Origin of the sequence: Streptomyces sp. AHU1 (assembly GCF_045343905.1) — a bacterium.
Classification (GTDB): domain Bacteria; phylum Actinomycetota; class Actinomycetes; order Streptomycetales; family Streptomycetaceae; genus Streptomyces; species Streptomyces triticiradicis.
In genome coordinates, this window is the sequence record NZ_CP174283.1 from 7,996,203 (window position 1) to 8,111,545 (window position 115,343).

The following is a 115,343-nucleotide window of genomic DNA, read 5'->3' on the forward strand; positions in this document are numbered from 1 at the left end:
GCCCAGATGCTCCGCCGCCGCCCGGCCCCCACTCCAGCGCTGCTGACACCACTCCCGCATGAGTTCGAGCGAGGCGTCAGCCGGGCCCGCCCAGCACGATCTTCCACACCCGGGTCGCCACCTGGAGGTTCAGCCGGTCCTCGACGTTCGCGAGGTCGTGGCCGCTGATGTCGCGGATGCGCTGGAGGCGATAGCGCAGCGTGCTGCGGTGGATCGCGAGGGAGTCGGCGGTCTCGTCGTAATTGCCGCCGCAGTCGAAGTACCGGGACAGGGTCTTCACCATGGCCGCGTGGTGCCGGGAGTCGTAGTCGATGAGCTGCCCGAGCCACTCGTGGACGAACGTCTCCAGTTCCCGGTGATCGCTGCCGGGTCCCAGGATGCGGTAGAGGCCGAGCTCGTCGAAGAACGTCGCGCCGTAGCGCTCGCGGGAGTGGCGGCGCACGTCCAGGGCGCGCTGCGCCTCCTGGTAGTGGTGGGGGATGTCGCCCACGGCGTCGCAAGGGGTGCTCACCCCGATCGTCCCGGACCGTGTTCCGGTCTCCCGGGCGATCGCGTCGTACAGCTCGCGGGCGTGCGGCCTGTCGCCGGTGATGAGGACGACTTGGTCGGAGCGGCGGGTCAGCAGCGAGCGCATGCCCACCGCAACGGCCGCCCGACTCACGGTCTGTGCGAAGGAATCGTCGGCGATCCGGTTCGACCACTGCACCACGACGACGTAGTGGCTGCGGTGCAGGTCGTGGCCTACCGCCTCGGACCGGGCGTAGGCGCTCGCCTCGTCCGTCCCCGCCAGGAGGTCGTCGGCCAGCTCGCGGTGCAGCCTCAGCTCCACTTCGGCCAGATGGCGCAGGTGCGTCAGCTCCAGGGCGAGCGACGCGGCGGCGTGTCCGAGCGCGAGTACGGTGTGCTCGTCGGCCTCGTCCTGGGTGTCGACCAGCGCCAGCACGCCCAGGATCTCGCCGCGCGTGCGGATCAGGGTGATCAGCCGGTCCCTCATCCGCACCGGCCCGGCCTGACGGGCGACGGCGTGCAGCATTTCGTCCTGGCGCACGGGGTCCGGCTCGGGATAGGGGACGGGGCGGCCGGGGCCGGTCCAGGACCTCAGCCGGCCGAAGCGGTCCTCGACCAGCGCGGGAAGTCCTGTGAGCCCGTGCAGTGCGCGGGTGACGGCTTCCTCGCCGCCACCCGAGGCGGCGACGTCGGCCATGAGAGCGTGAACGGCTCGCTCGTAGCCCAGTTCAGCCATCACGGAGATCAGCTGCCGCTGGAGGGCTGTGCGTTCCTCCCTCAGCCGGCGCAGCTCCAGCGCGTCCTCGCGTTGGCGGCGGTGTGCGAAGGCGACCGACAGTGCGGCGGCGGTGTGCCGGACGAGCAGGGCGAGCAGGGATCGCTCGGCCCTGGTGGGCCGGGAGTGGGAGGTGACCACGAGGTAGCCGTGGAGTCGCCCAGGTCCGCGCAGCCCCAGGGCCCGGCCCCAGCGCCTGCCGACCACGGTCACCTTGCCGTCCTGCCCGGCCAGCTCCCGGACCCTTCGGCCCACGGCCAAGGCCTGCGCCCCGTTCCTCGGGCTGGGGACCAGGTCGCCGCCCACCTCGAGGTATCCGGCCTCGGCGCTGTACGGCCCCGCGGCGACTACGTGTGCCATGGCCAGGCGCAGGATCTCGTCTTCGTCCGGAGCGTCGAACAGGGCGCGGGAGAGCGCGACCAGTTCGTGGAGGGCATCGTGGGCCGGGGTGCGAGCGTGCAGGCGGGGCCCCCTGTGCGCGGCCGTGGGGTGCCGCCAGACGCTGCCCCGCGGAAGGCCGACCATGGGATCACCCCGTCCTTCGGAGGTAAGAGGCTTTCGCGTACCCGGTCCCGGGCCGGCTACCCGAGACGTGTGGGTTTTTCTCTCGTACTCGTGGGGCGACCGGACCCGTGCATTCCTGACTCGCCAGGCGCAGGCGCGGAGCCACCCGGTTCGCCACCCTGGGGAGTGCTCGAGACCCTCCGCGCGCACCGGTGGGGACGACGGAGTCCCACCTCCACCTGAACGAACGTGACGCGGAGGGTCGACGCAGGCGCCGCACCCGGAGGAGTTCCTCATGGCCAAGGCAGTGGGCATCGACCTGGGCACCACCAACTCGGTGATCGCCGTGTGGGAGGGTGGCGAGCCGTCCGTCGTGCCCAACAGCGAGGGCAACCGCACGACACCGTCCGTCGTGGCCTTCACCGACACCGGGGAACGTCTGGTGGGCCAGCTGGCCCGGCGCCAGGCGATCCTCAACCCCAAGGGCACCATCTACTCGGCCAAGCGGTTCATCGGCCGGCACTTCGACGAGATCTCCGACGAGGCCAGGGCGGTGGCGTACGACGTCGTCGAGGGCGACGGCGGGGCGGCCCGCTTCAAGGTGCGCGACAAGCTGTACGCGCCCGAGGAGATCAGCGCACAGGTGCTGCGCAAACTCGCCGACGACGCGTCCAAGCAGCTGGGGGAGAAGGTCACGGAGGCGGTCATCACGGTGCCCGCCTACTTCAACGACGCCCAGCGCACCGCCACCAAGGACGCCGGACGGATCGCCGGGCTGGAGGTGCTGCGGATCATCAACGAGCCGACGGCGGCCGCCCTCGCCTACGGCATGGACAAGAAGGAGCACGAGACCGTCCTCGTCTTCGACCTGGGCGGCGGCACCTTCGACGTGAGCATCCTCGACGTCGGCGACGGCGTGGTGGAGGTGCGCTCCACCGCCGGTGACAGCCACCTGGGCGGCGACGACTTCGACCGGCGTCTGGTGGACTACCTCGCGGACGACTTCCAGAAGGAGAACGGCATCGACCTGCGCAAGGACCCGCAGGCGCTGCAGCGGCTGTTCGAGGCGGCGGAGAAGGCCAAGACCGAGCTCAGTTCGGTGACGCAGACGCAGGTCAGCCTGCCGTTCATCACCGCCGACGCCTCGGGCCCCAAGCACCTCACCGACTCGGTCATGCGGTCCACCTTCGAGCAGATCACCGGCGACCTGGTGGAGCGTTGCCTGGGACCGGTGCAGCAGGCGATGACCGACGCGAAGGTCGGCGAGAGCGACATCGACGAGGTCATCCTCGTCGGCGGTTCCACCCGCATCCCCGCCGTCCAGAGTCTGGTCCGCCGGCTGACCGGCGGCAAGGACCCCAACATGAGCGTCAACCCCGACGAGGTCGTGGCCCTGGGCGCCGCGATCCAGGCCGGGGTGCTCAAGGGCGAGGTCAAGGACGTCCTGCTGCTCGACGTCACACCGCTGTCGCTGGGAGTGGAGACGCGCGGCGGAGTGATGACGAAGATCATCGAGCGGAACACGACCATCCCGGTGCGCCGCAGCGAGACCTTCTCCACCGCCGAGGACAACCAGCCGGCCGTCGACATCGTCGTCCTCCAGGGCGAGCGCGAGCTGGCCGCCGACAACCGGGTGCTGGGCCGGTTCCAGCTCACCGACATCCGGCCGGCGCCGCGGGGCGAACCGCAGATCGAGGTCACCTTCGACATCGACGCCAACGGCATCCTCAACGTCAAGGCCCGTGACCGGGACACCGGCAAGGAACAGGGCATCACCATCAGCGAGAGCTCCAACCTGGACCGCAGCGAGGTCGAACGCATGGTCCAGGAAGCCGAAAGCAACCGGGGTCAGGACCAGGCACTCCGCGAGGCCGTCGACGCCCGCAACGAACTCGACGCCGTCGCCTACCAGGTCGAGAAGCGCCTCGCCGAACTGGGTGACGCGGCGCCCGCGCACGAGAAGGCACGCGCCGAGATGCTCGTGTCCGATGCCCGGGCGGCGGTCAAGGAAGAGGCGGGCGCGGAGCGCGTGCGGCCTCTGACCTCCGAACTCCAGCAGGTGCTCGCCGGGCTGGCGGCCCATCAGGGCGCCGCCGCCACGGACGGCGGTCCCGGCCAGGACGCCGCCACCGGCGGTCCCACGGGTGGCGGTGGCGGTGACGATGATGTCATCGACGCCGAGTTCGACAAGAGCTGAGGCGCGCCATGCCCACCCACCCCCAGGAACCCGACCGGGCCGCGTCGGATCCGGGCGTACGGGTCCCGGAAGGTGCCGGACGCCGTCCTCGCGGGGATCTGCCCCAACCGGGCCCGTCCCGGCCCGAAGCGGCGAACGGCGAACCGGGACCCGATGCCGCCGGCCCCGCGCCCGCCGAGGACGAGTACACGACCGCGATCCAGGAACTGGAGGACCGCTGGCGGCGCGCACTCGCCGACCTCGACAACCTTCGCAAGCGTCACGCCAGGGAGCTGGAGCGCGAACGGGCGGTCGAGCGGTCCCGCACGGCGGCCGCCTTCCTGCCCGTCCTCGACAACCTCGAACTCGCCCTGACCCACGCCGACGCCGATCCGGGCGCGGTCGTGGAGGGCATCCGGGCCGTACGCGACCAGGCGGTGAACGTCCTCGAACTGCTCGGCTACCCGCGGCATGCGGAGACCGGCGTCGCCTTCGACCCGGCCCGGCACGAGGTCGTCGGTGTCGTCCAGGACCCCGACGCCCCACCGGGCACCGTCGTCGAGGTGCTGCGCCCCGGCTACGGTGACGGCGAACGGCAGCTCAGGCCCGCCGCCGTGACGGTCGCGAAGCGGGAGTGACCGGGTCATGGCACGGGACTTCTACGAGGTGCTGGGCGTGTCGCGGACCGCGAGCCAGGACGAGATCCAGCAGGCGTACCGCCAACTCGCCCGCAGGTACCACCCGGACGTCAACAAGGACCCCGGGGCGGAGGAGCGGTTCAAGGACCTCAACGAGGCGTACAGCGTCCTGTCCGATCCCAAGACCCGGGCCCGTTACGACCGCTTCGGCGAGGATTTCCGCAAGATCCCGGAGGACTTCGACGAACGGGTCACGGCCGGAGCGGGCGGCGGCTTCCGCGGTCGCAGGACCGCGGGCGGTGGCGGTCCTCGCGTCCGGTACGCCACCGGCTTCGGCGACGACTTCGGCGCGGAGGGCATCGACATCGAGGACCTGCTCGGCTCCATGTTCGGAGCCGGCGCCGCCCGAGGCGGCGTCCCCGGAGCGGACCAGGAGGCCGAACTGCCTCTCACCGTCGAGGAGGCGTACCGAGGCGGCCGTCGCACCGTCACACTCGCCGGCCCCACCGGGCAGCCGCGGCGCTACGAGGTCGACGTACCGCCGGGCGTCACCGACGGGCAGCGCATCCGGCTGGCGGGTGAGGGTGGCCAGGGCAGTGGTGACGCCACTGCGGGCGACCTGTACCTGCGGGTACGTGTCCAGCCCCACCCCCGGTTCCGGCTGGACGGCCGTGACGTGCACGTCCAGGTCCCGGTCGCCCCGTGGGAGGCGGCCCTGGGCGCGACCGTGCCGGTGCCCACGCCCGGCGGCGGCACGGCCAAGGTCACGGTGCCCGCGGGCTCGTCCAGCGGTCGGCGGCTGCGGCTGCGCGGCGAGGGCATGCCGAACCCGCGGGGCGCGAACGGCGACCTGTACGCCGAACTCCGCATCATGGTGCCGCCCGTCCTCGGCGACCGGGAGCGCGAACTGTTCGAGGAGCTCGCCGCCACTTCCTCGTTCGACCCCAGGAGGACGTGATGAACGACCGACCCGCAGCAGCGGGAGGCATCGGCCGGGCCGGTGTGGGCGCCCGTCCGGTACGAACGGGCGCCGACATCACCGCCTCCACGGCCGTCCGGTACGCGCTCGTGCCCGTCCCCAGGCTCTCCCTGGCCTCCGTGGCCCGTCGCTCGGGCCTCCACCCCGATCTGATCCGCCGGTTCGTCGCCCTCGGCCTGGTCGACGCCGAACGCGACTCCGCGGGACAACTGGTGTTCGACCCCACGGCCCCGGCGGTCCTCGCCCGTATCCAGCGGCTGCGCACCGGACTCTGCCTCAACTACGCATCCATCGGCCTGGTGCTCGACCTGCTCGACCGCATCAGCCTGCTTGAAGCCGCCCTGCGCGGCCGCGGCACGAGGAGTGAAACACCCCCATGGACATGAACCGTCTCACCCAGAAGTCCCAGGAAGCCCTCCAGGAGGCCCAGAGCGCGGCCGTCGGCATGGGGCAGACCGAGGTCGACGGAGAACACCTGCTGCTCGCGCTCCTCGATCAGGAGGACGGTCTGATCCCACGGTTGCTGCAACAGGCCGGCACCGGGCCGAAGGAGCTGCGCGCGGCCGTGCGAGAGGAACTCTCCCGCCGCCCGAAGGTCACCGGTCCCGGCGCGGCACCCGGCCAGGTCTTCGTCACCCAGCGCCTGTCCCGCCTGCTCGACGCCGCCGAGCGGGAGGCCAAACGCCTCAAGGACGAGTACGTGTCCGTGGAGCACCTCCTGCTCGCCCTGGCCGAGGAGGGCTCGGCGACCGCCGCCGGACGCCTGCTCAAGGAGCACGGCGTGACCCGGGACTCGTTCCTGAGCGCGCTCACCCAGGTCCGCGGCAACCAGCGCGTCACCTCCGCCAACCCCGAAGTGGCCTACGAGGCTCTGGAGAAGTACGGCCGCGACCTGGTCCTCGAGGCCCGGTCCGGGCGGCTGGACCCGGTCATCGGCCGGGACGCCGAGATCCGCCGCGTCACCCAGATCCTCAGCCGCAAGACCAAGAACAACCCCGTCCTCATCGGTGATCCCGGCGTCGGCAAGACCGCCATCGTCGAGGGCCTGGCCCAGCGCATCGTTCGCGGCGACGTCCCCGAGGGCCTGCGCGACAGGACGGTGTTCGCTCTCGACATGGGCTCCCTGGTGGCCGGCGCCAAGTACCGCGGCGAGTTCGAGGAACGCCTCAAGGCCGTGCTGGCCGAGGTGAAGGCCGCCCAGGGGCGCATCCTGCTCTTCGTCGACGAACTCCACACCGTCGTGGGCGCGGGCGCCGCCGAAGGGGCCATGGACGCGGGCAACATGCTCAAGCCGATGCTCGCCCGCGGCGAGCTCCACATGATCGGCGCCACCACCCTCGACGAGTACCGCAAGCACATCGAGAAGGACGCCGCCCTCGAACGCCGCTTCCAGCAGGTGCTGGTCGACGAGCCGAGCGTGGAGGACACCATCTCCATCCTGCGCGGACTGCGCGAACGCCTCGAGGTCTTCCACGGCGTGAAGATCCAGGACACCGCGCTGGTCTCCGCGGCCACCCTCAGCCACCGCTACATCACCGACCGGTTCCTGCCCGACAAGGCCATCGACCTCGTCGACGAGGCGTGCGCCCGGCTGCGTACCGAGATCGACTCGATGCCCGCCGAACTCGACGAGATCACCCGCCGCGTCACCCGCCTGGAGATCGAGGAGGCGGCCCTGTCCAAGGAGACCGACGCCGCCAGCAGGACGCGCCTGGAGGAACTGCGCAAGGAACTGGCCGACCTGCGCGGCGAGGCCGACGCCAAACACGCCCAGTGGGAGGCCGAACGGCAGGCCATCCGCCGCGTGCAGGAGCTGCGCCAGGAACTGGAGCAGGTCCGCCACGAGGCGGAGGAGGCCGAACGCGCCTACGACCTCAACCGCGCCGCCGAACTCCGCTACGGCCGCCTCCAGGACCTGGAGCGCCGGCTGAAGGCCGAGGAGGAGCAACTGGCCAGCAAACAAGGGCAGAACCGGCTGCTGCGCGAGGTCGTCACCGAGGAGGAGATCGCCGAGATCGTCGCCGCCTGGACCGGCATCCCCGTCGCCCGCCTCCACGAGGGCGAACGCGAGAAGCTGCTACGCCTCGACGAGATCCTGCACGAGCGCGTCATCGGCCAGGACGAGGCCGTCAAACTCGTCGCCGACGCCATCATCCGCGCCCGCTCCGGCATCCGCGACCCGCGCCGCCCCATCGGCTCGTTCATCTTCCTCGGCCCCACCGGCGTCGGGAAGACCGAGCTGGCCAAGGCCCTCGCGGCGGCCCTGTTCGACTCCGAGGAGAACATGGTCCGCCTCGACATGAGCGAGTACCAGGAGCGGCACACCGTCAGCCGGCTCATGGGCGCACCACCCGGATACGTCGGCTACGAGGAAGGCGGCCAGCTCACCGAGGCCGTACGCCGCAAGCCGTACTCGGTCGTGCTGTTCGACGAGATCGAGAAGGCGCACACCGATGTCTTCAACACCCTGCTGCAGGTCCTCGACGACGGCCGCATCACCGACTCCCAGGGCCGGACCGTCGACTTCCGCAACACCGTGATCATCATGACGTCGAACATCGGCTCCGAGCACCTCCTCGACGGCGCCACCGCCGAGGGCGAGATCAAGCCGGACGCCCGCGCCCTGGTGATGGGCGAGCTGCGCGGGCACTTCCGCCCGGAGTTCCTCAACCGCGTCGACGACATCGTGCTGTTCAAACCGCTCGGCGAGCGGCAGATCGAGCGGATCGTGGAGCTGCAGTTCGACGAGCTGCGCCGCCGGCTCGCCGAACGCCGCATCACCGTCGAACTCACCGAAGCGGCACGGGAGCTGATCGCCCACCAGGGCTACGACCCGGTGTACGGGGCCCGGCCGTTGCGCCGCTACATCTCCCACGAGGTCGAGACGATGGTCGGGCGCGCACTTCTGCGCGGTTACGTCCAGGACGGCGCGACGGTCCGCGTCGACGCCGAACACGGAGAGCTGGTGGTCACCTACGACCAGCCCGAGGACGTGAAGGGAGCGCGGGCGGCATGAGCACGATGCAGGCGACGACCGTCAGATGTCCCCACTGCGGTCGCACCAACCGGGTGGCCGTGGCCGCGGAGGGCCGACCCAAGTGCGGCCACTGCAAGCAGCCCCTGCCGTGGATGGTGGACGCGGGCGACGACGACTTCACCGAGGTCGTCGAGCGGGCCGACGTCCCCGTCGTGGTCGACCTGTGGGCCACCTGGTGCGGCCCCTGCCGCATGGTCAGCCCCGCACTGGAGACGGTCGCCACCGATCTCGCCGGCCGGATCAAACTGGTCAAGGTCGACATCGACAAGAACCCGCGACTGTCGCGGCGCTTCGAGGTCCAGGCCGTACCGACACTGCTGATCCTCGACCGGGGCGAGACGGTCGCCCGGCAGGCGGGGGCGGCGCCCGCCCCCGCTCTGCGCCAGTGGGTGGAACAGTCGCTCACCACCCGGAAAGGGTGATCCGGATGACCCTGCACGCAGACCCCCACCTCGCGCTCGTCCGGCCTGTCCGGCCGCTGACCCCGGAAGGGTGTCAGGAGTGTCTGATGCTCGGCTCCCCGTGGGTCCACCTGAGGCTCTGCCTGACCTGCGGGCACGTCGGCTGCTGCGACTCCTCGCCGAACAAGCACGCGCGCAGGCACGCGGCTGCCGACGCTCATCCGGTCGTGCAGTCGTTCCAGCCCGGCGAGGAATGGCGCTGGTGCTACGTCCACGAGGCGTTCGTCTGATGTCCGGCGACCAGTCGCTGCCGGGCGAGGAACCGGTGCCGGAGAAAGCGGACGAGACCGCCGCCTGGGAGACCCCGGACATCCACGGCGCGTACCCGCGCCTCACGGAGGACCAGACAGCACGTCTGGCGGAGCACGGGCAACGCCGGAACATCGCTCCGGACGACGTGCTGATCCGGGAGGGGGAGCGCTGCGAGACGTTCTTCGTCGTCCTCAGCGGTTCCGTCGCCGTCGTCGAGGACCACGGCACTCCCGAGGAGCACGTGCTGCGCGTGCACGGCCCCGGTCGCTTCATCGGCGAACTCGGCCTGCTGCACGGACAGGTGGCCTTCTACACCGCTGTCGCCAGGGAGCCCGGCGAGGTCCTCGTCGTCCCCTTGGACCGGTTGCGCCACCTGGTGTCGCAGGACCCCACCATCGGGGACATCGTGCTGCGTGCCTGTCTGTGCCGTCGCGCGCTGCTCGTCGGACAGGGCGCCGGCTTCCGCATCATCGGCTCGCGCTACTCGCCCGACACCAGACGGCTGCGCGAGTTCGCCGTCCGCAACCGGCTGCCGCACCGCTGGATCGACCTGGAGACCGACGAGGAGGCCGAGGAGCTGCTGCGCCGCTTCGGCGTCGGCCCGGCGGAGACACCGCTCGTCATCTGGCGGGACACCACCTTGTTGCGCAACCCCAGCAACGCGGAACTGGCCCGGCTCATCGGCCTGCCGTCACTGCCCGCCGGAGACCGTCACGGCGACGTCCTCATCGTCGGCTCCGGACCCGCCGGCCTCGCTGCCGCGGTGTACGCCGCCTCCGAGGGCCTGAGCACCACGGTGGTGGAGGCGATGGCCACCGGCGGCCAGGCCGGCACGTCGTCCCGCATCGAGAATCTGCTCGGCTTCCCGTCCGGCATCTCCGGCGCCGAACTCACCGAACGCGCCGTGTTCCAGGCCGACAAGTTCGGCGCCGGGATCAGCCTTCCGCTGGAGGCGACCGGCCTCCACGCCAAGGACGACGACCACTACGTCGTGGCGTTCGCCGACGGCAGCGAGATCGCCGCCCGCGCCGTCGTCCTGGCCATGGGTGCCCGCTACCGCCGGCTCCAGGTGCCCGGCATCGAACGCCTGGAGGGAACGAGCGTGCACTACTCGGCGACCGTCTACGAGGCCCAGCAGTGCAGCGCCGACCCGGTGGCCGTCGTCGGCGGAGGCAACTCGGCGGGCCAGGCGGTGCTGTTCCTCGCCGGGTACGCGCCGAAGGTGCACCTGCTGGTCCGAGGAGCCGGCCTCGAGGCCAGCATGTCCCGCTACCTGGTCGACCAGGTCGAGCGCCATCCGCGGGTGGAGGTCATGCTGCACACCGAGGTCACCGAGGTCATCGGCCAGGAAGTGCTGGAGGAGCTCGACGTGGTCGACAACCGCACGGGCGGGCACCGCCGGCTCGCGGTACGGAGCCTGTTCGTCTTCACCGGCGCCGAACCTCACACCGAGTGGCTCACCGGCATCGTCGCCCTCGACTCCCGCGGCTTCGTCCTCACCGGGCCGGAGGCCCAGGAGGCCTGCGCCTCCCCCGAGGTGTGGCACGGCCGCGGGCGCTCGTGCATGACCCTGGAGGCCAGCCTGCCGGGGGTCTTCGCGGTAGGGGACGTCCGCAGCGGCTCGGTGAAGCGGGTGGCCTCCGCGGCCGGTGAGGGCGCGATGGCCATCCACTTCGTGCACCGGCACCTGGGGCACTCGGCCGCACCCGGCACCACGGGCACGTCAGCTGCCGCGGGCCCCTCGGACGTCTCCCCACGCATGCGTCACAAGGAGTCCGCATGGCTCGCATGACGCATCGCGCCCGTCCGGCGCCACGGAGGTGGCGGCCTGGACTCTCCGTGCGGGCGCGAGAGTCCGCCGGAGACCCCATGGGAGGCCGGGACGCCACACGCCCGGGGCCGAACTGAAGGGGAAGCGCGGCGGCACCCCTTGTGACCTGCGCTGTACCGAAGTGTCAACTACCGATCCCGGTCACAGCCGACGTAATGGACGGTCTGCATCATGCCGAGGTCTTCGTGGTGGAGCTGGTGGCAATGGGCGACGGTTCGGCCGGTGAAGTCCTCGTACCTGACGAGGAAGGTGACGGACTCACCGGGTGTGCCGCCGGACAGGCCGATGGTGTCGTGCCAGACGGGCGGGTCGAGGCGCTCGCCGTTCCGATGGGTGACGAGGACCTGGTTGGTGTGCAGGTGGAAGGGGTGATTGTGCGCCGGCAGGGTCTCGTCGGTACGGACGGTCCAGCGCTCGGTGGTGCCGAGGCGCAGGGTGTGGTTGGTGCGGGCGGGGTCGAACAGGCCGTGGGCCGGGTCGCGGGTGAGGTCGCCGCCGGGGTCGGCCGCGGGGGTCGCGTGGGTGCCCAGCACACGGAAGGCGTTGGGGAACGGCCCGGCGAAGACGCCGGGGTCCGTGTGGAAGACCACCTCCCGGTCCCCGCCGGGGTTGGCGATGTCCCTCTCGTCGAGGAACGGTCTGCCCGGCGGCAGTGAGGCCGGCAGCTTCATCGGCGGTTCGACGGGTTCTCCGGTCACCTCGATCGTCATCAACGGCCTGGGCAGCGTGGCGGCCCGCAGTTCGTACCTGCCGGGTGCGCCGCCACGGACCAGGACGTCGGCACGGTTTCCCATGGCCAGGTCCAGCAGGCGCAGGGTGCGGGGCGCGCAGAAGGTGACACCGTCCTGTGCGATCTGGTGCATGGTCAGGTCGCCGCGGTCGCCGGTGACCTGGAGCCGCAGGGCGGTGAACGCGGTCGCGGCGACCAGACGCCACCGCTGGACCTCGCCGGGGCGCAGCCGGAGGGTGGGGCCGACCGCGCCGTTGACGGTGAAGGTGGAGGGGATGCCGCTCGTCCAGTTCCCGGAGGTGAAGGCGGGGACCTTGCCGTCCGCGAGTTTGAGTTCGTTGATGCACACGACGATGTCGGCGGCCCTCTTGATCTCGGGTACCTCGTCGACGTCGCCCTCGACGACGATCACCCCGGCCATTCCTCCGGCGATCTGCTCGGCGGTGGCCCCGTGCAGGTGGGGGTGGTACCAGTAGGTGCCGGCCGGGTGGTCGTCCGGCACGTGGACGGTGGTCGCGTACTGCGGCTCCGCCACGCCGTCGGCGGCTTCCCGCGCGGTACGCGGTGCGAACTCGCGCAGCACGTTGTCGGCGTCCCCGGACGGGCAGACGTGCATCCCGTGGGTGTGCAGGTTGAAGCTGTTGGGGTGATGCGGCGTGTGGGGGCCGCCGGTGTGGGGCGGGTTGGGCGGCAGGCCGTTGACGTGCGTCAACCGCAGGGTGTGCCCGCCGCGCACGCGCAGGGTCGGCCCCGGGATCGCCCCGTTGTAGGCGCGCGTGGTCACCCGGCCGTGGCCCGGTACGTGGACGTCCGCGAACCGGACGTCGAACCTCTGCTCCACCGCCGGCGACGCCGAGCCGGGCACCGGTCGGGAGGCGGCGACGGCCGGCTGCGGAAAAGGCATCGGCGCCGCCGACGCCCCCGATCCGGCCGGGCCCCTGCCGAACACCGGCGCGAGGACCGCGACGGGAACGGCTTTCAGTACCTGCCGACGATCGATCCCACCGCTCCGTCCCATGGTCCGCCAGCCTAGGAAGCGAGCTCGGAGCAGGGCCGGCCGTAGGACGGCGGGACACGGCGATGTCACCCGGACGGCCCGTCGGCTCACCCGTTCCACCACGTCCCCGTGAGGGCCGGCGGCGGGCCGGGCGGGCACCTGCCCCACGACCGTGAAGACCCGGCAGCGTATCCACCGGTGGCGCAGCGGCGGCCGCATCGGTTCGAGACCGGCCACGCGCCACGGTACGCACCCCGACGCGGCGGTCGCGCCCCCGGCTTCAGTGGCCGCCGCTCGGGGGCTCGCAGCCGCTGCCGTCGGGGTAGCCGCCGAAGGCGTCCGCCTTGGTGGAGTCGCTGCTCATCGTGCCCTCCACGCACCAGGGAGAGACGCCGATGTCGATGAGGAAGCCGACCCCGGTGGACCCGTTCTGGTACGCCTGTACCTTCTCGGCGGGGTAGCCGAGACCGGTGAGCGCGCCGCGGACGCTGTCCGGGGCGAAGTCGCCACGCTCGCGGAGCGGTTCGAGCGCGTGCCTGACGCGTGCGACGGTGGCGAGTCCCTCGCAGCGGTTCCGGCCGTGGAGCGGGATGGGCACCCTGAAGCCGTGGTTCTCGGCGTAGTGGTCGACCGGCAGCTCGGTCGAGGTGGGAGTGGCGGGCGCGGGCCCCGTCGGCCCGGGGCCGGGACTCTCGCCGGGACAGGTGAAGTCGACCGGTGTGCTGGGCGTCGCGGTCGGCGTCGGACGCGGACTCCGGTGGGCGTCGGCGGCATCCCCGGCCCGCTGCGTTCCGCACCCTGTCGCCGAGAGGACCGTCACCGCCAACGTCAGCATCCCGAGCCGGGCTCTCGTCTTCCCTCGCGTGGTCATCCCCCGATCCTTTCCCGTGGCTCGCCGGGTGTCATGAGTACCGCTACTCATGATCGCGTCGTGGCCGTCGGCATCGCACCGGGCAGCGGCGCGGTGTCGGAGGGAGGCACTACGGTACGTCGTCGTGGACGCTGCTGATCTTGACCATCGGGTCCGGTCGCGTACCGCCGCATCTGGTCTCCCGGCTCCTCGAACTCGGCCATGCAGACCCACCCAGAGGACGGCACGTCGTACGCGGCGCCGCACATCGCCGAGCTGCCGGCCGGCGCCCGGAGCGCGGAGCCCCCGTTCTGAGGCCGGTGGCGCGCCCGGTCCACCGGCCGCGGGACGTCCGTACGGATCACGCCGGTCCGGTGGTCCACGGCCACGCGGCCCCGCGGCCGGCCTCGATGAGGCCGACCATCCGGAACGCGGCGTCCGTGAGGCCGCCGAAGGTGTGCCTGTGGGGGCCCGCCGGGCCGTGGGCGGGCCGGTATCCCGCGAGGTTCCAGGTGTAGACCGGGATGTCGGGCGGGACCGATCGTGCCGGTTCGCCGTGGCAGCAGTGAGCGGCCTGCTCGTCGGTGACGATCAGGACCCGGTCGTGCCGCCGGTAATGGGCCCGCACCGCCTCCGTGGTGTTGGTGCCGCCCAGATCGTGGAATCGCCTCAGCACCTCGAGCACCGGCTCGCCCGCCTCGAACGGCACCCGCGCGCTGTTCGAGCCGAACTCGACCAGATCCGCCTGCTCGGCGCGCATGGCCAGCGCGGCCCCGAACACGGCCGCCGCGTCCGCCCGGGTCAGTTTCGACCGCTCGGAGACCGTGTCCCAGAACATGGAACCGGACCGGTCCACCAGGATCAGGGTCCGGCCGGGCAGAGACGGTACGTTGGCCAGTGAGTGGCCCAGTGCCCGCTCCAGCGCGGCAGCCCAGCGCCGTGACGGCGCGTGCCGGTGGGCGGCCAGGTAGCGGAAGGGGAACTGCCGGGAGCGGGCCACCTCGGCGGCGTCCGAGAGCCGGGCGGCGATCCGGGCCGCGACCTCGTCCGAGACCCCCGCCTCGTCGAAGTTGCGCAGGTTCCGCAGGAGCGCCATCGGTCCCATCGCGGGGATCACGGCCTCCCAGACAGCGGCGTCCATCGGTCCCTGGAGCCAGCCCGCCAGGACCTCCCACGTCATGCCCGCCGCGGTCAGCCGCTCGGAGCCGCCCGGCCCGGTGACCAACGCACGCCGCTCCTCCGGAGCCGCCTCCATCAGCGTCCGGTGGGCGGCCAGCAGGCGGTCGGAGGACGGCGGAGCGGCCTGCTCCGGGTGGTGGCGGCGGTCCAGGGCGTACCGGAAGAGCGCACCCTGCCAGGGCTTGTCCGGGTCGGGGGAGGCGTGCACCAGGTTGAGCACGTCGCCGAAGCGCAGGTCCTTGGAGGCGGTGTCGTACTTGAGCAGGGACCGGGAGGTGTACAGACGGCGTACGCCGTCGGCGATGCCCCGCTTCACCGGCTGCGGCACGTTGCGCCCGTACGCCGCGATCCAGTGGGCGAGCAGCTCGCCGGGTTCGTCGGCGCGCTGGAGCACCGAGTCGATCACGGACCGGTTGGACGGGCCCCCGGACTCCCCGGCCTCGAGCCGGGCGTGCACATAAGCGGCGGCGCCCACCAGCGACGCCGTGCGCATGTTGCCCTCGCCGCGCAGCCAGCGCAGCAGGCCGGCCGTCCACGCGGGGTCCTGGAGGGCGAGTTCACCGACGAGGCGGACGTACCGGTCGTCCCGCTCCGCCCCGCTCTCGTAAAAGGTCCGCTGGGAGACGAAGTTGCCGACCGCGAGGAGGAAGAGCTCCTCACGGGGCTCCCGGACGAAGGCCCGACCGCCCTCGTAGGTGCAGACGGGCGGCCAGGACGCGCGACCGGGTCGTGGTGGACGCAGGGAGACGGCGGCCGCCGAGACATGCGGGGCCACGAGCATCTCGGACCAGATCTTGGAGACGCGCGGGGTGTGACGAGGCAGCGAATTCCCCTGGATTCGAAGGACTGGAGGCCCTGGTCGAAAGGTCGACGGGGCGAACGCGCCCGCGCCTGCCGAGATCAGAGATGGCGGCGGCGTCACTTGGTTTTCGGAAGGAAGTAGCCGCAGCCGAGCGCATCGGGAGGCGCGGTCGCGATCTCAACGTACAAGCGCCACCGGGCCGCACACCAGCGATTTATGCGGCCCCGCGTCCGGACGCCCGGCGCGTGTCCGTTCCGTCACCTCCGGCGCTTCCGGTCGGCGCCTGGAGCAGCTGCCCTCACTCGTGGGCCCACCCGGCCGGAAGCCGTTCCAGCACCCCCGCGAAGTCCGTCCCCGGCGGCAGGGTGCCGAACGCCTGCCCCCGGTCGCCGGCCAGTCGTGACGCGCAGAAGGCGTCGGCCACCGCGGGGGGTGCGTGGCGGACGAGCAGGGACCCCTGGAGGACGAGGGCGGCGCGTTCCGCGACCCGGCGGGCGCGCAGGGGCGCGTCCTCCGTGAGGACGAGTTCGTCCCGCAACTCCCGCCAGGCGGCGTCGAACCGGTGGTCGGCGCCGGTGGCCGCCTCGACCTCCGCGCGGAACGCCTCCAGCGAGTCGGGCTCACGCGTGAGCGCGCGCAGCATGTCGAGGGCGGTGACGTTGCCGGAGCCCTCCCAGATGCTGTTGAGCGGGGCCTCGCGGTACAGCCGGGGCATGCCGGACGCCTCGTCGTAGCCGTTGCCGCCGAGGCACTCGAGGGCTTCGGCGACCGCGGCGGGCTGGCGCTTGCACACCCAGTACTTCCCGACGGCCGTGGCCAGGCGCAGGAACGCGCGCTCCCGGTCGTCGCCGCGCCGGGCGCGGTCCGCGGCGCCGGCGAGCCGCAGGGCGAGGGTGGTGGCGGCCTCCGACTCCAGCGCCAGGTCGGCGATGACGTTGCGCATGAGCGGCTGGTCGATCAGCCTGGCGCCGAACGCGGAGCGGTGACGCGCGTGGTGGGCGGCCTCGGCGAGGGCCGCGCGGGTACCGGCGGCGGAGCCGAGGACGCAGTCCAGGCGGGTCATGGTCACCATCTCGATGATGGTGCGCACGCCCTTGCCCTCGGTGCCGACGAGCCAGGCCACGGTGTCGTCGAACTCGGGCTCGCTGCTGGCGTTGGAGCGGTTGCCGAGCTTGTCCTTGAGCCGCTGGATGCGGAAGGTGTTGCGGCTCCCGTCGGGCAGGACGCGCGGGACCAGGAAGCAGGAGAGCCCGCCGGGCGCCTGTGCGAGGACGAGGAAGAGGTCGTTCATCGGGGCGCTGGTGAACCACTTGTGGCCGCGCAGCCGCCAGGTGCCGTCGTCCCGTTCGGCCGCGGTCGTGGTGTTGGCGCGCACGTCGCTGCCGCCCTGCTTCTCGGTCATGCCCATCCCGGCGAGCAGGCCGGGCTTCTCGGCCGGGGTCCGCAGCCCGGGTTCGTAGACGCGGCTGGTGAGCAGGGGCTCGTAGGCCTTGGCGAGGTCGGGGGAGTGGCGCAGGGCGGGGACCACCGCGTACGTCATGGAGACGGGGCACAGGTGGCCGGGTTCCAGCATCGTGGCCAGCATGAATCCCGCGGCCCGCGCGACATGGGCGCCGGGGCGGTCGTCGGCCCAGGCGGCGCCCGCGAGGCCCGCGTCCACCGAGGCGCGCATCAGCGAGTGGTAGGCGGGGTGGAACTCGACCTCGTCCACGCGGTTCCCGTAGCGGTCATGGGTGCGCAGTTCGGGCTCGTGGCGGTTGGCCTGGTCCGCCCAGGTCCGCGCCTCCGCGCTGCCGACGTACCGGCCGAACCGGTGGAGGTCGTCGAGGTGCCAGGAAGCCCCCTCGCGGCTCACACCCTCCAGCAGCACGGGGTCCGCTGCGGCGTCGTGGCCCGTCAACGGCGGTGCCTGGTTGGTCACTTCGTGCGTCACGGCGGTGGGACGGCTGTGCGCCGTGGTGGTCTCGGACATGCGGAAACCTCCGGTGTGCGGGTCGGCGGGGACGGTGGGAAGCGGTGCCCGGGAAGGACGTCGGGGCCGGTACGGATCGGGGTCGGTACGGATGGCGGGACCCCGTCGGCGGCGTCCCGCCCGGCGGGGCGGTCCTAGACGGCGGGGGCGCCCGCGCATCGCAGGGCCATGGCGACGAGGTCCGTGAGGAGTGCGTCGGTGGTGTGCCCGGACGGGGTGCCGAGCGGATCCACGAGAACCTCGCCGATCGCGCCGGTGAGCGCCGCGGCGGTGATCTCGCCGTTCTGCGCGGGCAGCAGACCCGCCGCCATGCCCTGGCGCACCACCTCGGCGAACAACGCGCGGTAGCGGCGCCGGAACTCGAGGCGCTCGGCGCCCACCGCGGCCTCGGCCGGGGCGGCGAGCAGGGCGTAGGCCAGGCCGCGGTTCTCCAGGGCCCGGCGCGCGAACACCTCGATCCCGCGGGTGAGCCGTTCGACGGGGTCGCCCTCGCCGTCCAGCACCTCGCCGAGCACCTCCACCTCACGGCCCGCGGCGCGCCGGAACACCTCCACGGCGAGTGCCGCCTTCGACGGGAAGTGCTGGTACACCGAACCGGCCGCGATCCCGGCCGAGTCGGCCACCGCGGTCACGGACGTCTGGGCCCAGCCGACCTCGGCGACGACCGAGGTGGCACAGGCGATGAGGTGCTCTCTGGCGGCTTCCAGCCGACGGATCTCGGAAGGGGTCTTGCGGTAGGGCATGAAAGAAGTGAACCACCATTCAGAGCTTCCCGCCAGAGACCCCGGTGAAGCTCGCCGGGAGGGGCGTGGCGCGGGGACCGGTGATCCGGCGCCCGGCGTGTCCTGGTGCTGCTGGAGGGTGTGAGCCGCTCTCGCACGCCCGCCTGTCTCGCACGCCCGCCGGTCCCGCCGCGGTGCCGGTCGGCGCGCGGGTCGTCGACGGGGCGCGCGACCGGAGTCGTGCGCGCCGCCCTGTCGTCGTGCGCCCACACGTGGTGCGGCGGGGCCGCGCCGCGGCCCGTCGCGCCGGGACCGGGGTGCGTGTCATGGGCGCCACGCCCCCTGCGCGCCCGCACGGGCGTGCGGGCGGCTTCCGTCCGGAAACATTTTCCCGGCCGTGTCACGGCTCGGCCCCGGCTCGCCCGCGATGGCGTACAAAGTCGGCTGATAGCTCGTCATACTGGACGGAGCTGGGCTGGGGCCGGGCCGGGGGCGGGCCCGGGGCGAGCGGTGACGGGGGCGATCGCGCGAGATGGCGGAGAGCAGGCTGATCCAGGGCCGGTACCGGCTCCTCGATCCGATCGGGCGCGGCGGCATGGGCGAGGTGTGGCGGGCACGGGACGAATCGCTGGGCCGCCAGGTGGCCGTCAAGTGCCTCAAGCCGCTCGGCCCCCACCACGACCCGTCCTTCGCCCGCGTCCTGCGCGAACGGTTCCGGCGCGAGGCCCGGGTCGCCGCGGCCCTCCAGCACCGCGGAGTGACCGTCGTCCACGACTTCGGCGAGTCCGACGGCGTGCTGTACCTGGTGATGGAGCTGCTGGAGGGACACAACCTCGGCCAGCTGCTGGAGGACAACCGGCATCAGCCGCTCCCGGTCGCCGAAGTCGTCGACATCGCCGACCAGGTGACCGCCGCGCTCGAGTACACCCACCGGCAGAACATCGTGCACCGTGACCTGAAGCCGGCGAACATCATGCGGCTGACCGACGGCACCGTGAAGATCTGCGACTTCGGCATCGCCCGCCTCGGTCACGACATCGGATTCACCTCGCGGCTCACCGGCACGGGCGTCGCGATGGGCACCCCGCACTACATGTCGCCGGAACAGATCGGCGGTTCGGAGGTCGACCGGCGCAGCGACCTCTACTCCTTCGGGTGCGTGCTCTACGAGATCGCCACCGGAGCCCCGCCGTTCGACCACGGTGACGCCTGGGCCATCCTCGTCGGCCACCGCGACACCGTGCCCGAGCCGCCCCGCAGCCACCGGGCCGACCTGCCCGAGTACCTCGAACGGATCATCCTCGACCTGCTCGCCAAACGGCCCGAGCAGCGCCCGCAGGACGCCGGTGAGCTCGCCCGCCGCATCACCGCCGGGCGCACCGCGCCGGTGTACGTGCCGACCGTGGTCGCCCGGCCCCTGCCGGACCCGGACGGCGAACGGCGGGCCACGGCGCCGCGGTTCCCGCCCCGGCCCGGGCAGCCGCCCTCCGGCTCGCCCCGGCTGCCGTCCTGGACCCAGGGCATGACCACCGGCCACAAGGCCACCGGAGCGGTCCCGCGCCGTACCCCGCCCGACGCCTCCGCCGGTCTCACCGGCGAGTGGACCGCCCGCCCCTCCGCCGCCGTCCCGGTCCCTCCCGGCCGGGGCGGACGCCCCGCCCCCGCGGCGGAGTCGATCACCGCTCTGGCGGGGCGGCACAACGCCGGACTGAGCCTCGCCCGCCTCGGCCGGTGGGCCGAGGCGGGCGAGGTGCACCGCTCGGTCGCCGCCGAGCGGGAGCGGCTGCTCGGCCCCGACCACCCGGACACGCTCGCCAGCCGGTACGAGGTCGGCTTCACCCTCAGCCGCACCGGGCATCCCGGCGAAGCGCTCGGCGAGTACGCGCGCGTCGCCCAGGCCAGGGAGCGGGTGCTCGGGATCGACCACCCCGACACCCTGGCCGCACGGCAGGAAATGGCCTATGTACTGGGCCAGTTGGGGCGTCACATCGAGGCGCACCAGGCCTATGTGTCGGTGCTCGCCGCCCGGGAACGCGCGATGGGCCCCGACCATCCGGACACCCTGCGCTGCCGGCACAACCTCGCCTTCAACCTCAGCAGGCTCGGGCGGCTGGAGGAGTCGTACCGCATGGCGGCCGAAGTCGCCGCCGCCCGCGCCCGGGTGCTCGGCCCGGCCCATCCCGACACGCTCGTCACCCGCTACGAAGTCGCCTACGCGCTCGGCCAGTTGGGGCGATGGCCGGAGGCGCTGCACACCTACCAGGAGGTGGCCGCGGCCCGTGCGCGGGCGCTCGGCCGGGACCATCCGGACACGCTCGCCGCACGCTACGAGGTGGGCATCAGCCTCGGCAGACTCGGCCGCAGCGCACAGGCGCTGGAGCTGTACCGCTCGCTCGTCGCCGACCGGACCCGCGCGCAGGGCGCCACCCATCCCGAGACCCTGCGCGCCCGGCACGGGCTCGGCGTGAACCTCGGCCGCCTCGGCCGCTGGGAGGAGGCCCTCGCCGAGTCCCGTGACGTGTGCGCCATCCGCGAGCGCGCCCTCGGCGCCGACCACCCCGACACCCTCGTCAGCCGCCGCGAGGTCGCCGTCGGACTCGGCTGGCTCGGACGCTGGGCCGACGCCCTCACCGAGTACCGGCGCGTCGCGGCCGCCCGCGAGCGGGTGCTCGGCGCCGACCACCCCGACACCCTCGCCGGCCGCAACGACGAGGCCCACTGCCTGGAGCAACTGGGGCACGGGCAGGAGGCGGCGGAGCTGTACCGCAGGGTGGCCGCCGTGCGGCAGCGGCGGGCGGCCCAGGGACGCTGACCGCCGGGAAGGCCGCCTCCACCGGAGCGGACGCAGGCCCGGGAACGGCCCCGGAGAACAGCCGGAAAAAATCTCGGCCCGTAATGTCGAGAAGCCGTGGTCCGCTCCGTCCCAGAGGTGAACGCGCCCACAATGGGTCGCACCAGTACCGAGGAGAGTCACCATGGCCAAGTACCTGCTGCTGAAGCACTACCGCGGCGCGCCGGACCCGGTGAACAACGTGCCGATGGACCGGTGGACGCCGGAGGAGATCTCCGCGCACGTCCAGTACATGAACGACTTCGCGGCCCGGCTGGAGAAGACCGGGGAGTTCGTCGACGGCCAGGCGCTCGCCCCCGAGGGACAGTGGGTCCGCTACGACGGCGAGGGGCGTCCGCCGGTCACCGACGGACCGTTCGCCGAGACCAAGGACCTCATCGCCGGCTGGATGATCATCGACGTCGACAGCCACGACCGCGCCGTCGAACTGGCCGGGGAACTGTCGGCCGCCCCCGGCGCGGGCGGGAAGCCGATCCACGAGTGGCTGGAGGTCCGCCCCTTCCTGGCCGCGCCGCCCACCGTCACGGAGTGCCTCGGCCATGGATGAGGCCCTCCTCAGGAGCCTCACGCCCGGCGTGCTCACCGTCCTCGTCCGCCGCGGAGCCGACTTCGCGGCGGCCGAGGACGCCGTGCAGGAGGCTCTCGTCGAGGCGGTCCGCGTCTGGCCGGACGAGATGCCGCGGGACCCGAAGGGCTGGCTGGTCACCGTGGCCTGGCGCAAGTTCCTCGACGCGACCCGCGCGGACGCCGCCCGCCGCCGGCGCGAGGACCTCGTCGACGAGGAGCCGGCGGCGGGACCCGCGAGCGGGGTCGACGACACGCTCCAGCTCTACTTCCTGTGCGCCCACCCCTCCCTGACCCCGTCCTCCGCGGTCGCGCTCACCCTGCGCGCCGTCGGCGGGCTCACCACCCGCCAGATCGCCCGGGCCTACCTGGTCCCCGAGGCGACCATGGCGCAGCGCATCAGCCGGGCCAAGCGCACCGTCTCCGGCGTGCGCTTCGACCAGCACGGCGACGTCGCCACCGTGCTCCGCGTCCTCTACCTGGTCTTCAACGAGGGCTACTCCGGTGATGTCGACCTCGTCGCCGAGGCCATCCGCCTCACCCGGCAGCTCGCCGACCGGGTCGACCACCCCGAGGTGGCGGGGCTGCTCGCCCTGATGCTCCTCCACCACGCCCGGCGCGACGCCCGGACCGCGCCCGACGGGAGCCTGGTGCCGCTGGCCGAGCAGGACCGCGGCCGGTGGGACACCCGGGCGATCGCCGAGGGCGTCGCGATCCTGCAGGCGGCCCTCGCCCGCGACCGGCTGGGCGAGTTCCAGGCCCAGGCCGCCATCGCGGCACTGCACGCCGACGCGCGCACCGCCGGGGAGACCGACTGGGTGCAGATCGTCGAGTGGTACGACGAGCTCGCGCGGCTCACCGACAGCCCCGTCGTCCGGCTCAACCGCGCGGTGGCCGTCGGCGAGGCCGACGGCCCGCGCGCGGGCCTGGCGGCGCTCGCGGCACTGGACGACTCGCTGCCCCGCCACACGGCGGTGGCCGCCTACCTCCACGAGCGCGACGGCGACCCGGCGACGGCGGCACGGCTGTACGCGGAGGCGGCGCGCAAGGCGTCCGACCTGGCCGAACGCGACCATCTGATCCGCCAGGCCGCCCGGCTCAACACCCGCCCGGGACGCTGAGGGACGGAGCCCGGCCCCTCCCGGGAGCGCCGGGGCGAAGGGGCCGTCCCGCAGGAGCGGACGGCCGCGGTCCGAGGTGCCCGTACCCACCCGTACGGAGCGCCGCCGCCTGCTACGCACCCCTGGCCGACGTAGATCACCACGTGCTACGAAGAGGCATGCCTGTACACGAGGGATATGACGCCGTGATCGTCGGCGGAGGCCACAACGGACTGGTCGCCGCCGCCTATCTGGCGCGGGCCGGCCGGTCCGTGCTGGTGCTGGAGCGCCTCGGGAACACCGGCGGCGCCGCCGTCTCCACCCGGCCGTTCGCCGGGGTCGACGCGCGGCTGTCGCGCTACTCGTACCTGGTCAGCCTGCTGCCCCGGAAGATCGTGCGGGACCTCGGCCTCGACTTCCGGGTCCGGGGCCGGACGGTCTCCTCGTACACGCCCGTCGAGCGCGACGGACGGCCCACCGGACTGCTCGTCGGCGGCGGCGAGCGGCGCACCCGCGAGGCCTTCGCCCGGCTGACGGGATCGGAGCGCGAGTACGAGGCCTGGCAGCGCTTCTACGGGATGACCGGCCGTGTCGCCCAGCGGGTGTTCCCGACGCTCACCGAACCGCTGCCCACCCGCGAGGAGCTGAGGGCGCGGGTCGACGACGAGGACGCCTGGCGGATCCTCTTCGAGGAACCGGTCGGCAGGGCCGTCGAGGAGTACTTCGCCGACGACCTCGTGCGCGGTGTCGTCCTCACCGACGCGCTCATCGGCACCTTCGCCGACGCCCACGACCCCTCGCTGCGCCAGAACCGCTGCTTCCTCTACCACGTGATCGGCGGCGGCACCGGAGCCTGGGACGTGCCCGTCGGCGGCATGGGCGCCCTCACCGACGCGATCACCGGCGCGGCGCGCGCGGCAGGCGCCGTGATCGAGACCGGACACGAGGTGCTGCGGATCGACACGGACGGCGAGTCCGCCGAGGTCACCTACCGGACCGCCGACGGCGAGGGCGTCGTCGCGGCCCGCCACGTCCTGGTGAACGCCTCCCCGCAGGAGCTCGCCCGCCTCACCGGAGACGAGCCGCCGGCCCCGGCGGAGGGCGCCCAGCTCAAGGTGAACATGCTGCTCGAGCGGCTGCCGAGGCTCCGCGACACCTCCGTCGACCCGCGTGAGGCGTTCTCGGGGACCTTCCACATCGCGGAGGGGTACGAACAGCTGGCCACCGCGCACGCGCAGGCCGAGGCCGGTGAGCTGCCCGCCGCGCCGCCCTCCGAGATCTACTGCCACTCGCTCACCGATCCCAGCATCCTCGGCCCGGACCTGGCCGAGCGGGGGTACCAGACCCTCACGCTCTTCGGCCTCCACACGCCCGCGCGGCTCTTCGAGCGGGACAACGACGCCGTGCGCGAGGAACTGCTGAAGTCCACGCTGGCCCAGCTGGACGCCCACCTCGCCGAGCCGCTCGCCGACTGTCTGGCCACCGACGCGGACGGGCGGCCCTGCATCGAGGCGAAGACCCCGCTCGACCTGGAGCGGGACCTCCGCCTGCCGGGCGGCAACATCTTCCACCGCGACCTCGCCTTCCCCTACGCCCAGGAGGGCACCGGCCGCTGGGGCGTGGAGACCCGGCACGCCAACGTGATGCTGTGCGGGGCGGGCGCGGTGCGCGGCGGCGGGGTCAGCGGGGTACCGGGGCACAACGCGGCGAAGGCGGTGCTGGAGTCCCTGGGCGGCGCGGGCTAGAAACCGGACGCGCTGGCCTCGGGACTTCGGCCGCTTCGCCGTCGATACCGAGGGCGCCCCGGCCCGGGAACCGGACGCGCCGGCCCCCGGGCTCCGGCCGCCCCGCACCGACCCCGAAAGCGCCCTGGCCTCACCGCCGGCCCCGGGAGGGAACCCGGTCCGGCGGCCGGTCTCCCAGGGGTCCGGCCCCGCCGCCGGTCCGGGCAGGACAGCCGGCCCCGCCGTCAGTCCTCGGACGGCACCCAGCCCGCCGCCGCGATCCGCTCCGCGTCGGCGGGCCGCCGCTCGTCGAAGAGGACGCGGTCGCCGGCCTCGACCCGCAGTGCGTCGACGTAGACGCCACGGCCCACGTACAGCCGGTCGGTCGTGTACCTCCAGCGCAGCGTCAGGGCCGCCGCGCCCGGCAGATCCGCGCCGAGCCGGTGCCACACGCGCCCCGACCATCCGGTGGCCGTCCCCGCCGGATGGTCCTCGGGGTCCTCCGGCGTCCGTCCGGTCGTGAAGGGGACGGGCCGCCAGGTGGCGCCGCCGTCGGCGGAGGACTCCAGGAACAGGACGTCCGACCCGGGTTCGGTGTCCCACCACAGCGCGCAGCGAAGACGTGCCGGGCCGGCGGTCGTGTCGAGCGCGGGCAGCGTCAGGGTCGCGGTCGTCGCGCTCGCCGCCCCGGCGAACCAGGACGTACGGCCGCGCGCCGGACGCACCGCGACGGCCCGCGCCAGATTGTTCCCGGCGGCGACCCGGGGAGCGGATCCGGACCGCCAGTTGCGCACGGGATGGACGGAGTTGCCGAGGACGATCAGGAAGGAGTCGGTCGTCGGGTCGAGTACGAGCGAGGTACCGGTGAAACCGGTGTGCCCGGCGGTGCGCGGTGTCGCCATCGCGCCCATGTACCAGTGCTGGTAGAGCTCGAAGCCCAGGCCGTGCTCGTCGCCCGGGAAGGCGGTGTTGAAGTCGGTGAACATCAGGTCCACCGACTCCGGCCGCAGGATGCGCGCCTTGCCGTAGGCACCGCCGTTCAGCAGGGTGCGCCCGAGGACCGCGAGGTCCCAGGCGGTGGAGAAGACCCCGGCGTGACCGGCGACTCCGCCCAGGGAGTACGCGTTCTCGTCGTGGACCTCGCCCCACACGAGCCCCCGGTCCAGTCCCGACCAGGGCGCCCGCGCGTCCTCGGTGGCGGCGATCCGCGGCTTCCAGGATGCGGGCGGGTTGTAGCGGGTGCCGTCCATGCCGAGGGGGCCGGTGATCTCCTCGCGCAGCAGGGTGTCGAGACTCCGTCCGGTGATCCTCTCCAGGACCAGCTGGAGCGAGATCAGGTTCAGGTCGGAGTACAGATAGGCGGTCCCGGGCGCGGCGATGAGCTTCTCGTCCCAGAGGAGCTGGAGCTTGCCCTCGCGGGTCGGCGCCTTGTACAGCGGGATCCAGGAGCGGAACCCGGAGGTGTGGGTGAGCAGTTGACGGATGGTCACCTCTTGCTTGCCGCCGCCCGCGAACTCCGGGAGGTACGAGGCGACGGCGGCCTCCAGTTCCAGGGGGCCGCGTTCCAGCTGCTGCACCGCGAGGATCGAGGTGAACAGCTTGGACACGGAGGCGAGGTCGTAGACCGTGTCGTCCGCCGCCGGGATCTGCCGGTCGGCGGGGAACTCGACCCCGGTGTCCGTCTTCTCGTCGTACGCCGCGTAGCGCACGGCCATGCCGATCGGCTGGTGCAGGGCCACGGTGCCGCCGCGCCCGGCGAGCAGGACGGCACCGGCGTACCAGGGGTGCCGGGGGGAGGGGCCGAGGAACGCCTCGGCGTCCACGACGAGTTGACGCAGGTGACCGGCGAGCAGCCCGGCCTCCCGGGGCGTGCCGTGCCGCAGGGTCCGCTGGCCGTGTCCCGCCGAGGCCGCCGCCGGGCCCGCGGGGAAGGAGGCGAGGGCCACCGCCCCGCCCAGCGCCATGACGCCCCTGCCCAGCCGGCGACGGGTCAGCCCGCCGCCCGCTCCGTCCCGTGTGCCTCTCGCCGGGTCCCGCACGCCTTCGGTCATCGGGAAGCCTCTCGCTCGCGTCGGCTGAAAGTATCTTTCCGGGTCTGCCGTGCCGAGTGAAACTTTCCGGTCAGGGGTGGGCGTGTCAACCCCGCCGGACCCCGCCGGACCCCTCCGGCGGTATCTGACGGAGTATCAGAAAAGGTCTTCCCTCGTCCGGACGTCTGCGGCATCCTGCGCCCATGCAGACGGAGCTGAGCAAGGAACTGGGAGTCGAGCACGCCGTCTTCGGCTTCACGCCGTTTCCCGCCGTCGCCGCGGCCATCTCTCGCGCGGGCGGATTCGGTGTGCTCGGCGCGGTCCGCTACACCGCCCCGGCGGACCTGGAGCGCGACCTCGACTGGATCGAGGCGAACGTCGACGGCAGGCCCTACGGCCTGGACGTCGTCATGCCCGCCAAGAAGGTCGAGGGCGTCAGCGAGGCCGACGTCGAGGCGATGATCCCCGAGGGGCACCGCCGGTTCGTCAGGGACACCCTCGCCAAGTACGGCGTCCCCGAACTCGCCGAGGGCGAGGCCTCCGGCTGGCGCATCACCGGCTGGATGGAACAGGTCGCCCGCGGCCAGCTCGACGTCGCCTTCGACTACCCGATCAGACTCCTGGCCAACGCGCTGGGTTCACCGCCCGCCGACGTCGTGCGACGCGCCCACGAGAAGGGGGTGCTCGTCGCGGCCCTCGCGGGCAGCGCCCGGCACGCGCGCAAGCACGCCGAGGCCGGCATCGACGTCGTCGTCGCCCAGGGCTACGAGGCGGGCGGACACACGGGGGAGATCGCCTCGATGGTGCTCACGCCCGAAGTCGTCGACGCCGTGGGCCCGTTGCCGGTCCTGGCGGCGGGCGGCATCGGCAGCGGAGAGCAGGTGGCCGCCGCGCTGAGTCTCGGCGCCCAGGGGGTGTGGCTCGGCTCGGTCTGGCTGACCGTGACGGAGGCCGACATGCATGCGCCCGCCGTCACCCGCAAACTCCTCGCGGCCGGCTCCGGCGACACCGTCCGCTCGCGCGCCCTGACCGGCAAGCCCGCCCGCCAGCTGCGCACCGAGTGGACCGAGGCCTGGGACGACCCGGACGGCCCCGGCGCACTCCCCATGCCGCTCCAGGGACTCCTCGTCGCCGACGCCGTCTCCCGCATCCAGAAGTACGAGGTGGAGCCGCTGCTCGGCACCCCGGTCGGGCAGATCGTCGGCCGGATGAACAGCGAACGCTCCGTGCAGGAGGTCTTCGACGACCTGACCCGGGGCTTCGAACGCGCCGTCGACCGCATCAACCGCATCGCGGGCAGGGGAGAGCAGGCATGACCACAGCACCCAACGGTTTCTGGGCCCAGGCCGCCGCCGACCCGGAGCGGGTCGTCCTCGTCACCCCGGACGGCGAGGAGTGGACGGCGGGACGGCTGCACACGGCGGCCAACCGGCTCGTCCACGGACTGCGTTCCGCCGGCCTCGAACGCGGCGACTCCTTCGCCGTCGTGCTGCCCAACGGGGTCGAGTTCCTCGTCGCCTACCTCGCCGCCTCGCAGGCCGGCCTCTATCTCGTCCCCGTCAACCACCACCTCGTCGGACCCGAGATCGCCTGGATCGTCTCCGACTCGGGGGCCAAGGTCCTCATCGCCCACGAGCGGTTCGCCGACGCCGCCCGCCACGCCGCCGACGAGGCGAAGCTCCCTCCGGCGCAGCGGTACGCCGTCGGCGGGATCGAGGGCTTCAGGCCGTACGCCGAACTCCTGGACGGACAGCCCGGATCCGCGCCCGCCGACCGCACCCTCGGCTGGGTCATGAACTACACCTCGGGCACCACGGGCCGCCCGCGCGGCATCAGGCGTCCGCTGCCCGGCAAGCTGCCCGAGGAGTCGTACCTCGGCGGCTTCCTCGCCATCTTCGGCATCAGGCCGTTCGACGACAACGTGCACCTCGTCTGCTCGCCGCTGTACCACACCGCGGTCCTCCAGTTCGCGGGCGCCTCCCTGCACATCGGCCACCGGCTGGTCCTGATGGACAAGTGGACGCCCGAGGAGATGCTGCGCGTCATCGACGCGCACCGGTGCACCCACACCCACATGGTGCCGACCCAGTTCCACCGGCTGCTGGCCCTGCCCGACGAGGTGAAGTCCCGCTACGACGTCACCTCCATGCGGCACGCCATCCACGGCGCCGCCCCCTGCCCCGACCACGTGAAGCGGGCCATGATCGCGTGGTGGGGCGAGTGCGTCGAGGAGTACTACGCGGCCAGCGAGGGGGGCGGCGCGTTCGCGACCGCCGAGGACTGGCTGAAGAAGCCCGGCACCGTCGGCAAGGCCTGGCCCATCAGCGAACTGGCCGTCTTCGACGACGACGGCGACCGGCTGCCGCCCGGTGAACTCGGCACCGTCTACATGAAGATGAGCACCGGCGGATTCTCGTACCACAAGGACGAGGGCAAGACCCGGAAGAACCGGATCGGCGACTTCTTCACCGTCGGGGACCTCGGCCTGCTCGACGAGGACGGCTACCTCTTCCTCCGCGACCGCAAGATCGACATGATCATCTCGGGCGGGGTCAACATCTACCCCGCCGAGATCGAGGCGGCGCTGCTCTCCCACCCCGCCGTCGCCGACGCGGCCGCCTTCGGCATCCCGCACGACGACTGGGGCGAGGAGGTCAAGGCCGTGGTCGAGGCCGCGCCGGGCCACGAGGCCGGACCCGCGCTCGCCGCCGACATCCTCGCCCACTGCGAGCGGCGGCTCGCCGGGTACAAGCGGCCCAAGAGCGTCGACTTCATCGCCGCCATGCCCCGCGACCCCAACGGAAAGCTGTACAAGCGGCGGCTGCGCGATCCCTACTGGGAGGGCCGCTCCCGGACGATGTGACCCGCCCGCCACGTCACGGCGGCACACCGCGCTCACTTGACCTCGCCGTTGCGCGGATCGAGGATCACGTGCATGAAGCCTGGACACGGCAGTACGGTCGACGGGGTGCTGCGCCGCAGCGCCCGGCGCACACCGGCGCGGCGCGCCGTCGACTACCGAGAGCGCTCCTGGACCTACGCGGAACTGGACGAGGCCGTCTCGCGCGCGGCGACCGTCCTCCTCGGCGAGGGGCTGTCTCCCGGGGACCGCGTGGGCGCCTACGGCCACAACTCGGACGCCTATCTGATCGGCTTCCTCGCCTGCGCCCGCGCCGGTCTCGTCCACGTGCCGGTGAACCAGAACCTGACCGGCGACGACCTCGCCTACATCGTCGGCCAGTCGGGAAGCGCCCTGGTCCTGACCGACCCCGATCTGGCCGGCCGGCTCCCGGAGGGCACCCGGACCCTGCCGCTGCGCGACGCGGAGGACTCGCTCCTGCTGCGGCTGGAGGCGGCACACCCGTACGACGGTGAGGAGCCGCGCGGCGACACGCTCGTGCAGCTGCTCTACACCTCGGGCACCACGGCGCTGCCCAAGGGCGCGATGATGACGCACCGCGCCCTGGTGCACGAGTACCTCAGCGCGATCACCGCCCTCGACCTGAGCGCCGGGGACCTGCCGGTGCACTCGCTGCCGCTCTACCACTCGGCGCAGATGCACGTGTTCCTGCTGCCCTACCTCGCCGTCGGCGCCTCGAACACCATCCTCGACGCGCCGGACGGGGACCGGATCTTCGACCTGATCGAGGCGGGCCGCGCGGACAGCCTGTTCGCCCCGCCCACCGTGTGGATCGGCCTGTCCAACCGCCCCGACTTCGCCGAACGCGACCTGAGCGGTCTGCGCAAGGCGTACTACGGCGCGTCGATCATGCCGGTCCCCGTCCTGGAGAGGCTGCGCGAACGGCTGCCGAAGCTGGCCTTCTACAACTGCTTCGGCCAGAGCGAGATCGGTCCCCTCGCCACGGTCCTCGGACCGGACGAGCACAAGGGCCGGATGGACTCGTGCGGAACTCCGGTGCTGTTCGTGGACGCGCGGGTCGTCGACGAGGACGGCAAGGACGTGCCGGACGGCACACCGGGCGAAGTGGTCTACCGCTCACCGCAGTTGTGCGAGGGCTACTGGGACAAGCCGGAGGAGACGGCCGAGGCGTTCCGTGACGGCTGGTTCCACTCGGGAGACCTCGCCGTGCGCGACGCCCACGGCTACTTCACCGTGGTGGACCGGGTGAAGGACGTCATCAACTCCGGTGGTGTCCTGGTCGCCTCACGGCAGGTCGAGGACGCGCTGTACACGCACGAGTCGGTCGCCGAGGTGGCCGTCGTCGGACTCCCCGACGAGCGCTGGATCGAGGCCGTCACCGCGGTCGTCGTACCCCGGGGCGAGGTCACCGAGGACGAACTGATCGCCCACGCGCGTGAGAAGCTCGCCCACTTCAAGGCGCCCAAGCGGGTCCTGTTCGTGGACGAACTGCCCCGCAACGCCAGTGGGAAGATCCTCAAGCGCGAACTGCGGGACCGGTTCGGCCCGGTGTAGCGGACAGGGCCGCGGGGGTGTCAGGTACCCCGCGGCCCTGCCCGCGTCCGGTCAGGCGCGCGGGCGCAGGTCCACGATCCGCTTCAGCTTGCCCACCGAACGTTCCAGGGACTCGGGCTCGACGATCTCCACCGTGACCGAGACACCGATCCCGTCCTTGATACCCGCCGTGATCGCCCGCGCCGCCGCCTCGCGCGCCTCGGGCGTGGCACCGGACCGGGCCTCCGCCCGGACGGTGAGCGCGTCCAGACGGCCCTCGCGGGTCAGCCGGAGCTGGAAGTGCGGCGCGACCCCCGGCGTCCGCAGCACGATCTCCTCGATCTGCGTCGGGAAGAGGTTCACCCCGCGCAGGATCACCATGTCGTCGCTGCGCCCGGTGATCTTCTCCATCCGGCGGAAGGACCGCGCCGTACCGGGCAACAGCCGGGTCAGGTCCCGGGTCCGGTAACGGATCACGGGCATGGCCTCCTTGGTGAGCGAGGTGAAGACCAGCTCGCCCTCCTCGCCGTCCGGCAGCACCTCGCCCGTGAAGGGGTCGACGACCTCCGGGTAGAAGTGGTCCTCCCAGATGTGCAGACCGTCCTTGGTCTCCACGCACTCCTGGGCGACACCGGGACCGATGACCTCCGAGAGCCCGTATATGTCGACCGCGTCGATCGCGAACCGCTCCTCGATCTCGCGGCGCATCTCCTCGGTCCACGGCTCGGCCCCGAACACGCCGACCCGCAGCGAGGTGCCCCGCGGGTCCACGCCCTGGCGCTCGAACTCGTCGAGCAGGGTCAGCATGTACGACGGGGTCACCATGATGATCTCGGGCTTCAGGTCCTGGATCAGCTGGACCTGACGCGCCGTCATGCCGCCGGACGCGGGGATCACCGTGCAGCCGAGCCGTTCCGCGCCGTAGTGGGCGCCGAGGCCGCCCGTGAACAGCCCGTAACCGTAGGCGATGTGGACCTTGTCGCCGGGCCGGCCGCCCGCCGCGCGGATCGAACGGGCCACCATGTCGGCCCACATGGACAGATCGTTCTCCGTGTAGCCGACGACCGTGGGCCGCCCGGTCGTCCCGCTCGACGCGTGGATGCGCCGGATCCGGTCCTGGGGCACGGCGAACATCCCGTACGGGTAGTTCTCGCGCAGGTCCGCCTTCACCGTGAAGGGGAACCGGGCCAGGTCGGCGAGCGAGCGGCAGTCCTCGGGGCGCAGTCCGGCCTTGTCGAAGGACTCCCGGTAGAAGGGGACGTTCTCGTAGGCGTGCCGCAGCGAGGCGCGCAGCCGCTCCAGCTGGAGCGCCCGCAGTTCCTCCGGGTCCAGCCGCTCGCCCGCGTCGAGCAGGCCCTTCGAGTCCGCCGAGCCCGCCATCGCGCCCTCTCCCTCGCCAACCATGTCATACCGGACGACCGATCATTCGGTCGTACCTTTCCGGACAGTAATTCAGGTGTCGGCCGTCAGTGCAAGGGATCGGCGGAGCTTTTTGCGGGAGCCGGGCCGACCGCCCTGGTCAGCGCACCAGGGCGGGGCGCCCGGGGTCGAACTCCCACCCGGGCACGAGGTGACGCATGGCGACCGCGTCGTCACGGGCGCCGAGCGCTTCCTTCAGGTACAGCTCGTGCGCCGCCAGCAGCCGGTCCATGTCCAGCTCGACGCCCAGTCCGGGGGCGTCCGGCAGGGCGATCTCGCCGTCGACGATGCGCGGGGGCGTGACCGTGAGCCGCTCCAGGCCCTCCTGCCAGATCCAGTGGGTGTCGAGGGCGTTGTACGGGCCCGGTGCCGCGGCCCCGCAGTGGGTGACCATGGCGAGAGAGATGTCGAAGTGGTTGTTGGAGTGGCAGCCCCAGGTCAGGCCCATCGCGTTGCACAGCTGGGCCACGCGCACCGAGCCCCGCATGGTCCAGAAGTGCGGGTCGGCCAGCGGGATCGAGACCGACTGGAGCGCCAGGGCGTGGGTGAGCTGCCGCCAGTCCGTGGCGATCATGTTGGTCGCCACCGGCAGTCCCGTCGCCCGGCGGAACTCGGCCAGGACCTCCCGTCCCGAGTAGCCGTCCTCGGCGCCGCAGGGGTCCTCGGCGTAGGCCAGCGTGCCGACGAGGGGCCCGCACAGCTCGATCGCCTCGCGCAGCGACCAGGCGCCGTTGGGATCGAGGGTGACGCGCGCCCCGGGGAAGCGGTCCTTGAGCGCGCGCACGGCCCGCACCTCCTCGGCGCCCTCCAGGACCCCGCCCTTGAGCTTGAAGTCACGGAACCCGTACTGCGCGTGGGCGGCCTCGGCCTGCCGGACGATCGCGCCGGGCGTGAGCGCCTCCTCGTGCCGCAGCCGGTACCAGTCCACGTCCGAGCCGTGCTCGCGGACGTACGGCAGATCCGTGCGGTCCGGGTCGCCGACGAAGAAGAGGTAGCCCAGCACCCGCACCCGGTCACGCTGCTGTCCGTCCCCGAGGAGGGCGGCGACGGGCACGTCGAGGTGCTGGCCGAGCAGGTCGAGCAGGGCCGACTCGACGCCGGTGACGGCGTGGACGGTCGTGCGCAGGTCGAAGGTCTGGGCGCCGCGCCCGCCCGCGTCCCGGTCGCCGAAGCGGTCCCCGATCTCGCGCAGGACGCGCTGGAAGTCACCGACCCTCGCCCCGAGGACCAGGGGGCCGGCGTCGCGCAGCGTCCGGGTGATCTTCTCCCCGCCCGGCACCTCGCCGAGCCCGGTCCGCCCCTCGGAGTCCTTCAGGACCACGATGTTGCGGGTGAACCAGGGGCCGTGGGCGCCCGACAGGTTCAGCTCCATGCAGTCCCGTCCGGCGACGGGGTAGACCGAGAACTCGGTGATCGTCGGTTGCTGGCTCTTCATCACGATCCTTGTGTACGAGGGTGACCGGTGCCGGTGATCACAGGATGACGGCGGCGGGTCGGCGCGCGGCTCCGACGAGGGCCAGCCCGGTGTCGAGGATCCGCTCCAGGGCGGACAGGTCGGCCGGGCCGGGGTCGGTGAGCGGCGCGCGCACCGGGCCGACGGGAAGGCCCCGCAGCCGGGCGGCGGCCTTGACCAGGGACACGGCGTAGCCGGGCACCTTGTCGCGCAGTTCGACGAGCGGGACGTAGAAGTCGCGCAGCAACTTGTTCACGGTCGCCTCGTCGCCGGCGCGCAGGGCGGTGAAGAAGGCGCCGGCGATCTCGGGGGCGAAGGCGTGGACGGCCGACGAATAGGCGGGGACGCCGACGGTGGCGTACGCGCGGGCCTGGATCTCGGCGGTGGCGGCTCCGTTGAAGAAGAGGAAGCCGTCGGGTGCGGCGAGCGTGAGCCGCTGGAGCCGGTCGAGGTCGCCGTGTCCGTCCTTGAGCCCGATGACGCCCGGGACCGCCGCGACGGCCCGCAGCCCCTCGGGGGTGAAGGCGACCGGGCCGCGCTGGTAGGCGACGAGCGGCAGCCGGGTGCCGGCGGCGATCCGGCGCAGCTGTTCGACCAGGCCCGCCTCGGGGGCCTCGACGAGATAGTGGGGCAGCACGAGGAGGGCGTCCGCGCCGGCCTCCTCCGCGATGCGGGCGAACCGCAGCGCCTGGGCCCATCCGTAGCCGGTGCCCGCGACCACGGGCATGCGGCCGTCCGCGACCTCGACCGTCGCCGTGACGATCGCGCGGTACTCGTCCTCGTCCAGCGCGCTGAACTCGCCTGTCCCGCAGGCGGGGAACACGGCGCCCGGGGCCGTGTCGAGCCGGCCCGCCAGATAGGTCCGGTACGACTCCGGATCGAGGTCCCCGTCCTCCGTGAAGCTCGTGAGCGGGAAGGACAGGACCCCACTCGCCATGCCGTCCCGCAGCCGCTGGACCACGCCGTCCGGATCCGCGCTGAACCCTGCCATGAATCTCATCCCTGTATACAGACGTTGTCTACGTATGAGAACACAGGTTAGATTCGTGAACCCCGAGGGTCAATGGGAGGGCGTCGCGGATCCCCGGCCGCCGGCTACCGGTCCGCGGCCACCGCCACCTCCCGCGCCCACCGGTAGTCGGCCTTGCCGCTCGGCGACCGCTGGACGGAGTCCGTGATCACCAGCTGGCGCGGGACCTTGTACCCGGCCAGACGGGCCCGGCAGTGGGTCTGGATGTCGTCGAGGGAGGGCCGCGGCGCGCCCTCGCGGAGCTGGACGACGGCCGCCACGTGACTGCCCCACTTCGGGTCGGGCACTCCGGCGACCAGGGCGTCGTACACGTCCGGATGCGACTTGAGGGCCTGCTCGACCTCCTCGGGGTAGACCTTCTCGCCGCCGGTGTTGATGCACTGCGAGCCGCGGCCGAGGACGACGACGACGCCCTCCTCGTCGACCGTGGCCATGTCGCCGAGCAGCACCCAGCGTTCGTCGCCCTTGCGGAAGAACGTCTCGGCGGTCTTCTTCGGGTCGTTGTAGTACCCGAGGGGCACGTGGCCGCGCTGGGCGACCCGTCCCGGTTCGCCGACCGCGACCGGCTCGTGCGTCACCGGATCCACCACCCGCGTACGGGCGTTGACGCGGATGCGGAAGCCGCGCCCGGGACCGGAGTCGGCCGTCGCCGTGCCGTTGAAGCCGGACTCCGAGGAGCCGAAGTTGTTGAGGAGCATCACGTTCGGGACGAGCGCCTGGAACTGTTCGCGCACGGTGTCCGACATGATCGCGCCGGACGAGGAGACGCTGAACAGGGCGGAGCAGTCCGTGCCCTTCAAGGGGCCGTTCAGCGCGTCGATCAGGGGCCGCAGCATCGCGTCGCCGACCAGCGACACGCTGGTCACCTTCTCCCTCTCGATCGTCCGCAGGACCTCCTCGGGCGCGAACCTGCGGTGGAGCACGACGCGTTGGCCGAAGTTGAAGGCGATGAACGCGGTGAGCGTCGAGGTGCCGTGCATCAGCGGGGGAGTGGGGAAGAAGGTGATCCCGGCGCCGCCGGCCGCGACGCGCTCGGCGAGCTCCTCGGGCCTCGTCACCGGATCCCCGGTCGGCGCCCCGCCGCCGAGACCGGCGAAGAACAGGTCCTCCTGCCGCCACATCACGCCCTTGGGCATCCCCGTGGTGCCGCCGGTGTAGATGATGAACTGGTCGTCCGCCGAACGCGCGGGGAACCCGCGCAGGGGTGAGCCGGCGGCCTCGGCGTCGCCGAAGTCCACCGCGTCCGCCGTTCCCCCGGCGTCGCCCGCGCCCGCTCCGGACGGAGCGGCGCCCACCCGGACGAGATGCCGCAGCCGCGGGGCCCGCGGCCGGGCGGCCGCCACCCGGTCGCCGAACTCCGCGTCGAAGACCAGCGCCACCAGGTCGGCGTCCTGGTACAGATAGGCCAACTCGTCTTCCACGTAGCGGTAGTTGACGTTGACCGGAACGATCCGCGCCTTCAGGCAGGCCAGCACCGTCTGGAGGTACTCGACCCCGTTGTACAGATGGAGGCCGAGATGCTCGCCGGGGCGGATCCCGCTGTCGATCAGATGGTGCGCGACACGGTTCGCGGCCGCGTCCAACTGCGCGTACGTCAGGCGGCGTTCCGCTCCCGTGCCCGGGTGGTCGAGGTAGACGAGGGCCTCGCGGTCCGGGACCACGTCGACGACCGACTCGAACAGGTCGGCAAGGTTGTACTCCACCGCTCCTCCTGACCGTGCACGTCCGTGGCCGTGTTCCCCGGAGCGTGTCCGCCCCGGACCCGACGGTCATCAGAGCAAAGCTCGAATCAAGTGGGAAGGGTCCCCGCACAAGAAATCTGACTGACTGTCAGAAAACTCTTGTACTGGCTCGACGCCTCCTGCAACCTGTTCTCGCATCCGAGACGGGAGGACACCCATGGGTGGGACCGAACACCTCACCGTGCAGCGCGAAGGCGCCACACTGGTGCTCACGCTCAACAGGCCCGAGGCCAGGAACGCGCTCTCGCTGCCGATGCTGGTCGGCCTGTACGACGGCTGGGTCGAGGCCGACGAGGACGACGCGATCCGCTCGATCGTGCTCACCGGCGCCGGCGGTGCCTTCTGCGCCGGGATGGACCTCAAGGCGCTGGCGGGCAAGGGCATGGAGGGCGAGCAGTACCGGGACCGGCTCAAGGCCGACCCCGATCTGCACTGGAAGGCCATGCTGCGCCACCACCGCCCGCGCAAGCCGGTGATCGCGGCCGTCGAGGGGCACTGCGTCGCGGGCGGCACCGAGATCCTCCAGGGCACCGACATCCGGGTCGCGGGAGCCTCCGCCACCTTCGGACTCTTCGAGGTCAGGCGCGGACTCTTCCCGATCGGCGGCTCGACGGTCCGGCTGCAACGTCAGATCCCGCGCACCCACGCCCTCGAGATGCTCCTGACCGGACGCCCGTACACCGCCCGGGAAGCCGCGGACATCGGACTGATCGGCCATGTCGTGCCCGACGGCACGGCGCTGGAGAAGGCGCTCGCCGTCGCCGAGCAGATCAACGCCTGCGGTCCGCTCGCCGTCGAGGCCGTCAAGGCGTCCGTGTACGAGACCGCGGAACTCACCGAGACCGACGGCCTCGCCGCCGAACTGCGGCGCGGCTGGCCGGTCTTCGACACCGCCGACGCCAAGGAAGGCTCCCGCGCCTTCGCCGAGAAGCGCCCGCCCGTCTACCGGCGCGCCTGACCCGCAAGCCCCGTCCCGGACGCGTCCCGTCCGCCCCGCGGACACGGCGCGTCCGGCCGCCGGAAGGAGAGATCCGCCGATGCCCGAAGTCCTCAAAGCCCCCCTCGTCGTCGAGTTCCCCTTCACCCGCTCGCTCGGACCCGTGCAGAGCGCCTTCCTCACGGGCCTGCGCGAGCAGGTCGTCCTCGGTGTGCGGACCGCCGACGGGCGCACCCTCGTCCCGCCCGTCGAGTACGACCCCGTCACCGCCGAGGAGCTGCGCGACCTCGTCGAGGTCGCCCCCACCGGCACCGTCACCACCTGGGCCTGGAACCACGAACCCCGCCGCGGCCAGCCCCTCGCCACCCCCTTCGCCTGGGTCCTGGTCAGGCTCGACGGCGCCGACACCGGCCTGCTGCACGCCCTCGACGCCCCCGGCCCCGACGCCGTGCGCACCGGGATGCGCGTCCGCGTCCGCTGGGCCTCCGAACGCTCCGGCGCGATCACCGACATCGCCTGCTTCGAGCCGTACGACGGAGCGGCAGCCGAACCCGCCGGCCACGACGGCCGGTTCGAGGACCTGGTCACCGGGATCGTCGCCCCCGCGCGGCTCGACTACGTCTACTCGCCGGGCCGCGCCCAGGCCGCCTACATAGCGGCCCTCGCCGAGCGGCGGACCGTCGGCGAACGCTGCCCCTCCTGCCGCAAGGTGTACGTCCCGTCCAGGGGCGCCTGTCCCACCTGCGGGGTGGCCACCTCCGAGCGGGTCGAGGTCGGCCCCCGCGGCACCGTCACCACGTACTGCATCGTCAACATCAAGGCCAAGAACCTCGACATCGAAGTCCCGTACGTCTACGCGCACATCGCCCTCGACGGCGCGGACCTCGCGCTGCACGGCCGGATCGGCGGCATCCCCTACGACGAGGTCCGGATGGGCCTGCGCGTGGAGCCCGTGTGGTCCGAGGGCGGCCGCTACCCCGACCACTACCGGCCCACCGGGGAACCGGACGCGGACTACGAGACGTACAAGGAGATGCTGTAGATGGAGACCGTCAGGGACATCGCCGTCGTCGCCTTCGCGCAGAGCGACCACCGGCGCACCTCCGACGAGCTCTCCGAGGTGGAGATGCTCCTCCCGGTCCTGCACGAGGTCCTTGACCGGACGGGCCTGAGGACAGGTGACATCGGTTTCACCTGCTCCGGCTCCAGCGACTACCTCGCGGGCCGCGCCTTCTCCTTCACGATGGCGCTCGACGGAGTGGGCGCCTGGCCCCCGATCTCCGAGTCGCACGTCGAGATGGACGGCGCCTGGGCGCTGTACGAGGCCTGGACCAAACTGCTCACCGGCGACGCCGACACCGCGCTCGTCTACTCCTACGGCAAGTCCTCGCCCGGCTCCGTGCGCGACGTCCTGACACGGCAGCTCGACCCGTACTACGTGGCCCCGCTGTGGCCCGACTCGGTCGCCCTCGCCGCGCTCCAGGCGCGGGCGCTCATCGACGCGGGCGAGACCGACGAACGGGAGCTCGCCTCGGTCGCCGTCCGGAGCAGGGCCGACGCGAGTGCCAACTCCCACGCACAGCTGCGCGGTCCGGTGCCCCGGGGCGACTACCTCGTACGGCCGCTGCGCACCGGCGACTGCCCGCCCGTCGGAGACGGCGCCGCCGCCGTGATCCTCGCCGCGGGCGACCGGGCCCGTGAGCTGTGCGAGCGGCCCGCCTGGATCCGGGGCATCGACCACCGCATCGAGGCCCACTCCCTCGGGGTGCGCGATCTGACCGACTCGCCGTCCGCCCGGCTCGCGGCCGAACGGGCGGGAGCCTTCGAAAGGCCCGTCGACACGGCCGAGTTGCACGCACCCTTCACCTCCCAGGAAGTCGTCCTGCGCAAGGCGCTGCGGCTCGGCGAGGGCGTGCGCGTCAACCCCTCGGGAGGCGCCCTCGCCGCCAACCCGATCATGGCGGCGGGCCTCATCCGCATCGGCGAGGCCGCGGCGCGCGTCCACCGGGGGGAGTCCGACCGGGCGCTCGCCCACGCCACCTCCGGTCCCTGCCTCCAACAGAACCTGGTCGCCGTACTCGAAGGGGACGCCCGATGAGCAAGGAGCCCGTGGCCGTCGTAGGCGTCGGCCAGACCAAGCACGTGGCGGCACGCCGGGACGTGTCCATGGCCGGACTCGTCCGAGAGGCGGCCCGGCGTGCCCTGGCGGACGCCGAGTTGACGTGGGCCGACATCGACGCCGTCGTCATCGGCAAGGCGCCCGACTTCTTCGAGGGCGTCATGATGCCCGAGCTGTACCTCGCGGACGCCCTCGGCGCGACCGGCAAGCCGATGCTCCGGGTGCACACGGCGGGCTCCGTCGGCGGATCGACGGCCCTCGTCGCCGCCAACCTCGTCGCCGGCCGTGTCCACGGCACGGTCCTGACCCTCGCCTACGAAAAACAGTCCGAATCCAACGCCATGTGGGGCCTGTCCCTGCCGATCCCCTTCCAGCAGCCGCTGCTCGCCGGCGCGGGCGGCTTCTTCGCCCCGCACGTGCGTGCCTACATGCGGCGCACCGGCGCCCCCGACACCGTCGGTTCGCTCGTCGCCTACAAGGACCGCCGCAACGCGCTGAAGAACCCGTACGCGCACCTCCACGAGCACGACATCACCCTGGAGAAGGTGCAGGCCTCGCCCATGCTCTGGGACCCGATCCGCTACTCGGAGACCTGCCCCTCCTCCGACGGGGCCTGCGCGATGATCCTCACCGACCGCGCGGGAGCGGCCCGTTCACCCCACCCGTCCGCCTGGATGCACGGCGGCGCGATGCGCAGCGAACCGACCCTCTTCGCCGGCAAGGACTTCGTCTCCCCGCAGGCCGGCAAGGACTGCGCGGCGGACGTGTACCGCCAGGCCGGGATCGCGGACCCCCGCCGCGACATCGACGCCGTCGAGATGTACGTGCCGTTCTCCTGGTACGAGCCCATGTGGCTGGAGAACCTCGGCTTCGCCGACGAGGGCGAGGGGTGGAAGCTCACCGAGTCGGGCGTGACCGAGCTGGAGGGCGACCTGCCCGTCAACATGTCGGGCGGCGTCCTCTCCACCAATCCGATCGGCGCCTCCGGCATGATCCGCTTCGCCGAGGCGGCCCTCCAGGTGCGCGGCCAGGCCGGAGAGCACCAGGTCGACGGGGCCCGCAGGGTGCTCGGCCACGCCTACGGCGGCGGATCCCAGTTCTTCTCGATGTGGCTGGTCGGCGCCGCGCCGCCCGCCTCCTGAAACCCTCGCCCCTCACACGGCCTGTGCGCGACAGGGACCGATGGCTAGGCTGGCCGCGGACGACGAACCGGGAGGAGCAGGACGTGGCCGAGAGCACCATCGAGCAGCACCCGCTCGCGGGCTGGGACAAGCCGGAGCTGGACCTCAGCAAGGCCGACTGGCAGTCCAGCAGCCGGGGACGGGGCGATGTCCAGATCGCCTTCGTCGAGGGCTTCATCGCGATGCGCAACAGTGGCCGCCCGCAGAGCCCTTCCCTGATCTTCACCCCCGCGGAGTGGGGGGCGTTCGTATCGGGGGCCCGCGAGGGGGAGTTCGACCTGACCTGAACCGACGGCCGCCGGGCTCCGCCCCGCCCTCCAGGAGTGAGGAGGGAGGAGGGGCGGCGGCCCGTGGCGCCGTGCCCACGGGACCGCCCGCCGCCCCGGTCCTCCCGCGGCCTCGCCGTCGTGCGGGAGGTTCCGACCAGGAGCGCGCGAACGGGCTGCCCCGTCGATGATCGGGGCGTACGCTGAGGTGCCTGGAGGTCACGGTCCGCATCCGCTCCCCGCGCGGGCGCGCGATCGTGGCAGGGGGTGATCATGGGGCAACGCAGCCTTCGCAGCCGTCGGACGCTCTTCGAGCGCGAGAGTGAACTCTCCGCCGCCGACGAGGCGTTGAGCGATCTGATCGGCCTGAGCCGGGAACCCGACGAGCCACCGGGCCGCTCCCGCGGGGCGCTCCTCGCCTTCGCCGGACGTGCCGGAATCGGCAAGACGACCCTCCTCGGCGAGGTCAGAAGGCGCTCCACGGCCAAGGGCTGCACCGTGCTGAGCGCGCGCGGCGGGGAACAGGAACAGCGCGTCGCCTTCCACGTCGCCCGACAGCTCCTGCAGCCCCAGCTGGCCGGATACTCCGAAGCCGAACTCCGTGCCTCCCTGGGCAGTTGGTACTCCATCGTCGGCCCCGCGCTCGGCCTGTGCGCGCCCTCCGAGGGCGCCCCGCCCGACCAGCAGGGCCTGCGCGCCGGACTCGACTGGGTGCTCACCCACCTCGCCGTGCAGCGCGCCCCCATGGTGCTCCTCCTGGACGACGCGCACTGGGCCGACGCCGAGTCGCTCAGCTGGCTCGCCGCGTTCGCCCCCCGCGCCGAACAGCTCCCCCTGCTGCTCGTCGTCGCCTACCGCCCCGACGAACTCCCCGAACACGCCGAGGCGTTCAGGGGACTGCCCGGCCGCGCCGGACAGCGCCCCATCGGCCTCGAACCGCTCAGCGCCGCCGCCGTCGCCCGGCTCGTCCGCGAAGACCTCGGCACCCAGGCCGACGACGCGTTCTGCCGCGAGTGCTGGGCGGTCACCGCGGGCAACCCGTTCGAGGCCGTCGAGCTGACCGCCAAGGTCCGCGACCGCGGCCTCACCCCGACCGAGGACGGAGCGCACCTCCTGCGCGACCTTGCCGCCGCCGTCAAGGGCAGCGGCATCGTCGCCCGCCTCGAACGCCTCGGCACCGCGACCGTCCGCTTCGCCTGGGCCTGCGCCGTGCTCGGCACCGAGATCCGCCCCGCGCTCGCCGCCGCCGTCGCGGGCCTCGGCCCCGAGGAGGCCGCCGACGCGGCCGACGCCCTGCGCGCCGCCCGCATCCTGACCGGCGCCGACCCCCTCGAATTCGTCCATCCGCTGATCGCCACCGCCGTCTACCGCGACATCCCCGGCAGCGTCCGCGTGGCCCTGCACGGCCAGGCCGCCTGGTGCGTGATCGACGAGGGCCTCGGCCCGGCCGCCGCCGGCCGCCACCTCATGGAGACCCACCCGGACGGCGACACCTGGATCGTCCAGCAGCTGCGCGCCGCGGCCCGCGAGACCCAGCGCGCCGGAGCCCCCGACGCGGCCCGCAGCTACCTCGCGCGCGCCCTGCGCGAACCGCCGCCCCTCGGGGACCGCGCCGCCGTCCTGTACGAACTGGGCTGCGCGTCCCTGCTCACCGAACCGACGAACACGGTCAACCATCTGCGCGCCGCCCTCGAGGAACCGATCACCGACCCCGAGCTGCGCCACAACATCGTCTACCGCCTCTCCCAGGTGCTCGCGCACAGCGACTGCCTCGCCGAGGCCTCCGAGACCCTCGCCCGCGAGATCCCGGTCACCGGCGACGCCCGGGTACGCCTGCGCATGCAGTCCGAGCAGTTCATGTGGGACGCCTTCCGCGCCGACGAACCCGACTCGCCCGCCCGCTCCCGACGGCTCGCCCGCCTCGCCGACCGGCTCACCGGCCACGACCTCACCGAGCGCTACGTCATCGGACTGCGGGCCTGGGACGCCACCCTGCGCGGCGAACCCGCCCCCGTCGCCCTCCACCACGCCGAGCGCGCCCTGGCCGGCGGCCTCGGCTGGGCCGAGGCCGACCGCGGCTTCGAGGTCCCGGTCCTGGTCGCCATGACCTTCATGTACGCCGACCGGCCCGGCCGGACCGAGGAACTCTTCGCCACCGGGATCGCCGACTTCGAATCACAGGGCTGGCACGGTGCCCACCTCTCCTTCGGCTACACGATCCTCGGATACGTCCGCTTCCGCCGCGGCCGTCTCGTCGAGGCCGAGGACTTCGTCCGCGCGGGCCTCCGGCTCGCCGAACGCGTCGGGCCCGGCACCCCCGTCCACTGGTACGCGGTGGGCACCCTCATCCAGGTCCTGCTCGCCCGGGGCCGGGTCGAACAGGCCGCCCGCATCGGCGAGGCCTACGCCTTCCACGCCCCCTTCTCGGCCGCCGTCACCTTCCCCGACGCCCAGACCGTGTACGGCGAACTCCTGCTCGCCCGCGGCCTCACGAAGGACGCCGCCGCCGAGCTCGCCTCCGCCGGCCGCCGCCTCGACCCGCGCGGCATGCGCAACCCGGCCTGGTGTCCCTGGCAGCTCCACCTCGCCCGCGCCGAGCACCACGAAGCCCCGGAGCGCGCCGTCGCCACGGCACTCGAAGCGGTGAACCGCGCCCGCCAGTACGGCGCCCCCTCCACCGTCGGCCACGCCCTGCGCGTCGCCGCCGAGGTCTCGCCCGGACCGGACCGCGTTCCGCTCCTGCAAGAGTCCGTCGGTCATCTGGAGCGCTCCCCGGCCGCCTACGAACTGGCCTGCTCCCTGGTCGCCCTGGGCACCGAACTGCGCCGCGCCGGGCGCCCCGGGGAGGCCGCCGAACACCTGTACCGCGGCCTCGACGCCGCGGTCCAGTGCGGGGCCGACGGACTGATCGAGGACGCCCGCGACGAGCTGACCTCGGCGGGACTGCGGTCGCGCCGCCTGCACAGCACCGAGACGAACACCCTCACCGCCCGCGAGCGCACCGCCGCCGCGCTCACCGCGCGGGACCGGACCCCGGCCCAGATCGCCGAGGAGCTGCACATCGACGAGCACGCCGTCGCCCGGCTCCTGTCGGCGGTCTACCGCAAGGTCGGCACCGACCGCAGGGGACTCGCCGCCGCGTTGGGGGACCAGGCCACGTCCTGACGCCACCGGACCGTCGCGCTCCCGGCGCCCACGGCCCCGCGGACCCCGTGTGCACGCCCCGTGCCGGTCCGGTGCGCGGGGGCGTCCCCCGGTCAGGTGCACCCGCCCCCGGACCCGGTGCGCGGGGCCCTCGTGGGGCCCGGTACGCGCCCGTGCACGTACCATTGCGGCATGTCCTTCCTCCGCCGCCGCAGCGCCACGCCCGCCGGGCCCGACTTCGATGTTCTGGCCATGGACCCGGGCGACTGGCCCGGCAATCTCGGCGCGGGCCTGCTGCCCGCGCCCGACGGCACCTGCCAGGGCGTCTTCCTGCGCTACGACCTGTTCGGCGGCCGCGGTCCCGCGATGATCATCGGCAATCTGCCCGAGGGTTCCCAGGCCCGGGACGTCGCCGAGGGCGAGGTCCCCTTCGAGGTGGCCCAGCTGCTGATCGCGCTGGAGAACCACGAGGAGGTGACCGTCACCGGGACCGAGGACATGCCGGTGATGCAGGGCGACAACCTCATGATCGTGCGCCGGCTGAAGCTCTCCGAGACCCGTATCTCCTGCGTCCAGTTCGACCGCAGCGACAACGTCCTGGTGACGATCGCCGCCTGGGACCGTCCGATCACGGACGACCTGTACGCGCTCCTGAAGCCGCTCCCGGCGGAGCTCTTCCAGCAGGGCTGAGCCCGAACTCACCGCCCGGGCTCACAGTTTGAGGGTGAACCAGGTGGTCTTGCCCGCGTCGGTGGGACGTACGCCCCAGTTGTCGGCGAGCGAGCGGACCAGGATCAGCCCCCGCCCCGACTCCTCGTCCTCGCCGGCCGTCCGGGGCTGCGGCAGATGCGGGCTGCGATCGCTGACCTCCACGGTCAGGTCGGTCGCGGTGCGGCACAGGTGCAGGCCGATGGGCCCCTGGGCGTGCTGCACGGCGTTGGTGAGGATCTCGGAGAGCAGGAGCCGGGCGTCGTCCGCGGCGGGAGCGCAGTCCCAGGCCGTCAGCGCCTTGCAGAGGAAGGCGCGGCCCTCCGGAACCGATTCGGGCACCGCGGGCAGGTCGGTGTTGACGGTCGCCAGGGGCCCGTCGGGGAGCCGGGTGAGCAGCAGTGTGACGTCGTCGTTGTGCCCGTCGTTGTCCGGCAGCAGGGCGGACAGCACGTGGTCGGCGGCGTCCTCCAGATCGGGCGCGGCGGCGAACAGGTCCGCGAGGGTGGCCGTGAGCGCGGTGAGCTGGTCCTCGATGTCACTGCCGGGCGTCTCGATCAGACCGTCGGTGTACAGGACGAGCGTCGCCCCGGGCGGGATCAACGAGGTCGCCTGCTCGTAGAGGATGCCCCCGACGCCGAGCGGTGCGTTCACCGGCGCGGGGAGCGGCCGGGCACCGGCGCCGGGCGTGGCCACCAGGGTCGGCAGATGCCCGGCCGAGCAGACCGTCACCTCGCCCGCGTCGGCGGAGATGACCAGATAGCAGCAGGTCACGAGCTGGTCGGGCACGTCCAGATCGCCGACGACGGCCTCCAGGGCCTGCATCAACTGGCGGGGCTGCATACCGGTCTTGGCCAGGGCGTGCGCGGCCGACCGCAGTTGGCCCATCACGGCGGCGGCGTCCAGGCCGCGGCCCATCACATCGCCGATCAGCACCCCGACCCGGCCCGCTCCCAGCGGGATCAGGTCGAACCAGTCACCGCCCACTCCCGCTCCCTGCGTGGCGGGCCGGTAGCGGCTCGCCGTGTTCAGACCGGGGATGGCGGGCGGGGTGCCCATGAGGCTGCGCTGGAGGGTCAGCGCGATGTGCCGCTGCTGCTCGTACAGGAAGGTCAGCTCCGCCTCGGCCCTCTTGCGGTCGCTGATGTCCCGGACGATCGCGCACGCGCCGATCACCGTGCCGTCCGCGTCCCGGGTGGGCCACAGCGTGATGTCCACGTCCAGCAGGGCGCCCGAGCGGGTCAGCCGCAGGGTCTCGAAGTGCTCGACCTTCTCGCCGCTGCGCAGCCGGTCCAGGAGCGTGTCGATCTCGCTCCGCCGCTCCGCGGTCGCGAGGAGGGACACGTGCTTGCCCATCACCTCGGCCCGCGAGTAGCCGTACAGCCGCTGCGCCGCCGCGTTCCAGTAGGTGATGTGACCGTCCAGGGTCTTGGCCAGGATCGCGTCCTGGGAGGACTCCACGAGACCGGCCAGTTCGTTGATCCGGGCCTCGGCGCGCCTGCGCTCGCTGACGTCGCGGACGGCGGCGGAGACGAGCAGTCCGTCGGTGGTCTCCAGCGGGCTGAGGCTGATCTCGACGGGGAACTCGGTGCCGTCCTTGCGCAGTCCGTGCAGTTCGAGTCCCGCGCCCATCGGGCGGACCTGGCGGTTGTCCGAGTAGCCCTTGCGGTGATGGTGGTGGTGGGCGCGGAAGCGGTCGGGCACGAGGAGCTCGACGGGTCGGCCGAGGAGTTCCTTGCGCTGGTAGCCGAAGAGGGCTTCGGTCTGGGCGTTGACGAGTTTGATGGTGCCGGTGTCGTCGACGATGACCATGGCGTCGGGTGCCGCCTCCAGCAGACCCCGAAACCTTTCCTCAGCGGCTTTGCGGTCACTGACGTCGCGGACGGCGGCGGAGACGAGCAGTCCGTCGGTGGTCTCCAGCGGGCTGAGGCTGATCTCGACGGGGAACTCGGTGCCGTCCTTGCGCAGTCCGTGCAGTTCGAGTCCCGCGCCCATCGGGCGGACCTGGCGGTTGTCCGAGTAGCCCTTGCGGTGATGGTGGTGGTGGGCGCGGAAGCGGTCGGGCACGAGGAGCTCGACGGGGCGGCCGAGGAGCTCATCGCGGGTGTAGCCGAAGAGGGCTTCGGTCTGGGCGTTGACGAGTTTGATGGTGCCGGTGTCGTCGACGATGACCATGGCGTCGGGTGCCGCCTCCAGCAGACCCCGAAACCTTTCCTCGGCCCCCGCCGGCGCGTCGTTGCGCGGTTCACCACCGCACGCGCATCGCTGGGGGACCGCCGCACCGGCCGGCCGCGGTGAAGTCTCTTCGACGAAGTTGCCCATGCCTGCCCCAGGGTGTGCCGTGTTCTGTGAACGGCCCATCAGAGCGTACGGAGAGCGGGCGCGCGGTTACATGTCGTTAACTGTTCCGACCGCGGCCGAACCTGTCCTCGTCGGCGCTTTCCCTGGCCGGTTGCCGGTGTGATTGTCTTCGGCGGTCTACGGGATCAGGTCCACGTCCGCCGCCCGCACGAACTGCACCCGGTGCCCGAACTGGATCTCGTAGTACATGTCCGTGCCGATCACGACCCGGTGCGGCGTCGTGTCGAAGGTCGGCGCGTAGAAGTACTCGCCGGGCACCTTGTCACCGGCCGCGTAGCGCTGGCCGGCGAGGATCTTGTACGGCAGGGGCGACACGGCCTGGACGGGCACGCCCGCCGGGTACGCCTCCTTCTCCGGGTACGCCCTGCCGTACACGGGGATCTCCGCCAGACCCTCCTTGGGCGTCACGGCCGGCCCCGACGCCCGCACCGCGGTCGGCTGCTTGCGCGGGTTCTTGAACCAGGCCTTCTGGCCCAGGTACCAGATCGCCGTCCAGTCGCCGTCCCTTCCGGCGAGCGCGTACCGCTGGCCGGTCGAGACGCGTGAGGCGACGTCGTTCACACCGGTCGTCGAGGGGTCGCCCTTCGGGTACAGGCCGATGTCCTGGATCAGCGGCGAGCTCTCGTCCGGCTGGGAGTAGAGGCGCACCTCGCTGGAACCGTGCGCGGCGCAGGGCTCGCCCTTGGCGGTGCAGCCCGTGTACAGCGGCTGGTTGGCGTCGTAGTCGGGCAGGACGGTCACCAGCTCGGAGCCCTTGCCGAACGTGGGGCGGAAGGGGTGTCCGAGGAGGGCGAAGTAGTGCCGCCAGTCCCAGTACGGGCCCGGGTCCGTGTGCATGCCCGGGATGGTGGAGGCCGTGGGGCCGGGTACGTTGTCGTGCCCGAGGATGTGCTGCCGGTCCAGCGGGATGTCGTACTTCCGGGCGAGGTAGCGCACCAGGCGGGCGGAGGCCCGGTACATCTCCTCGGTGTACCAGGTGTCGGGCGCGGTCAGGAAGCCCTCGTGCTCCAGGCCGATCGACTTCGCGTTGATGTACCAGTTGCCCGCGTGCCAGGCCACGTCCTTGGCCTTCACGTGCTGGGCGATGTGCCCGTCCGTCGAGCGCAGGGTGTAGTTCCACGACACATAGGTCGGGTCCTGGACGAGGTTCAGCACACCGTCCCAGGTGCCTTCCGTGTCATGGATGACGATGTACTTGATGCTCTGCGAGGCGGGCCGGTCGCCCAGGTCGTGGTTGCCGTAGTCGCCGTCGCCGAACTCCGCGTACGGGGCGGGGATCCACTCGCAGGACACGGTCCGCGGGCACTCCGTGCCGTCGGCGGAGGCGGTCCGCAGTCCCGCGCGGCCGAGCTGCGCGGTGTCGGGCTCCAGTCCGGGCCGCGCGGCGAGCGCCACCCGCTGGCCGGTGTCCGTGGTGCGCCGCTCGCCCGTGCGCATGACGGCGTAGGCGTCGTCCGCGTAGGCCGCCGCGGTGGCGCTGTCGTCCGCTCCCGAGAAGCGCGCCACCGCCGCGTACCAGTCGGAGGCGTCGGAGCTCAGCGGCTCGCCGAGGTCGCGCTGGGCGGCGGCCAGGAGGGCGGCACCGCCCTCGATGTTCGCCGCCGCGTCGGTGCGCAGCCGCTCCACGGGCAGACCGGTGAGGCCGGCGGCCTTCGTCAGGGTCTTGAGCCGCGCCGGCAGCCGGGAGTCCGCGGGCACCCGCGCGTCGGGCAGAAGGGCGCGGCGCGAGCTGTCGCCGCGGGCGTCCTCCGTGCCCTCGCTGTGGTGCGGGGCCGCGGCGATCGCCGTTCGGGCGTCGGTCAGGTGCATGGGGCCGTAGCCCCCGGTGACGCTCGGGGCGCCGGCGTGCGTGTCCCAGCGGGACTGCAGATAGGAGACGGCGAGCAGCACGTCCTGCGGGACGTGGTACTCGGCGGACGCGGTGGCGAAGGCCCGCTGCAGCTCGGTCGCGGGCGCCTCTTCGGCGGAACTCGACGGAGCCGCGCCGAGCAGCGGCAGCAGCAGCGCCGCCGAGGCGACGGCTCCCGCGGACCTGCGCGCGCGTCTGCGCCTGGTGGTGCCTTCGGGTTCGGTGGCGGACCGGTGCAATGCAGCCTCCTGGGACGGTCGGGCGCGGTGGGGCGTGCGAGAGCCGAACGCGTCAGTGCTACCGGCTCCCCGACGATCCGTCAATCATGCTCAGGAGGAGGCGATTTCCCATGTCAGCGTGGGGTGAGGGGGATTTCGTGGCGGTGGCCCCCCGGCCTGCGGGGCGTCAGTGGCGTGGACCAATGCCCCGAACGGCGGGTCGTGCGCGAGGGAGGTCCGCGGTGGGCCGGTGCTCCGGTGCCACCGCGGACCTCCCTCCCTCTTCAGCGAGTGCCGACCGCCGCGCGTACGGCCCGCCGGGCCAGCTGGCAGTCGTCGTGCAGCCGCCGCAGCAGCAGCCGCTGCTCCTCGCCGGAGGGCACGGCAGCCGGGTGCGCCGGGCCCGCTGCCGCCGGGGGCGCCTCGTGCAGGGAACGCTGCACGGCCGTCTCGTACGTACGGATCTCGCGGGTCAGGACGATCATCAGGTTCACCAGGAAGGCGTCCCGTGCCGCCGGTCCCGCCGACTGCGCGAGCTGGCTGATCTGGCGGCGCGTCACCGGGGCGTCGCCGAGGACCGTCCACAGGGTCGCCAGGTCGTAGCCCGGCAGGTACCAGCCGGCGTGCTCCCAGTCCACCAGCACTGGACCGGCCGGTGACAGGAGGACGTTCGACAGGAGGGCGTCGCCGTGGCAGAACTGGCCCATGCCCTGGCGGCCGGAGGTCGTCGCGATGCCGTGCACCAGCTTCTGCAGATCGCCCATGTCCCGGTCGGTGAGCAGCCCCAGCTCATGGAAGCGGGAGATCCGTTCCGCGTAGTCCAGCGGGGCGTCGAAGGTCCCGGCCGGCGGCCGCCAGGCGTTCAGCCGGCAGATGGCGCCCAGCGCGGCGCGGATGTCCGCGCGGGGCGGCGCCTCGAGCGGGTGGCGCTGGAGCGCGGCCACCCGGCCCGGCATGCGCTCGATCACCAGTGTGCAGTTGTCCGGATCCGCCGCGATCAGCCGGGGCACCCGAACAGGCGGGCGGTGCCGGACGAACAGACGGTATGCAGCTATTTCGTGCCTGATCCGCTCGGCCCAGACGGGGGAGTGGTCCAGTAAACACTTGGCGACGGCCGTGCTGCGTCCCGTCGTGCCGACGAGGAGCACGGAGCGTCCGCTGCGGCGCAGCACCTGGACCGGAGCGAACTCCGGACAGATCCGGTGCACCGACGCGATCGCCGTGCGCAGCTGGGCGCCCTGAGGGCCGGACAAGTCGAGTCTCCCGCTGAGCGGTTGGGTGCCGATCCCCGGCACGCGCCGCGTCCGGCCGGCACCGAGCACGGGGGCCGCCTGACGCGCGGGGTCGAGGTAGGGGCCGCTGCCCACCGGGCGGGGGTGCAACGACCGGGGCGGAGCGGACACGGAGGACGATGCTGTGTACATGGGCGAAACAGATCCCTTCGTGTGCCTGCTAGTTGCCGCGCTGCCCGCCCCGGCCGCCTGGTTCATCCTGGGGAATGTCCCTGGCAACCGGGTCGGGGTGGCGCGTTCCTACCTGACACCCGACGCCCACTGGCACACCATCTGGCGCACCCTGGCGAACCCTGGCGAATAGTCGCTCAGCAACTGACAGGCGGTTACTGTCGAAATCAGCCGAGAACCTGGGGGCTTGACGTGAACGGACAACCCAACACTCGTCTGTCGGACCTGTTCGGCCTGGCCGGCTGGTCCAAGGGTGAGCTCGCGAGGCTGGTCAACCGGCAGGCGGGGGCCATGGGCCACCCCCAGCTGGCGACCGACACCTCACGGGTGCGGCGGTGGATCGACATGGGAGAGATCCCGCGCGATCCGGTGCCGCGGGTGCTGGCGGCTCTGTTCACCGAGCGTCTCGGCCGTGTCGTGACCATCGAGGACCTCGGTCTGGTCAGGCACGGGCGTACGGGGAAACGGCAAGGCGCCGCCGGGAGTGCGGAACATCCCGACGGAGTGCCGTGGGCGCCCGAGCGGACTGCCGCGGTCCTCACCGAATTCACGGGAATGGACCTCATGCTCAACCGACGCGGCTTGGTGGGCGCGGGTGCCGCGCTCGCCGCGGGATCCGCACTCAGCACTGCCATGCGAGACTGGCTGCAAACCGATCCGGCCCTGACGGCCGACGCTCCGCAGTTCGAAGACCCCCTGCACGCCGACCCCGCCGGGTTCGACCGTTACGAGGCCGCCCCCATCGGGTCGCAGGAGATCGAGGAACTGGAGCGCTCCGTCGAGGTGTTCCGGGCCTGGGACGCGTCCCGTGGCGGCGGGCTGCAACGCAAGGCCGTGGTGGGCCAGCTCAACGAAGTGGGAGGCATGCTCTCCTACCGGCATCCCGACCATCTCCAGCGGCGCCTGTGGGGCGTCGCCGCCAATCTCGCCGTCCTCGCGGGCTGGATGTCGCACGACGTCGGCCTGGAGCCCACGGCCCAGAAGTACTTCGTCATCGCCGCCCACGCGGCCCGGGAGGGCGGCGACCGGCCCCGCGCGGGGGAGGCGCTCTCACGGGCGGCCCGCCAGATGGTGCACCTGGGCCGGCCCGACGACGCGCTCGACCTCATGAAGCTCGCCAAGTCCGGTTCGGGTGACGAGGTGCTGCCCCGCACCCAGGCGATGCTGCACACCATCGAGGCCTGGGCACAGGCGTCCATGGGCAGGGGCCAGGCCATGCGGCGGACCCTGGGCATGGCGGAGGACCTGTTCGTCTCCGACCGCGGTGACGTACCGCCGCCCAGCTGGATGCAGTTGTTCGACGAGGCCGACATGCACGGCATGCAGGCGCTCGCCTACCGCACCCTCGCCGAGCACGAGCCGGCCGCCGCGGCGACCGCCCAACGGCACGCCAAGGAGGCGCTGAAGCTGCGGGAGTCGGGGCGGGACCGGTCGAAGATCTTCGACCACATCTCGCTCGCGTCGGCCTGCTTCATCGCCGACGATCCCGAACAGGCCGACCGCTACGCGCGGCTGGCCCTGACGTCGATGGGCGCCAACTCCTCCCATCGCACCTGGGACCGGCTGCGCGAGATGTACCGGCTCACGGGGCAGTATTCCAGCTATCCGAAGATCAGCGATCTGCGTGAGGAGATCAAACTCGCGCTGCCGAAGGGGGCGCTCAAGCCCAGGCACGGCAGCAGCACGCGGGTCTAGGGGGACGTGGCGCCCTCGGCGCCTCGTGCACGGCGGGTGTTCGGCGCGGTTCGCGTCGCGACGGCTCGGCCGGCAACGACGTCAGCCGCTCCCGGTGTCCCCGTCGTCCTCGACGTCAGGACCCGATCCGGACCATGAGCACACAGGCGTCGTCCTCGCGCTCGGTTCCGCCGTATTCCTCGACGACCATCCGGATGCAGTCCTGGGCCGTACGGGCCTCGCCGAAGCGTGGGGCCAGGCCGAGCAGCCTCCGGACGGCCGCTGTTTCTCCCCGGTCCTCGGCTTCGCCGGGAAGCGGGGCCTTCGACCGCCGGGGGACCAGCCCTCCGGTGTGCAGGAGCAGCAGGTCGCCCACGCGGAGGCTCTCCTCGGCCTGCCCGTAGACGGCACCGGAGGTGACCCCGAGCAGTACGCCGTCCGGCGCGGCCAGCGCACGCCCCGTCCCGTCGCGGAACAGCAGCGGGGCGGGGTGTCCCGCCTGTGCCCAGCTGAGGGTGCGGGTCTTTGGGAGGTAACGGCAGCAGACGGCACTGCCCAGGGCGGGCTGGACGGTGGAGTCGATCAACTGATTGAGCCAGGAGAGGAGTTGCCCCGGCCGGGTGCCCGCCACCGCCATGCCGCGCAGCGCGCCGAGCAGCATCGCCACTCCCGAGGTCACGGTCACTCCGTGACCGGTGAGGTCGCCGACGCTCAGCAGGGTCTCCCCGTCGGGGAGTTCGAGCGCGTCGTACCAGTTGCCGCCGATCAGCGCGCTGCTCGACGACGGCAGGTAGTGGGCCGCCACGTCCAGCGCCCGGGGGCCCTCGCGCGGGAAGCGCAGGGAGCCGCGCCAGGGAGGCAGCACGGCCTCCTGGAGTTCGACCGCGAGCCGGCGCTCGGTCCGTGCGACGTGCTGCTGGCGCTGGAGGGATTCGCCGGTCTCGCCCACGGTCCGCTGGCTGCGGCGCAGTTCGCTGACATCGCGCAGCACGGCCCACATCGAGGCGGTGCTGCCGTCGGGGTCGAGTACGGGCTCACCCATCATGTGTACGGTCCGCACCCCGCCGTCGGGGCGCTTGATGCGGAACTCCCCGTCGATGGGCTTGGCGTCGATGAGGCAGTCGGTGACCATCGCCGTCAGCATCGGCCGGTCCTCGTCGAGGACCAGTGAGGGCAGTTCGTCCAGGGTGAGCGGGGGAGCGGCGGCGTCGCGGCCCAGGATCTGGTAGAACTCGCCGGACCAACTGGCCTCGTCCGTCAGCAGGTTCCACTCGGCGCTGCCGACCCGGCTCAGCAGCGAGCCGTGCCGGGACGCGGCCGGCGCGGTCCGGGCCGCGGGGGCGGCCTGGGGCTGGACGGGCACGGCCGGCGGTCCGTCCCGCAACTGGGCCAGGTGCGCGTCCAGGTCGTTCAGCTGGTGCAGTGCCAGGTTGCACAGCGCGCGCTGCCAGCGTCCCTGCGCGTCCCCTTCGTCGGCGGGTGCCTCACGCCGTACGGCGTCCACCTCGCCGCGCAGGCGCCGCGTCTGCGAGATGAGCGCGTCGACCGTGCCGCGGCTGGGCGGCTGGGCGGCTGGGCGGTCCGCAGAGAGATGGGGTGGCATGACGTACTCCGATGCGGGGACGGTACGACCTGGGTGACGGAAGGACCGCTACGACTGTCGCACAGCCCGCGACGCGCTGTAAGGGATTTGGCAACACCCGATACGGTCGTGCTTCTGGTATATGCCGCAGTCCTCCCGGAGTGGGTGACCGGTCCCGATGCGGTAGTCGTCGGGAGGGTTCAAGTCGTAGATAACGTACGCGAGTTGAGGGTCATGGACGGTTCCGGACCGGGCTTTCATCCTGCTGTTCGAAGGGCGTTTGTGCGAGTGTCCGGAAGGTGTTCACAGGGGCGCGCGAAGTCCGCTCCTCCGGGCCGCCCCGGCGCGCCGCCGCCTTCGCCTCCCGGCGTACCCGCGCGGGACGTGTCGTGCGGACCGGCAGGGCCCGTCGCGGACGCGGCGAGCGGTCGCCACGATCGTCGCCTCGACCGTCCCGGGGACGGTGTCCGCCGCCGCGGACCGCGACAACCGGGTGGCGCGCTCGGAGAACTGGGGCGTGATCCCCACAACACCATCGGTTCTCCCGTCGCCGCTCTGAGGGACGGCCCGGTCGTGCCCGGGGACAACGGCAGGCCGCCCTACGGCAACGGCAGCCTCGGCATCGAGGTGGCGGGCCGGCTCCGTGGGGCGGCTCGCCGGGAGACGCGCGACCGCCGCCCTCCGGTGGACCGGTCAGGCGTAGAGGTCCGGGCGCGGGACGAGTTCGACGGCCACCCGGCCGCCGCTCTCCAGCGCCCGGACTCCCGCCTCGGCGACGGCGGACGCTGCGTACCCGTCCCAGACCCCGGGCCCGGTGACCCGGCCGGCCCGGGTGGCGTCCACCCAGGCCTGCACCTCACGGTCGTAGGCGTCGGCGAAGCGCACGAGATAGTCCCGCGCCACCTCCTCGTGCCGTCCGTCCGCCGTCGTCACGGCCAGGGAGCGCTCGTCCCCGATCCGCGCGCTCCCGGCCTCGCACACCGCCTCGCACGCCACCTGGTAGCCGAACCCGCAGTTCACGAAGACCTCGACGTCGACCAGGGCGCCACCGGCCGTCTCGAACAGGACGAACTGAGGGTCGACCAGCCCCTCGGGCGCGGACGAGGACGACCGGGGGCGCAGCACCGTCACCGCCGTGAGCTCCTGCCCCAGCAGCCAGCGCGCCGCGTCGATCTCGTGCGAGACGGAGCTGTTGACCAGCATCGCCGAGGTGAAGTCCGGCGGCGAGAAGACGTTGCGGTGCGTGCAGTGCAGCATCAGCGGGCGGCCCAGCCGGCCGCCGTCCAGCAGGGACTTCAGCCGCAGGTACTCGGCGTCGTACCGGCGCATGAACCCGACCTGCGCCAGCCGCCGCCCGAGCCGCACCTCCGCCTCCATCACCCGCAGCGCCCCGGCCGACTCCGGGACCAGCGGCTTCTCGCACAGCACCGGCAGGCCCCGGGCGAAGGCCTCGAGCAGGGCCTCCTCGTGCGCGGGACCGGGGGAGGCGATCAGCACGGCCTCCACCCCGGGCGCGTCGAGCGCGGCGGCCGCCTCGGCGTGGACCGAGGCACCGTCGACGCCGGCCACGGCCTCCTCGGCGCGACCGGTGTCGGGATCCGCCACGGCGGCGACCCTGGCACCGCTCACCACCCGGTCCAAGCGGCGTACATGGTCGGCTCCCATGTGTCCGGCACCCAGTACCGCCACACCCAACAGCTCACTCACGCGGTGCGCACCTCTCCGACGACTGCCCGGGCCGTTCCGTCCCGGTGGTCCGATTGTCGGCCGCGAAGATCGATGGCGCAGTACCCTGATGGCCACCCGCTCCGGGCATTCGAGGCATTTGGTTGTTAATGTCGCTCAGGTCGCCAGATGACGTTGCCCGCATCGTGGTCGCGCACGACGATGCCCACTCCGCAGGACGCCCATGACGCAGGCCGACACCGAACCCGAGGCCGCACCGGCCGCCAAGCTGACCCTGATCACCCTCTCCATGATGGTCGTCGGCTCCATGGTCGGCGCCGGGGTGTTCTCCCTCCCGCGGCGGTTCGCCGAGGAGACGGGTGTGGCGGGCGCGCTGATCGCCTGGGCCGTCGCCGGTACCGGCATGCTGATGCTCGCCTTCGTCTTCCAGCGGCTCGCGATCGCCAGGCCCGACCTCGACGCGGGCGTCTACGCCTACGCCAAGGCGGGCTTCGGCGAGTACCTCGGGTTCTTCTCGGCCTTCGGCTACTGGGCCAGCGCCTGCGTCGGCAACGTGACCTACTGGGTGCTCATCATGTCGACGATCGGGGCCGTCGCGCCCGCGCTCGGCGACGGGGACACCGTCCTCGCGGTCGTGCTCTCCTCGGTCGGCCTGTGGGCCTTCTTCTTCCTCATCCGGCGCGGGGTGAAGGAGGCGGCGGCCATCAACCGGATCGTCACCGTGGCCAAGGTCGTCCCGATCCTCGTCTTCGTCGTACTGGCGCTCTTCTACCTGAAGCCCGACGTCTTCGCCGAGAACTGGAGCGGCGCCGCCTACGGTTCACTGTTCGAGCAGGTCAAGGGCACCATGCTGGCCACCGTCTTCGTGTTCCTCGGCGTCGAGGGGGCGAGCGTCTACTCCCGGCACGCCAAGCGCCGCGAGGACGTCGGCCGGGCCACCGTCCTCGGCTTCCTCAGCGTGTTCGCCGTCTTCGCCTCGGTCACGATCGTGTCGTACGGGCTGCTGCCCACGGAGGAGATCGCCGAGCTCAGACAGCCGTCCATGGCCGGGGTCCTGGAGAGCGCCGTCGGCAACTGGGGCCAGGTCTTCGTCAGCGTCGGCCTCATCGTCTCGGTCCTCGGCGCCTACCTCGCCTGGACGCTGATGGCGGCCGAAGTGCTGTTCGTCGCGGCCAAGGACGAGGACATGCCCCGCTTCCTGGCCCGCTCCACACGCGCCGACGTGCCGGCCCCCGCGCTGCTGCTGAGCACCCTGCTCACCCAGGCGGTCCTGGTCGTCACCCTCTTCTCGGACGACGCCTTCAACTTCGCGCTCGACCTGACCAGCGCCCTGACACTGATCCCGTTCCTGCTGGCGGCGGCCTTCGCCCTGAAGATCGCCCGGCACCGGTTCGGCGGCGACCTCGTCGTCGCCGCCCTCGCCACCGTGTACACGGCCTTCCTGCTCTACGCGGCCGGGCTGAAGTACCTCCTCGTCTCCTTCATCATCTACGCGCCCGCCACGGTGCTGTTCGTGATGGCGCGCCGCGAGCAGGGCAGGACGCCGTTCTCGCCCCGCGAACTGGTCATCCTCGTCGTCTCGGTCGCCGGTGCCGTCACCGGGATCGTCGCCCTGGCGCTGGGCTGGATCAGTCTGTGACCCGTCGGCCCCCGGCCCGGAGAAAGGCACACCATGACCAGTCGAGACACCACCGGCCGTCCGGCGTACGGCGTCCACTCCGAGGTCGGCAGGCTGCGCAAGGTGCTGGTCTGCGCACCCGGTCTCGCCCACCGCCGGCTCACCCCCACCAACGCCGCCGACCTGCTCTTCGACGACGTGATGTGGGTGGAGAACGCCCAGCGCGACCACGCCGACTTCGTCGACGAGCTGCGCGGACGCGGGGTGGAGGTCGTGGAACTGCACGACCTGCTCGCGCAGACCATGGCCCTGCCCGAGGCGAAGGACTGGCTCCTCGACCGGAAGATCACCGCGAACGAGGTCGGGCTCGGACTCGTCGACGGCACGCGGGCCTTCCTGGAGACCCTCGAACCCGCCGTCCTCGCCGAGTACCTGATCGGCGGACTCTCCACCGCCGACCTGCCCGACGAGTTCCGCACCGGCTACCTCTCCCTGGCCCGCGAGTCGACCGGCGTGCGCGAATACCTCATGCCGCCGCTGCCCAACACCCTCTACACCCGCGACACCACGTGCTGGCTCTACGGCGGGCTGACCCTCAACCCGCTCTACTGGCCGGCCCGGCACGACGAGACGCTCCTGATGAAGGCGGTCTACTCCTTCCATCCCGACTTCGCGGGCTCCAAGGTGTGGTGGGGCGACCCCGAACTCACCTGGGGCCAGGCCACGTTCGAGGGCGGCGACATCATGCCGGTCGGCAACGGCGTCGTCCTCATGGGCATGAGCGAGCGCACCTCGCGGCAGGCCATCAGCCAGGTCGCGGCCGCTCTGTTCCAGGGCGGCGCGGCCGAGCACGTCATCGTCGCGGGCATGCCGAAACTGCGCTCCGCGATGCACCTCGACACCGTCTTCACCTTCGCCGACCGCGACCTCGTCACCCTGTACCCGGCCATCATGGACTCGGTGCACACGTTCTCCCTGCGGCCGGGCGACAAGGCACCCGGCGTCGAGATCACCGACGAGGGCTCACGCGCGTTCACCGACGTCGTCGCCGAGGCGCTGGGACTGTCCGGACTGCGGATCGTCGAGACCGGCGGCGACGTGTACGCCTCCGAGCGCCAGCAGTGGGACAGCGGCAACAACGCCGTCGCCCTGGAGCCCGGCGTGGTGTTCACCTACGACCGCAACACCCAGACCAACACGCTGCTGCGCAGGGCCGGCATCGAGGTCATCACCATCGTCGGCTCCGAGCTGGGGCGGGGGCGCGGCGGCGGCCACTGCATGACCTGCCCCATCGTGCGCGACCCCGTCGACTTCTGACCCCCGGCGCCGGACCCGCCGGCCGGCCGCTCAGAACGAGTCCGGATCGGCCGCGGCCCAGTCCGCGGCCCAGGCCGGGGGCGGCTCGGCGAGCAGCACCCCGGGCGCGAGCCACTCGTAGAGCTCCGCGTACGACCTCACCGTCGTCGGCCCGACGCGCCGCAGCAGACGGTGGGGCGTGAGCTCCCCCGGATCCCGTACGCCCATCGCGGCCATGATCTGCGTCGCGCCGCGCACGGTGGCGTACTGGAAGCGCCGCACCCGCTCGGACTTGTCGGCCACGTCCAGCGCGCGGACCCGGAGCGGATCCTGGGTCGCCACCCCGGCCGGGCAGGTGTTCGTGTGGCACCGCCGGGCCTGGACGCAGCCGACGGCGGACATCATCGCGCGGGCCGCGTTGGTGTAGTCGGCGCCCTGGAGAAGACGTCTGACGATGTCCGAGCCGGTCGCGATCCCGCCGCTCGCGCCGATCCGCACCCGGTCGCGCAGCCCGGTGCCGACCAGCGCGTTGTGCACCGTGATCAGACCCTCGGTCAGCGGCGTGCCGACGGTGCCGGCGAACTCCGTGGGCGCCGCCCCCGTGCCGCCCTCCGAGCCGTCCACGACGATGAAGTCGGGTGTCACCCCCTCGGCGAGCATCGCCTTGCAGACGGCCAGGAACTGACGCCGCGAGCCGACACAGAGCTTGAAGCCCGTCGGCTTGCCGCCCGCCAGCTCCCGCATCCGCGCGATGAACCGCACCAGTTCCCTCGGGGTCGAGAACACCCGGTGACACGGGGGCGACACCACGGTCCGGCCCTCGGGGACGCCACGCGCCCGCGCGATCTCCGCGTTCACCTTCGCTCCGGGCAGCACACCGCCGGTCCCCGGCCCCGCTCCCTGGGAGAGCTTCAGCGAAACGCACTTCACCTCGGGGAGCGCGGCCTTGTCCGCGAACTCCCGTGCCTCGAAGCCCCCTTCGGAGGTACGGCAGCCGAAGTACCCCGTGCCGATCTCCCAGATCAGATCGCCGCCACCGCGCAGGTGATGGTCCGACAGACCGCCCTCGCCGGTGTCGTGCGCGAACCTCCCCAGCGCCGCACCCCTGTTGAGGGCCAGGACCGCGTTCGGTGAGAGGGCTCCGAAACTCATCGCCGAGACGTTCAGGAGGGCCATGTCGTAGGGCTGCGCGCAATCGGGGCCGCCCACCCGGACGACCGGCGGCTCGTCCGGCATCTCGACCGGGCGCACGGACGGCTCCAGGTACTCGTGACCGTCCGCGTACACGTCACGCTCGGTGCCGAAGGGCTCCCCGGCCCCGGCTCCCCCGGCCCGCTCGTGCACGAGCAGGGGCGGACGGCCGGTCAGCGGATAGTTTCGCAGCACGGAGTCGCGGCGCTGCGCCAGGTCCCGGCCGCCGAGCGCGGTCAGCGCCAGCAGCGGGCCCGCCGCGCACCACCACCACGCCGAGACCGAGCCCGTGAGGAGCAGCGCCCCGGCGGCACCGAGGGCGACGAGCAGCAGGGGGAGCATCCGGAGCACACCACGAGTCAAACCCATCAGGACGAAAGGCGCAGACCGGGACGCGCGCGGAGCCGGCACACCCACTCCGCGGGGCGGTCGTCAGTAGGAGTCCGTGCCCTCCGGGCCGCAGGAGCTGCCACTGGCCGGCAGCGACCCGTACAGCAGGAAGTCGTCGACCTTGCGGTGCACGCACTTCGAGGACGTGTACCCGGTGTGCCCCTCGCCCCTGTTGTCGAGCACCACCGCGGAGGGACCGAGACGCTTCGCGGTCTCCAGGGTCCAGCGGTAGGGGGTCGCCGGGTCTCCGCGGGTGCCGACGAGCAGCATCTTCGAGGCGGGAACGTCGCGGACCTCCTCGCGTATGTAGTCGGTGCCCTTCGGGCGGCCGTAGCACATCAGCACCTGGGCGAGCCGGTACCGGCCGAAGACGGGCGACGCCTCCTCGTAGGCGGCCCGCAGTCCGGCGATCTGCCGGGCCACCTCGCCGGCGCCGGGCCGGTCGGGGTCGTCGGCGCAGTTGATCGCCATCAGGGCGGCGGGGAGGTTGTCGAGGGGGACGTCCTCGGCGTCGACGAGCCCGCCGTCGCCCCCCGGCCGCTGCCGGACGGGTGTGGCGGTGGCGGGCAGGGAGGCGCCGCCGTACAGCTGGACGAGTCCGTGGGTGTCGCCGTCCTGGACCAGCAGGGCGAGGGCCTGTTCGAGGACGGGCCACATCGCCTTGCTGTAGAGCGCCTGGCTGATCGCCCCCACCAGGTCCTGCCCGGTGAACTCCTGGCCGTAGTCCGAGGGCACCGGCTCCGCGTCGAGCGACCTCACGAGCTGGACCACCTGCTCGCCGGCGCTGCGCCCGTCCTGTCCGAACGGGCAGGCCATGTTCTTCGCGCACCAGGTGATGAAGTCGTCGAGCGCGGTCTGCTGCCCCTCCGCGCCGCTGAGGCCCTGCTCGGTGAGCGGCTGGGTGAGGGTGTCGACACCGTCGAGCACCATCCGTCCCGTCTTCTTGGGGAACTGGGCCGCGTACACCGCGCCGAGCCGTGTCCCGTAGGAGAATCCGAGGTAGTTGAGCTTCTTGTCGCCGAGCGCCTGGCGCATCACGTCCAGGTCGCGGGAGGCGTTGACCGTGCCGATGTGGGGGAGGACGGCACCCGAGTGCTTCGCGCAGGTGTCGGCGGCCTTCTCGACCGCCTTGAGCGCCGCCTGCACGTCGGTGTCCGCGGCCGTCGCCCCGAAGAGTTCGTCCGCCGCGTCGCCGCAGCTGACGGGCGAGGACCGGCCGACGCCACGGGGGTCGAAGGTCACCACGTCGTAGCCGTTCGTCAGCCCCATGAAGTCCTTCCCGCCCGCGGCGAGCCCGGGTATGCCCGCGCCGCCCGGCCCGCCGAAGTTCAGCAGCACCGAACCCCGTGAGCGGCCCGTCGCCCGGTAGCGGGCCAGCGCCAGGTCGAGCGTGCCGCGGTCCGGCCTCGCGTAGTCCAGCGGGACGGTGATCTTGCCGCACTGCAGGTCCTCGGGCACGCCGTCGCCCTCGCAGGCCGCCCAGGCGATCTTCTGGTGGTAGAAGCGGGACAGGTCGGGCCCGGCCTCGGCGGTGGCCGCCGTCGGCAGAGACGCGGCCAGCAGGGTCAGCGTCGCGGTGGCGGCTCCCACGACCGCGAAGCGTCGGTGCACGGACAGCATGCCTGCCTCCAGGGTCGCCTGCGGGGGACCGGCGATACCTCCCGGATCACGATAGACGCGGCCCCGGGGGCACGCCTCCGGGCGAGCGGGGCCGGGAGGCGCCCGTGTCCCCGCCCGGGCGTCCTCCACGGGGCGCGGCGGCCGTTCGAAATACGTGACGCTCGATGGGGTGAAAGGCGGATAAGCCATAACTCGGATCGTTCACCGGCGTTTTACGCAATGCGGGCGAGTGCCCGCGACATGTCAGGAAGGCAGTGAACGTATGAAACGGGTGACCCGAAATGGTCTGATCGCCGCGGCCGCCGCCTCGGGCGCGCTGGCCGCGGTCGTGCCGGCGCACGCCGACTCCGCGGCGGACGGCGCGGCGGCAGGCTCGCCCGGTGTGCTCTCCGGCAACACGGTCCAGCTCCCCGTGCACGTTCCCGTGAACCTGTGCGGGAACACGGTGAACGTGGCCGGACTGCTCAACCCCGCCGCGGGCAACCGCTGCGCCAACCAGGGCGCCGGGGGCGGGGCCGCCGTGACCGGCGGTGAGCGGCACGGGGGATCCGGGGCGCACGGTGGCGCCACCGGCCGCGGCGGCACGGCCGACCGCGGCGTCGACAGCCGCGGTGGCGGTGGCGCGGTCGCGCACGGTGACGCGGAGGATTCGCCCGGTGTGCTCTCCGGCAACGGCCTCCAGCTTCCGGTGGACCTTCCGGTCAACGTCAGCGGCAACTCCGTGACGGCGGTCGGTGTCGGCAACGCGGCCGTGGGGAACGAGGCGGTCAACACCTCGGACGCCGAGCCCGTGCGGGCGCACCACCCGGCGAAACCCGCCCCGAGGCCGGCCGTCCCGTCCACGGTGACCCCCGGCACCAAAGCGCCGGAGCGGGGCCTTCCGGAGAGCGGGACCACGGCCACCCTCGCCCACACGGGTGCGGACGGCACGATGTCCGCCGTCGCGGCGAGCGCGGCGATGCTGCTGGGCGGTGCCGTCCTGTACCGCCGCTTCCGGCCCGCCGCGGTGCGCTGACCCGCGGCGGTCACGATCGGGAGGCTCCACCGGACGGGTGACCGGCGGAGCCTCCCCGCCGTCCGGCCCCGCCCCTGGGCCCCGGAGAGCGGTGCCGGGCCGGCCCCCGTACCGGAGTGGCCGAATCCCTCCCCGCGCCGGGCACCCCTCGCTGCGATCGGCACGGAGATCGGCAAGGATGCTGCGCGGGCGACGGCCGGCGCACACCGCGCCCGTACGCCGGCGCACACCCGACCCGTACGCATTGGAGTGCCCCATGACCTCTCCGGGACCCGACGGCCTCGTCGTCAGCCAGGCCACGCTCGACGACTGGAAGGTGGTCGGCGGCTGGGCGGCGGACGAGGGATGGAATCCCGGCCTGTCCGACAGCACGAGCTTCTTCGCCCAGGATCCCGGGGGCTTCTTCATCGGACGCGTCGGCGGGGAGCCGGTCTCGGCCATCTCGGTGGTCAACTACAGCCCCGACTACGCCTTCCTGGGCTTCTACCTCGTACGCCCCGATCTGCGCGGCAACGGATACGGCCTCGCCACCTGGGAGACGGCCCTCGCCCACGCGGGCGACCGGACCGTCGGCCTCGACGGCGTGGTCGCGCAGCAGGACAACTACCGCAAGTCCGGTTTCGAACTCGCCTACCGGACCGTCCGGTTCACCGGCGTGGTCCCGGTGGGGCAGGAGCCGTCGGGGGTGCGGGCGGCCGGGCCGGCGGACCGCGCGGCGATCACGGCGTACGACAGCGCCTGCTATCCGGCCGACCGGCCGGTGTTCCTGGAGTCGTGGCTGACCGCCCCCGGGCACCGCACCTTCGTCCGGAACGACGACGGCGGCCGGCTGAGCGGATACGCCGTGATCCGTCCGGCGCGCGACTCCCTGCGGATCGGCCCCCTGTTCGCCGACACCGCCGACGACGCCCGCGCCCTGTTCGCCGCGCTCGCCGCCGACGCGGACGGGAGGGCGCTGGCCATCGACGTGCCCCGGACGAACACGGAGACCGTCGCCCTGGCCGAGAAGCTCGGCCTGGCCCCCTCCTTCGAGACGGCCCGCATGTACACCGGGCCGGTCAGGGCGTCGGCGGGGGAACGCGTCCACGGGGTGACGTCACTGGAACTCGGGTGACCCGGCCCGCGGTCGCGCACGGGAGCGCTGGCGTCCCTCACACCGGGGGACGGGCCGCCGCCACCCCGGTGAGCAGGACCATTCCGGAGTCCCCGTAGTCCGGCAGCGTCGGGTCCGAGGGGATGCGGCCGACCGTGAGCCGGTCGGTGAGCGGGGTGAACACCTCGGTGATCGCGTCCGTGTCCACCGGGCAGCCGGGCCAGCGGGACTCGGCGCCGATCCGGTAGGTCGGCATGTTCTCCATGAAGGCGGCGACCAGATGTCCGCCCGGGGCCGCGCACCGGACGAACCACCGGCAGAACTCCTTGAACTCCTCGAAGTCCTCGGTGGCGCCCTCGGCCACGAAGTGCATGGAGGCCAGGCCGTACCTCCCCGGTTCGACGGACCTCAGGTCGCCGTGCACGAGACGCACCGCGGACAGCGACCCCTCCAGGGTCTCGGGTACGTCCGGGTTGAGGTCCCGGCACAGGGCGTGGAAGGGCAGCCAGCTCCGGTCCGGCGTCCCGTTCAGCTGCCGCTCCAGGTAAGCGGCGTTGGAGGCGCCCGCCTCCACGGCGTCGATGTGGCGGCTCGCGGCGGACGCGAGGATCAGCGGATAGAGATTGGGGCCCGCCCCGATCTCCACGGACCGGGCGACGGCGCCCGGCGCGAATCCGCGGTAGAACGCGCAGTGGTGGGTGATGACCGCCGCGTCCGAGGGGTGCAGTTCGCGGTAGTTCTCCGCCAGGTAGTCCTCGACCGGCCAGCTGTCCCAGTTCACGTCGTCATTGAGAACCGCCATCACGGAGTCCCTCCCTCGGCCGCAGCGGATAGCGCTCGGCGAGCCGGGTGAGTGTGTCGTTGAGCCGTTCGATGTCCTCGTCGGAGTTGAGCGCGGTCAGCTGGACCCGGAAACCGACCCGGTCGCGCGGTACGAGGGGGTAGGCCGCCAGGGTCACGTAGATGCCGTTGTCCCACAGGAACTCGCCGACCGCGTCCAGGTCGTCGGCGTCGGCCAGGGGGATCTCGATGATCGGCAGGCGGTCCGTGTTGAGCGTGCCCGCCCCGAGTTCCTCCAGGTGGTCGAGCACGGCCACGGTCTTGCGGTACAGATCGGCCCGGATGGCGTCCCCGCGGCGGTCGTTGGCGTCGAGGCCGGCCAGCGCCGTGGCGAGGGAGGCGGTCGGCGAGGGCCCCGAGTAGAGGTAGGGCGCCGCGGCGGTCTTGAGCCGCCCCTTGAGCGAAGGGGGCAGCGCGAGGAAGGCCAGCAGCGACGAGTACGCCTTGGAGAACCCGCCGACGAGCACGATCCCCTCGTACGACTCTCCCGTGTGCCGCACGACGCTGTTGCCCCGGTCCCCGTACGGGCACGACTCGTGCGGGCCGCGCTCCCCGATGACGCCGAAGCCGTGCGCGTCGTCGATGTACATCAGGGCGTTCCGCGGTCTGCACACCTCGGCCAGCCCCGGCACGTCGGGGACGTTCCCGCTCATGCTGTTCACGCCGTCCAGACAGACGAGCCGGGGCAGGTCGGCGGGCGCCGCGTCCAGCATGGCGGCCAGTTCGTCGGGGCGTTCGGCGTGGAACCGGCGCAGTGTCGCGCCCTGCCCGCGGGCTCCCACGCACCCGTCGAACACGGTCCGGTGCGCCGTGGCCTCGACGAAGACGTGGCCCTGGCCCGCCAGCACGGGGATCACCGAGGCGTGGATCAGGGTCGCCGTGGGGAGCAGCAGCGTGTCCGGCGCGCCGAGCAGGTCGGCGAGCCGCTCCTCGATGTCGGGGTACAGGCGGGGACTGCCGATCAGCCGGGACCAGCTGGGGTGCGTGCCCCATTGGCGCACGGCCGGCTCGATCGCCTGGATGATCTCCGGATCGCAGTCGAAGCCGAGGTAGTTGCACGAGGCGAAGTCGATCATCCAGTGGTCGCCGCTGCGGATGTGCCGGCCGAGCACCTCGTCCAGCACGGCGTCGCTCATGGGGTTGGTCTGCCGCAGGTGCTCCAGGTCACGCCAGCGCCGGGAGCGCCGTACGCTTTCGGGCCCCGGGCCGTCGCCGTGCGTGCCGCCGGTCGTCCCCGCCGCCTCCGGCGAGCCGGGCCGGTCCTTGTGCGGGTCGGCGGAAGCCTGGTCCGTCTGTTCCATGCCGTACCTCGTTTCCGCCGCCGCGACGGCGGACAGCGCCGGGACGCGGGCCCCGTCGCGCTGCCGCAGCAGGACCTCGCTCTGCTGCACCGTCATCGGCCGGGCGAAGAGGAACCCCTGTCCGAACCGGCATCCCATGCCGGCCAGGAGGTCCCGTTGGATAGGGTCCTCGATCCCCTCCGCGATCACCTGGATGCCCAGGGTGTCGGCGAGGCCGACGATTCCCTCGACCAGCGCGACCTGCCGGGTGTCCAGCGCGATGTCGTCGATGAACGTCTTGTCGATCTTCAGTACGTCGACGGGGAAGTCCCGCAGGTACCGCAGCGACGAATAACCGCTGCCGAAGTCGTCGACGGCTATGTGCACCCCGAGGTCCTTGAGCGAGTACAGCACGGCCTGGATCCGCGCGTCCCGGCGCATCAGCACCGTCTCGGTGAGCTCCAGCTGCAGCGACCCCGGAGCGAGCCCCGGCGTCTCCAGCGCCCTGCGCACCTCGCCCAGGAACCCGCTGTCGTGGAACTGGCGGGGGGAGACGTTCACGCTGACGTACGGCGGGTCCGCCCCATCGGCCGCCCGCTGGAGTCCGGCGATGTCGGCGGCGGCGTTCGACAGCACCCACGCGCCCAGCGGCGTGATGTGCCCCGTCTCCTCGGCGAGGGCGATGAACTGGTCCGGCGGGACCGGCTCGTGCTGCGGGTGCGGCCAGCGGGCCAGGGCCTCGAAGCCGACGACCTCGCCCGCGCCGATGTCGACGACGGGCTGGTAGCGCAGGGCGAACTCGGACCGGGCCACCGCGCCGTCGAGACGTGCCTGCAGATCGTGCCGTTCCACCATCCGCACCCGCAGCCGCGGCAGGAACCTGCGCCACTGCCGCTTGCCCGCCGCCTTGGCCGCGTAGAGGGCGAGGTCCGCGTGGCCGAGGAGTTCCTCGGCGTCCGTGCTGTCCCTGGCGGTGGCCACGCCGACGCTCGCCGACACGCTCACCGAGCCTTCCCGGAGGCTGAACGGTCTGCTCAGCGCCTGGATCACCTGTGCCGCCAGGAGCTCGGCGTCCAGCGGCTTCTTCGCGTCCTCCATCAGCACCGCGAACTCGTCGCCCCCGAGACGGGCCGCGGTGTCCGTGCGGCGCAGGGCTCCCGACAGCCGTTCGCCGACGGCGGTCAGCAGGTGGTCGCCCGTGGAGTGCCCCATCGTGTCGTTGACCATCTTGAAGTCGTCGAGGTCGATGAAGAGCAGACAGGTGAGCGTCGACCCCCGGCGACTGCGCAGCAGGGCGCGCTCGATGCGCTCCAGGAGCAGGGTCCGGTTGGGCAGACCGGTCAGCGGATCGTGGAACGCCCGTTCCGTCAGCTCGTGCTCCAGACGCCGTTGCTCGGTCACGTCCCGCAGGGTGATGACCAGACCGGCCACCGTGGGGTCCCGGCGCAGGTCGCTGCAGCGCACCTCGACCTCGATGCGGTTGCCGTCGCGCAGCACCCACCAGTGGTCGTGGTTCTCGGGGGCCCCGCCCTTGCGCAGGGCGGCGAGTCCCCTGACCACCCGCGTCCGGTCGCTGGAGTCCACCAGGTCGGGCAGCGGCGCCCCGGTCAGCTCCGCCCGGCCGAAGACGGCCCGCGCGGACGGGCTCGCGTAGCGGACGGTGTTGTCGTCCTCGACGATGAGGATGACGTCCGAGGCGTTGCGCACCAGCGTACGGAAGTACGCCTCGCTCTCCTTGCGGATGATCTCCTGGCGCAGCGCGATGCGTTCCACGGCCAGGCCGGCGTGCGAGGCCAGGATCTCCAGCGTGCTCTGGGCCTCCCGGAGCTGCTGCTCGGGCCCCGCCGCCATCAGCACGCCCGGAAGCTGTCCGGTCGGTTCGTCGGGCGGGATCATGGGGCACACCAGGGTGGACGGCAGACGGCCGAGCCGGTCCGCGATGTCCGTCCCGAGGTCCGTGGTGGACACCATGTGCGAGCGGCGTGTCGCGAGCCCGTTCGCGTACTCGGCGGGCAGGACGAGACTGCGGTGCTCGATCTTGGGCCCGAACAGCGTGCTGACCGTGGTGTCGCACGTCCGCTCCACGTCCTGCGGCCGGATGGCCGCGACGAGGGACGTGGCCGCCGTGCGCAGTGCCAGCTCGCGCGCCACGGCGTTGCGGTGGGCCACCACCATCCCGGAGAGCCGCAGGAGCACCAGCAGGAAGAGCGCCGCGGAGAAGACCGCGATCACGGCGGCGTCCTGGGTGTTCCCGCGCTGCCCCTCGTAGAACAGGATCGCGGGTGCCACCAGGGTGGCCGCGGCGAGGGAGAGCAGGCGGCGGCGGGTGGGGCGCAGGGACTCCCGCCGCACCACGGGCCGGGTCAGTTCCACCATGGAGGGGTGCAGTCCGGCGAGCCCCCAGGCCGTGTAGAACACGATCCAGCCGGAGTCGAGCAGGGTCCCGGTCTGCCACAGGTCGTTCAGCTGGAGGATCCCGTACGCGATGTCGAAGGTGAGCAGCGTCGCGGTTCCCAGCACGAGGAGCTGCAGGGAGGGGTTGCGGCCGGAGCCGGGGCTCGACACCAGCAGGCGGGCCAGCATCGCGAGGACGAGGACGTCGCCGAGCGGGTAGGCGATGCTGATGGCGCGCTGCTGCCACGTCATGTCCGGCGCGTGGGAGAGCGGCTGCACGAGGAAGACCCAGACCGGCAGGGCCAGGCCCAGGGCGAAGATCAGCGCGTCGAGCAGGCTCGGCAGGTCGTGGCCCGGCCATCGGTAGTGGACGAGGCCGTAGAGGCCGGCGGCGAACAGCGGGTACGTGGCGAGGTAGCAGGCGTCCGCGGGGGAGGGGAAGGGGTTGTTGAAGTCGAAGTACGACTCCATCACGTTGTACGAGGTGTCTCCCGCGGCGAACGCCAGCAGCCCCGAGGCCAGCAGGAGCCACGGCCAGCGGTGGGCCGGGCGGTTGATCAGGATGCCCGTGAGCATCGCCGCGACGCCGCCGAGTCCGATCACGGCCCACAGGGGGGTCCGGGTCGGGGCGACGGCCATGTAGACGACGGTGGTGGCCGCGACCAGGAAGGCGTACACGCCGAGGCGCCGTGGCCGCGGCAGGACGCCTCTGGGGCGAAGTGCCCGCAGCAAGCCGAACCGCCTCCCTACGTCGGACGGCACAGGGCCGTTACGTCGGACGGCACAGGACCGTTCGCCGGGTTCCGGGGCATTGTTGATCGTAGGCCCGGGGTGTGGACGGTGCATCTCCAGCGATCTCGCACCGGCCGTCGTCCGTCCCCCGGGGCCGGGCACACGCGAGGCCGTGCGCCCCGTCCGGCCCCCGTGGCGCGGCGAGTTGGGGGCCACGGACGTTCCGGCTCCCCGCGGACCAGATGGTGCCGCCGCCTTCGAGCAGGCGGCGGGGTCTTCGAACTTCCTGGTCAGGATGCGGATTCCGATTCCGCGGCCGTATCCTGAAAAGGCGGCAAGGAACACGGCGGCGTGGCTTCGATCATGAACGCACCCATCGAGGACTACGCCCTCATCAGCGATCTGGAAACCGCTGCCATGGTCGGCAGGGACGGTTCCATCGACTGGCTCTGTCTGCCCCGGTTCGACTCACCGGCCTGTCTGGCCGCGATGCTGGGCACGCCGGACAACGGGTTCTGGCGGATCGCCCCGGTCTCCCGGGCGGTGCCCGCCCACTGCACGAGCCGGGCGTACCGGCCGGACACCCTCGTCCTGGAGTCCCGCTGGGAGACGGCCACGGGCGGCGTCCGGGTCATCGACCTCATGCCGCCGCGCAGCCAACTGCCCTGCATCGTAAGGGTGGTGGAGGGCCTGTGGGGTTCCGTGCCCATGCGCAGCGAACTACGGCTGCGCTTCCACCAGGGCAGGGTGGTGCCGTGGGTCCAGGCCGGTGAGGCCTGCACGGTCGCGGTCGCCGGGCCGGACGCCGTCTGGCTGAACACCGAGGGGCTGGCGGCGGAACCCGGTGGAGGGAACTCCGTCGTCCACGACTTCACCGTGCGGGCCGGCCGCCGGACGACGCTGACGTTCGTGTGGGCGCCCTCGTACGTGCCCGAGCCGCCCGCCCCGTTGTCCGTTCCGGCGGAGACGGTGCTCAAGGAGACCGGCGACTTCTGGCGGCGCTGGACGGCCCAGTGCCGGTACGAGGGGCCCTGGCGCGACGCCGTGGTGCGCTCCCTGATCACCCTCAAGGCGCTCACCTACGCGCCCACCGGCGGCATCGTCGCGGCTCCGACCACCTCGCTGCCCGGCTGCATCGGCGGTGAACGCAACTGGGACCACCGCTTCTGCTGGCTGCGTGATTCCGCGCTGACGCTGTCCTGCCTGCTGCGCGGCGGCTACCGCGACGAGGCGACGGCGTGGCTGGGCTGGCTGGTACGGGCCGTCGCGGGGGAGCCCGCCGACCTCCAGACCGTGTACGGCGTCGCCGGACAGCGGCTGCTCCCCGAGACGGAGGCACCGTGGCTGCCCGGCTACGAGGGCTCCCGTCCGGTTCGTTTCGGGAACTCCGCGATGAGCCAGCTCCAGCTCGACGTGTACGGCGAGGTGCTCGACGCGCTCCTGCTGTCGCTGCGGGCGGGCATCCCCATGCCGGGGCACCTGTGGAGGCTGGTGGAGGCCATGATGGGCCACCTCGGACGCCACTGGCGTGAGCCGGACCAGGGCCTGTGGCAGGTGCGCGGGCCGGCACGGCAGTTCGTCCACTCCAAGGTGATGACCTGGGTGGCGGCGGACCGCGCGCTGCGGATGGGCGAGCTGCTCGGCAGGAACGGGTCCTCGGACGCCTGGCGGGCCGTGCGGGACGAGGTGCACCGGGAGGTGTGCCGGGAGGGCTGGGACGCCGGGCGGGGGTCCTTCGTCCAGTCCTACGGTTCGCCGGCGCTGGACGCCTCGGCGCTGCTGATCCCCCGGCTGGGTTTCCTGCCCCCCGGGGACGAGAGGGTGGGCGGCACCGTGCGGGCGATGCGGGAGCTGACCCACGGCGGGTTCGTGCGGCGGTACGCGTCGAACGGCCGAGGCGTGCACGGTGTGGACGGCATGCGCGGCGGCGAGGGCGCGTTCGTGGCGTGTTCCCTCTGGTACGCCGACGCGCTCGCCACGACCGGACACCGGGAGGAGGCCGTGGAGGCGTTCGAGCGGGTGCTGGAGATCCGCAACGACCTCGGCCTGCTCTCGGAGCAGTGGGATCCCGACGCCGGGCGTCAACTGGGCAACGCGCCACAGGCGTTCAGTCACATCGCGCTGGTGGAGACCGCGTTCCTGCTGTCGGAGTCGGAGTCGGAGTCGGAGTCGGAGCCGGAGTCTGTGGCGTAGGCGGTCGTGGTGAGGGCCCGGCAGGCGGGAGCCGGCCCTCGTACGCGGGAGTCAGCCCTTGTCGGACGGGCGCCGGGCGGACCCGGCGTAGCCGTTCGGGTTGAGCTGCTGGAACCGCCACGCGTCCCGGCACATGTCGGCGAGGTCCCGCGAAGGGTGCCAGCCCCAGGCGCGTGCGACCGCGGAGGCGTCCGCCACGAGTTCGGCGACGTCGCCCGGACGGCGCCGCACCATCTCGTACGGCACGGGCCTGCCGCACGCCTCGGAGAAGGCGGTGACCACGTCGAGGACCGAACTGCCCTTGCCTATGCCGAGGTTGTACACGTGCATGCCCGGCTCGTCCGCGAGGTGGTCGAGGGCGACGCGATGGGCCTCGACGGTGTCCATGACGTGCAGATAGTCGCGGATCGCGGTCCCGTCCGCCGTCGGGTAGTCGTCGCCGAAGACGCGGAGGCGTTCCTGGCGTCCGATGGCCACCTGGGCCAGGTTCGGCAGCAGGTTCTCCGGGGAACCGCTGGGGTCCTCGCCGAGGAGTCCGCTGGGATGGGCGCCCGCCGGGTTGAAGTACCGCAGGCACAGCACGGTGTACTCGGGACGTCGGCGGCAGACGTCGGCGAGGATCTGCTCGCAGATCAGCTTGGAGGCGGCGTACGGATTCGTGGGCCGGGCCGGGGTGGACTCGTCGAGCGCTCCGTGACCGGCGTCGCCGTAGACGGAACACGAGGAGGAGAAGACGAGCTGGTGCACGTCGTGCTCGTGCATGGTGTTCAGCAGCGCGGTCGTTCCGCCGACGTTGGTGTCGTAGTAGTCGATGGGCATCCGCGTCGACGTACCGACGGCCTTGTGCGCGGCGAAGTGCACGACGGCGTCCACGGAGTGACGGTCGAAGACGGCCGACAGGGCGCGCCGATCACGGATGTCCAGCTCATAGACGGTGCCGAGGAAACGCCCGGCGATGCGCTCCACGCGGGCGAACACTTGCGGGCTGCTGTTGGAGTAGTCGTCGACCACGATCAACTCGTATCCGTGGTCGAGTAGTTCGACACAGGCGTGACTACCGATGAATCCTGCGCCGCCCGTGACGAGAATGGTCGAGGGGGCACTCATGGGCCCGGCTCCTTCGTGATCGCGCGGGCGGTGGTCGGGAGGCGAGCGCCGCACCGGCGCGACATGCCGGGTACCGGTGCCCGGGATGGGGCGGATGACCCGTGTGTCCGGGGTCCCGGGAAAAGGTCCCGCGCGACTCGGCCCGCTGTGCGCCATGGCGCGGCACCCCTGGGCGGGACCGGCGGACAAACGGCGTATGTTTATGACGTATACGTACAACTCTGCCCCCGTCCGTCCCGTGCGTCAAGCGGGGGCGGCACTCCCCCAAGCTCTTCGAGCAGGGGGACCCCCACTCGCCGCACCGGCCCGCCACCCGTCGGCCCGCCGCCCGTCGGCGCGGCACTCCGGCCGGACGTCGTCAGCCCGCCAGTTCCCGGGCGCGCCGAGCCGCCTCGCGCACCGGCGCGCGGTGCACGGGACCGTGTCCCGGCAGCAGCACGTCGGCGGCGAGGGCCTCGATGCGGTCGAGCGAGGCGAGGGCCCCGGCGCGCTCGGTGTCGAACATCTTCGGCAGCAGTTGCGGCCCCCGTATCCGTGACGTGGGGTGACCGCTGACCAGGGCGTCGCCGGAGACGAGCACTCCGGCCTCCGGCAGGTGGTAGACGCAGTGGCCGTGCGTGTGGCCGGGGGTGTGCACGGGGACGGGCCGGCCCGGCAGGTCGAGCGGGCCCTCGTGCGGGAAGGCCTCGGGCTGCGTCATGGCCACGTCCGTGGTGCCGCCGGAGCGGATGGCGTGCACCGCCCAGGGCAGTACGCCGGGGCGCCATGCCTGCCGCATCACCTGTCCGATGCTCACCTGGTGGAGGAACTCGCGGCGCGCGTGCGGCACCTCGGCGGCGTGCAGCCGGACCGGGATCCCGTAGGTGCGGTTCAGGAACTCGGCGGAGCCGAGGTGGTCGCTGTGCGCGTGGGTGACGAGCACGGCGGTCACGGCCTCGGGCGCGTACCCGAGGGTCTTCAGCGACGCCAGCAGTTGCTCCCGGTCGCCGGGATATCCCGTGTCGATCAGGGTGACGGAGTCGCCCTCGGACAGCACCACCCAGTTCGTGTTGCTGCCGTGCACCAGATGGACTCCGGCGGCTGCCTCGACGATCGTTTCCTCGCGCATGACCATCCTGACGTCGGATAACTGCGGGTGCCCGTGGGGGCCCTGACAGGGCGAAACGTATCGCGAGCGCGACCCGGGCGGTGCCCGGCCACCGCTTCCCGCCCCGCCCGGCCTCCCGGGAAGCGCGACATGTCAGATGTGATCGATTTCTATGGACCGCACAAGAATGATCACATAAGTTGTACTTCGATCGGCCGGTTCCGTCGACGCCTGACCAGCGTCGGACGACGGGGCGGCCGAGCCTACGGAGGGAAAACACTTGAAGAGGACCGCTGTCCGCCGTGACGCCCGGGCGGGCGCCACGGCCGTATGGCCACCGTCACGAAGGCCGGTCCGGCCTCGGCACCGCCGCCACGACTGAGTGCGCTCACCTGACTCCTCGGTGAGTTTCGCCGTCCACCACGGCGATCCGGACGAACGCGACAGGACGGCGCCCGTGCCGTGCCGCCGTGCGGCCACGACCGGTACCGCCCTCGAAGCGCCAGGGGAATCGCGGCCGAAGGGCCGCCCCGTGCCGCCGCGTTCAACCCGCCATCGCGTCCACCGCGTCCATCGCGTGGCGTGACATCGGCGTGCCTTCTTCCGCACGCCGATCCGTGAGACCAGAAGGACTGGAATTGTTCTCCTATCGAAGACACCTGACGGCCTTGGCCGTTCTGTGCACGACGGTGCTCGGCACCGGGGCCGCATGGGCCGCCTCGCCGTCACCGCACGCGTCCCCGGCGTCGGGCTCCCCCGCGCCCCGTCCCCCCGCCGCGACGCGCTCCGCCACGCCCACCGCGACGAAGGAGGGCCGGCCGGCCACGCCGACGCGCAGCCCTTCCGCGACCGTCTCCCCGTCCGCGGTCTCGTCCCCGGTCGCGGGACCGGCCGCGGGACGGGAGGCCCAGGAGGCCGCCGAGTACTGGACGGCCGAGCGCATGGCGAACGCCGAGCCGCTGGACGCCCTCCGGTCGGCGCCCTCCACCGACAGGCGGAGGGCCGCGGCCGCGGCGGCCACCCCCAAGGGCACCATGTTCGGCGGGACCCGCCTCGTGGGAACGTTCTTCGGCTCCAGCAGTACGACCGGTACCAACTGGTCGTGCACCGGCAGCGTCATCGACACCACGGCCAGGAACGTGATCCTCACCGCGGCACACTGCGCGCTGAGGTACAGCGACAACTACATCTTCGTGCCGAAGTTCGCCAAGGGAGCGGGCCCCGACCAGCAGCCCTACGGGATCTTCCACATCCAGCGCGTCTTCATCGACCCCCGCTACGTACCCGACAAGCCGCACAGCTCGACCAAGAAGCCCTGGTCCGATCTGGACACCGCGTTCGCCCGCGTCTCCGCCAACCAGCGCGGGCAGCGGCTCCAGGACGCCGTGGGGGGCGGACTGACCTTCACCCGGCCGTCCGGCTACGCCCACAAGGACGTCACCGTCGTGGGCTACCCGGGCAAGGACCACAACGACGCCGGCCGGGCCATCAAGTGCACCGTGCCGACGACGCAGCTCCCCGGGTTCCGCCAGATGTCGATGACCTGCGGCGGCTACTACGGCGGTGTGTCCGGCAGTCCGTGGATCACCGACTACCAGGACGACGCGCGCACCGGCCACGTCATCGGCAACCTCGGTGGCTACAACGGCGGCGGCAATGACGCGAACGTCGACTACATCAGCTACGCCCCGGCGTTCGGGGCCGACGCCGCCGACCTCCTCGCCGACGCCGTCGCCGACCGGGCCCCTCCGTCCGACCTGCCGCCGTACCAGGGCATCCAGGCGAAGCTCCCCGGCGGAGCGGCCCAGTGGAAGCACGCGAAACTGCTGGCCTCGGGCGACTGGGCGGGCAACCACCGCAGCGACATGATCGTGGTCTGGACCGACGGCGAGGTCACCCTGTACCCCGGTGACGGCAAGGGCGGATTCCTGCCCGAGACACGGCTGAAGGCGCCCAACTCCACCTGGACGCACGCGGAGACCATCACGGGCGGGGACTTCACCGGCACCGATCTGTCCGACCTCATGGTGCGCTGGTCCGACGGCGAGGTCACCCTCTACCCGGACGTCAGCTCCGCCGGCATGAGCAAGGAGGTCCAGATGGCGGCCCCCGGCTCCGTCTGGAAGAACGCGACCCAGATATCGGCCGGGCAGTTCCACAACGGGAAGTACGCCACGGACCTGCTGGTCCGCTGGGTCGACGGCGAACTGACCCTCTACACCTATGTCGGCGCCGGCACCTTCGGAACCGAGAACCGCCTCAAGGCACCGAACGACACCTGGAAGAACGCGACGCTGCTGACCAGTGGAAACTTCAGCGGCAACGGGAACTGGGACGTCCTCGTACGCTGGGTGGACGGCGAACTCGACACCTACACGGCCACCTCGGCCGCGGGACTCGGCGCCGAGTCCCGCATGCGTGACCCCAACGACCTGTGGAAGCACGACCAGGTCATGTCGGCGGGCAACTACACCGCCGACAACGCCGGCAACGACCTGATCGTCCGCTGGTCCGACGGCGAGACCACCCTGTACGCCGACACCACCCACCAGAAGCTCGGTACCGAGAACACCCTCGTCTACCCCGGCACCTGACACACCGGCAGCTCCAGCAGGACCGGACGGCCGCCCCACCCGGTTCCGCTCGCGTGCGCCGCTCGACCGGCCGGGCGAACGGAACCGGGCGGGGCGGCCGTCCGGCCGGCACACGGCACTCCCCGGCGCCGCCCGCGACCACGGCGTCCGGCCTTCCAACGGAACCAACGAACCCGTCATCCAGGGGGAACCATGCGAGCGACCACCCGACTTGCCGCCGGATCGGCCGTGCTGACGGCGGCCCTGGCCGTGACGGCCTGCGGTCACACGACCGCACAGCCGCACAGGGCCACTTCCACGGCCGGCTCCGTGAGTCCGTCCGGGGCCCCTTCCCCGGCGAGGAGCCCGGCCGAGTGCAGGACCGCTTCCCTGACGTGGGCACTGGTCCTGCTCCCCGAGAGGACCGGCGGCCGGCGCGACGCGCGCCTGACCGTTGCCAACGAGGCACCGGAGACATGCCTGTTCGCCGGTTACCCGGGCTTCAGCGTCCACAACGGGAAGGCGAACAGCATCGAGGGCGTCGGACACGGACACCCCAGGACCATCGCCCTGCGCAAGGGCACGGGAGTGACGGTCGACCTCCGGTACACCTCCCGCGGCGCGAAAGGCGCCGGCGACTACTGCGTGACGGAGAACGAAGCGCTGGTTTCGGCACCGCACGACCCCGACAGCGACCGCGTGAACGTCCCGGTCATGGAGACGCATCACAAAGCCGCCGAGATCGACGCCTGCGGCGACTCCGTCTCCATGTCGCTCCCGCGCTACACGCCGCACCCGCGAGTGCCATGAGGTGCTGACGCGAGTGCCATGGGGCACCGGTCCGGGACACCGCCCCGCCGGGCCGGACGGGTCCCGGGAAAAACCGGTGCGCGGCCCGCGCCCGGTTCCCTAGACTCGCCACACCATCACACACCACCACTCCGGTGCCGTGTGTGCCGTGACGAACGAGGGGAGCCGGGCCGTGCGTTACCGCACCGCTGTCGTCGTCCCCCCGTCACAGTACGAGGTGATCCTCGTGTCCTCGAGGGCCCGGTACCGGCTGCGCGGCCGGAACCGGACGCCCGCGACGACCTTCTGACCTCCGCCCGCAGGGCGCCGACCGCATGCCCGGTCGCCCCGCGCCCTGCCCGCCCGAGGTCCGCCACCGCCTGAACCCAGGCGTGTCGTCCGGGAATCGCGCCGACCCGTTTCCGGATCGTCCGAAAGGCCCACGGCCGTGCGTACCGACCTGCACCGTCACCTCACCAGCTCCGTCACCAGCCCGCTCGCCACCGTCCGCAACCTGGGCATCCTCGCCCATGTGGACGCCGGGAAGACCACCGTGACCGAGCGGATCCTCTACCTCACCGGCACCATCCACAAACGGGGCGAGGTCCACGACGGCACCACCGTCACCGACTTCGACCCGCAGGAACGCGACCGCGGCATCACCATCTTCGCCGCGGCCGTCACCTGCGCCTGGGACGGTCACCGGATCAACCTGCTCGACACCCCGGGCCACGTCGACTTCTCCGACGAGGTGGAGCGCTCGCTCCGCGTCCTCGACGGGGCCGTCGCGGTGTTCGACGCCGTGGCGGGCGTGGAGCCGCAGAGCGAGTCGGTGTGGCGGCGGGCCGACCGGCACGGCGTTCCGCGGATCGCCTTCGTGAACAAGATGGACCGCGCGGGCGCCGACCTGGACACCGCCGTCGACTCGATCCGTGAACGGCTGCATCCGGCGCCCCTGGTCGTCCAGTTGCCCATCGGCACGGAGGAAGCCTTCACCGGCGTGGTCGATCTGCTGCGGATGCGCGCCCTGGTGTGGGCCGAGGGGGCGGAGCAGGCCGAGGAGATCCCGGTGCCGCAGGACCTGCTGGAGGAAGCAGGGCACCGGCGCCGGCTCCTCGAGGAGGCGGTGGCGGAACTCCACCCGGCGGCCCTGGAGGAGTTCTGCGACCGCTCCACGCTCTCGGCGCGGACCCTTTCGGCCGCGCTCCGCGACCTGACCCGTACCGGTGAGGGCGTGGTGGTGCTGTGCGGCTCGGCCTACCGCGACCGCGGTGTCGAACCGCTGCTGGACGCCATGGTGGCCTACCTGCCCTCGCCGCTCGACGTGCCCGCCGTCCGCGGCACGCACGACGGCGCGGAGCAGGAGCGGATCGCGGACCCCGAAGCGCCGTTCGCGGGGCTGGTGTTCAAGGTGAACGCCACCGCGACCGGACGGATGACGTACCTGCGGGTCTACGCGGGCACGGTGGAGAAGGGACAGGCGGTGGTGGACGCGGGCACGGGACGCACCGAGCGGATCGCGCGCATCCTGCGGGTCCGGGCCGACCGCCACGCGGAGCTGGAGCGCGCCGTGGCCGGTGACATCGTCGCCGTGATCGGGCCGAAGGCCGCCCGGGCCGGCGCGACCCTGTGCGCCCCCGCGGCGCCGCTGCTCCTCGAACCGCCGGTCGTCGCCGATCCGGTGGTGTCCGTGGCGGTCGAGGCGCGCAGGAGCACCGAGACCGACCGCCTGGTGGCGGCGCTGGCGCGGCTGGCCGAGGAGGACCCCTCGCTGGTCGTCCGCACCGACCCCGAGACCGGGCAGACGCTGCTGTCGGGCATGGGAGAACTGCATCTGGAGGTGGCGGTGGAGAAGATCCGGCGCGCCCACGGACTCGACGTCGCCGTCGGGCGGCCGAGGGTGTCCTACCGGGAGACGGTGGTCGAAGGGGTGTCGGGTCTGGTGTACCGGCACGTCAAACAGGACGGCGGCGCGGGGCAGTTCGCCCATGTCGTCCTCGACGTGGAGCCGCTGGGGACCGACCCCGGCGGCGCCGGGGGACCGGTGACGGGCTTCGAGTTCCGCTCGACGGTCGTCGGCGGCCGGGTGCCGCAGGAGTACGTCCGTGCCGTGGAGGCGGGCTGCCGGGACGCGCTCGCCGAGGGCCCCCTCGGCGGTCACCCGGTGACCGGGCTGCGGGTCACCCTGACCGACGGGGCGACCCATGTGAAGGACTCCTCGGAGACGGCGTTCCGCGCGGCCGGCCGGTTCGGGCTGCGCGAGGCGCTGCGCGCCAGTGCCGTGGTCCTGCTGGAACCGGTGGCCGAGGTCACCGTCACCGTGCCCGAGGAAGCCGTGGGCGGGGTGCTCGGCGACCTCGCGGCCCGGCGGGGCCGGGTCTCGGACTCGCTCACCCGGGTGGGCACGTCGGTGGTCACCGCCACCGTGCCGCTGGCCGAACTCTTCGGCTACGCGACCCGGTTGCGCAGCCGGACCCAGGGCCGGGGCACCTTCACCACCCGTCCCGCCGGCCTCGCCCCGGCTCCCGCCCAGGGGGCGCCCGCCCGGTAGCCCCGAGCGGTCCCGCTCCTGACGACGGCCCCGCCCCCGCACGGGCGGGGCCGTCCTCGCGTCAGCCCATCAGGTCCTCGTCCGAGAGGTGTTCGACCGTCTTCCCGGTCGCGGTGAAGGTGCGGGTCACATGGCCCGAGGAGTACACCCACAGGATGCGCAGCGGACGGTCGCCGACGTTCCTGAAGAGATGGGGGACGGGGGTCAAGGGCGCGGCGGTGGCGACCAGCCCGCTCGCCGTCGCCGTGCCGGCGCGCAGCCACGCCCCGCTGCTCCTCGACATGGCCACCGCCACCGTCGCCCTGGGCCGGATCCGGCAGGCCAGGGCGAACGGCGCCCCGCTGCCCGAAGGCGCCGCCGCCACCGCGGACGGCACCCCCACCACCGACCCGGAGAAGGCCGTCATGCCGCTGCCGCTGGGCGGCGCCGAGGGGTCCGGCATGTCGCTCGCCTTCGAGCTGCTGACCAGCGTGCTCGTCGGCGCGCCGATCTTCGCCGCCTTCCACTCCGACGGTCCCGGGGGCCGCGAGCACCGCCAGAACGCCCTGGTCGTCGCCATCGACCAGGCGGCCTTCGGGGACGCCGACGCCTTCACCGCGGCCGTCGACGCCACGCTCGCCACCCTCAAGGCGCTGCCCCCGGCGGACGGGGCGCCGGGTGTGTTCTACCCGGGCGAGCGCAGCGCCTCGCTCGGGGGAGGGGTGCCGGTGGCGGCCGAGGCGTGGCGCGAACTGACCGAGAGCGCCGCACCGGGCCGCCGTGCTGTCGATGCCCGGCAACATGACCAACAAAATTGTTGACAATCTTGTTGGTCTAGATTTACGTTCGACAGGCACTCACTCAGGGAGGGCGCAATGCAGAAGGAAGCCCGTCCAGGCACCGGCGAGCAGGCCAAGCAGCACGCGTTGGTGCAGCTGCGGCAGGCGATTCTGCGCGGAGAGATGGCACCGGCCCAGCGGCTGGTGGAGAACGAACTCGCCGAGCAGTTCGGTGTCACCCGGGCCAGCGCCCGGGCGGCGTTGATCGAGCTGGAATCGGAGGGACTGGTCGAACGGATCCGCAACCGCGGATCACGCGTCCGGGTGGTGACCGTGGAGGAAGCGGTCGCCATCACCGAGTGCCGTATGGCGCTCGAAGGGCTCTGTGCCGCCAAGGCGGCCGTCTTGGCGACCGACGACCAGCTCGCCGAGCTGGCCGGCCTGGGCGCCGCCATGGTCAAGGCGGTCGCCGACGGCGAACCGGTCACCTACTCCGAGCTCAACCACGAAGTGCACGCCCGGATCAGGGAGTTCTCCGGCCAGCGGACGGCCGTGGAACTCCTCGAACGGCTCAATGCCCAACTGGTGCGCCATCGCTTCCAGTTGGCTCTGCGCCCCGGTCGTGCGCAGCAGTCCCTGAGTGAACACCTGGCCATGATCGAGGCGATCGGGGCCAGGGACCCGCAGGCGGCCGAAGCGGCCGTCCGCGCCCACCTCGGCAGTGTGATCGAAGCGCTGCGCGACTGACGCACCGCGCGACGACGCGCGGTGCGACGGACAGCCGAGGCGGGCGCCCACCTGTCCACCAAGGAGATTGCTGCAATGACGCACGGCTACGCGCCCGCCGCCCCCGGTCCCTCGGTCCCGCCCGGGCCCGGGGGACGTCCACCACGATCGACGCTGGTCGTCACCGCGCACGCCGGGGACTTCGTGTGGCGGGCGGGGGGAGCCATCGCCCTGGCCGCCTCCCGGGGGGAGAAGGTCACCATCGCGTGTCTGACCTTCGGTGAGCGCGGCGAGTCCGCGAAGGCCTGGCGCGAGGGCAAGAAGCTCGACGAGATCAAGGCGATACGCCGTGAGGAGGCCGAGAGGGCCGCCGCCGCGCTCGGTGCCGCGGTCCGCTTCTTCGACGCCGGCGACTACCCGCTGACCGCCACCGCCGAGCTCACCGACCACCTGGTGGCGGTCTACCGCGAGACCCAGCCGGACGTCGTGCTCACCCACCCCACCGAGGACCCGTACAACGGCGACCACCCCGCCGCCAACCGCATGGCGCTGGAGGCCCGGGTCCTCGCCCAGGCCATCGGCTACCCCGGTGAGGGCGAGGTCATCGGCGCCCCGCCCGTCTTCTACTTCGAGCCCCACCAGCCCGAGATGAGCGGCTTCAGGCCCGAGGTCCTCCTCGACATCACCGAGGTGTGGGAGACCAAGCGCGAGGCGATGGAATGCCTCGGCGCCCAGCAGCACCTGTGGGACTACTACACCGACCTCGCCGTGCGCCGCGGTGTCCAGCTCAAGCGCAACGCCGGCCCCAACCTGGGCCTGGCCCACCGGACCATGGCCGAGGCGTTCATGCGCCCCTACCCGCAGATCGCGAAGGAGCTGGCATGAGCGGCGTGATCGTCACCGGCCCGCCGAAGGCGGACCCGAAGGACGTCGAGGCGATCGCCGCGTACGGCACCGCCACCGTGCACGAGGCGATGGGCCGCACCGGCCTGCTCGGCACCGGGCTGCGCCCGATCCAGCAGGGCGTCCGGGCCGCGGGCACCGCGGTCACCGTGCTCTCCTGGCCCGGCGACAACCTCATGATCCACGCTGCCGTGGAACAGTGCGGCGAGGGCGACGTCCTGGTCGTCACCACCACCTCGCCCTCCACCGACGGCATGTTCGGCGAACTGTTCGCCACCGCGCTCCACCGGCGCGGCGTGCGCGGCCTGGTCATCAACGCCGGCGTCCGGGACACCGCCGAACTGCGCGCGATGGGCTTTCCCGCCTGGTCCGCGGCCGTCAGCCCGCAGGGCACCGTGAAGGCGACCGGCGGCTCCGTGAACGTGCCGGTGGCCATCGGCGGCCAGATCGTCCGGCCCGGCGACGTGATCCTCGCCGACGACGACGGCGTGGTGCGCGTGCCGCGCGAGGACGCCCGCGAGGTCGCCGAGGCCTCCGCGGCCCGCGAGCGCAAGGAGGCGCTGGCCCGCGCCGCCTTCCTCGACGGCGAACTCGGCCTGGACCGCTACGGGTTGCGCGAGACCCTGGTGCGCCTGGGCGTGACCTACACGTCGTACGACGACTACGTGCGGGACGGAGCCGCGCCATGAGCGGGACCCCCGTCCGGGACGGAGTCGCGTCATGAGGGGGTCCGAGGGGGTGCGCTGCATGCTCCTGCGCGGCGGCACCTCCAAGGGCGCCTACTTCCTCGCCGACGACCTGCCCGCCGACGCCGCCGAACGCGACGACCTGTTGCTGCGCGTGATGGGCAGCCCCGACCCGCGCCAGATCGACGGACTGGGCGGCGCGCACCCGCTGACCAGCAAGGCGGCCGTGGTCTCGGTCTCCGCCGACCCCGCCGCCGACGTCGACTACCTGTTCCTCCAGGTCTCCGTCGACAAGGCGGAGGTGTCGGACCGCCAGAACTGCGGCAACCTCCTCGCCGGGGTCGGCCCGTTCGCCGTCGAACGCGGACTGGTCGAACCGGGGGAGGGCCGTACGCCGGTCCGCATCCGCATGGTCAACTCGGGCGACCTCGCGCTCGCGACCTTCCCCACCGAAGGCGGACGCGTGGTCTACGACGGTGACGCCGAGATCTCCGGGGTGCCCGGGACCGCGGCGCCCGTCGTCATCGAGTTCCCGCGGGGGAGCGCCCCGTTGCTGCCCACCGGCCGTGCCCGGGACCTCGTCGACGGCACCCCCGTGACGTGCGTGGACAACGGCATGCCGACCGTGCTGATCGCCGCGTCCTCGCTGGGCGTCACCGGGTACGAGGACCCCGGGGACCTGGAGGAGGACCTGGCGCTGGCCGACCGGCTCCGCGGGATCCGTCTGGAGGCGGGCAAGCTGATGGGCCTCGGGGACGTCGAGAACACCACCGTGCCCAAACTGACCCTGCTCGCCCCGCCCCGCGACGGCGGAGCCGTCACGACCCGCACCTTCATCCCGGTGCGCTGCCACACCTCCATCGGCGTCCTCGGCGCCGCGAGCGTCGCCGCCGGGCTGCGCGTGGAGGGAGGCGTCGGCCACGCCGTGGCGCGCCTGCCCGAGAGGGGCGACCGGCTGCGCATCGAACACCCCACCGGATTCCTCGACATCGAAGCGGGCGTCGACCACGGCCCCGGGGGCGGCGCGCCCGTGGCCCGGCGCACCGCCGTCGTCCGCACCGCCCGCAAGCTCTTCGACGGCACCGTCTTCCCCAGGTCCGCCGGCACGGCAACGACACCCGCACCACCCCAAGGAGGTCCGCGATGACCCCGCCCCTCGGCGACATCGCCCACATCGGCCACGCCCAGCTCTTCACCCCGGACCTGGACGCCAGCGTCGCCTTCTTCACCGACTACATGGGCCTCACGGTCAACGGGGAGCAGGACGGCACCGTCTACCTGCGGACCTTCGACGACTACGAGCACCACAGCCTCGTGCTCACCGCCCGCGAACAGCCGGGCCTCGGCCGGCTCGCCCTGCGCACCTCCAGCGAGGAGGCCCTCCACCGCCGGATCGAGGCGGTCGAGGCGGCGGGCGGCACCGGCCACTGGGCCGAGGACGAACCGGGGCTCGGCAAGGTGTACGTCACCACCGACCCGGACGGCCACGAGCACGCCCTGTACTGGGAGAGCGAGTACTACCGGGCCCCGGACGGGATGGAGCCGGCCCTGAAGAACCAGCCGCAGGCCAAACCCAACCGCGGCGTGGGCGTGCGGCGCCTGGACCACGTCAACTTCCTCGCCGCCGACGTGGTCGCCAACGCCGAGTTCCAGCAGCACGTGCTGGGCGCCCGGCCCACCGAGCAGATCCGGCTCGACACCGGGAGGATCGCGGCGCGCTGGCTGACCTTCACCGACAAGTCGTACGACGTCGTCTACACCTCGGACTGGACCGGCTCGGCCGGACGCCTGCACCACATCGCGTTCGCCACGGACACCCGCGAGGACATCCTGCGCGCGGCCGATCTCGCCATCGACACCGGCGTGTTCATCGAGACGGGACCGCACAAGCACGCCATCCAGCAGACGTTCTTCCTGTACGTCTACGAACCCGGCGGCAACCGCATCGAGTTGTGCAACCCGCTCACCCGTCTCGTCCTGGCCCCCGACTGGCCGCTGGTCACCTGGACCGAGGAGGAGCGGAAGAAGGGCCAGGCCTGGGGCCTGAAGACCATCGAGTCCTTCCACACCCACGGCACGCCGCCCGTCGGCTGACCGCCCTCCGCGGCGTCCTTCCGGGCGAACGGCCGAGCGACCCGATCCGGCCGGTGCGTACGTGCGGGCGGCACCGACCGTGTGCCGCCCGCACGCTTTTTCACCTGCTTCTCAGCCGCGCGTGCGACGGTCGCGGAGGGTGGCCTGATTGTTTCCTGGATTGTTGACAAAAGCGTTGACACTTCAGGAGTCCACTCCTTAGCGTCTGTCGCACCATCGGGTCAGCCGCACGAGCCGCGTCGACCCGCACCCCGATCCGCTTCCAGGGCCCCCACCTCCTGGACGAGAGGAAACAACGATGTCCTCCTCCCTCGCCCTGCCCGCTCGCGGCGGCAGCAGACTGGCCTTCCTGGTCGTCGGTCTGTGCTGGCTGGCCGTCCTCTTCGACGGTCTCGACATGTTCATCTACGGCTCGGTGCTGCCGCACCTGCTGGCGACGAAGACCTTCGGCCTCACCCCGGACCAGGCCGGCGACCTCGGCAGCTACGCCACGTTCGGCATGCTGGTCGGCGCCCTCACCGCGGGCACCGTCGCCGACCGGATAGGCCGCAAGAAGCTGATGGTCTCCTGCGTGGCCCTCTTCTCGCTGGCCTCCGGCGTGTGCGCCCTCGCGGACGGCATCACGGTCTTCGGCCTCGGCCGGACCCTGGCGGGCGTCGGCCTCGGCGGCCTGCTCCCCACCGCGATCAGCATGGTCTCCGACTACGCCCCGCGAGGCCGCGGCGCCATCGTCATCGGCCTGCTGATGACCGCCCACCACGCCGGCGGCATCCTCTCCGCCTACGTGGCCAAGTGGCTCGTCGAGCCGGTCGGCTGGCAGTCCGCGTTCTGGGTCTGCGTGACCCCGCTGCTCTTCGCCCCGGTCCTCGCCAAGTACCTGCCCGAGTCGCTGAGCTTCCTGGTCGCCAAGGGCCGTAGCGACGAGGCCCGCGAGCTTGCCGAGCGCTACGACGTCGAGCTGCCCGCCGCCAAGTCGTCCGGCCGTCAGGGCGCGGCGGACCGCTGGAACGCGCTGGTCAACCTCTTCCGCGGGGGCGAGTGGACGCAGACCCTGCTGTACTGGCTGGCCTCCTTCGGCGGTCTGCTGCTGGTCTACGGCGTCGCCACCTGGCTGCCCACCCTGATGCGCGCCGAGGGCTACGAGCTCGCCTCCGCCCTGTACTTCGTGGTGGTCTTCAACCTCGGCGGCATCGTGGGCATGCTGGTGGCCGGCCGGGCCGCCGACCGTTTCGGCGCGCCTCGGATCTCCGCGGTCTGGTTCGCCCTGACCGCCGCCGGTGTCTTCCTGCTCAGCGTCCACATGCCGATGAGCGTGACCATGGTGGTCGTCTTCCTCACGGGTGTCTTCCTCAACAGCGCCCAGACGATGATCTACGCGACGGTCTCCATCCGTTCCGACGCCGGTGACCGCGCCACCGCCGTCGGCTGGACCTCCGGCATGGGCCGCTTCGGCGCCGTCTTCGGCCCGTGGCTCGGCGGCCAGCTCCTCGCCGCGAACCACGGCGACTGGGGCTTCACCGCCTTCGCGATCGCCGGCCTGTCCTCGATGGTCTTCATCGGCATCGCCGCCCTGCGCGGCGGCAGGTCCGAGGGAACGGCCGACGAGGAGCAGGAGCTGGTCGCCGCCCACTGAACGGCGGCCCACCCGGTCCCCGCGGACCGGCCGGGCCACCGCGGGCGATGACGAACGCCGGCCACCGCGGCGACAGCGGGGCCGGCGTCGTGCCGACGCGGGGGCGACGCGGAGGGGGGCGGGGTGCCGCGTCCCCCGGACGACGTACCGGGGCTTCCGCGCGGCCTCGGCGAGCGGGCGCGGGACCGGTCGCGGCGGACGGCGCCGCGGCCCGCACGAGGGGACGGCACGACACCTTCACAGGTGTTCGCGGACACTTATTCCCGTTGCCCCGTTCGTCCCGGGATGCTGGAGTGACCCCATGGATCATGCAGCGGTACTGGCTCTGTTCGACCGGGACATGCGGGAGGGCGCGCGGCCCGACACGCCGGGCGCCCGGGTCGAGCGCGTCGGCAGGGTGGTGCGCCACATCGGCGCCGACAAGAGCTGGAACGGGGTGCTCTGGTCCGACCTCGACGAGGCGGGCGCCGACGCGGCCGTCGCCGAACAGGTGCGGTTCTTCTCCGGGCTCGGGGGCGGCTTCGAGTGGAAGCTGTACGGACACGACCGGCCCCGGGACCTGGGGCGGCGGCTGCGGGCGGCGGGCTTCACCGCCGAACCCGAGGAGACGCTGATGGTCGCCGAGCTGAGCGATCTGGCCCTCGACGTGGAACCGCCCGAGGGCGTACGGCTGCTGCCGGTCACCGACCGCGCGGGCGTCGCCCTGGTCGCCGAGGTCCACGAGCAGGCCTTCGGCGGTGACAGCACCCGCCTGCGCCACCAACTGCTGGCCCAGCTCACCGGCGACACGAACACGGTCGTGGCCGTCGTGGCCCTCGCCGGCGACGTCCCGGTCAGCGCGGCCCGCATGGAACTCCCGCCGGGGGCCCGGTTCGCCGGGCTGTGGGGCGGAGGCACCGTCGAGGCGTGGCGGGGGCGGGGAATCTACCGCGCCCTCGTCGCCCACCGCGCCCGTGTCGCCGCCGAGCGCGGCTACCGCTACGTCCAGGTCGACGCCTCCAGCCTGAGCCGCCCCATCCTCACCCGCCTGGGCTTCCAGCCGCTCACCACGACCACGCCGTACGTGTACGGGGGCTGACGGCCGCGGAGCGGCCGCCGCTCCGCGGCCCCGGGCCCGGATGTCAGAGGCGTCTGTCAGGCTCCGGCCATGGAGATGACGCTGCAACTGACGATCGACTGCGCCGACCCGCGGAAACTGGTGGCGTTCTGGAGCGAGGCCCTGGGCTACGTGCCCGAACCCCCGCCGGGCGGCCATGCCACCTGGCGGGAGTACTGGGTGGCCCTGGGCGTGCCCGAGGAGGAGCTGCCCGCCGGCGCGGGCGACGTCCCCGAGTCGATCGTCGACCCCGCGGGACACGGGCCGCGGATCTGGTTCCAGCAGGTTCCGGAACCCAAAGCCGTCAAGAACCGCATGCACTTCGACCTGAAGGTCGGCGGCGGGCGGGACGTCCCGCTGGAGGTCCGCGCCCGGCGTGTCGCCGCCACGGTGGAAAGACTGGTCGCGGCCGGTGCCGGGGTGCTCCGGACCACGGACGAGCCGGACGCCGGGCAGTACGCCGTCCTGCTGGAGGACCCGGAGGGCAACGAGTTCGACGTCGTCTAGGCCCTGTCGTCACATTCCCGTCGTCGCCCGAAGGGCGGCCCTGCGGCGTCGTGGGGGTTCCCCCTGCCCGAGCGAAGCCGAGAGCTCGGGGGAGCGTGCTCTGGGGGTACCCCCTGCTCGAAGAGCTAGGGGGAGTGCCGGGCGTCGCGGGGCAGGCGGGAATTTGACGACAGGGCCTAGGAACCCTCCGGCCACACGGCTCGGGGCGGCCCGCCGACCGCCGCCACGAGGACGGCCCGCCCCGCGGCGGGGTTCAGTGCGCGGGGACGCCCGGCCCGAGCACCGGCAGCCGTACCTCCGGGTCGTCGAGACTGACTCCCGTACGCAGGTCGAACTCCTGCTTGTGCATCGGGGAGGCGACGACGGGGCGGCCGTCGCGGGTGCCCATGATGCCGTGGGCCATGACGTCGGCGCCGGAGTAGGGGTCGTGGTTGCCGACCGCGTACAGGTTGCCCTCGCCGTCCTTGAAGAGCGCCGCCTCGGTGCCGTCGGGGAGGACGGCCACCCTGCCGCGGCCCGGTTCCAGGGCCCCGGCGTCGGGCTCGCCGGTCAGCCGCCCGAAGCGGCTGAGCTTGGCCGGGTCGGCGAGGACCGCGGCCCATTCGTCCTGGTAGCCGGCCACGTGCCGCTCCATCTGCGCCTCCAGTTCCGCGCACAGGCCCAGCGAGTCCTCGATCAGGACCTCCTTCAGGTGCTCGACGCCACCGTCCAGGCGTTCCAGCCAGGCGGAGGTGCGTTCCAGGCGTTCGGCGGTGCGGACGTAGTACATGAGGAAGCGGTCGATCAGCTTCAGCAGCGCCTCCCGGTCCAGGTCGGCGGCCAGGAGTTCGGCGTGGCGGGGACGGGTGCCGCCGTTGCCGCCGACGTAGAGGTTCCAGCCGTTGGCGGTGGCGATGACCCCGAAGTCCTTGCCGCGCGCCTCGGCGCACTCGCGCAGGCAGCCGGAGACACCGCCCTTGAGCTTGTGCGGGGAGCGCAGGCCGCGGTAACGCAGTTCGATGTCGATGGCGAGCTGCACGGAGTCGCCCTGGCCGAAGCGGCAGAAGCGGGAGCCGATGCAGGACTTCACGGTGCGCAGCGACTTGCCGTACGCGTGGCCGGACTCGAATCCGGCCGCCACCAGCCTGCGCCAGATGTCGGGAAGCTGCTCCCTGCGGGCGCCGAACATGTCGATCCGCTGGCCGCCGGTGATCTTCGTGTAGAGGCCGAAGTCGCCGGCCACCTCGCCGATGGCCACGAGCTGAGCGGGGGTGATCTCGCCGCCGGGGATGCGCGGGACGACCGAATAGGTGCCGTCCTTCTGGAGGTTGGCGAGATGGAGGTCGTTGGAGTCCTGCAGGCCGGCCTGTTCGCCGTCGAGGATGTGGGTGAGGCCCAGCTCCGGGGACAGGGTGCCGAGGACGTTGGCGACCACCGGCTTGCAGACCGTGCAGCCCTCGCCGCCCTTGCCGTGACGGACCATCAACTCGCTGAAGGAGTCTATGCGTTCGTCGCGCACGACGGCGTAGATCTCGGAACGGGAGAGGGCGAAGTGCTCGCACAGGGCCGTGCTGCGCACGACGCCCTCCGCGTCCAGGATCGCCTGCAGCGTGCCGACGCAGCCGCCGCAGCCCGTGCCGGCCCTGGTGCACTTCTTCACCCCGTCCACGTCGGTCAGGCCCTCGGCGGCGATCGCCGTACGGACCATGCCCTTGGTGACGTTGTGGCAGGAGCAGACCACGGCCTCGTCGGGGAGCGTGTCGGCACCCGGCGCTTCGGCGGACTCCGACGGGCCCACGTAGGCGGCGGGCGGAGCGGGCAGCGAGCGGCCGGTGTGCGGCCTGAGGGTGCCGTACGCCTGCGCGTCACCGACGAGGATGCCGCCGAGCAGCCGGCCGTCGGGGGCCAGGAGCAGCTTCTTGTAGACGCCCTCGCTCTCGTCGGAGAAGACGACCGCGGTCGCCCCCGCCTCGAAGGGGTCGCCGAAGGAGGCGACGTCGGCGCCCATCAGCTTGAGCTTGGTGGAGGTGTCCGCACCGGTGAAGCGGGCGGTGCCGGTGCCGGTGAGGGCGTCGGCCGCGGCCTCGGCCATCTGGTAGCCGGGCGCGACCAGGCCGTACACCCGGCCGTCGGCGGTCTGCGCGCACTCACCGATGGCGTACACGTGCGGGTCGCTCGTACGGCAGTGCTCGTCGACCACGACCCCGCCGCGGTCGCCGACGGCGAGACCCGCCTCCCGGGCGAGGCCGTCGCGGGGCCGCACACCCACGGAGAAGACCACCACGTCCGCGTCGATCGTGCGGCCGTCGGAGAGCCGGAGCCCGCGGGTGACACCGTCCGTGTCCGTCTCCACCCGGCTCGCGGCGACGCCGGTGTGCACGGTGACGCCCATCTCCTCGATGGTGCTGCGCAGCACCGCCGCGCCGCCGTCGTCGACCTGCAGCGGCATCAGCCGGGGCGCGAACTCGACGACGTGCGCCTCCAGCCCGAGGGTGCGCAGTGCCCCGGCCGCCTCCAGGCCGAGCAGACCGCCGCCGACCACCACGCCGGTCCGCCTTCCCCGCGCGTACGCCGTGAGGGCGGCGACGTCGTCCAGCGTGCGGTAGGTGAAGGTGCCGGGGGCGTCGACGTTGTCGACCGGCGGGACGTAGGGGTCCGAGCCGGTGGCCAGGACCAGCGTGCCGTAGGGCTGGACGTGACCGGAGGCCGTGGTGACCGTGCGGGCGGCGGTGTCCAGGTGCTCGGCGGGGTCGCCCAGGCGCAGCTCGATGCCGTGCCGGTCGAGGAAGTCCTGGGTGGTCAGGGCGAGGTCGGCGGGGTCGGTGCCGGTGAAGACCGAGGACAGGTGGACCCGGTCGTAGGCGGGGCGGTCCTCCTCGGTGAGGACCACGACCGACCGTCCGGCGGTGCCGTCGCCTCCCAGCGCCCCGCGGTCCGCGAGGACCTCGAGCAGGCGCTGGCCGACCATGCCGTGGCCGATCAGGACGAGGGGCTGCGGCTGCGGCTGCGGCATGGGGGTCACGCTCCTGGGCGGGGGTCACGGTGGCGTCTGCGGGTCCGTACGTCATGTCGACCGTAGGCCGGCTCCGGGGCGGGACCGACGCGCAAAGGGCCCCAACCGCGGGACCTTCGGCCGGTGTGTCCAGGCCCGAAAGGCCCGACGGGTCGTGGCCGGGCGGCCGTACCGGCGCGTCGGCGGGCTCCGTAGCGTCGGGACCATGGACACCAGCTCCCCCGCACTCGTACTCGCCGTCCACGGCAGCGCCGACCCGGCGGCCGCGGCGGTGACCGGTCTCCTCGCCGACGCCGTGACGGCGCTGGGCGGTGTCCGGCCGCAGGTCGGCTGCCTCGAGGAACGGCAGCCCGCCCCCGGCGTCCGCCCCGGCCCGCGGTGGCCCTCGCTCGACGGGCTGCTGGACCGGCTCGCCGCACGGGGGCAGGAGCGCGCCGTGGTCGTGCCCCTGCTGCTCGGGGACGGTTTCCACCGCAGGGTCGACGTGCCGGCCGTGCTGGCGAAGCCCCGGACGCTGCGCTGCACCCTCACGCGGGGACTGAGCGGCGAGCCGGACGTGGCCCTGGCCCTGTACGACAGGCTGCGCGCCGCCGAGCAGACGGCGGGCGGACGGGCCGACGCCGTGGTCCTGGCCTCCGCCGGCTCGCGCCGCCCGGACGGCACCGCCGGGGCCAGGATCGCGGCCGGGCAGCTGCGTTCCCTGCTGACGGCGGCTCACGGCGGTGAGCCCGCCGTGCCCGTGCCGCCCGCCTACTGCTCGGCCGCACGGCCCACCGTGCCGGAGGCCGTGGCCGGGCTGCGCGCGGCGGGCCACCGGCGTGTCGCCGTCGCCACCCATCTGCTGGCACCGGGCCGCTTCAGCGGGGAACTGCGCGACGCCGGTGCCTGGGCGGTCGCCGAACCGCTCGGGGCCCACCCGCGCATCGCCCGCCTGGTGGTGCGGCGCTACACCCGGGCCGCGGGCGTGGCACACCATCCGGCGGCCGCCTGAGGCCGGCGCGTCGCCGGCCGACGGCGTGCCCGGACCGGCCGGTGCCGTCGAAGACTCACGAACCGTTCTCCCGGAGGTCCAGCCGGTACTCCAGCTCCCGGTGGGTCGGCCGGTAGCCGAGCGTGTCGTTGATGCCGATCATGTGCGCGTTGCTGTCGGCCGTGTCGGTCAGCAGGCCGGCGAGTTCCGGGTACCGCAGACGGGCCGCGCGGACCGACTCCGCCTTCATCCACAGCCCGAGGCCGTGGCCGCGGTGCTCGGGCAGGACGCCCGTTCCGTAGTGCTGGGCGTCGCCCCGCCCGTCACCCGGCACGACGAGTTCCGAGAATCCGGCGACCGAGCCGTCCGAGCGGTCCACCACGGCCATCGTGTGCAGCGCGTCGCCGCGGTCGAGGACGGCCTCGGCCACGGCCACGACCCGCTCCACGTCCCAGACGACGACGCCGAAGTCGCTGTCCTCCATCGGCATGTCGTCCATGGCCCGCCGCGAGTCGGCGAAGGTCCGCGCGAGCTCGGGCGGCACGACGCCGTCCCAACTCCTCAACTCGTATCCGGGGTGCGGGCGTTCCACGATCCCGGTCACGGCGTCGAGGTCCAGCCCCGGCAGGGGGAGGCGGGCGAACGTCAGGGCCAGCACCTGGCGGAACCCGTGTGCCGCGAGAAACGGTTCGCCGGGAGAGCCGGCCGTGACACGGGCGACCAGTGACCGCCGTCCGTCGCCCCGCGCGGCGGCCAGAGCGGCGTCCAGGAGGGCGCCGCCCACCCCGGCGCGCCGCTCGGCGGGGTGCACCGTGATCTCCAGCTCGGCGCGATGGTCCTGTCCCTTCCTGTCGGACAGCCAGAGGAACGCCGAGCCCACCGGGGCCCCTTCGGCGTCCGAGGCCAGCCAGGCCAGACGCCGGCTCGACGGGGAGGAGTCCGGATCGGTCAACGGCGTGATGCGTGGCGGCAAGATGTCTCCGTGACGTGGGGCGCGGGCATGCGAAACCCGCAGACCGTAGCCGCGCGCACCCCGGCACCGCAACGCAATTCGACGGGCGCCGCCCCGCGGACGGGCCGTCGGCGGGCCGCGCCGGACTCCGGCGGCCCGTCCGGTGTTCCAACCACGGGCCACGGCCCTGTGACCGTGGCACCGCCCGGCCGCCCGGCCGCCCGACCGCCAGGCGGCCCGTCCGGCGCTCCGCGCCGCGGGTCGCCCGGCCGCCCGTCCGGTGTTCCTCGCCACGGGCCCCGGCCCGGTCGAGCCCCCTCGGCCCGGACACCGCCCGGTCGGGGAGCCGAGCCCTGTCAGCCGCTTCCGGCCCGCTTCCGGTCGCTCAGTGCCGCCCCCTCGCCCGGTCCAGCGCCGCCACGCCGATCGCGGCGAGACCTATCTGGATGAGCCACTCGATCCAGTCGACGCCCTTCGTGTCGGCGACGCCGAACGCGGCGGCGATCCCCGACCCGATGAACGCGGCCACGACGCCGACCACGATCGTCCAGAGGATGCCGATGCGCTGGCGCCCCGGCACGGCGAGCCGACCCAGCACCCCGATGACGATGCCGATGACGACGGCACTGATGACGCCCGAGATCTCCATCTCCGCCCCTTGTCGTCGGACTCCCGCTGCACTGAACCTGCCCGCTGGATCCTGGGTGCAGTCCCTTCCGGTTATTGCCCGCGCGGCCACCACCCACCGCGTGCTGTTCGACAACGACCACGCCGAGACCGCGGGCAACGCGGACTTCCTGGACGGGCGCACTGTCCTCGTGGGGCGTGGCCCTGCAGAAGACCGGCAACCACAGTCTGAAGAGGGTGTCTTCGGGCTCTAGCCTCACCTACGACGGCACGGCCGCGACCGACCTGTCGAACTTCGACGAGCTGGTGCTGCCCGAGCTCGACATGCTGTTCACCAGGGCAGAGAAGGCCCTTCAGCCGTCAGCAGGTTGGTGAACAGATCTTCCGAGAGCTTGCCTCGGACCCTGAGGTCCGGGATCACGGGTGCCTGGAAGACGGGCTCACCGCCTCCACGGGCCAGCAGGACCTTCATCATCGGCTCCCAGGCTCCCGAGTTGAACCAGAGTCCCTGGACCCGCTTGAGCGTGGCCTTGGAGATGCCGAAGGCGCTGTCCAGCTCCTCCCAGGTGACTCCGGTGCGGAGCCGGTGCAGCATCGCCCGCAGGGCTTCCCGGGTGTCGTAGCGGCCTTTCAGGAGCGCCGCGTCGATGTCCAGAAGGATGTCCTGGACCTGGCCCCATGCGGTGTCGTCCGGGTCCGCCGGAGCCGGCGTCCCGCTCTCGACGTGCCAAGCGGCGACCGAGCAGCGTCGCCCGCTGCGGCGGGCGAACCTGTGCCGCTCGGGCGTGACCCTGATGTCGAACATGTCGACGACCTCGGCCTGCTTGTCGAGGTCGAGCGTGTGCAGCTTGCCCTTGGCTCGCTCGATCATCTCGACCATGCCCTTGGCCGGCTCCTGGGCCGAGTCGAAATCGGCCAGCCAGGCCTCCGTCTCGGCGAGAGAGGCACGCAGCGCCTCCAGCTCCATGTTGAGCTCGTCCGTGGCCTCCTTGACGGCCTGCTCGTCAAGGTCGAGGAGCACGGCGTTCTTGAATGCGTTCGTCAGCGCCTTCTGGCGGTCCGCCGCCTGCTTGCGCAGGGACTCCGCTCGCTCGTTGTAGGCATCGTGATCGCCCGGCAGGCTCTCCGCCCATTCCCGGGCGAGCTGACGCAGCCTCTCGGGCTGTTCCATGAAAGCCTCCAGGCGGCCCCAGACGCCCTTCTCGACAGCTTCGGCTTCCAGGTAGGAGTCACCGCACGGCGTGGCGCCAACGGCACCCTGACAGCGGTACATCCGCGTGCCGTCGGGCAGGCCGGCGCCGACGTAGGTCTTCCCGCATGAGCCTTCGATGCGACGGCTCAGCGGATAGCGCCCACTGGCCCGCTTGTCCCGGCCGCGGTCCTTGAGCGCCTTGGCCAGAGCCTGGGCGCGCTCCTCGGAGAGGACGCGCGGCACAGGCAGGGCGACAGTCGGCCCGTACAGGGGCGTCCCGTCCTCGTCCACCTTGGTCTTCGTCGTGCCGTCCGGCTCGTCCATGAGGTTCTTGCGCAGCCACTCGCCAGCCGCGTCGGTCGAGACGACCACGGCGTACGACACCTTCAAGGCCCGGGTGCTCAACAGCAGCGGCACCATGATTCGTCGAGTGGAACGAATCCGTGTACACCGTTCCTGAAGACCGAGCGGTGGTGAATCCTGTCTCCAGGACCGCAGTTGCTCGGCCGAACATCCCGAACGGTGTCGGGCTCCCCGCTGCCTCAACGTTGTGGGAGGTGCCCTCAGGTCGCCCGAGTCCGTCCCGCGGCGGGCGGCACGGATCGTGTCCGTGGTCCGGGACGCGAGGGCGGGATTCCTCCACGGGCGGGGCCGGTGGGCCCGGCCCCGCTTCAGGAACCCGACCTGCGCTCGAACACCACCTCGCGTGCCGTCCCCAGGGCCGTGGCCACCGCGCCGAGCAGGACCGCGTCCTCGCCCAGACGGCCGGGTGCGATCTTCGGGCGCAGGGGGGTCAGGGTGCGCAGGGTCTCGCGCACGGGCCGCAGCAGCAGGTCGACGCTGTGTCCGACCCCGCCGCCCAGGACGACCAGGTCGGGGTCGAGCACCGCCGTCACGGCCGCCACCGTGTGCGCGATCCGCTCACCCTCCAGCCGGACCGCCTCGGCCGCCGGACCCTGCCCCTCCCGCGCCGCGTCGAAGACGGCCTTCGCGGTCAGCTGTCCGGTCATGCCGAAGTGCCGGGCGGCCTCGACGACCGCCTCGCCGGACACCGCCTCCTCCAGGGTGCCGGGCCCTCGCCGGCCCGGCCAAGGGAGGAAGCCGATCTCGCCGGCCCCGCCGTGCGCCCCCGTGAACAGCCGTCCCTCGCTGACGACGCCCATGCCGAGACCGGTGCCGATCATAATGTACGCGAACAGCCGGCTGCCCGCGCCGGCCCCGTACGTGTACTCGCCGAGGGCCGCGAGGTTGGCGTCGTTGTGCACTTCCAGCGGGACGCCCAGTTCCTCGCGCATCCGGTCGAACAGGCCCGCCCGGCCCCATCCGGGCAGATGCATCGCGTACCGCACCCGGCGCCGCTTCTCGTCGTACACGCCGGGTGTGCCCACCACCGCGTGCGCCACCTCGTGCGCTCCGGCGCCGGAGCCGGCGACGACCTGACGGGCGGTGGACACCACGAGGTCGGCCATGGCCCCGGAGGTGCGGGCGCGGTTGCGCACGTCGGCGCGCGCGATCACCGTGCCGTCGAGATCGGCGACCGCCACGCGCAGCCAGCCCCGGCCTATGTCGATGCCGAGCGCGTACCCGGCGGCGGGGTCGGGGGCGTACAGGACGGCGACCCGGCCGCGCTCGGGTGCCCGCGTGCCGACCTCGTGGACGAGTCCCGCCTCCTCCAGCGCGGCGAGCGCGCTGGAGACGGTCGGCTTGGACAGCCCCGTCTCGCGGGCGAGCTGGGCGCGCGAGGCGGGGCCCCCGGCGCGCAGCCGGTCGAGGAGCAGCCGTTCGTTGGCGCTGCGCAGCCGGCGGCGGTTCCAGGGCTGTCCGGGCTGCTCTGCGGCGTCGGTGGCGGGCATCGCGTCATTCTCGCTCATGCGTCACGCCCCCTTGACGTGCTTAGTAAGTCTCCTTAACTTTATCGCCCAGTCGACCTCGCCGGGCGGGCCGAGGGGAGTCCGGCACGGTGCGGGCGCCCGCCGCCCTCAATCCCCCGGCCGTCCCCGGGGCGGCCGTCACCTCGTACTTCTGCGCACGTTTCGTCCTGAGGAGGATCCGTGTCCGGTACCCCGTCGGCCGTCGGCGGCTTCGTCCGCCGCGTCGGCCTGTTCCAGGCCATCGCCATCAACATGAGCCAGATGTGCGGCATCGGGCCGTTCGTGACGATCCCCCTCATGGTCGCCGCGTTCGGCGGACCGCAGGCCGTGATCGGATTCGTCGCGGGCGCGCTGCTGGCGCTCGCCGACGGACTCGTCTGGGCCGAACTCGGTGCCGCGATGCCCGGTTCCGGCGGCAGTTACGTCTATCTGCGCCAGGCCTTCCAGTACCGCACCGGACGCCTGATGCCCTTCCTGTTCGTCTGGACGGCGATGCTCTTCATCCCGCTGATCATGTCCACGGGTGTGGTGGGCTTCGTCCAGTACCTCGGCTATCTGGCCCCCGACATGAGCAGGACCACCGGTGACCTCGTCGGACTCGGCATGGTCGCCCTCGTCGTCCTCCTGCTGTGGCGGGGGATCGAGCACATCGCGCGGATCACCGCCGTCATGTGGGCCGTGATGATCACCTCGGTCCTCCTCGTGATCGTCGCCGCCGCCACCGACTTCAGCGCCGCCCGCGCCTTCACCTACCCGGCGCACGCGTTCGCGCTGTCCACCGGCCACTTCTGGGTCGGCTTCGCCGCGGGCCTGACCATCGGCATCTACGACTACCTCGGTTACAACACCACCGCGTACATGGGCGCCGAGATCAAGGACCCGGGCCGCACCCTGCCCCGCTCCATCGTCTTCTCCATCCTCGGCATCATGACGATCTACCTGCTGCTCCAGATCGGCACGCTCGGCGTCATCGACTGGGGGCGGATGACCGACCCGGGCGACGTCGCCTCCACCTCGGTGGCCTCGGCGGTCATGGAGGAGACCTGGGGCAGGGGCGCCGCCGACACGGTCACCGTCCTCATCCTGATCACCGCGCTCGCCTCGGTCTTCACCGGGCTGCTGGGCGGTTCGAGAGTGCCCTACGACGCCGCCCGCGAGGGCGTGTTCTTCCGCCCCTACGCCAAGCTGCACCCCAGGCACCGCTTCCCGACGCTGGGTCTGGCCACCATGGGCGTCGTCACGGCGGTCGGGTTCCTGATCGGCCGTCACACCGACCTCGCCACCCTCATCCAGCTGCTGACCACCGTCATGGTGATCGTCCAGGCGCTGGCCCAGGTCGTCGCCCTGTCGGTGCTGCGCGGACGGCAGCCGGGACTGCGCCGTCCGTACCGGATGTGGCTCTATCCCCTGCCGAGCCTCCTCGCCCTCGCCGGCTGGCTCACCATCTACGGATACGCGGACAGGAACTCCCCGGGCCGCCACCCCATCGAGTGGTCGCTGGCCTGGCTCGCCCTCGGCCTGGTCGCCTTCGCCGTCTGGGCCCGGCTGGAGAAGGTGTGGCCCTTCGGTCCGAAGGAGGTCGGCGAGGAGTACCTGGCGCCGCCGTCCCCGGAGGCGGAACCCGCGGAGGCGTGACGGACGGTCGTACGGCACGACGGCACAGGGCGTCCCGGACGTACCGACGCCGGAGCGCCCGCCACCGTCGGAGCCCCGCCCCGTCCGGTCCGCTCCTCCGTTCCACGGAGGCCGTCCGCGCTCCCGGGACGGTCGGTCTCCCGGAGGTCCCTCACCCGAGGCGCGGCCCGTCGTCCTCGAGATGGCTCCAGGTCCGCAGGACGACGGCCCGGCCCTTCGCCGTACGGATGACGGGCTCGTCGTCGGTGAGGGCGAATCCCGTCGCCCGGGCGACCGCCTCGCTCGCGGTGTTCCCGTCCTCGATGCACAGCACGACACGCCGGCCGCCGACGTGGCGGCGGGCGAAGCCGACGACGAGCCGGACCGCGCGGGTCGCGAGCCCCAGGCCCCGGTGGGCCGCCCCCACGCCGTAGGCCAGCTCGACGTCACGGTCGTCGGCCGTGCCGGGGAACAGCAGGATCTCGCCCCGGGGCCGCGTGCCGTCCGTGGTGATGGCCAGCTGCACGCTCCGTCCCTCGGCGCTCTTCTGCTGGGCCGCCGCGAGATAGGTGAGCGCCGCCTCGGTGTCGAAGGGCGAGACGACCGGCGTCCACCGGTCGATCTCGGGATCGTCGTAGAGCGCGACGAGGTCCTCGACGTCGTCGTCGGACCACTCGCGCAGATGCAGCCCCAGCCCGCCGATGAGCAGGGGCCGGGGGAAGTCGAACGTCGGTCGGCTGTCCATCGGACGATCGTGGCGTGCCGGGCGGGCGAAGGCCAAGGAGGCGAGGAGGCGCACATGGATCCGGACGGCGCGGCCGGTGTCCGATCGGGTGCCGTCCGGATGCGCGGGGGCCGGGTCACGATAGAAAGGGGACATCGTCCGATCGTCGGGAGGCCGTGATGCTCGTCCCCTTCGGAGCCCTTGATTTCCTGGACCGTGCCGTCACCGTGTACGGCGACCGCCTCGGTGTCGTCGACGAACCCGACCAGCCGGCCGAGCCCTGGGAGGGGCTGACCTACCGGCGCGTCGGCGAACTGGCCAGAGCCCAGGCGGCCGGGCTCGACGCGCTGGGCGTCCCGCACGGCGCGCGCGTGGCCGTCGTCTCGCCCAACAGCGCCAGGCTCCTCACCTCGTTCTTCGGCGTCAGTGGCCACGGCCGGGTCCTCGTGCCGGTCAACTTCCGGCTGACGGCCGAGGAGGTGGGCTACATCGTCGAGCACTCGGGCGCGAGCGTCCTGCTCGTCGACCCCGAACTGGCCGACCGCTTCGACGGGGTCGCCTGCAAGCACCGTTTCACGCTCGGCGCCGCCGCGGACGCCGAGCTGTACCGCTTCGGCGCCGAACCCCGTCCCTGGGACGCGGACGAGAACGCCACCGCGACGATCAACTACACCAGCGGCACGACGGCCCGGCCCAAGGGCGTCCAGATCACGCACCGCAACATCTGGGTCAACGCCACGACCTTCGCCCTGCACGCGGGTGTCACCGATCGCGACGTCTATCTGCACACCCTGCCCATGTTCCACGCGAACGGCTGGGGGATGCCCTTCGCGATGGCGGGGCTCGGCGTCCGGCAGATCGCGCTGCGCAAGGTCGACGGGGCGGAGATCCTGCGCCGGGTCGCCGAGCACGGCGTCACGGTGATGTGCGCGGCCCCGGCCGTCGTCAACGCGGTGCTGGCCGCCGCCGAGTCCTGGGAGGGCGAGATCCCCGGCCGCGACCGGGTCCGCATCATCGTCGCCGGGGCGCCGCCGCCCACGAGGACCGTCGCGCGGGTCGAGTCCCTGCTGGGCTGGGAGTTCATCCAGATCTACGGCCTCACCGAGACCTCGCCGCTGCTCACCGTCAACCGCACCCGCTCCGAATGGGACGGCCTCGACGCGCAGGAGCGTGCCGGGAAACTGGTGCGCGCCGGCGTCCCCGCGCTGGGCGTGACCCTGCGCACCGCCGCCGACGGCGAGATCCTCGCGCGCTCCAACGTCGTGCTGGAGGGGTACTGGGAGCAGCCCGAGGAGACCGGACGGGCGCTGGCCGACGGCTGGTTCCACACCGGGGACGGCGGATCCATCGGCGAGGACGGCTACCTGACGATCAGTGACCGCAAGAAGGACGTGATCATCACGGGCGGGGAGAACGTGTCCTCGATCGAGGTGGAGGACACGCTCTTCAGCCATCCGGCGGTCGCCGAGGTCGCGGTCATCGGCGTGCCGCACGAGAAGTGGGGCGAGACCGTCAAGGCCCTGGTGGTCCTCGCCCCGGACGCGGAGGCGACGGAGAGCGAGCTGATCGGGTACTGCAAGGAGCGTCTCGCCGGGTACAAGGCGCCGACCTCGGTCGAGTTCCGCGGCGAGCTGGCCCGGACGGCCACCGGCAAGCTCCAGAAGTACAAGTTGCGCCGGCCGTACTGGGAAGGACGCGACCGGGACGTCAACTGAGCCTTTGTCCGGGCGACTTCGCCCGGCCCGGGGCTTTTCGGCGGTGAGTCCTCAGGGCGCGCCGAGCAGCCGGGCGACGGCGCGGCGCGCCCGGTCCGGGGCCTGTGGGTCGCGGTGCAGTTTGACGGACTGGCCGGCCGCGAGGACCACCCCGCCCAGCTCGAAGGCGAGCTGGTCCGCGTCCGTGTCCTCGGGGAGTTCGCCGACGCCGATCCCCGTGTCGATCTCCGCCTTGACGTACGCGGTCCACGTGTCCAGAGCGGCCAGGACCGCGTCGCGGACCGGGCCGGGGCGGCCGTCGAACTCGGTGGCCACGGAGGTGAGGAAGCAGCCGCCGTGGCCCTCGCCCTCGGCCATGTAGGCGATCCACTCGTCGTAGGCGCGGGCCAGCCGCTCCGTGCCGGGCCGCGCTCCGACCGCCCGCGCCGGCACCCGCAGGGTGAACCGCTCGACGGCCGCGTCCAGCACGGCGAGCTGGAGCGCCTCCTTGCTGCCGAAGTGGCCGATCACACCGGCCTTGCTCATCGCCAGATCAGCGGCGAGACGTCCGATGGTGAGCCCTTCGAGGCCCTCGGCGGAGGCCAGTGCCAGGGCGCTCCCGATGATCCGGTCGCGGGTGGCGGCGGTTTCGGCGACGGACTTGCGCGGGCTCATGCGCCCACCTTAACCTAACGACCGTTCGCTATTAGCTCACGAACGTTCGTTATCTAATGGTGGCGCCACCTGGGGACACCCGTATGCGCCCGAGAGGGACTCATCGTGAAGATCCACCACCTGAACTGCGGTTCCCTGCGGACGATCGACACCGACGAGGGAGGCCTGCCCGCCGTGTGCCACTGCCTCCTCGTCGAGACCGACCGCGACGGTCTCGTCCTCGTCGACAGCGGCATCGGTACGGCGGACGTGGCCCGGCCCGAGGAGAGCCTCGGCGCGGACTTCCTCGGCCGCGCCCGGCCCGCCCTGGACCTCGCCGAGACCGCGCTGCACCAGGTCCGCGCCCTGGGCTTTCGGCCCGAGGACGTACGGCACGTCGTGCTCAGCCACCTCGACGTGGACCACGCCGGCGGCCTCCCCGACTTCCCCTGGGCCAAGGTCCATCTGAGCGAGGCCGAGCACCGCGCGGCCATGGCGGCACCCGGCGTCCATCCCGAGGACCGCGTCCGCTACCGGCCGTCCCAGTGGGCGCACCGACCGCACTGGGTCACGTACGCGCAGCCCTCGGGAGACCCCTGGTTCGGCTTCGACGCGGTCCAGCCGCTGGAAGGCCTGGAGGCGGAGATCCTGCTCGTCCCGCTCGGCGGGCACACCCGGGGCCACAGCGCGATCGCCGTCGAGGACTCCGGGCGATGGCTCCTGCAGTGCGGTGACGCCTACTACTTCCACCGCGAGATCGACCCGGACCGCCCCGCGGGCCACCCGGGCCTGGACCTCCTCCAGCAGACCGCCGAGGTGGACCGGCCCCTGCGGCTCGCCAACCACGCGCGGCTGCGGGAACTGGTCCGCCTGCACGGCGACGAGGTCGACGTCTTCAGCGCCCACGACCCCTGGGAACTGGCCCGGTACACCGGCGGGGCGTGAGCGCCTCCCGCGCTCAGACCTCGACCGCCGGGCGCAGGCAGTCGCGCAGCTGGTGCATGCCGCGCCGGGAGTGGCTCTTGACCGTGCCCAGCGGCCAGCCGGTGCGCTGGGCGATCTGCGTCTGGGTGAGGTCCTCGTAGAACGCGAGGTGCAGGACCCGGCGCTGCGGTGTCGGGAGCTTGGCCAGCTCGTGCCGGACGAGGACGCGGTCCAGCGTGGCCTCGGGGCGGGTCCGGGTGTCGTCGGCGAGGACCAGCAGGGCGCCGGCCGCGCCCACCAGTTCGCCGCGCCGGGTCCGTGCGGACAGGGCGTCGGCGATCTTGCGCCGGGTGATGCCGACGAGCCAGCCGGCGACCGTGCCGCGCTCCGGGCGGTAGCCGCGCGCGCCCCGCCACACGGCGAGGAACACCTGCTGGGTGACGTCCTCCGCCTCGCGCGCGTCGCCCAGCGAGCGCCGGGCGAGGGACTGGACGAGGGGCGCCCAGCGCCGGTACGCGGTGGCCAGTGAGGCCTCGTCCCCGTCGACGATGCCGCGCGCCAGGTCCGTGTCCGTGACCGCGTCCCCGGGCTCCGCGGTCGGCTGGTCGGCAGTCGGATCTGCGCTCATGGCCATGGCTCCTCGCTCCGGGAACTCCCCGTGCGGGGCCCGTGAATCGATTGTGTGAACCATGGGACAGAGGCGACAACTCGCATCGTTTCTGCGTCGTATAGTCGCCGTATGGGTGAGAGCCGGTCGGAGCGGCGGCGGTCGGAGCAGGGGCGGGAGCCGGGCACGGGATCCGCCGGAGCCGGTGTCACCACCGGCGCGCTGGCCCGCCGCCTCGGAGTGTCACCCACCACGCTGCGCTCCTGGGACCGCAGGTACGGAATGGGACCCGCCGTCCGGTCCGGCGGGCGGCACCGCCGCTGGACGCCCCAGGACGTGGCGATGCTCGAGGAGATGTGCCGGCTGACCTCGGCCGGAGTGCCGCCCGCCGAGGCGGCCAGGGCGGCCAGGGGGCTGTCCGGCCCGCCGGCGCCCGGGGCCGGGGGCGCGGCCGACGAGCCGGCCCTCCTCGTACCGGCGATCGGAGCGGAGTCCCTCGGGGACCCCCGGCAGGAGTGCAAGGGCCTGGCGCGCGCCGCCGTACGCCTCGACGCTCCTTCCGTGGGCGACCAGCTGACCTCGCTCGTCGAGCGGCACGGCGTGGTCGTCGGCTGGGAGGAGGTGATGGTGCCGGCCCTGCACGCGGTGGGCCGCAAGTGGGAGTCCGCCGGGGACCGCTACGTGGAGGTGGAGCACCTGCTGTCGTGGCAGATCTCCCGGGTGCTGCACCGCGCCCCCGGACCGGTGGGTCCCGGAGCGCCGGCCACCGGCGCGGGACCGATCGTGCTGGCCTGCGTACCGGGCGAACAGCACTGCCTCCCGCTGGAGGCGTTGCACGCGGCACTCGTCGAACAGGGCCTGCCCACCCGTATGTTCGGCCCCGCGGTGCCCCCGGAGGCGCTGACCGCGGCGGTCCGGCGACTGGGGCCGGTCGCCGTCGTGCTGTGGTCCCAGACCCGCTCCACGGCCGACCGCCCCCTGGCCCGGCACGTCGCGGCCACCACCTGGGGGGTCAAGGGCGCCCGCGCGCGTCCCACCGTCCTTCTCGGCGGCCCCGGCTGGGCCGGGCGCACGGAACCGGACATGCTCCGGCCGGCGGGACTGCGGGAGGCGCTGTCCTCGCTGGTGAACCTGTCGGGCGGCCGGACCGGCCCGCCTGCCGACGGCTCGACCGGTCCGCCGGGCTGACGGGTGCCCCGACGCCCGTACGGCCGCCGTCGCGAACTCCCGCCCGGACGGCCGCCGTTCCCGTGACCGTCCGGTCAGCCCACCGTCGGCGTCGGAGAGGGCAGCTGTGCCCCGCCCGCGGGCAGCGACGCCCCGCCCGCAGGCAGCGACGCCCCGCCCGAAGGCAGCGACGCCCCGCCCGAAGGGAGCGCGGCCCCGCCCGCCGGGGGCGTCAGGACGACCTCGGGCTCGCCAGGCTGCGGCGGCGGAGGCGTCAGGTTGACCGCGGGCACCTTCGGGAGGCTGGTCTCCTGGATGATCACCTGGTCGAAGTCGACCAGTCCGGTCTTCTCCATCACGGTGATGTGGTCGAGCACGGTGTCGTTGGCCTGGTCGGCGAGCTGCCGCACGAGCGTGTTCTCGGTCGTGGCGCGGATCTTCGCCACGGTCGAGAAGATCTGTCCGTGGGTCAGGCGCAGGATGTTGGCGAAGTCGGTGTTGAACTTCGAGCCGGAGTCCGCGCTCAGCGTCGCCACGAAGCCCTGCTGCTGCGGGGACGGCTTGTTGGGGAGCGTGATGCCGAGCTCCTTGGCGACCTTGCGGCTCGTGGCGTCCAGTCCGGCGTGGCCCGCGATCAGGTGCTGTCCCGCCGTGCGCACCTCCGGCGTGGTCCCCTTCTGCAGGGCCAGCTGTCCGACCGGGTACTCCCACAGCCCCGCCGCGCGCACCTTGACGACGAAGTCGCGGTCGGCCTCGGTCAGCGGCCCGGAGGAGGGGTTGGCGATGACGCGGACCGGGGCGGCGGACGTGGTCTGGATCCCCAGCATGGACGGATAGGCGAGCGCGGCCAGGGTCAGCGTCAACGCACCGGTCACGACGAGGGTTCCCACGTTCCGTGTAATGCGCATCGAGGAGCCTCCTGGGGGCGGGTACGGCGGTTCCTGAGCGGTGGCTCCGGGGTGGCCGCGCGGTGGATCCGGTGCACACGGATCCGGTACGAGTGGTTCGGACGACCACTTGTACGGCGGCGCACCGCTGAGGAATCTCTACAACAGGTAAAATCCTCGGCAGTTTATATTCGGTTCGGCCCGGCCTGTGCACCCGGTCGCGGTGACGCCGTCAGTCCAGGTCCCGGGCCCTCCTGAACCGGGCCAGCCCCTCGGACAGGTCGACGATCGGGTCCGGGTAGTCGCGGGCGGCCCGGTCCTGGCCCCGGAGCTTCCACGGCTCGTGCACGGCACGGCCCGCGATTCCGGCCAACTCGGGCACCCAGCGTCGGACATATGCCCCGTCCGGGTCGTAACGCCTGGCCTGGGTCACCGGGTTCAGGACACGGTTGGGCCGGCTGTCCGTGCCCGTTCCCGCCACCCACTGCCAGTTGAGCTGGTTGTCGGCGACATCGCCGTCCACCAGCAGGTCCAGGAAGTGCCGGGCCCCGACCCGCCAGTCCACGTACAGCGTCTTGGCCAGGAAGCTCGCGGTGAGCAGGCGTCCCCGGTTGTGCATCCAGCCCTCGTGGCGCAGCTGCCGCATCGCCGCGTCCACCACCGGATAGCCGGTCCGCCCCTCCCGCCACGCCTCGATGTCGTCCGCAGCCTCGGCCTCCGAACGCCAACGGTCGTGCCGGGGACGGTAGTCGGCGGTGGACGCGTCCGGCCGGGCCGCCAGCACCTGGTGGTGGAAGTCCCGCCACGCCAGTTGCCGCACGAACGCCTCGGCGCCCGGACCGCCCGCGCCGCGCGCCCGGTGGACCAGCTCGACCGGGGACAGCGTGCCGAAGTGCAGATGGGGGGAGAGCCGGGAGGTGGCGTCGCCGGGCAGGTCGTCGTGGCGGTCCTCGTACGCCCCGATCCCGTCGCGCAGCCAGGCCGTCAGCCGTTTTCTGGCCTCCCCTTCGCCGCCCCGGGCCAGCCCCTCGGACACCGAGGACACGTCCGAGCGCGCGGGGACCGCCTCCGAACCGACGCCGTCCGGCACCCGGACGACCCGGGGAGCCGCGACCGGGTCCCGCAACGGCTGTCGCTCCCATCGCCGGTGGTAGGGCGTGAAGACGGCGAAGTGGTCGGAGGCCGCCGGGGTCACGGCGCCGGGGGCGAGCGCGGTGACCACCGCGTCGTGCACGTGCAGACGGCGTCCCTCCGCCTCCAGCGCGGAGCGCAGCCGCTCCTCCCGGCGCTGCGCGTACGCGCTGACCCCCGCCGCGACGCGCACCTCGTCGGCGTCGGCCTCGGCGGCCGCCTTGACCACCTCGGCCACCACGTCGCCGGAGCGCACCACCAGACGGCCGCCGCGTTCACGGAGCCCCGCGTCCAGATCCGTCAGGCAGTCGGCGAGGAACGCCATCCGGTTGGGGGCGGTGAACCCGGCGTCGGCCACGGCCTCGTCGCGGACGAAGAGCGGCACCACCGCGTCCGAGCCGTCGAGGGCGGCGCGCAGCGGCGGGTGGTCGTGCAGGCGCAGGTCGGAGGTGTACAGGACGATCGAGACGGTCATGGGGTGGCTCCGGGGCGGTGCTGAGGGGGTACGGCGTCGGTCTGCTTCGGCTCGGGCGGTCCGCGCGGATGCGCTGCGCGCGGCTTTGCGGGGTACGGCTCGGGGCGTGCGGTTCGGTGCGGCTCGTGCGGCTCGTGCGGGCGTCCTGCGGTCCGGCACGCACGGACACGGGCCGCCCGCCGTGGACCGGGCCCGTCGGGATCGGGAGCGCCGATGCGCGTCGGTGTCGGTTCTGCGTGGACGCGGGCCCGTCGGGAGGCGTCGGCGCGGGGGAGCGCGGGACCTGTCGGGAGTGGAGGAGCGCGGACATACGCCCGGGGCGACGGCCCGTCGCGGACGCGGGGGCCGACGGGAGACCGCGGACGCGGGGCCTGAGGCGGGTGTGTACGAGGGGCCTGCGGTGGACGTGGACGCGGGGTCGGTGGCGGGTGCGGGCGAGGTGCCGACGGTGGGTGCGTACTCGGAGTTGGTGGTGGGCGTGGATGCGGTGCCGGTGGTGGGCGTGGACGCGGGGTCGGTGGTGGGTGCGGGCGAGGTGCCGGCGGTGGGTGCGGATGCGGTGCCGGCGGTGGATGTGGGCGAGGTGCCGGCGGTGGGTGCGGACGCGGGGCCGGCGGTGGGCGTGGGCGAGGGGCGGCGGTGGGCGTGGGGGTCAGTGGGTGCGGGGGTCAGCGGGCCGGGGCGGGGGTCGTCGTGCCGACGGGAGCGTTCTCGGCGGCCCGCGCGATGTTCCGGGCCATGCCGCCGAACACCACGGCGTGGAACGGCGAGACGCTCCACCAGTACAGCTGCCCGAGCAGCCCGTGCGGATGGAACAGGGCCCGCTGCCGGTAGCGGGTGCGCCCGTCGTCCGTCACCTCGGCGTACATCTCCAGCCATGCCAGCCCCGGCAGTCTCATCTCGGCCCGCAGCCGCAGCAGACGCCCCGGCTCGATCTCCTCCACCCGCCAGAAGTCGAGGGAGTCGCCCACCCGCAGCCGGTTGGCGTCCCGGCGTCCGCGCCGCAGCCCCACCCCTCCCACCAGTCGGTCCATCCAGCCGCGCACCGCCCAGGCCAGCGGGAAGGAGTACCAGCCGTTGTCGCCGCCGATGCCCTCGACGACCCGCCACAGCTTCTCGGGCGACGCGTCCACGGTCAGCTCGCGTTCGTCCGTGTAGAGACTGCCGCCGGCCCAGTCGGGGTCGGTGGGCAGCGGATCACTGGCCGTCCCTGGGTACGAGGCCGACGACCAGCGGGTGGTCACCTGCGCGTCGCGCACCCGCTGGAGTGCCAGACGGACGGCGGCGTCGAAGCCGATCGGCCGCCCCGGGGGGTCGGGGACGTACCGGACGATGTCGTGCTCGCGGCACACGACCTCGTGGCGCAGCGACTCGGTGAGCGGGCGCGCGATCGACGCGGGCACCGGGGTGACCAGTCCGACCCAGTGACTGGACAGCCGCGGGGTGAGCACCGGCACCGGGAAGATCAGCCTGCGCGGCAGCCCGGCGATGACCGCGTACCGCCGCATCATCTCCAGGTACGTGAGGACGTCGGGGCCGCCGATGTCGAAGGCGCGGTTGACCTCCGGGGGCATCCCGGCGCTGCCGACCAGGGTGCGCAGCACGTCGCGCACGCCCATCGGCTGGATCCGGGTGTGCACCCAGCTCGGCGTCACCATCACCGGCAGCCGCTCGGTGAGGTAGCGCAGCATCTCGAAGGAGGCCGAGCCCGAGCCGATGATGACGGCGGCGCGCAGCACGGTCGTCGGTACCCCCGAGTCGAGCAGGATGCGTCCCACCTCGGCCCGGGACCTCAGATGCGGGGAGAGCTCATCGACCGGTACGCCCGCGGGGGTGAGGCCGCCCAGGTAGACGATGCGCCGCACACCCGCCGCCCGGGCCCGCTCGCCGAAGATCCGGGCCGCCCTGCGGTCCGTCTCCTCGAAGTCGCCGCCCGAACCGATGGCGTGCACGAGGTAGTACGCGACCTCGCACCCGCGCAGCGCCTCGGCGACCGAGTCGGCGTCCGTGACGTCGCCGCGCACCACCTCCGCCTCGCCCGCCCAGGGGTAGTCGCGCAGCTTGGCGGGCGAGCGGGCCAGACAGCGCACCCGGTACCCCGCGGCCAGCAGTTCGGGAACCAGCCGTCCGCCGATGTAGCCGGTGGCACCGGTCACCAGGCACCTCGGGCCGGTGCGGGTCTCCTCGTCGCTCATGGGTCCTCCGTCGGTCGCCGCCGTGGCCCCCTGGGGGACCGCCTCCTTCCCTGATCCCTTCCACCCGGGCGCCGCCCGCGGATGCGCCGGACGGGGCGACCGCCGGGTGCCGGGCGCCCGTACGGGGGAGGTGCCGGGGCTTCTATAGGCTGATCACGTGGCCAGACGAGACGACCGTGACGACCGGGCGGGTGATCCGGTCCCCGATGCGGGCCGGGAGCGGGAACAGGGCGTGACGACGGACCTCCACGCCTTCGCGGTCCAGCTGCGCCGGATGAACGGTGAGATCAACCGGCTGGTCCACGGCTTCGCCGGGGAGCACGGTCTGCACGCGACGGACGTGCTGGCGCTCGCGGCGATCCTCGACGCGCCCGAGCCGCTCACGCCCGGCCGGCTGCGCGAGCACCTCGGACTCACCTCGGGCGCGGTCACCGCGTGTCTGGACCGGCTCGAACGCGCGGGCCACATCCGACGCGTCCGGGAGAGCCCCGACCGCAGGGTCGTCCACCTCCACTACGTTCCCGACGCGAGGTCGGCCGCGCGCGCCCACTTCCGGCCGCTCGCCGACGTCACGGCGGACGTGCGAGCCGGTTTCAGCGAGGACGAGCTGTCCGTGGTGCTCCGCTTCCTGACCACGATGAACGAACGGCTCTCGGCCGTACGGTCCCCCGGGCGCTGAACCCGGCGGCGGACGTCCGCACGCGCCCCGCCCCGTCGCCCGGCGGCGGGGGATCCCGCGCGTCCCGGGCGCGGAAGCCGCCGTCCGGCGCATCCGTACGGCAGCCGGGGCCGGAAGTCCGGGCATGGTCTACCATCTGGCCGCGAGATATCTCGATCATTGAGATTGTCATTCATCGAGACACCCGTACGTGAAACCTGGAGAGCGATGTCCCTCACCCCGCGACGAGCCCTGTGGCTGATCCCCGTCGTCCTGCTCGTCGCCTGGCTCGGCATCGGAGGCACCCTCGGCCCCTACGCCGGCCGGCTCGGCGAGGTCTCCACCAACGACCAGGCCGCCTTCCTGCCGCGCAGCGCCGAGTCCACGAAGGTGGTGGAGCAGCAGCGCGCCTTCCAGAAGTCCGGGACGCTGCCCGCGATCGTCGTGTGGACGGTGGAGGGCGACGGTTCCACGGCCGGTGCCCGGCAGTCCGCCGCGACCCGCGCGCTCGCCTCCCTCGCCGGTACGCCCGGCGTGGTCGGCCGCCCGTCACCCGCCCTGCCGTCGGACGACGGCAAGGCGCTGGAGGGTGTCGTCCAGCTCAGGCCCGACCTCGGCAAGCAGCTTCCCGACACGGTCGACCGCATTCGTACCGCCGCCGGAGGCGTCCCCGGCACGACCGTGGGGATCGCCGGACCCGCGGCCAGCCAGGCCGACCTCGGCAACGCCTTCGCCGGGATCGACGGGCTCCTGCTCGGGGTGGCCCTGGCGACCGTCCTGGTGATCCTGCTGCTCGTCTACCGCAGCGTGCTGCTGCCCTTCCTCATCATCCTCGGGTCGGTGTTCGCGCTCGGCCTGGCCTGCGCCGTCGTGTACGTCCTCGCCGACCACGACGTCGTACGCGTCGACGGTCAGGTGCAGGGCATCCTCTCGATCCTCGTGATCGGCGCCGCGACCGATTACGCCCTCCTGCTGAGCGCCCGGTTCCGCGAGGAACTCGCCCTGAGCGCCGACCGGATCGCGGCCGCCCGGGCGGCGCTGCGCCAGTCCTGGGGCGCGATCGTCGCGAGCGCGGGAACCGTCGCCCTCGGACTGCTGGCGCTGCTGCTCAGCGATCTGACGAACAACCGGTCGCTCGGTCCCGTGGGCGCCATCGGCGTGGTCTGCGCCGCGCTGAGCTCGCTCACCTTCCTGCCCGCCGTCCTGGTGCTCCTCGGCCGCGCCGCCTACTGGCCGGCCAAGCCCCGCCCGGCGGGCGACGTGAGCACCGGCGGCGGCATCTGGAACCGGGTCGCGGACCTGGTCGACCGCGCGCCGCGCAAGGTCTGGGCCATGGCCCTGGCCGGGCTCCTCGCCTGCGCGGCCTTCGCGCCCACCCTGACCGCGAAGGGCATCCCGCTCTCCGAGATCTTCGTCGACGACGCGCCGTCGGTCGCCGCTCAGGAGACCCTCGGACGGCACTTCCCCGGCGGCTCGGGCAACCCCGCCGTGATCATCGCGAACGCGGACCGCGTCGACCGGGTCACGTCCGCGGCGCGCGCGACGGACGGTGTCGCGTCGGCCGCCGCGGTGACGGAGTCCGGGCGGCCCGGCGGGGGAGCGCCCCGGGTCGTCGACGGCCGGGTCCGCGTCGACGTCACCCTGCGGTCCGCCGCGGACAGCGACGCGGCCAAGGCCACGGTCGCGCGGCTGCGCACGGCGGTGCACGCCGTACCGGGCGCCGACGCGATCGTCGGCGGCTACGCGGCCCAGCAGTACGACACCCGGCAGACCGCCGAACGCGACCGGACGCTCATCGTGCCGGTGGTCCTCGCCGTCATCCTGGTCATACTGACCGTCCTGCTCCGCTCGCTGCTCATGCCGGTGCTCCTGGTGGCCACGGTGGCGCTCAACTTCCTCGCCACCCTGGGCATCTCCTCGCTCGTGTTCCGGCACGGGTTCGGCTTCACCGGAACCGACGCGTCCGTGCCGCTGTACGGCTTCGTGTTCCTGGTGGCCCTCGGCGTGGACTACAACATCTTCCTGATGTCCCGGGTCCGTGAGGAATCGTTGCGTCACGGGGTGCGCCAGGGCGTGCTGCGCGGACTCGTCGCCACCGGCGGGGTGATCACCTCGGCGGGCGTGGTGCTGGCCGCGACCTTCGCCGCCCTCGGGGTGATCCCGCTGGCCTTCCTGGTGCAGATCGCCTTCATCGTCGCCTTCGGCGTTCTGCTCGACACCCTGGTCGTCCGCTCCTTGCTGGTGCCCGCGCTGGTCCGTGACATCGGCCGCCGGGCCTGGTGGCCGGGGGCGCTGAGCCGTGAGCCCGGAGCCGAGCCCGAGCCCGCGTCCGGAGCCCGGGGGAGCGAGCGCGTCGAGGTGTGAGAGGCGGCGGAACGTGCCCCTCCGGCCGTTCGCGGCCGTCCCCGGACGGCCGCGAACGCCCTGACATGTCAGGGAGAAAACCGGGCAACCGCATCCCACGGGACTCGTCGCTCCGGGTCCGACGTCAGAACTGGAGGTGTCTGGTCATGGGCACGAAGGTGCTGGAACGCTTTCCCGCCGGGGCTCCGCGCGGATCCTGGACCGCGGAGGAGTACGCGGCCCGACGCCGTACCGAGGGCCTGCAGGCGACGGTCGTCATGGACCTGAACTCGGACGCCTTCCTCGTGGTCGTTCCGGTGGGGGACGAGGACTGACCGGGGGCCGTGACGGGTTCGCGCCCCGGGCGTGCCGGGGTCACTCCCCGCGCGTCAGCTCGCCGCCGCGTTCCTCCGCCCTGCGGACGAACGCGGCGTGCAGCGCCCGGGCTGCCCGGGGCACCGAATCGGCCCGTCGGCGCCGCAGCATCAGCAGGACCCGTGTCGTGCCGTCGGTGAGCGGCCGGCAGGTGATCGCGCCGCACCTCTCCGGGGGATCGCCGACGACACTGAAGCCGGGCAGCACGGTCACCCCCAGTCCCTCGGCGACCATGAGCTTGCCCATCTCGGCACCGTCGGTGGAGTACGAGAACCCGGGCACCCGGCCCTCCAGGAACCGGTGGACGTAACGGTGCATCACATAGCCCGCGCGCATGGCGATGAGCGGTTCGTGCCCGGCCGGCAGATCGTCCGGTGACACCGCGGCCGGCGCCGCCGGCGGACTGTCCGGGCGGACGCACAGCACCGGCCGCCCGCCGAGCAGCCGGGTGGACTCGAAGTCCGCGGGCAGATCGTCGCCGTCGAGGTGGTTCACCAGGCCCAGATCGAGACCGCCCTCGGCCGGCGTCCGGTGGATCTCCGCCTGCTGGGCGCCGACCACCTCCACCTGTGTCAGCGGATGCGCCGCCCTGAAGTCCCGGACCGTGGGAATGAGCAGCGGCACGGTCGCCGCGTTCACCGTGCCGACCCGGACCATCCGGCGGACGCGGCACTGCTCGCCCGCCGCGCCGCGCAGCCGGTCCACCGCGTCCAGCACGTCGACGATGTGCGGCAGCAGCTCCCTTCCCTCGGCGCTCATCCGCGCACCCGACCGCTTGCGCTCCAGCAGGTCGACGCCCAGCTCGCGCTCCAGGTTCCGCACGGTCTCGCTCAACGCGGGCTGGGACAGATGGAGTTCCTCGGCTGCCCGGCGCAGCGAGCCGAGCCGGGTGACCGCCGCGATGTATTCCAGCTGCTCTATTCGCACAGCGGCAGAATGCTGCCGTCTTCCGGACCGGTTCAAGGGTTTCCCTGTCACGCCCTCGTGAAATTCGCCGGTCCGCGATGCGAGACCGGACCGCCGTTCCTTGACGGTCCGGACCGGGGGCTGCGACGATCGACGTCATGAAGATGCGACTGGACCTCACGCGGCGACGCCACGTCGACCTCGCGCGTGTCTCCAGCTCCTTCTGTCGCCGCGAAGTCTGACGGTCCCGGCAGTAGGGTCCCCTTCGCACGGACCGGTCCGCCCCGGCTGAATACGATCGCCGCGCCCGGACGCCTTTCCTGTCTGCCGCCCGCATTGTGCCGCCCGAATTCCCGCCGAATTCCCGGGCCTTTCTTCGCCGTGCCCTCGAACCGCACATCAGGAGCCGCACCGTGTCCGCAACCGAACCCGTCCGCTTCGCCTACTGGGTGCCCGACGTCAGTGGCGGCCCGGTCACCAGCACGATCGAACAGCGCACCGACCGGGGTGACGACTACAACCGCGAACTCGCCGTCCTCGCCGAGAACAACGGCTTCGACCACGCGCTCACCCAGGTCCGCTCCATGGCCGGCTACGGCGCCGCCGTGAAGCAGGCCGGGGCCTCCACCGCCGACGGCAAGGGCATGTGGCAGGACTCCGGCTTCGAGGGCCTCGTCCAGTACAACGACGGCTTCCGCACGGGGCTCATCGGCACCCCGGAACGGATCGCCGAACGGATCGTCGCCTACAAGCGCCTCGGCGTCGACCTCTTCCTCCTCGGCTTCCTGCACCACCAGGAGGAGGTCGAGTACTTCGGGCGCCGCGTGCCGCCCCTCGTACGCGAACCGGAGGCCCGGCTGCCCGACCGGGAGACGGAGCCCGCCGCGGTGCCCGCGTGACGGGCCGCCCCCGCGCGTTCCCGTAGCACCCGGCAGTCCGCCCACCCGCAACCCAGCACACGAAAGAGGACCCATGGCCATCGTCCTGTCCGTCTCCGGCAGCCCCTCGGTCTCCTCCCGCACCGCCAAGCTCCTGCGCCACCTCGACGCCCGGCTCGCCGCACAGGGCCACGAGGTGATCCCCCTCGACGTCCGCACCGTCCCCGCAGAGGCGTTGCTCGGCGCGGACTTCCAGCACCCCGCCATCGTCGAGGCGGCCGAGCTGTTCGCCCGCGCCGACGGCGTGGTCATCGGCACCCCCGTCTACAAGGCCGCCTACTCCGGCGTCCTCAAGGCCCTGCTCGACCTGCTCCCGCAGTACGCCCTGACCGGGAAGACCGTGCTGCCCCTGGCCACCGGAGGCAGTACCGCCCATGTGCTCGCCCTGGACTACGCCCTGCGCCCGGTGCTCAACTCCATGGGGGCGGCCCATATAGTCCAGGGCTGGTTCACCCTCGACAAGGACATCATCACGGGGCAGGACGGGAGCGTCACCGTGGCGCCGGGCACCGCCGAGGCCCTGGCCCAGGTGGTGGACCAGTTCTCTGCGGCCCTCGGCAGCGGGCACCTGCTCGCCGCCACGGGCTGACGCCGATGACCGCCGAAGTGATCGCCGACGACGCCGAGGCGCCGGCCGTCGCCGCGTCCCTCGCCGAGGCTCCGACGAGTTCCGCGTCGGAGCCTCGGCGAGGGACGCCGAACGGCGTCTCCCGCACGAGGAACTGGAGCGTCTGTCCGCCTCCGGCCTGCTCGCCGTCACGGTGCCGGCCGGGCACGGCGGAGCGGACGTGCGCGCGGAGACCCTGGCGGAGATCTTCCGGCTGCTGGCCTCGGCCGACGCCAGTCTCGCCCAGATCCCGCAGAACCACTTCGTGTACGTGAACGTGATGTGCCGTCAGGGATCCGCCGCCCAGCGGGAGTTCTTCTTCGGTGAGGTCCTGGCGGGGCGGCGGTTCGGCAACGCGCAGTCGGAGGCCGGCACCCGGCACGTCCAGGACATCCGCACCCGGCTCGAACCGGGCCCGGACGGCTCGTACCGGCTCACCGGTGTGAAGCACTACAGCACCGGGGCGCTCTTCGCCGACTGGATCCCGGTCCTGGCCCGCGCCGAGGACGACGACCTGCACGTCGCCTACGTCCCGCGGGACGCCGACGGCCTCACCGTCGTCGACGACTGGGACGGCATGGGGCAGCGCACCACGGCCAGCGGCACCGTCCGTCTCGACGGCGTCGTTCCGGCCGACCGTGTGGTCCCGCACCATCTCACCTTCCGGGGGCCGCAACTGCACGGTGCGGTGGCACAGTTGCTGCACGCCGCCATCGACGCCGGGATCGCGGCGGGCGCGCT

The 115,343-nt window shown here is 72.6% G+C and carries 87 protein-coding genes and 2 pseudogenes (1 of these 89 only partly in view); 53 read left to right on the forward strand and 36 right to left on the reverse strand.

The genetic code is table 11. From position 1 onward, the window contains the following. Positions 1 to 76 precede the first annotated feature (76 nt). Positions 77 to 1,807 (reverse strand): PucR family transcriptional regulator, encoded by a 1,731-nt coding sequence (locus tag ACICHK_RS35345; RefSeq protein WP_406840097.1) that lies wholly within the window; start codon positions 1,805 to 1,807, stop codon positions 77 to 79. Positions 1,808 to 2,081: 274 nt separating this feature from the next. On the opposite strand from ACICHK_RS35345, the gene dnaK reads away from it, so the two are divergent. The 8 genes from dnaK to ACICHK_RS35385 are packed head-to-tail and all read left to right on the forward strand — an operon-like array spanning position 2,082 to position 11,121. Next, positions 2,082 to 3,983 carry a molecular chaperone DnaK gene (dnaK, locus tag ACICHK_RS35350; protein ID WP_406840098.1) on the forward strand — a complete coding sequence of 634 codons (1,902 nt, stop codon included), beginning with the start codon at positions 2,082 to 2,084 and terminating at the stop codon, positions 3,981 to 3,983. An 8-nt stretch (positions 3,984 to 3,991) separates the two neighbouring features. After that, entirely contained in the window at positions 3,992 to 4,600 is a 609-nt protein-coding gene (locus tag ACICHK_RS35355; RefSeq protein ID WP_406840099.1) for a nucleotide exchange factor GrpE, read from the forward strand. Positions 4,601 to 4,607: 7 nt separating this feature from the next. Continuing rightward, complete coding sequence (locus ACICHK_RS35360; RefSeq protein WP_406840100.1) at positions 4,608 to 5,558, forward strand: DnaJ C-terminal domain-containing protein; 951 nt, start codon at positions 4,608 to 4,610, stop codon at positions 5,556 to 5,558. Continuing rightward, positions 5,558 to 5,965 carry a chaperone modulator CbpM gene (locus ACICHK_RS35365; protein ID WP_406840101.1) on the forward strand — a complete coding sequence of 136 codons (408 nt, stop codon included), beginning with the start codon at positions 5,558 to 5,560 and terminating at the stop codon, positions 5,963 to 5,965. The genes ACICHK_RS35360 and ACICHK_RS35365 overlap by 1 nt, the downstream gene beginning before the upstream one ends. Next, entirely contained in the window at positions 5,956 to 8,595 is a 2,640-nt protein-coding gene (gene clpB, locus ACICHK_RS35370; protein ID WP_406840102.1) for an ATP-dependent chaperone ClpB, read from the forward strand. The genes ACICHK_RS35365 and clpB overlap by 10 nt, the downstream gene beginning before the upstream one ends. Further along, positions 8,592 to 9,038: a thioredoxin gene (gene trxA / locus ACICHK_RS35375; protein ID WP_406840103.1), complete on the forward strand. Its 447-nt coding sequence runs from the start codon at positions 8,592 to 8,594 to the stop codon at positions 9,036 to 9,038. The genes clpB and trxA overlap by 4 nt, the downstream gene beginning before the upstream one ends. A 5-nt stretch (positions 9,039 to 9,043) precedes the next feature. Then, positions 9,044 to 9,307 (forward strand): UBP-type zinc finger domain-containing protein, encoded by a 264-nt coding sequence (locus ACICHK_RS35380; RefSeq protein ID WP_406840104.1) that lies wholly within the window; start codon positions 9,044 to 9,046, stop codon positions 9,305 to 9,307. Beyond that, positions 9,307 to 11,121: an FAD-dependent oxidoreductase gene (locus tag ACICHK_RS35385; RefSeq protein WP_406840105.1), complete on the forward strand. Its 1,815-nt coding sequence runs from the start codon at positions 9,307 to 9,309 to the stop codon at positions 11,119 to 11,121. Before ACICHK_RS35380 ends, ACICHK_RS35385 begins: the two co-directional genes overlap by 1 nt. A 167-nt stretch (positions 11,122 to 11,288) precedes the next feature. Here the strand turns inward: ACICHK_RS35385 and ACICHK_RS35390 are convergent, their stop codons facing one another. From ACICHK_RS35390 to ACICHK_RS35410, 5 genes are all read right to left on the reverse strand, one after another. Further along, positions 11,289 to 12,794, reverse strand: a complete 1,506-nt coding sequence (locus ACICHK_RS35390) for a multicopper oxidase family protein (protein WP_406840106.1) — start codon at positions 12,792 to 12,794, stop codon at positions 11,289 to 11,291. 373 nt (positions 12,795 to 13,167) lie between these two features. Continuing rightward, a complete protein-coding gene (locus ACICHK_RS35395; protein ID WP_406840107.1) occupies positions 13,168 to 13,758 on the reverse strand; it encodes a hypothetical protein in 591 nt (196 codons plus the stop codon). A 340-nt stretch (positions 13,759 to 14,098) separates the two neighbouring features. Beyond that, the gene (locus ACICHK_RS35400) at positions 14,099 to 15,697 is read right to left on the reverse strand and encodes a TROVE domain-containing protein (RefSeq protein WP_406840108.1); all 1,599 of its coding nucleotides are present in this window, start codon (positions 15,695 to 15,697) and stop codon (positions 14,099 to 14,101) included. Between the two features lie 319 nt (positions 15,698 to 16,016). Continuing rightward, a complete protein-coding gene (locus ACICHK_RS35405) occupies positions 16,017 to 17,690 on the reverse strand; it encodes an isovaleryl-CoA dehydrogenase (protein WP_406840109.1) in 1,674 nt (557 codons plus the stop codon). A 134-nt stretch (positions 17,691 to 17,824) separates the two neighbouring features. Continuing rightward, a complete protein-coding gene (locus ACICHK_RS35410; RefSeq protein WP_406840110.1) occupies positions 17,825 to 18,433 on the reverse strand; it encodes a TetR/AcrR family transcriptional regulator in 609 nt (202 codons plus the stop codon). A 511-nt stretch (positions 18,434 to 18,944) separates the two neighbouring features. On the opposite strand from ACICHK_RS35410, the gene ACICHK_RS35415 reads away from it, so the two are divergent. The 4 genes from ACICHK_RS35415 (at position 18,945) to ACICHK_RS35430 (ending at position 24,672) form a co-directional block, all read left to right on the forward strand. Continuing rightward, positions 18,945 to 21,224 carry a tetratricopeptide repeat protein gene (locus ACICHK_RS35415; protein ID WP_406840111.1) on the forward strand — a complete coding sequence of 760 codons (2,280 nt, stop codon included), beginning with the start codon at positions 18,945 to 18,947 and terminating at the stop codon, positions 21,222 to 21,224. A 163-nt stretch (positions 21,225 to 21,387) separates the two neighbouring features. Then, complete coding sequence (locus tag ACICHK_RS35420) at positions 21,388 to 21,810, forward strand: YciI family protein (RefSeq protein WP_406840112.1); 423 nt, start codon at positions 21,388 to 21,390, stop codon at positions 21,808 to 21,810. Then, positions 21,803 to 22,948, forward strand: a complete 1,146-nt coding sequence (locus ACICHK_RS35425) for an RNA polymerase sigma factor (RefSeq protein ID WP_406840113.1) — start codon at positions 21,803 to 21,805, stop codon at positions 22,946 to 22,948. Before ACICHK_RS35420 ends, ACICHK_RS35425 begins: the two co-directional genes overlap by 8 nt. A 158-nt stretch (positions 22,949 to 23,106) precedes the next feature. Further along, complete coding sequence (locus ACICHK_RS35430) at positions 23,107 to 24,672, forward strand: phytoene desaturase family protein (RefSeq protein WP_406840114.1); 1,566 nt, start codon at positions 23,107 to 23,109, stop codon at positions 24,670 to 24,672. A gap of 224 nt (positions 24,673 to 24,896) precedes the next feature. Here the strand turns inward: ACICHK_RS35430 and ACICHK_RS35435 are convergent, their stop codons facing one another. Further along, on the reverse strand, positions 24,897 to 26,702 hold the full coding sequence (locus ACICHK_RS35435; protein ID WP_406840115.1) for a serine hydrolase: 1,806 nt from the start codon (positions 26,700 to 26,702) through the stop codon (positions 24,897 to 24,899). Between the two features lie 182 nt (positions 26,703 to 26,884). On the opposite strand from ACICHK_RS35435, the gene ACICHK_RS35440 reads away from it, so the two are divergent. The 3 genes from ACICHK_RS35440 to ACICHK_RS35450 all read left to right on the forward strand — a co-directional run bounded on the left by ACICHK_RS35440 (position 26,885) and on the right by ACICHK_RS35450 (position 31,116). Next, positions 26,885 to 27,997, forward strand: coding sequence for an NAD(P)H-dependent flavin oxidoreductase (locus ACICHK_RS35440; RefSeq protein WP_406840116.1), 1,113 nt, complete (start codon positions 26,885 to 26,887; stop codon positions 27,995 to 27,997). After that, positions 27,994 to 29,544, forward strand: coding sequence for an acyl-CoA synthetase (locus tag ACICHK_RS35445; RefSeq protein ID WP_406840117.1), 1,551 nt, complete (start codon positions 27,994 to 27,996; stop codon positions 29,542 to 29,544). The genes ACICHK_RS35440 and ACICHK_RS35445 overlap by 4 nt, the downstream gene beginning before the upstream one ends. A gap of 72 nt (positions 29,545 to 29,616) precedes the next feature. Next, positions 29,617 to 31,116: an acyl-CoA synthetase gene (locus ACICHK_RS35450; protein ID WP_406840118.1), complete on the forward strand. Its 1,500-nt coding sequence runs from the start codon at positions 29,617 to 29,619 to the stop codon at positions 31,114 to 31,116. Positions 31,117 to 31,167: 51 nt separating this feature from the next. On the opposite strand, the gene paaK is transcribed toward ACICHK_RS35450, so the two are convergent. The 4 genes from paaK to ACICHK_RS35470 form a co-directional block, all read right to left on the reverse strand. After that, the gene (gene paaK, locus ACICHK_RS35455) at positions 31,168 to 32,475 is read right to left on the reverse strand and encodes a phenylacetate--CoA ligase PaaK (protein ID WP_406840119.1); all 1,308 of its coding nucleotides are present in this window, start codon (positions 32,473 to 32,475) and stop codon (positions 31,168 to 31,170) included. 139 nt (positions 32,476 to 32,614) lie between these two features. Beyond that, complete coding sequence (locus ACICHK_RS35460) at positions 32,615 to 33,949, reverse strand: enolase C-terminal domain-like protein (RefSeq protein ID WP_406840120.1); 1,335 nt, start codon at positions 33,947 to 33,949, stop codon at positions 32,615 to 32,617. 37 nt (positions 33,950 to 33,986) lie between these two features. Next, positions 33,987 to 34,958: a 5-dehydro-4-deoxyglucarate dehydratase gene (locus ACICHK_RS35465; protein WP_406840121.1), complete on the reverse strand. Its 972-nt coding sequence runs from the start codon at positions 34,956 to 34,958 to the stop codon at positions 33,987 to 33,989. Positions 34,959 to 35,062: 104 nt separating this feature from the next. After that, positions 35,063 to 36,700, reverse strand: coding sequence for an acyl-CoA synthetase (locus ACICHK_RS35470; RefSeq protein WP_406840122.1), 1,638 nt, complete (start codon positions 36,698 to 36,700; stop codon positions 35,063 to 35,065). A gap of 196 nt (positions 36,701 to 36,896) precedes the next feature. Between ACICHK_RS35470 and ACICHK_RS35475 the strand changes: the two genes are divergently transcribed. The 7 genes from ACICHK_RS35475 (at position 36,897) to ACICHK_RS35505 (ending at position 45,076) form a co-directional block, all read left to right on the forward strand. Further along, positions 36,897 to 37,697, forward strand: a complete 801-nt coding sequence (locus ACICHK_RS35475) for a crotonase/enoyl-CoA hydratase family protein (protein WP_406840123.1) — start codon at positions 36,897 to 36,899, stop codon at positions 37,695 to 37,697. 79 nt (positions 37,698 to 37,776) lie between these two features. Continuing rightward, positions 37,777 to 38,718, forward strand: coding sequence for a Zn-ribbon domain-containing OB-fold protein (locus tag ACICHK_RS35480; RefSeq protein ID WP_406840124.1), 942 nt, complete (start codon positions 37,777 to 37,779; stop codon positions 38,716 to 38,718). After that, a complete protein-coding gene (locus ACICHK_RS35485) occupies positions 38,719 to 39,774 on the forward strand; it encodes a thiolase domain-containing protein (RefSeq protein ID WP_406840125.1) in 1,056 nt (351 codons plus the stop codon). Beyond that, positions 39,771 to 40,937: a thiolase domain-containing protein gene (locus tag ACICHK_RS35490; protein WP_406840126.1), complete on the forward strand. Its 1,167-nt coding sequence runs from the start codon at positions 39,771 to 39,773 to the stop codon at positions 40,935 to 40,937. The genes ACICHK_RS35485 and ACICHK_RS35490 overlap by 4 nt, the downstream gene beginning before the upstream one ends. 83 nt (positions 40,938 to 41,020) lie before the next feature. After that, the gene (locus ACICHK_RS35495; RefSeq protein WP_151473080.1) at positions 41,021 to 41,263 is read left to right on the forward strand and encodes a DUF397 domain-containing protein; all 243 of its coding nucleotides are present in this window, start codon (positions 41,021 to 41,023) and stop codon (positions 41,261 to 41,263) included. 252 nt (positions 41,264 to 41,515) lie between these two features. Continuing rightward, positions 41,516 to 44,407, forward strand: a complete 2,892-nt coding sequence (locus ACICHK_RS35500; protein WP_406840127.1) for an ATP-binding protein — start codon at positions 41,516 to 41,518, stop codon at positions 44,405 to 44,407. 171 nt (positions 44,408 to 44,578) lie between these two features. Beyond that, positions 44,579 to 45,076 carry a hypothetical protein gene (locus ACICHK_RS35505; protein WP_103550037.1) on the forward strand — a complete coding sequence of 166 codons (498 nt, stop codon included), beginning with the start codon at positions 44,579 to 44,581 and terminating at the stop codon, positions 45,074 to 45,076. A gap of 21 nt (positions 45,077 to 45,097) precedes the next feature. On the opposite strand, the gene ACICHK_RS35510 is transcribed toward ACICHK_RS35505, so the two are convergent. The 3 genes from ACICHK_RS35510 to ACICHK_RS35520 form a co-directional block, all read right to left on the reverse strand. Continuing rightward, positions 45,098 to 47,416: a PAS domain S-box protein gene (locus ACICHK_RS35510; protein WP_406840128.1), complete on the reverse strand. Its 2,319-nt coding sequence runs from the start codon at positions 47,414 to 47,416 to the stop codon at positions 45,098 to 45,100. Positions 47,417 to 47,572: 156 nt separating this feature from the next. Beyond that, complete coding sequence (locus ACICHK_RS35515; protein WP_406840129.1) at positions 47,573 to 49,543, reverse strand: N-acetylmuramoyl-L-alanine amidase; 1,971 nt, start codon at positions 49,541 to 49,543, stop codon at positions 47,573 to 47,575. A 263-nt stretch (positions 49,544 to 49,806) separates the two neighbouring features. Then, positions 49,807 to 50,946 (reverse strand): aminoglycoside phosphotransferase family protein, encoded by a 1,140-nt coding sequence (locus ACICHK_RS35520; protein ID WP_406840130.1) that lies wholly within the window; start codon positions 50,944 to 50,946, stop codon positions 49,807 to 49,809. Between the two features lie 231 nt (positions 50,947 to 51,177). Here ACICHK_RS35520 and ACICHK_RS35525 point away from each other — a divergent pair, with 231 nt between their 5' ends. Further along, positions 51,178 to 52,680, forward strand: coding sequence for a hypothetical protein (locus ACICHK_RS35525; protein WP_406840131.1), 1,503 nt, complete (start codon positions 51,178 to 51,180; stop codon positions 52,678 to 52,680). Between the two features lie 115 nt (positions 52,681 to 52,795). Here the strand turns inward: ACICHK_RS35525 and ACICHK_RS35530 are convergent, their stop codons facing one another. Together ACICHK_RS35530 and ACICHK_RS35535 are read right to left on the reverse strand one after the other, a co-directional pair. Then, positions 52,796 to 54,262: a PP2C family protein-serine/threonine phosphatase gene (locus tag ACICHK_RS35530; RefSeq protein WP_406840132.1), complete on the reverse strand. Its 1,467-nt coding sequence runs from the start codon at positions 54,260 to 54,262 to the stop codon at positions 52,796 to 52,798. Between the two features lie 672 nt (positions 54,263 to 54,934). Beyond that, on the reverse strand, positions 54,935 to 55,948 hold the full coding sequence (locus tag ACICHK_RS35535; RefSeq protein ID WP_406840133.1) for a Gfo/Idh/MocA family protein: 1,014 nt from the start codon (positions 55,946 to 55,948) through the stop codon (positions 54,935 to 54,937). Between the two features lie 202 nt (positions 55,949 to 56,150). Here ACICHK_RS35535 and ACICHK_RS35540 point away from each other — a divergent pair, with 202 nt between their 5' ends. Together ACICHK_RS35540 and ACICHK_RS35545 are read left to right on the forward strand one after the other, a co-directional pair. Further along, positions 56,151 to 57,566 carry a basic amino acid/polyamine antiporter gene (locus ACICHK_RS35540; RefSeq protein ID WP_406840134.1) on the forward strand — a complete coding sequence of 472 codons (1,416 nt, stop codon included), beginning with the start codon at positions 56,151 to 56,153 and terminating at the stop codon, positions 57,564 to 57,566. A 33-nt stretch (positions 57,567 to 57,599) separates the two neighbouring features. Beyond that, positions 57,600 to 58,862, forward strand: a complete 1,263-nt coding sequence (locus ACICHK_RS35545; RefSeq protein ID WP_406840135.1) for an arginine deiminase — start codon at positions 57,600 to 57,602, stop codon at positions 58,860 to 58,862. Positions 58,863 to 58,892: 30 nt separating this feature from the next. On the opposite strand, the gene ACICHK_RS35550 is transcribed toward ACICHK_RS35545, so the two are convergent. Together ACICHK_RS35550 and ACICHK_RS35555 are read right to left on the reverse strand one after the other, a co-directional pair. Continuing rightward, positions 58,893 to 60,374, reverse strand: coding sequence for an FMN-binding glutamate synthase family protein (locus ACICHK_RS35550; RefSeq protein WP_406841403.1), 1,482 nt, complete (start codon positions 60,372 to 60,374; stop codon positions 58,893 to 58,895). Positions 60,375 to 60,464: 90 nt separating this feature from the next. Beyond that, the gene (locus ACICHK_RS35555; RefSeq protein ID WP_406840136.1) at positions 60,465 to 62,042 is read right to left on the reverse strand and encodes an alpha/beta hydrolase; all 1,578 of its coding nucleotides are present in this window, start codon (positions 62,040 to 62,042) and stop codon (positions 60,465 to 60,467) included. A gap of 262 nt (positions 62,043 to 62,304) precedes the next feature. Between ACICHK_RS35555 and ACICHK_RS35560 the strand changes: the two genes are divergently transcribed. Next, positions 62,305 to 63,057, forward strand: coding sequence for a chaplin (locus ACICHK_RS35560; protein ID WP_406840137.1), 753 nt, complete (start codon positions 62,305 to 62,307; stop codon positions 63,055 to 63,057). Positions 63,058 to 63,313: 256 nt separating this feature from the next. After that, positions 63,314 to 64,171, forward strand: a complete 858-nt coding sequence (locus ACICHK_RS35565; RefSeq protein WP_406840138.1) for a GNAT family N-acetyltransferase — start codon at positions 63,314 to 63,316, stop codon at positions 64,169 to 64,171. A 37-nt stretch (positions 64,172 to 64,208) separates the two neighbouring features. On the opposite strand, the gene ACICHK_RS35570 is transcribed toward ACICHK_RS35565, so the two are convergent. Both ACICHK_RS35570 and ACICHK_RS35575 read right to left on the reverse strand, forming a co-directional pair. Next, positions 64,209 to 64,952: a class I SAM-dependent methyltransferase gene (locus ACICHK_RS35570; RefSeq protein WP_406840139.1), complete on the reverse strand. Its 744-nt coding sequence runs from the start codon at positions 64,950 to 64,952 to the stop codon at positions 64,209 to 64,211. Then, on the reverse strand, positions 64,936 to 69,396 hold the full coding sequence (locus tag ACICHK_RS35575; protein WP_406840140.1) for an aminotransferase class I/II-fold pyridoxal phosphate-dependent enzyme: 4,461 nt from the start codon (positions 69,394 to 69,396) through the stop codon (positions 64,936 to 64,938). The genes ACICHK_RS35570 and ACICHK_RS35575 overlap by 17 nt, the downstream gene beginning before the upstream one ends. Before the next feature lie 363 nt (positions 69,397 to 69,759). Between ACICHK_RS35575 and ACICHK_RS35580 the strand changes: the two genes are divergently transcribed. Continuing rightward, complete coding sequence (locus tag ACICHK_RS35580; RefSeq protein ID WP_406841404.1) at positions 69,760 to 71,589, forward strand: glycoside hydrolase family 15 protein; 1,830 nt, start codon at positions 69,760 to 69,762, stop codon at positions 71,587 to 71,589. Between the two features lie 51 nt (positions 71,590 to 71,640). Here the strand turns inward: ACICHK_RS35580 and galE are convergent, their stop codons facing one another. The 3 genes from galE to ACICHK_RS35595 form a co-directional block, all read right to left on the reverse strand. After that, the gene (galE, locus tag ACICHK_RS35585) at positions 71,641 to 72,696 is read right to left on the reverse strand and encodes a UDP-glucose 4-epimerase GalE (protein WP_406840141.1); all 1,056 of its coding nucleotides are present in this window, start codon (positions 72,694 to 72,696) and stop codon (positions 71,641 to 71,643) included. Between the two features lie 358 nt (positions 72,697 to 73,054). Beyond that, positions 73,055 to 73,804 (reverse strand): MBL fold metallo-hydrolase, encoded by a 750-nt coding sequence (locus ACICHK_RS35590; RefSeq protein WP_151473094.1) that lies wholly within the window; start codon positions 73,802 to 73,804, stop codon positions 73,055 to 73,057. Positions 73,805 to 74,429: 625 nt separating this feature from the next. Continuing rightward, positions 74,430 to 74,933 carry a hypothetical protein gene (locus ACICHK_RS35595; protein WP_406840142.1) on the reverse strand — a complete coding sequence of 168 codons (504 nt, stop codon included), beginning with the start codon at positions 74,931 to 74,933 and terminating at the stop codon, positions 74,430 to 74,432. On the opposite strand from ACICHK_RS35595, the gene ACICHK_RS35600 reads away from it, so the two are divergent. From ACICHK_RS35600 to fusA, 3 genes are all read left to right on the forward strand, one after another. Continuing rightward, entirely contained in the window at positions 74,923 to 76,377 is a 1,455-nt protein-coding gene (locus tag ACICHK_RS35600; protein WP_406840143.1) for a hypothetical protein, read from the forward strand. The two genes, ACICHK_RS35595 and ACICHK_RS35600, sit on opposite strands and share 11 nt — an antisense overlap. A gap of 192 nt (positions 76,378 to 76,569) precedes the next feature. Then, the gene (locus tag ACICHK_RS35605) at positions 76,570 to 77,166 is read left to right on the forward strand and encodes a DUF4232 domain-containing protein (protein ID WP_406840144.1); all 597 of its coding nucleotides are present in this window, start codon (positions 76,570 to 76,572) and stop codon (positions 77,164 to 77,166) included. 427 nt (positions 77,167 to 77,593) lie between these two features. After that, a complete protein-coding gene (fusA, locus tag ACICHK_RS35610) occupies positions 77,594 to 79,696 on the forward strand; it encodes an elongation factor G (protein ID WP_406840145.1) in 2,103 nt (700 codons plus the stop codon). Positions 79,697 to 79,757: 61 nt separating this feature from the next. On the opposite strand, the gene ACICHK_RS35615 is transcribed toward fusA, so the two are convergent. Continuing rightward, positions 79,758 to 79,979 (reverse strand): hypothetical protein, encoded by a 222-nt coding sequence (locus ACICHK_RS35615; RefSeq protein WP_406841465.1) that lies wholly within the window; start codon positions 79,977 to 79,979, stop codon positions 79,758 to 79,760. On the opposite strand from ACICHK_RS35615, the gene ACICHK_RS35620 reads away from it, so the two are divergent. From ACICHK_RS35620 to ACICHK_RS35660, 9 genes are all read left to right on the forward strand, one after another. Further along, the gene (locus ACICHK_RS35620) at positions 79,942 to 80,496 is read left to right on the forward strand and encodes an Ldh family oxidoreductase (RefSeq protein ID WP_406841405.1); all 555 of its coding nucleotides are present in this window, start codon (positions 79,942 to 79,944) and stop codon (positions 80,494 to 80,496) included. The two genes, ACICHK_RS35615 and ACICHK_RS35620, sit on opposite strands and share 38 nt — an antisense overlap. 54 nt (positions 80,497 to 80,550) lie before the next feature. Beyond that, positions 80,551 to 81,201 (forward strand): GntR family transcriptional regulator, encoded by a 651-nt coding sequence (locus ACICHK_RS35625; protein ID WP_037615717.1) that lies wholly within the window; start codon positions 80,551 to 80,553, stop codon positions 81,199 to 81,201. A gap of 75 nt (positions 81,202 to 81,276) precedes the next feature. After that, positions 81,277 to 82,065: a PIG-L deacetylase family protein gene (locus ACICHK_RS35630; protein ID WP_406840146.1), complete on the forward strand. Its 789-nt coding sequence runs from the start codon at positions 81,277 to 81,279 to the stop codon at positions 82,063 to 82,065. Beyond that, positions 82,062 to 82,772, forward strand: a complete 711-nt coding sequence (locus ACICHK_RS35635) for a 4-carboxy-4-hydroxy-2-oxoadipate aldolase/oxaloacetate decarboxylase (protein ID WP_406840147.1) — start codon at positions 82,062 to 82,064, stop codon at positions 82,770 to 82,772. The genes ACICHK_RS35630 and ACICHK_RS35635 overlap by 4 nt, the downstream gene beginning before the upstream one ends. A 31-nt stretch (positions 82,773 to 82,803) precedes the next feature. Next, on the forward strand, positions 82,804 to 83,916 hold the full coding sequence (locus ACICHK_RS35640) for a 4-oxalomesaconate tautomerase (RefSeq protein WP_406840148.1): 1,113 nt from the start codon (positions 82,804 to 82,806) through the stop codon (positions 83,914 to 83,916). After that, a complete protein-coding gene (locus ACICHK_RS35645) occupies positions 83,913 to 84,863 on the forward strand; it encodes a VOC family protein (protein ID WP_406840149.1) in 951 nt (316 codons plus the stop codon). The genes ACICHK_RS35640 and ACICHK_RS35645 overlap by 4 nt, the downstream gene beginning before the upstream one ends. A 298-nt stretch (positions 84,864 to 85,161) precedes the next feature. Next, on the forward strand, positions 85,162 to 86,496 hold the full coding sequence (locus tag ACICHK_RS35650) for an MFS transporter (RefSeq protein ID WP_406840150.1): 1,335 nt from the start codon (positions 85,162 to 85,164) through the stop codon (positions 86,494 to 86,496). A gap of 301 nt (positions 86,497 to 86,797) precedes the next feature. Further along, entirely contained in the window at positions 86,798 to 87,574 is a 777-nt protein-coding gene (locus tag ACICHK_RS35655) for a GNAT family N-acetyltransferase (protein ID WP_406840151.1), read from the forward strand. A gap of 69 nt (positions 87,575 to 87,643) precedes the next feature. Continuing rightward, positions 87,644 to 88,099 (forward strand): VOC family protein, encoded by a 456-nt coding sequence (locus tag ACICHK_RS35660; RefSeq protein WP_406840152.1) that lies wholly within the window; start codon positions 87,644 to 87,646, stop codon positions 88,097 to 88,099. Between the two features lie 253 nt (positions 88,100 to 88,352). Here ACICHK_RS35660 and nirB read toward each other — a convergent pair whose 3' ends face one another. Further along, positions 88,353 to 91,091: a nitrite reductase large subunit NirB gene (gene nirB / locus ACICHK_RS35665; RefSeq protein ID WP_406840153.1), complete on the reverse strand. Its 2,739-nt coding sequence runs from the start codon at positions 91,089 to 91,091 to the stop codon at positions 88,353 to 88,355. Between the two features lie 205 nt (positions 91,092 to 91,296). Here nirB and ACICHK_RS35670 point away from each other — a divergent pair, with 205 nt between their 5' ends. Continuing rightward, complete coding sequence (locus ACICHK_RS35670) at positions 91,297 to 92,082, forward strand: sirohydrochlorin chelatase (RefSeq protein ID WP_406840154.1); 786 nt, start codon at positions 91,297 to 91,299, stop codon at positions 92,080 to 92,082. Positions 92,083 to 92,137: 55 nt separating this feature from the next. On the opposite strand, the gene ACICHK_RS35675 is transcribed toward ACICHK_RS35670, so the two are convergent. Together ACICHK_RS35675 and ACICHK_RS35680 are read right to left on the reverse strand one after the other, a co-directional pair. After that, the gene (locus ACICHK_RS35675; protein ID WP_406840155.1) at positions 92,138 to 93,034 is read right to left on the reverse strand and encodes a GNAT family N-acetyltransferase; all 897 of its coding nucleotides are present in this window, start codon (positions 93,032 to 93,034) and stop codon (positions 92,138 to 92,140) included. Between the two features lie 364 nt (positions 93,035 to 93,398). Further along, the gene (locus tag ACICHK_RS35680; protein WP_151473107.1) at positions 93,399 to 93,662 is read right to left on the reverse strand and encodes a GlsB/YeaQ/YmgE family stress response membrane protein; all 264 of its coding nucleotides are present in this window, start codon (positions 93,660 to 93,662) and stop codon (positions 93,399 to 93,401) included. Between ACICHK_RS35680 and ACICHK_RS35685 the strand changes: the two are divergent. Continuing rightward, positions 93,643 to 93,988: pseudogene (locus ACICHK_RS35685) on the forward strand (hydrolase); the annotation flags it as partial. The gene ACICHK_RS35680 and the pseudogene ACICHK_RS35685 sit on opposite strands and share 20 nt — an antisense overlap. Here ACICHK_RS35685 and ACICHK_RS35690 read toward each other — a convergent pair. After that, positions 93,972 to 95,252, reverse strand: coding sequence for a hypothetical protein (locus ACICHK_RS35690; RefSeq protein WP_406840156.1), 1,281 nt, complete (start codon positions 95,250 to 95,252; stop codon positions 93,972 to 93,974). The pseudogene ACICHK_RS35685 and the gene ACICHK_RS35690 sit on opposite strands and share 17 nt — an antisense overlap. A 251-nt stretch (positions 95,253 to 95,503) precedes the next feature. Next, positions 95,504 to 96,685 (reverse strand): ROK family protein, encoded by a 1,182-nt coding sequence (locus ACICHK_RS35695; RefSeq protein WP_406841406.1) that lies wholly within the window; start codon positions 96,683 to 96,685, stop codon positions 95,504 to 95,506. A gap of 198 nt (positions 96,686 to 96,883) precedes the next feature. Between ACICHK_RS35695 and ACICHK_RS35700 the strand changes: the two genes are divergently transcribed. Then, the gene (locus ACICHK_RS35700; RefSeq protein WP_406840157.1) at positions 96,884 to 98,338 is read left to right on the forward strand and encodes an APC family permease; all 1,455 of its coding nucleotides are present in this window, start codon (positions 96,884 to 96,886) and stop codon (positions 98,336 to 98,338) included. Between the two features lie 151 nt (positions 98,339 to 98,489). On the opposite strand, the gene ACICHK_RS35705 is transcribed toward ACICHK_RS35700, so the two are convergent. Continuing rightward, positions 98,490 to 99,062: a GNAT family N-acetyltransferase gene (locus tag ACICHK_RS35705; RefSeq protein ID WP_406840158.1), complete on the reverse strand. Its 573-nt coding sequence runs from the start codon at positions 99,060 to 99,062 to the stop codon at positions 98,490 to 98,492. A 158-nt stretch (positions 99,063 to 99,220) separates the two neighbouring features. On the opposite strand from ACICHK_RS35705, the gene ACICHK_RS35710 reads away from it, so the two are divergent. Beyond that, complete coding sequence (locus ACICHK_RS35710) at positions 99,221 to 100,756, forward strand: AMP-binding protein (RefSeq protein WP_406840159.1); 1,536 nt, start codon at positions 99,221 to 99,223, stop codon at positions 100,754 to 100,756. A gap of 51 nt (positions 100,757 to 100,807) precedes the next feature. Here the strand turns inward: ACICHK_RS35710 and ACICHK_RS35715 are convergent, their stop codons facing one another. After that, positions 100,808 to 101,410 carry a TetR/AcrR family transcriptional regulator gene (locus ACICHK_RS35715; RefSeq protein ID WP_406840160.1) on the reverse strand — a complete coding sequence of 201 codons (603 nt, stop codon included), beginning with the start codon at positions 101,408 to 101,410 and terminating at the stop codon, positions 100,808 to 100,810. A 105-nt stretch (positions 101,411 to 101,515) separates the two neighbouring features. On the opposite strand from ACICHK_RS35715, the gene ACICHK_RS35720 reads away from it, so the two are divergent. Continuing rightward, the gene (locus ACICHK_RS35720) at positions 101,516 to 102,334 is read left to right on the forward strand and encodes an MBL fold metallo-hydrolase (protein ID WP_406840161.1); all 819 of its coding nucleotides are present in this window, start codon (positions 101,516 to 101,518) and stop codon (positions 102,332 to 102,334) included. Positions 102,335 to 102,347: 13 nt separating this feature from the next. Here ACICHK_RS35720 and ACICHK_RS35725 read toward each other — a convergent pair whose 3' ends face one another. Next, the gene (locus ACICHK_RS35725; protein WP_151473115.1) at positions 102,348 to 102,941 is read right to left on the reverse strand and encodes a sigma-70 family RNA polymerase sigma factor; all 594 of its coding nucleotides are present in this window, start codon (positions 102,939 to 102,941) and stop codon (positions 102,348 to 102,350) included. Between the two features lie 111 nt (positions 102,942 to 103,052). Here ACICHK_RS35725 and ACICHK_RS35730 point away from each other — a divergent pair, with 111 nt between their 5' ends. Further along, positions 103,053 to 104,108, forward strand: coding sequence for a MerR family transcriptional regulator (locus ACICHK_RS35730; RefSeq protein ID WP_406840162.1), 1,056 nt, complete (start codon positions 103,053 to 103,055; stop codon positions 104,106 to 104,108). Positions 104,109 to 104,182: 74 nt separating this feature from the next. On the opposite strand, the gene ACICHK_RS35735 is transcribed toward ACICHK_RS35730, so the two are convergent. The 3 genes from ACICHK_RS35735 to ACICHK_RS35745 form a co-directional block, all read right to left on the reverse strand. Continuing rightward, the gene (locus ACICHK_RS35735) at positions 104,183 to 104,995 is read right to left on the reverse strand and encodes a DUF4142 domain-containing protein (protein WP_406840163.1); all 813 of its coding nucleotides are present in this window, start codon (positions 104,993 to 104,995) and stop codon (positions 104,183 to 104,185) included. 211 nt (positions 104,996 to 105,206) lie between these two features. Continuing rightward, entirely contained in the window at positions 105,207 to 106,580 is a 1,374-nt protein-coding gene (locus ACICHK_RS35740) for a cryptochrome/photolyase family protein (RefSeq protein ID WP_406840164.1), read from the reverse strand. Between the two features lie 668 nt (positions 106,581 to 107,248). Further along, positions 107,249 to 108,775 carry an SDR family oxidoreductase gene (locus tag ACICHK_RS35745; protein ID WP_406840165.1) on the reverse strand — a complete coding sequence of 509 codons (1,527 nt, stop codon included), beginning with the start codon at positions 108,773 to 108,775 and terminating at the stop codon, positions 107,249 to 107,251. A gap of 157 nt (positions 108,776 to 108,932) precedes the next feature. On the opposite strand from ACICHK_RS35745, the gene ACICHK_RS35750 reads away from it, so the two are divergent. The 3 genes from ACICHK_RS35750 (at position 108,933) to ACICHK_RS35760 (ending at position 112,111) form a co-directional block, all read left to right on the forward strand. Continuing rightward, a complete protein-coding gene (locus tag ACICHK_RS35750) occupies positions 108,933 to 109,454 on the forward strand; it encodes a MarR family winged helix-turn-helix transcriptional regulator (RefSeq protein WP_406840166.1) in 522 nt (173 codons plus the stop codon). Positions 109,455 to 109,661: 207 nt separating this feature from the next. Next, complete coding sequence (locus ACICHK_RS35755) at positions 109,662 to 111,797, forward strand: MMPL family transporter (RefSeq protein WP_406840167.1); 2,136 nt, start codon at positions 109,662 to 109,664, stop codon at positions 111,795 to 111,797. Between the two features lie 146 nt (positions 111,798 to 111,943). Beyond that, complete coding sequence (locus ACICHK_RS35760; RefSeq protein ID WP_192582702.1) at positions 111,944 to 112,111, forward strand: hypothetical protein; 168 nt, start codon at positions 111,944 to 111,946, stop codon at positions 112,109 to 112,111. A gap of 40 nt (positions 112,112 to 112,151) precedes the next feature. Here the strand turns inward: ACICHK_RS35760 and ACICHK_RS35765 are convergent, their stop codons facing one another. Then, positions 112,152 to 113,078 carry a LysR family transcriptional regulator gene (locus tag ACICHK_RS35765; RefSeq protein ID WP_406840168.1) on the reverse strand — a complete coding sequence of 309 codons (927 nt, stop codon included), beginning with the start codon at positions 113,076 to 113,078 and terminating at the stop codon, positions 112,152 to 112,154. 143 nt (positions 113,079 to 113,221) lie between these two features. Here ACICHK_RS35765 and ACICHK_RS35770 point away from each other — a divergent pair, with 143 nt between their 5' ends. The 4 genes and pseudogenes from ACICHK_RS35770 to ACICHK_RS35785 all read left to right on the forward strand — a co-directional run. Beyond that, complete coding sequence (locus ACICHK_RS35770; RefSeq protein WP_365736108.1) at positions 113,222 to 113,299, forward strand: putative leader peptide; 78 nt, start codon at positions 113,222 to 113,224, stop codon at positions 113,297 to 113,299. Between the two features lie 171 nt (positions 113,300 to 113,470). After that, a complete protein-coding gene (locus ACICHK_RS35775; RefSeq protein ID WP_406840169.1) occupies positions 113,471 to 113,956 on the forward strand; it encodes a hypothetical protein in 486 nt (161 codons plus the stop codon). A gap of 73 nt (positions 113,957 to 114,029) precedes the next feature. Continuing rightward, positions 114,030 to 114,584: an NADPH-dependent FMN reductase gene (gene ssuE / locus ACICHK_RS35780; RefSeq protein WP_406840170.1), complete on the forward strand. Its 555-nt coding sequence runs from the start codon at positions 114,030 to 114,032 to the stop codon at positions 114,582 to 114,584. Between the two features lie 5 nt (positions 114,585 to 114,589). Next, positions 114,590 to 115,343, forward strand: a pseudogene (locus ACICHK_RS35785) (SfnB family sulfur acquisition oxidoreductase) (its annotated part continues 433 nt past the right edge of the window); the annotation flags it as partial.

Excerpts from the sequence above, each read along its gene's own strand:
- ACICHK_RS35405 (WP_406840109.1), bottom strand. The coding sequence starts at position 17,690 with ATGTCCGAGACCACCACGGCGCACAGCCGTCCCACCGCCGTGACGCAC.
- ACICHK_RS35730 (WP_406840162.1), top strand. The coding sequence starts at position 103,053 with ATGGGTGAGAGCCGGTCGGAGCGGCGGCGGTCGGAGCAGGGGCGGGAG.
- galE (WP_406840141.1), bottom strand. The coding sequence starts at position 72,696 with ATGAGTGCCCCCTCGACCATTCTCGTCACGGGCGGCGCAGGATTCATC.
- ACICHK_RS35710 (WP_406840159.1), top strand. The coding sequence starts at position 99,221 with ATGCTCGTCCCCTTCGGAGCCCTTGATTTCCTGGACCGTGCCGTCACC.
- ACICHK_RS35605 (WP_406840144.1), top strand. The coding sequence starts at position 76,570 with ATGCGAGCGACCACCCGACTTGCCGCCGGATCGGCCGTGCTGACGGCG.
- ACICHK_RS35430 (WP_406840114.1), top strand. The coding sequence starts at position 23,107 with ATGCCTGTACACGAGGGATATGACGCCGTGATCGTCGGCGGAGGCCAC.
- ACICHK_RS35445 (WP_406840117.1), top strand. The coding sequence starts at position 27,994 with ATGACCACAGCACCCAACGGTTTCTGGGCCCAGGCCGCCGCCGACCCG.
- ACICHK_RS35540 (WP_406840134.1), top strand. The coding sequence starts at position 56,151 with ATGACGCAGGCCGACACCGAACCCGAGGCCGCACCGGCCGCCAAGCTG.
- ACICHK_RS35465 (WP_406840121.1), bottom strand. The coding sequence starts at position 34,958 with ATGGCAGGGTTCAGCGCGGATCCGGACGGCGTGGTCCAGCGGCTGCGG.
- ACICHK_RS35770 (WP_365736108.1), top strand. The coding sequence starts at position 113,222 with ATGCGACTGGACCTCACGCGGCGACGCCACGTCGACCTCGCGCGTGTC.
- ACICHK_RS35365 (WP_406840101.1), top strand. The coding sequence starts at position 5,558 with ATGAACGACCGACCCGCAGCAGCGGGAGGCATCGGCCGGGCCGGTGTG.
- ACICHK_RS35660 (WP_406840152.1), top strand. The coding sequence starts at position 87,644 with ATGGAGATGACGCTGCAACTGACGATCGACTGCGCCGACCCGCGGAAA.
- ACICHK_RS35385 (WP_406840105.1), top strand. The coding sequence starts at position 9,307 with ATGTCCGGCGACCAGTCGCTGCCGGGCGAGGAACCGGTGCCGGAGAAA.
- ACICHK_RS35500 (WP_406840127.1), top strand. The coding sequence starts at position 41,516 with ATGGGGCAACGCAGCCTTCGCAGCCGTCGGACGCTCTTCGAGCGCGAG.
- ACICHK_RS35410 (WP_406840110.1), bottom strand. The coding sequence starts at position 18,433 with ATGCCCTACCGCAAGACCCCTTCCGAGATCCGTCGGCTGGAAGCCGCC.
- ACICHK_RS35630 (WP_406840146.1), top strand. The coding sequence starts at position 81,277 with ATGACGCACGGCTACGCGCCCGCCGCCCCCGGTCCCTCGGTCCCGCCC.
- ACICHK_RS35565 (WP_406840138.1), top strand. The coding sequence starts at position 63,314 with ATGACCTCTCCGGGACCCGACGGCCTCGTCGTCAGCCAGGCCACGCTC.
- ACICHK_RS35640 (WP_406840148.1), top strand. The coding sequence starts at position 82,804 with ATGAGGGGGTCCGAGGGGGTGCGCTGCATGCTCCTGCGCGGCGGCACC.
- ACICHK_RS35490 (WP_406840126.1), top strand. The coding sequence starts at position 39,771 with ATGAGCAAGGAGCCCGTGGCCGTCGTAGGCGTCGGCCAGACCAAGCAC.
- ACICHK_RS35355 (WP_406840099.1), top strand. The coding sequence starts at position 3,992 with ATGCCCACCCACCCCCAGGAACCCGACCGGGCCGCGTCGGATCCGGGC.
- ACICHK_RS35680 (WP_151473107.1), bottom strand. The coding sequence starts at position 93,662 with ATGGAGATCTCGGGCGTCATCAGTGCCGTCGTCATCGGCATCGTCATC.
- ACICHK_RS35740 (WP_406840164.1), bottom strand. The coding sequence starts at position 106,580 with ATGACCGTCTCGATCGTCCTGTACACCTCCGACCTGCGCCTGCACGAC.
- ACICHK_RS35650 (WP_406840150.1), top strand. The coding sequence starts at position 85,162 with ATGTCCTCCTCCCTCGCCCTGCCCGCTCGCGGCGGCAGCAGACTGGCC.
- ACICHK_RS35440 (WP_406840116.1), top strand. The coding sequence starts at position 26,885 with ATGCAGACGGAGCTGAGCAAGGAACTGGGAGTCGAGCACGCCGTCTTC.
- ACICHK_RS35520 (WP_406840130.1), bottom strand. The coding sequence starts at position 50,946 with ATGTACACAGCATCGTCCTCCGTGTCCGCTCCGCCCCGGTCGTTGCAC.
- ACICHK_RS35485 (WP_406840125.1), top strand. The coding sequence starts at position 38,719 with ATGGAGACCGTCAGGGACATCGCCGTCGTCGCCTTCGCGCAGAGCGAC.
- nirB (WP_406840153.1), bottom strand. The coding sequence starts at position 91,091 with ATGCCGCAGCCGCAGCCGCAGCCCCTCGTCCTGATCGGCCACGGCATG.
- paaK (WP_406840119.1), bottom strand. The coding sequence starts at position 32,475 with ATGGCGGGCTCGGCGGACTCGAAGGGCCTGCTCGACGCGGGCGAGCGG.
- ACICHK_RS35550 (WP_406841403.1), bottom strand. The coding sequence starts at position 60,374 with ATGCTCCCCCTGCTGCTCGTCGCCCTCGGTGCCGCCGGGGCGCTGCTC.
- ACICHK_RS35420 (WP_406840112.1), top strand. The coding sequence starts at position 21,388 with ATGGCCAAGTACCTGCTGCTGAAGCACTACCGCGGCGCGCCGGACCCG.
- ACICHK_RS35450 (WP_406840118.1), top strand. The coding sequence starts at position 29,617 with ATGAAGCCTGGACACGGCAGTACGGTCGACGGGGTGCTGCGCCGCAGC.
- ACICHK_RS35760 (WP_192582702.1), top strand. The coding sequence starts at position 111,944 with ATGGGCACGAAGGTGCTGGAACGCTTTCCCGCCGGGGCTCCGCGCGGA.
- ACICHK_RS35695 (WP_406841406.1), bottom strand. The coding sequence starts at position 96,685 with ATGCCCGCCACCGACGCCGCAGAGCAGCCCGGACAGCCCTGGAACCGC.
- ACICHK_RS35555 (WP_406840136.1), bottom strand. The coding sequence starts at position 62,042 with ATGCTGTCCGTGCACCGACGCTTCGCGGTCGTGGGAGCCGCCACCGCG.
- ACICHK_RS35560 (WP_406840137.1), top strand. The coding sequence starts at position 62,305 with ATGAAACGGGTGACCCGAAATGGTCTGATCGCCGCGGCCGCCGCCTCG.
- ACICHK_RS35475 (WP_406840123.1), top strand. The coding sequence starts at position 36,897 with ATGGGTGGGACCGAACACCTCACCGTGCAGCGCGAAGGCGCCACACTG.
- ACICHK_RS35625 (WP_037615717.1), top strand. The coding sequence starts at position 80,551 with ATGCAGAAGGAAGCCCGTCCAGGCACCGGCGAGCAGGCCAAGCAGCAC.
- ACICHK_RS35725 (WP_151473115.1), bottom strand. The coding sequence starts at position 102,941 with ATGAGCGCAGATCCGACTGCCGACCAGCCGACCGCGGAGCCCGGGGAC.
- clpB (WP_406840102.1), top strand. The coding sequence starts at position 5,956 with ATGGACATGAACCGTCTCACCCAGAAGTCCCAGGAAGCCCTCCAGGAG.
- ACICHK_RS35400 (WP_406840108.1), bottom strand. The coding sequence starts at position 15,697 with ATGCTCGTGGCCCCGCATGTCTCGGCGGCCGCCGTCTCCCTGCGTCCA.
- ssuE (WP_406840170.1), top strand. The coding sequence starts at position 114,030 with ATGGCCATCGTCCTGTCCGTCTCCGGCAGCCCCTCGGTCTCCTCCCGC.
- ACICHK_RS35580 (WP_406841404.1), top strand. The coding sequence starts at position 69,760 with ATGAACGCACCCATCGAGGACTACGCCCTCATCAGCGATCTGGAAACC.
- ACICHK_RS35735 (WP_406840163.1), bottom strand. The coding sequence starts at position 104,995 with ATGCGCATTACACGGAACGTGGGAACCCTCGTCGTGACCGGTGCGTTG.
- ACICHK_RS35545 (WP_406840135.1), top strand. The coding sequence starts at position 57,600 with ATGACCAGTCGAGACACCACCGGCCGTCCGGCGTACGGCGTCCACTCC.
- ACICHK_RS35755 (WP_406840167.1), top strand. The coding sequence starts at position 109,662 with ATGTCCCTCACCCCGCGACGAGCCCTGTGGCTGATCCCCGTCGTCCTG.
- trxA (WP_406840103.1), top strand. The coding sequence starts at position 8,592 with ATGAGCACGATGCAGGCGACGACCGTCAGATGTCCCCACTGCGGTCGC.
- ACICHK_RS35635 (WP_406840147.1), top strand. The coding sequence starts at position 82,062 with ATGAGCGGCGTGATCGTCACCGGCCCGCCGAAGGCGGACCCGAAGGAC.
- ACICHK_RS35380 (WP_406840104.1), top strand. The coding sequence starts at position 9,044 with ATGACCCTGCACGCAGACCCCCACCTCGCGCTCGTCCGGCCTGTCCGG.
- ACICHK_RS35345 (WP_406840097.1), bottom strand. The coding sequence starts at position 1,807 with ATGGTCGGCCTTCCGCGGGGCAGCGTCTGGCGGCACCCCACGGCCGCG.
- ACICHK_RS35415 (WP_406840111.1), top strand. The coding sequence starts at position 18,945 with ATGGCGGAGAGCAGGCTGATCCAGGGCCGGTACCGGCTCCTCGATCCG.
- ACICHK_RS35395 (WP_406840107.1), bottom strand. The coding sequence starts at position 13,758 with ATGACCACGCGAGGGAAGACGAGAGCCCGGCTCGGGATGCTGACGTTG.
- ACICHK_RS35570 (WP_406840139.1), bottom strand. The coding sequence starts at position 64,952 with ATGGCGGTTCTCAATGACGACGTGAACTGGGACAGCTGGCCGGTCGAG.
- ACICHK_RS35645 (WP_406840149.1), top strand. The coding sequence starts at position 83,913 with ATGACCCCGCCCCTCGGCGACATCGCCCACATCGGCCACGCCCAGCTC.
- ACICHK_RS35510 (WP_406840128.1), bottom strand. The coding sequence starts at position 47,416 with ATGGGCAACTTCGTCGAAGAGACTTCACCGCGGCCGGCCGGTGCGGCG.
- dnaK (WP_406840098.1), top strand. The coding sequence starts at position 2,082 with ATGGCCAAGGCAGTGGGCATCGACCTGGGCACCACCAACTCGGTGATC.
- ACICHK_RS35390 (WP_406840106.1), bottom strand. The coding sequence starts at position 12,794 with ATGCCTTTTCCGCAGCCGGCCGTCGCCGCCTCCCGACCGGTGCCCGGC.
- ACICHK_RS35615 (WP_406841465.1), bottom strand. The coding sequence starts at position 79,979 with ATGTCGAGGAGCAGCGGGGCGTGGCTGCGCGCCGGCACGGCGACGGCG.
- ACICHK_RS35715 (WP_406840160.1), bottom strand. The coding sequence starts at position 101,410 with ATGAGCCCGCGCAAGTCCGTCGCCGAAACCGCCGCCACCCGCGACCGG.
- ACICHK_RS35530 (WP_406840132.1), bottom strand. The coding sequence starts at position 54,262 with ATGCCACCCCATCTCTCTGCGGACCGCCCAGCCGCCCAGCCGCCCAGC.
- ACICHK_RS35480 (WP_406840124.1), top strand. The coding sequence starts at position 37,777 with ATGCCCGAAGTCCTCAAAGCCCCCCTCGTCGTCGAGTTCCCCTTCACC.
- ACICHK_RS35705 (WP_406840158.1), bottom strand. The coding sequence starts at position 99,062 with ATGGACAGCCGACCGACGTTCGACTTCCCCCGGCCCCTGCTCATCGGC.
- ACICHK_RS35460 (WP_406840120.1), bottom strand. The coding sequence starts at position 33,949 with ATGAAGAGCCAGCAACCGACGATCACCGAGTTCTCGGTCTACCCCGTC.
- ACICHK_RS35360 (WP_406840100.1), top strand. The coding sequence starts at position 4,608 with ATGGCACGGGACTTCTACGAGGTGCTGGGCGTGTCGCGGACCGCGAGC.
- ACICHK_RS35670 (WP_406840154.1), top strand. The coding sequence starts at position 91,297 with ATGGACACCAGCTCCCCCGCACTCGTACTCGCCGTCCACGGCAGCGCC.
- ACICHK_RS35690 (WP_406840156.1), bottom strand. The coding sequence starts at position 95,252 with ATGGTGCCGCTGCTGTTGAGCACCCGGGCCTTGAAGGTGTCGTACGCC.
- ACICHK_RS35745 (WP_406840165.1), bottom strand. The coding sequence starts at position 108,775 with ATGAGCGACGAGGAGACCCGCACCGGCCCGAGGTGCCTGGTGACCGGT.
- ACICHK_RS35590 (WP_151473094.1), bottom strand. The coding sequence starts at position 73,804 with ATGCGCGAGGAAACGATCGTCGAGGCAGCCGCCGGAGTCCATCTGGTG.
- ACICHK_RS35505 (WP_103550037.1), top strand. The coding sequence starts at position 44,579 with ATGTCCTTCCTCCGCCGCCGCAGCGCCACGCCCGCCGGGCCCGACTTC.
- ACICHK_RS35435 (WP_406840115.1), bottom strand. The coding sequence starts at position 26,702 with ATGACCGAAGGCGTGCGGGACCCGGCGAGAGGCACACGGGACGGAGCG.
- ACICHK_RS35425 (WP_406840113.1), top strand. The coding sequence starts at position 21,803 with ATGGATGAGGCCCTCCTCAGGAGCCTCACGCCCGGCGTGCTCACCGTC.
- ACICHK_RS35655 (WP_406840151.1), top strand. The coding sequence starts at position 86,798 with ATGGATCATGCAGCGGTACTGGCTCTGTTCGACCGGGACATGCGGGAG.